The sequence below is a fragment of the Symmachiella macrocystis genome (assembly GCF_007860075.1).
Classification (GTDB): Bacteria; Planctomycetota; Planctomycetia; order Planctomycetales; family Planctomycetaceae; genus Symmachiella; species Symmachiella macrocystis.
On record NZ_SJPP01000003.1, the window covers coordinates 173,015 to 288,357 of the forward strand.

Here is a 115,343-nt window from a genome sequence, read left to right on the forward strand (position 1 = left end):
CGTTTCGTTGATTGACATTCCACCTGCCATATCGTGAACAACCACGACGGTCGTTGATTTATAAGCTCCACGAATCCTTCCTTCCCTCTCTCCTGACTAGCCACCCCCGAAAAAACTCGACCGACTATGAATGACGATCAGACTGCGGCGGACTTAATTTTAAACTTGATGGGGCGGGAGATCGTTATCGATGTCTCCAGTTCCTACGTGTATGCGGGCACGTTAGTCGAGCAAGATCACCGCTATCTCGTGTTGGAATCAGCCGACGTGCACGACCTGCGGGACACCGCCACCACGCGCGAGCTTTATGTTCTGGATACGCGGCGGCACGGCATCCGCGCGAACCGCCAGCGGGTACTCGTGAGACGTGCAGAAATCGTCAGCCTCTCCGCCTTGGAAGATGTGCTGATTTGATTCCAGCGGCAAACACTGAAAACTCGCGCGTTAATTCGCCGCTGATTTAGGTTTGATCGTGTCGATGACTTCCACGTGATCACCGGGGGACAGACGTTCGTTCCCTTTGACAACCACCTGCTGATCGGCCCGCAACAGCCCCTTGACTTCGATCCACTCACCGTCGGAAACGCCCATGGCCACGGTCACCGGTTTGACAACCCATTGACCAGGCTTTTTTGTGTCCTTCTCGAGAACATACACCACGGGGCGTTCGTCTTTGGCCAGTACTAGAGAGTCCTTGGGAACCATCAGCACAGCTTGCGTGTGAGTCGTGGGAAGGAGGACATGGGCCATCATGCCCGCTTTCAAGATCGGTCCCCCATTGACGATTTGGTTTGGGAGCCGCACCTTGACCGGAATCGCCCGCGACAATTCATCCGCACTGGGGATGATCAGCGCAACATGTCCGGTCAGCGTCTGTCCCGGCAAGGCGGCGAACTGCACTGGCACCTCGGCTCCGATTCGCAGATGGGCAGCCTGTTCACTCAACACACCGGCGCGGACGTCGACCTCGTTCAGTTGGACCACATCCACCACGGGATCCCCTTCGCCAATCCATTCACCGACTTCCGTATGTTCGGCGGTGATGTAACCGTCGAACGGCGCCACAACGGTGTGGCGGAGAATCTGTTCTTCGATCAATTTCACTTGTTCCGACTGCATGAGCACTTGAGCGCGGGCTTGTGCAATCTTCTCCTTCCGCGGGCCTTGCACAACGAGAGCATGTGCCGCCTTAGCTTCGAGATACATTTGCTCCGCTTGTTCCGTTTCGGACTGCGCCTCCCGCAATTGTTCGTCCGTCACGGTGCGATTCTGCTTAAAGAGTGAAAGTGCCCGCTCCGAATTGGAGACGCGATAATCAAAAGCCGCCTTGGTTCCTCGCAACCTTGATTCAGCTTGAATGATTTCTTCGGGGAGTGATCCGTTTTCCAATTCCGCGAGTTCTTCTCGCCGCAGTTGCAATTCCGCTTGCGCAACGGCGAGTCGGATTTCCAGCATCGACGTGCGGACTTTGGCGAGAGGCTGTTTGGCTTTGACCGCGTCCCCCTCGTTGACAAGAAACTCCAACACGCGACCATCCACGGCACTCCCCACCACACTGGTGCGGAGCGGCTCAACCGTGCCGACAAAGGATCGCCGCACCGTAATTTCCCGCGAAATGACCGGGGCTACTGTGACACGACTGGCAGGCTCTTCCGGATCTGCGGCCGAGATTTGCCCGCACAAAGCCCAAAGCGCCATCAAGATCAGGCCTCTGAGCACCAGATTCGTTAACCGCAACATTCTTCTCTCCTAAGGTATTCAGCGCAAGCGTAGTCGTTTTGATTGATTGTACAGTATGGCGCCGGGCAATGGCATCACCCGATGGAATTGCATTCATTTCGGCGAGACGATTGCCCCGCTTTGAGGCCGGGGCCGCTTTGCCAACCACGTTCTAGACATGCCACGAGCGGCGGTACCGTGCCGCAACCGACTTGCTCGAAACATGTTACTCACTCCGCCTTGGCACAGAACCCGTTGACAGTTGGTGTCCGACTGCTAAGATTTCGTTTCTTTTTCCAGCGGTACAACTCCCCAAAAAACCGTCGAACAGTTATCATGGGGACTTGGCTGCCCGGGTGTCGCGAAGTCGGTCTTCTCGTCACATGGCCATTCATCCACAGATTTACGCACGTCAGAACCATCCTGGCCACCGTTTGGCGGAACCCTATTGCGAGGCTGCGAAACTATGGCCCATCGATACTTCAAACGGTTTCGCATGGAGATCGATTTATCGCGGCTGCAAGAAGGGGTCCCGGAATTGCCGGAAGGGTTTTTCTGGTCCGAATGGGACCCCGCTTTGGTCACCCGGCACGCGCAGGCAAAGTATGCCAGTTTTTCCCGGGAGATTGATGCTCACGTTTTCCCTTGCCTGGGTAATGTCGCCGGTTGCCAACGTCTGATGCGCGAGATTGCCCGCCGCGATTCATTTTTACCCACAGCCACCTGGTTAATTTCGACGCAAGGCAACAACAGTCACGACACACAAGATTGCGGCACGATCCAAGGTTTGGCACAGCAAGGACGGATGGGATCGATTCAAAATGTCGGCGTCGCACCGCAACATCGTGGATTGGGACTGGGCCGCGCTTTGGTGCTCAAGGCACTGCGTGGTTTTTATGAAGCCCGGATGCGTCGCGTCTTTTTAGAGGTGACCGCCGACAACGAACCGGCCGTCGAACTGTACCGCTCGATCGGATTCAAGCTGACTCGCACGCTGTATAAAGCAGTCGACGTTGAACCGTCGTCGGTTTCCTAGCGTTGCCTTCCTATCATTTCCATGCGGCAATCGAATGATTCCGTACAAAACCCTGCGGGATTCGTGCTCGTCAAACAACAATCGACCTGACATTTAGAGTGTAAACGCTGCTCTTGAGTGCGTTATGTGGCATCGTGTCTTCACACGGTGCAATTGCACCAAGCATTAACGTCGAAACACGGCCGTTGACATTACAAAGGATTTTGCCCAACACATGCAGGCACAAGATATACGGACAACCCAATTGCCCAACGGGCTGACGCTCGTCATGGAGCGGATGCCCGATGTGCGGTCGGCCGCGTTTTCCATGTTGATTCCCGCCGGCAATATCTACGATCCCCCTGGTCAAGAAGGTTGCGCCGCTGTGCTGAGCGACCTCATCACCCGCGGCGCGGGAGATCGCAATAGCCAGCAATTGGCGTTTGATTTAGACAATCTCGGCCTGCAACGCAGCGAATCGGCCTCCGGCAGCCATCTGGGCCTCAGTGGAGCGACCATCGCCGACCGCCTGCCGGATGTGCTGCGGATTTATGCCGACATCGTCCTCCGCCCACAACTCCCCGCGGATCAATTCGAGGCCGCCCGTGCCGGTATCGCACAGTCATTGCACTCGATCGAAGACGAACCACGGCAAAAAGCGATGCAGGAATTGCGCCGTCGCAGCTATCCCTCCCCCTGGGGATTGCCCAGCGACGGAAACCTGGAAGGGCTCTCCCAGCTCACCGCTGACACCGTACGTGCCCATTATGAAAATTGCTTCCGTCCCTCAGAGACGATTTTGGGCATCGCCGGGAATTTTGATGTCCTGGCGATTCAAGGTCTCGTTGAGGAATACTTCGGCGATTGGCAGGACAAACCGGTCCCGACCGTTGAAGTGAGTGACTGGGCGCCGAACATCAGCCATATCGAGCATGAGTCGACGCAAACACACATTGGCGTCGCCTACGAAAGTGTGCCCTACCGTGACGAGGGCTATTACAATGCGTGGGCAGCGGTCAATATTCTCGGCGGCGGCATGAGTTCGCGTCTGTTTACCGAAGTCCGTGAAAAGCGCGGGCTCTGTTATTCCGTCTATGCCAGCCTGAGTGCGCTGCGTGATCAAGGCCGGGTGTTCTGTTATGCCGGATCGACTAATGAGCGTGCGCAAGAAACGCTCGACGTGATGTTAGCCGAATTGCAACGGTTGCCCGAGGGAATCGAAGAAGGGGAACTTGAGCGTTGTAAGGCCGGCGCCAAAAGTTCGCTGATCATGCAACAGGAATCGTCGTCGTCCCGCGCTTCGGCCGTGGCGCGGGATTGGTATCACCTGGGACGCGTCACGACGCTGGATGAGGTGCATCAAAAAGTCGACGCCCTCACTGTGCCTAGTATTTTGAAGTACGTCGACGAACACCCGGCGGACAATTTCACCGTTTTGACTCTCGGCCCTGAATCGCTGGAGGTGAATCTTGGAGTTTCATAAGGCTACGTTGGACAATGGATTGCAAATCGTCGCAGAACAAAGCCCCGCCGCGCACAGCGTCGCGGTCGGCTTCTTCGTGCGGACCGGTTCGCGCGATGAGACTCAAGAGGTCTCCGGCGTCAGCCATTTTCTGGAGCATATGGTTTTCAAAGGGACTGACCGGTTCGCCGCCGACGATGTGAACCGCATCTTCGACGAGATCGGCGCCAAATACAACGCCTCGACCAGCGAAGAAGTGACGCTGTTCTACGGAGCGGTCTTGCCCGAATACCTGCCGCGGATCTTTGACCTGCTGGCCGAGATCTTGCGCCCCAGCTTGCGGACCGACGACTTTGATACGGAGAAAAAAGTCATTCTGGAGGAAATCGGCCGTTACGAAGACGAGCCGACTTTCACCGCTTACGAAACGCTCATGCAAACCCACTTTGCCGGGCACCCGTTGGGGCAATGCATTTTAGGAACCGTCGACAGTATCAACGCATTGACGGCCGACCAGATGCGGGGGTATTTCAACCAGCGGTATTTGGCCGGCAACATCACATTGGCGGTTGCGGGAAATTTTGATTGGGACGAAGTTCTGGCGCTCGCAGAGAAGCAATGCAAAGATTGGCCCGCCGGCGATCCCGGTCGCACGGTGACCGAAGCGCAACCGCCCGGTGGCATCGAAGTGATCACCAACCCCAGTAGCCATCACCAACACATCATGCAAATGACCCCGGCCCCACCGTCGTCGCACCCTGACCGCTATGCAGCGGAGTTGCTGGGCGTTATCGTGGGCGATGACAGCGGTAGCCGCATGTATTGGGATCTCGTCGACCCCGGCTACGCCGAAATGGCCGAGATGAGTTACAACGACTACGATGGCAGCGGTGTGTATCTGATGTATTGTGGCTGCGCTCCGGAACAAACCGCTGAGAATATGCGGCGGATCGAAACAATCTTTCACGAGGTGAACGACAAGGGAGTCACCGAAGAGGAACTGACCCAGGCCAAAAACAAAGTCAGTTCCCGCATCGTCCTTCGCAGCGAACGCCCCATGGGCCGCCTCGGCGCATTGGGAAGCAACTGGCTGTACCGCGGGGAATACCGCAGCGTCGAAGACGATCTGAATGTTATTGCAGGCATCACCTCCGACGACATCCGCCGTTTGCTGGATGAATATCCGCTGGGCCAAACGACCACCACGGCGGTGGGACCGTTGGAATCGTTGAATGGTGAGGTTTCGTAGCGCGACAAAAAACAGAACAGCCATTTGCGGATGAGCATTTCACGGACCGCTGGTGATTCATGAATAGTCCCTGTTAATTGCGGCGGTTGCCTGCGGTTGGTTGATTGAAACGTCTCCAATTTAAGAAGACCTCACGCAAAGACGCCAAGCCGCAAAGAAAAGCGTTGGATTCCTCGGTGAACTCTTTGCGCCTTCGCGTCTCTGCGCGAGACTTTTTCGTCTTTTACTTGGCTGCCCACGCTAACATGCTAAAAAATCCTCCCACCATCGACCGCAACAGCCCCACGCAACGCCCTGATGAAAAAGCAATCGGGTATCAACGGTGGTCGGATCTGTTGTTTGTGCATTGGCGCGTCCCGGCGGAGATGATTGCTCCGTTGTTACCGCCGCGGCTGACGCTTGATACTTGGGAAGGCGACGCTTGGGTGGGGTTGGTGCCGTTCTATATGTCCGGCGTGCGGCCTTGGTGGGCGCCGGCGGTGCCGGGGATTTCGAATTTCTGCGAGACCAACCTCCGCACCTATGTGCATCTTGAGGGACAAAACCCCGGCGTGTGGTTTTTTAGTCTCGAAGCCGCACAGTCATTGGCGGTCCGTATCGCGCGGCGGTTTTGGAATCTGCCCTACTTCAAAGCTGCGATGTCGTTGAACCGCAATAACAATCAGATCAGTTATCGCAGCCAAAGATTGTGGCCCGAACCGGCGCAGGCCGTGACGGACATTGAGGCGCGGATTGGCGATGGGATGACAACCCCGCTGGATGAAGCAGGTCGCGTTGCGGAGGGGACCTTGGAGTTTTTTCTTGCCGAACGGTATTTGCTGTATTCGGTTGATCGCGCGGGGCAGTTGTATCGCGGACAGGTACACCACTGCCCGTATCCCTTGAGGCAAGCGGAAATCGTGCGACTGGAAGAGAGCTTGTTCGCAGCGGCGGGGATTGCGCCGGCTCAGGATTATTGCCACGCGTTGTTTAGCGATGGTGTGACGGTCGATATCTTTCCATTACGGCCCTGCTAAAAATCCAATCAGCCCGCATGCCGTAACATGCGGGCTGATTCTCAATTGAGAGTGTTTCGCGGAGTTTCCGAGCGAGCTTATGCGGGGGTGACATCCTCTGCCCGCGGGCCCTTGGGGCCTTGCCCTTCGGTGAACTCCACCTGTTGACCTTCGTAGAGTTCCTCGAACGAGGTATTCTGCAACGCTGACGCGTGGAAGAACAAATCCTTTCCGTTTCCGAGATCGATGAACCCAAACCCTTTGTCCGTTAGTTTTTTAATTGAGCCTTGCGGCATGACCGCCTATCCTCACGCAAAAGAAAAATGAAAGTGGACCTTAACCAAATTTCGAGCCTACCATCGGTTTTTTTGAATTTCCACAACTTTTTTTCAAAATATTCATAAACTTCAAAATTCATGAATACGGCGATATCTTTGCCATTATGATGCACCAGAGACTTGCACCGCACACCGACCAGGAATCGACTCCCCGCGATGACCAGTTTTCAACTGCCTCAACTGTTTGCTGCCCCGAAACCAATCATCGGCATGCTACACATCCCGCCCCTGCCCGGCGCACCCCATTTCGAGGGCGACGTTGCAGCGATTCGCGACCATGTGCTGCGCGATGCCAAGGCACTCTCCGCAGGGGGCGTCCACGGTATGATGTTGGAGAACTTTGGCGATACGCCCTTTTACCCCGGCTCGGTTCCGCCCCACACAATCGCCCACATGACCGCCTTGGCCGCAGAAGTACGGAGGCATTCAAATTTGCCATTGGGCATCAACGTGTTGCGCAACGATGGCTGTAGCGCGTTGGCGATCGCCCATGCGGTCGGCGCGCAGTTTATCCGCGTGAATGTCCTGTGCGGCGCGCGGGTCACCGATCAAGGGATCATACAGGGCATCGCCCATGAGTTATTGCGCGACCGCGCGGCGCTCGGTGCGGAGCATATTCGTATTTTCGCCGATGTGAACGTTAAACACTCGGCGGCCTTGGCGCCGCGACCGTTGGCCGACGAGGTTGCCGACACGCTCCTCCGCGGCGGCACCGATGCATTGATTGTCTCGGGCTCCGCCACGGGTACTGCAACTGATTTATCGGAGATCCAGCATGCCCATGCCGCTGCCCACGGTGCACCGGTTCTGGTGGGCAGCGGTGTGTCGGCGGAGTCTATCGGAAGCATGGCGCAGCACGCCGATGGTTTCATCGTCGGAACCGCCGTCAAACAGGACGGACTAGTCTCGAATCCCATCGATCCCGCACGCGTCGTCGCACTGCTCGACGGGTTGTCGTGATCCCCACTCCGGATAGAGATTATTTCACCGCGACCGGAATCGATTCCGGATCGGGAAGGTCCCATTCCCAGCGCGGTTCGTCTGCAGTGACCGCCGGTGTTTCGTGGATCACGCTCATCGACTTCCATTGGCCGGTTAAAAACCGCAACAAAAACCCAAACGAGAGAAACACGATATAGATCATCACGCAGGCCCAGGCCGCGTAAAGGCCCATGTGATAAACGCGCAATACGAGGAATGCGGGAATGACCATCAGCGAGAGGCTGGAGAAAAACGTAAACAACAGACAAAACCGCGTATCGCCCGCTCCGCGAATGGCCGAAGCAAACACAATGTTCATCCCGTCGAACAAAGTATAAGCCGCGATAAATTGCAGCAGCACGACGATGGTCGGCTGAATGGCGGCGAACTCCGCTGGATTGCTCCGAGCGGCATAGGGTGCTAACACAATTCCCGGTGCCAAGATCAAAATGGCAGCCCAAACGGACATATAGACAGTCGTGAATCCAAATGCGATCCAGGTTGTACGCACAGCCATTTGAGGGCGTCCCTCACCGATCCGTTTACCAACCAACGTCATCACCGCTGTTCCGAAGCCCAGCATCGGCAAAAATAACAATGAGTTGATATTGAACGCCAAATTCGTCGCGGCCAGTTGTTCCTTGCCGATCGCCCCAATCAGCAAGATGAATGCTGAAAAGCAGGCGACATCGACGAAGAAATGGACTCCGCTGGGAAGTCCGTAGCGCAACAACCGCACAAACATTTCTCGATTGAAATGATAGTTTTCGAGCAATTGATACGGCCTTGCATCCTCGCTACGGAGCAATAAGACGATAAAGGCAGCGACACCCAAGCAACTGGCAATCACGGTCGCCCAACCCGCTCCGGCAATCCCCATCGCAGGCACACCCCAACCGCCGAACACCAGCCAATAATTCAAAGCGGCGTTAATCACGGTCGCTGCCAGGTTGACCCACATAATGGTCATCGTCCGGCCGCGTCCGCTATAAAAACAGGACAATACTGCCGAGAGCAAAAACGGAGCGGTTCCGACGCAGAGGATGCGGAAATAGGTGCACTCCAGATCCTGCACGGCCTTCTCGTGCCCGACCAGACGGAAGATGCCTTCGGTACACGGCAGAAAGAACAGCATGATGGCCGAAGCGAAAATACAGAAGTAAATCCCCTGCCACATCGCGCCCGCCACGCGGTCCGGTCGCCCGGCCCCTTCGTATTGTGCGACAAACGTGTTGACGTACCCGGCCGTGCCGATGGCAATGCTCATCAACGACCAATGCAACAACCCCGACGGCATGGCTGCGGCCAATGCGTCTGTGGAATACCACATCAGGAACATGCGGTCCAAGACCTGCATCAGCGACAACGTTCCAGAGCTAATCACTAGCGGAACGGCGATGCGCAGCAACTCGGAAGATGATCCGGGCTTCGGGGGAGTTGTCAGAAATCCTTTCATCGCGCCTTCCGGCGGGGGAGCCGGTCTGATTCTTATGAGGGGGTGCCGTGTCGGGGTATACGGTTTATAGGGAACGTGTGCGTTCTACAAGTTAAAAAAGGACAACGCCTAGCGGGAGGGGGTTCGCCGAAAATCAACTCTCGACAATCATTACCCCCCAATAGCATCCGGATGGCAAACGTTCACTGTCCCTACTGTAGGTGCCGTTGTGTGAATCAACTCACAAATTATAGGCTCCCGGATAAAATCTCCGAAAATATGATAATTTTGGTCCACTTGCGCCGGTCACGTCGTGGATAAGTCCCCCAGCACAATCGGTCAAGGACGTAGCATCACGCGAAACGCCCCACTTTCGCGGGCAGCGGCAAACGCTGCTTCGGCATTGTCCAAGGGATACGAATCTCCGATCAGTTCCGAAAACGGATAGTCGGCCTGCGTCTGGTTGAGAAAATCCAAGGCCGTGGCTAGGTCGCAGGGGGCGTAGTTATGGAGGCCGTGGATTTCGATCATTTTCCGCACAACCTGTTCGGGGATCACCTCCACAGGCGGGGTGGGAAAGACAGCTCCCACCCAAACGGCGCAGCCTCCCACACGGAGCGCCTCCAACCCCTGCCGCATCGCCGCAGGAGCACCACTGACGTCGATGGCCACGTCGACACCACGTCCCGCCGTGGCCGCCTCAACAGCATCGTCCAGACTGCTGTCTGTTTCTCCAGCGACAACGACGCGCGTTGCGCCAAATTCCGTCGCGCGGATTAATCGCTGCTGGTTGACATCGACCACAATCACATCGCGGTAGCCTTGCCAACGCGCCATGGCGGCGGCGGTCAGTCCCAGCATGCCGGCTCCGTGGATCAACAGTGCCCCGTCGGGATGTTTTCCCGCCACCCGCAAGGCGGCTGCCACGGTGGCCGTTGCGCAATTCGCCGGACAGGCGACGGTGTCGGGCAGCGATTCAGGAACGCGAAACACCGGGGTCCCGGAAGCCAGATGACAATATTCGGCCATGCCGCCACTGAGTGGATGCGCGTCGGTGATTTGTTGATGACCGTATTTGAACAACGTCGCGCACTTTTGCGGCAATTCGTGCCGGCAAAAAAAACAATCACCACAACTCGCTGCGATGCCCCATGTCACCCGCGCACCAATTTCGAGCGGCATCCCGAAATGGTCCAGGACCGCAGCTCCGGCGGGTAACTCCGCCACGACGCCCAGGATTTCGTGCCCCAGAATTGTGGGACAGGGGGTGCCGCGGTCGCCATGGTAGGTATGCAAATCGCTGCCGCACAATGTGCTGCAGGATATCTTCACAAGGACCTCGCCCGCCTGCAAATTGGGCAATGCGAATTCGTTCGTTTCCAAAGCACGTCCGGGGCCGTGGAACGTGATGGCGCGAGCGGTAGTTTTCATGGATTTCGTCTCGGCAGTGAGTCAGGAATGCGCGATGTTATTATCAATTGAATTTGTCCCTGCTGTTGCACCGGCGTCTGCTGGATTGGACCGTTCTTGCCTGAATACGTTGATCTCTTGTACCATTCCTTGCCGGTCGTTAGCGTCGGCTTAGTCAAGCATTGCCGACAACTATGGCATTGTAACAACTGAGTTCAACGTCCGAACGTTTTCCCCAGATGCCGATCTCCCCACAAAGGATACACGGATGGCAAGCAAACCGTATCTGACTGCCCCGACGGAAACCGATAAGATGCCCGGCGGGATTCCGTATATTGTCGGAAACGAGGCGGCGGAACGGTTCAGTTTTTACGGCATGAAGGCGATTTTGTTCGTGTTCATGACCAAGTATCTCGTGAACCATGCCGGCGTCTCGGACGTGATGAGCGATGCCGAAGCAACGACCTACATTCATATGTTTGTCGCGGCGACCTATTTCTGCTCGATTATCGGCGGTTTTTTCTCGGATGCATTTTTCGGGAAATATCAGATCATCATGGCATTGTCGGTCGTCTACTGCCTGGGACACCTAGTGCTGGCGATTGACACCACGCGGATCGGATTGCTGTGCGGGCTGATGTTGATCGTACTCGGTGCTGGCGGCATCAAGCCATGTGTCTCCGCCCACGTAGGCGATCAATTCGGCAGCAAAAACCAGCATTTATTGCCGCGTGTGTTTGCGTGGTTTTATTTTTCCATCAATTTCGGCGCGTTTTTGTCAACGCTGCTCACCCCCTACATTCTCACGCATCCTGAGCTTGAACGGCACAAACTTGGACCGCACGTGGCATTCGGATTACCGGGCGCGTTGATGTTGTTGGCCACCGTGGTGTTTTGGCTGGGACGCCGGAAGTTCATTCACGTACCGGCGCGCGGTTTGGCCAACTTTACAAAATCGTTTCGAGGGGAATCGGGGCGTTCTTTGGCCCATCTGTGTCTCATATTTTTGTTTCTGATCACATTTTGGAGCCTGTTCGATCAGACAGCTTCGCGGTGGGTCGAACAAGCGGGCAAAATGGACAAACGGTTTGATCTATCGTGGCTGCCGTTTGCCAGCGAGTCGTCATCCATTGAACCAACCGAGTCGCAAATCCAAGCGGCGAATCCGGCATTGATCCTCCTCTTGATCCCGCTGTTCTCCTACGGACTGTATCCGCTGCTGAACCGACTGTTTGGACTGACGGCGTTGCGGAAAATCGGCATCGGTTTTTTCGTGACAGCGGCGGCGTTTGCCGTTTCGGCATTCATTGAAACCGCAGTACAACAGGCCTCGTCACAAGTGGCGGTTCTCGCCACCGCCGCTGATGGAACCACCCAGCGCAAGCAATCGGACTTCCTGTCGCCGCGCTCGGGAGAAGTATTGTCAACGGAGCGTGACCTGGGAGAACTGTTCGCCGACCAATTCGCGCCCGACAGCGGCGCGACCTATGCAATCGAACGCAATTCAAATCCGACGCTGTTTAGTCAGTTTTCCATTGAGCATCAAACGGGCATCGTGACCGCTGAATTTCGTAGCGACACCGTCGATCGGCTGCCGCACATCGGCTGGCAATTGTTGGCATATGTCATTTTGACCGCTGCTGAAATCATGGTCTCGATCACCGCACTGGAGTTCGCTTATACCCAGGCGCCCAACGAAGCCAAATCGATTGTGATGTCGCTGTATTTGCTCACTGTATTTTTCGGGAACCTGTTTACCGCCGGCGTCAATTTATTCATTCAAAACAGTGACGGCACCAGCAAACTGGCCGGAGCAGACTACTACTGGTTCTTCACAGCCGCGATGTTCATTACTGCTGTGCTGTTCGTCGGCGTGGCCAGCAAATACCGCGTTCGCTCCTATATCCAAGGCCCACAGAGCGCGGATATTACAGAGGCCTAGCGCATTCTCAGAGTTTGGCCACAGGATTGGGTGGCACGGGCTTTACTCGTTTTGACAAAGCAGTTGTCACTGCCCATGTCTATACTGCAGACAAATGCGCAGACATGCACGCGCGTTGTAGCGGTTATGCGGGCAACAGAGGATCCGGTTACCACGGTGCTCCTGGGGATCTTTACCTATTTGATGTTTTAAGGCCACATTTCCGTCTCACCCTCCAAATCGTGAGCTACGTTTTTCAAAGGAACCATTGGTCGCGGTGTGCACTTTTGCGGAGTGCCGCTGCTACCCGGCTCCTTTGAATTTCATTCTGTCGCACACGATTTTTTCCTTCTGATGGAGTAGGTGACGAAATGGCCGTCCCCAGCCAAGCAGCGCAGCAGCGCGGATTCGAGTCTGGTACTACCAGCTTTGAAGAACTCAAGACCCTCATTCACGGGAAATTGGTCGATAAACTCGACCTGTCGCGTTTGGGCGACCTGGAAGGCGAAACGCTCCGCCGCGAAATCCGGCTCGTCGTCGAACACCTATGCGACAGCGAAAACACACTGCTCAACCGTTCTGAACGCGAACGGCTGATCGAAGAGGTTCTCGACGAAACATTCGGTTTCGGACCTTTAGAATTGTTGCTGAAAGACAATGAAGTCAGCGACATCATGATCAACGGCCCCAAGCACATATTTGTGGAAAAGTCGGGTCGTTTGCAACGTTCTCCCGTCGTTTTCCGCGACAACGAACACCTGATGCAGATTTTGGACCGCATCGTTTCTAAAGTCGGGCGTCGTGTGGACGAAACGTCCCCCATGGTCGATGCCCGCTTGCCGGATGGTTCACGTTTGAACGCAGTCATCCCGCCGTTGGCCTTGGATGGTGCATCACTTTCCATTCGTAAATTTGGTGCCAATCCAATGGCACTTGAAGACTTGCTCAAATTCGACGCGTTTACGCCGGAGATGGTCATGTTGTTGGAAGGCGCCATCAAGGGCCGACTAAACACGATCATCAGTGGTGGTACCGGTTCTGGTAAAACGACAATGCTCAATACACTGTCGAGTTTTATCCAAAACGACCATCGTGTGATCACGATCGAAGACGCGGCCGAACTCCAGTTGCAACAGGAACATGTGTTGCGGCTGGAAACGCGGCCGGCCAATATCGAAGGCAAAGGCCAAGTCAGCGCGACCGACTTGGTAAAAAACGCCCTGCGTATGCGTCCCGACCGAATCATTATCGGCGAATGTCGTGGACCCGAAACACTGGACATGTTGCAAGCCATGAACACCGGTCACGAAGGCTCGTTGACCACGATTCACGCGAACTCACCACGAGACGGATGCTCGCGTATTGAAACCATGATCATGATGGGCGGTATTGAAATGCCCATCAAGGCTCTCCGTAGCCAATTTGCCTCTGCCGTGGATTTGATTATTCAATCCAATCGTCTGCAAGGTGGCCCGCGGAAAGTGACGCACATTACCGAAGTGCTCAATCTGGAACAGGACACAGTCATCATGCAGGATATCTTCCTGTTTGTTCAAGATGGCATTGACGACGAAGGACGCGCATTCGGCCACTTCGAGGCCACTGGAGTGCGGCCCACGTTCATGGACCGGTTGGAACAGGCGGGCGTCCGCCTGCCCGGTAATCTGTTTGCCGCTCGACGGTTAAATTAACGCATGAAATTCTGATGCGGGCCACACAATCCCCTCAATTTATGAATGGTAAAGTATCATGAGTCCTGTACTTTTGATTTCAATCGCTGCCTTTATCGGCATGGCTGCCTTGGTCGGCGGTATCGTGTTCGTAATGAAGGATTTCGGATCGAGTACTGCTGAGGATCGGCTTGATGTTTTGGCTGGACTCAAGACGCCGGAACTGGAATCACATGGGCTATTGAAAGAAGGCGTTGGTGAAGGTCTGTCGGGATTAGCGGGCATGATGCACCGCTTCTCCAGCCGGTTCACCAACATTGGAGCCTTGTTTGAACAGGCCGATTCGCCGATCAAACCTGATACGTTCTTTATGCTGACCTTCGGCGTCGCCTTGTTTGGCATGGGAATCTCCTTCTTAGCCAAAGCCCCGCTCCCGCTCGTCCCCTTGGCAGGAATCGTGACCGGTTCATTGCCGATGGGTTGGCTGTTATGGCGGCGACGTAAACGATTCAACAAATTTGCCAAGCAACTTCCCGATGCCCTAGAACTGGTTGCTCGTGCATTGCGGGCGGGACACAGTTTAGCGTCCGGTCTGCATGTGGTGGTGCAAGAACTCCCCGCGCCGATCGCAGTAGAATTTGGCATGGTGCACGAAGAGCAAAATTTAGGTGTTCCGATCGAGCAAGCCTTGAAAAGTATGCTCAAGCGGATGCCTAACCTCGACTTGAAGTTCTTCGTGACGGCCGTCGCCATTCAACGTCAAACGGGTGGTGACTTGGCGGAAATCCTTGACAAAATCGGACACATTATTCGCGAACGCTTCAAAATCCTCGGACAGGTGCAAGCCCTAACTGGTGAAGGCCGGATCAGCGGTGTCGTGCTCATGGCCTTGCCGATCGTGTTGTTCTTCGTCGTCTGGCACATGAACCCGCCGTACGTGATGTTGTTGTTCACGGACGAATTGGGACGCAAGATGATCGCTGCCGCAGCTGTACTACAGGTGTTAGGTGCCATCACGATCAAGAAAATCATCAATATTAAGGTCTGACGTCTCGATTCGCTTTTATCGCCTGAGGTGCGTGCCCGACAGCACGCTCAACGCGAACGCATACATCTCCGCCGGTTAGGAACAGAGCAATGGAACTTACTACAATACTCCCCTACGCTGTTTTTGGTTGCTTTGCGATCATCAGTTGGATCGTATTCAACGTGCTGACGTCGAAAGATTCGCGGGCTAGCGAACGATTGGACGAATTAAAAACCCCCACCTCCCGCGCGTTAGATAGTGAAGGACAAGGCGTGGGGAACATGCTCTCCAAAGCCGCGCCGGCGCTATCAAAGGCGATGAAGCCCAAAACGGAACTCGAAGAAAATCAACTCCGCGTCAAACTCGCCAATGCGGGATTCAACTCACCGAATGCCCCGAGCGTTTTCCTGGCCCTCAAGTTCGCCGGACTGATCGCCGGATTTCTGGGTGGCGGCGGATTTGGCGTCATCAAATACGGGATCAATTACAACGGACTCGTCTCGTTGGTTGTCGGAGCCGGTATCGGCATGTTCTTGCCGGAACTGATTCTCCGTTTCATCACGCACAGTCGGGTTCAAAAAATCTTCCTTTCACTGCCGGACGCACTCGACTTGTTGGTCGTTTGTGTGGAAGCCGGACTGGGGCTCGACGCTGCCATGCGACGCGTCTCTGAGGAATTGCAGGATACTGCCCCGGATCTGTGTGCCGAATTCGATCTCTGTAACCTACAACTACAAATGGGCCGCCAACGCCGCGAAGTACTCCACGACCTTGGCGTCCGCAGCGGCGTGGACGACCTCAAAGCGTTGGCCGCAATTTTGATCCAAGCCGATAAATTCGGTTCCAGTGTCGCCCAGGCCTTGCGGGTCCAATCCGACAGCATGCGGGTCAAACGGTCGCAATTGGCCGAAGAACGCGCAGCCAAGACCGCTGTGCAGATGATTTTCCCGTTGGTGCTATTCATCTTCCCCGGGATTTTCGTAGTCCTCGTCGGCCCCGCCGCGATCTCGATGATCAATAACCTGCTCACGAAGTGAACCGGCGCATTAGCCGCGCCGTGACGGTTATCTCATAAAAGCCCTTTCGCGATTCGCGGGAGGGCTTTTTTCGTGTTTATCTCTGTGAGAATCAAAACGCAATCTGCCATCGCTGCTCCTTGGGGATATCGCGAGCGGAGCCTTAAATACGACGAACTCCTGCCCTGCTTTCGGCCGATGATGCTTCATAGGCAATCAGTAGAATCGTTGTAATCCAATAACCTTTCCTGAACCGCCTGTGATGACAATGACCTGCTGTCTCAAAATGAACCTGTCCGGATTTTGTGAAACAGAGTTTCAAAACCGGTTAGCCATGCTTCCGGAATCTTGCAAATCAGAGTCAGTGGGATGTGCCAGAGGGTTTTGAATCTACTTGTCAGAGAGTCGTGGTATCGTGATGCGTTCTGGGATAATTCTATTCGCCGCCCTGATGGCACTTGCCAATCTGTTGGTGGTCGCGCGCAGCCAAGAGGTCGATTATCCCGCAGCGACTCCCGTCGAACCCGCGCCGAACATCAAGACGCCCGGCCCGGATATGGGAAATTTTCCCAATGGTTCCTACACACTCCCCCAAGGACGGGCGTATCTCGAATTCTCGCCCTTTACGCTCAACGGTCCTGAAACGGGAACGCCGAGTAACTACTCGACTCCATTTCTACTGCGCTACGGCGTGACCGATTACGTGGAATTCCGTATCTTCAGCACCGGCATTCAATCCAACCACGGCAGCGGTGACAACACGACCGGCTTTACGCCGTCGGCTTTTGATCTCAAAGTGCATTTGTGGGATGAAGACAAAACCGGCTGGGTTCCTTCAACAGCGCTGGAGGTCTGGTTGCAGACCGATTTGACTTCGACGGCAGAGGTCTTCGACGATGGTTTCCAACCTGCGGTCAACCTCAACTTCGATAAGTCGTTGCCTTGTAACTGCAGTGTCGAAATTACCATCGGGGTGACCGGGGCTGAGGAATTCGATGGCAGCCAAACATTTCAAGAGACGGTGCAATGGTCATTCAGCCGCAACCTGACCGATGATTTCAACGTCTTTCTCAACGGCTATCACAATGCGATTGCCGGGCCGGGTAACGGTAGTGGCGAGATGATTGGCGCCGGCGCGACTTGGTATGTTTCGGACCGCGTTGCCCTGTGGAGCAGCTACAATGTCGGTCTGAACGATGATGCGCCCACGACATTGTCGCAATTGGGACTGTCCATCGCCTATTAGGCATCCCCCCAGCTTGTGTTGCCAAACGGTCGCGCATACCCGAAAATGCAGATGCGCGTCGACTTAAACGTGCTTTTGATGCACATAGCGGCCGCATGTCCCTTTCATAAACGCGAGTAGCGATTGATGTTATTTTTAGGCGAGACAGAACTCCCGGCAGACGCTCACACCTTGGCCGCCGGTTTAACCGAGGGCTTGACCCGCTGGGCGAAATTACCGGATCCGGCGAAGCCCGTCGTGCAAGTCGACGGCGAAAATCATCCCGACTACCAGCGCGTGCACATCGACCTTTCCGGTGCCACGACGGATGTAGGGCTTTCCACCCAACACCCCATCGGGATCGGCGAGGCACAAACCGGATTCAGCGTTAGCGAGTTCACGGTCGTCAGCCATCCGCTGATCTTCCATGAAACCGAGATATTCGCCGATTTCACGGCCAGCGCGGTGCGGTTCGACTTCGACCGCGACTCCACCAACTGGCCGGTGGCTGTGCTCGCTGGGGCGGACGAAGGGGATGCGAACTGCCGGATTGGACTGTCCGACCTGGAGACATTACTGCTGCGAAAAATGCAACCGCTGGTCGCCGGACACGGCATCACCATCGAGCACAGCGACCTGCACCTGCAATCAACCGGCGGACGATCGCTGGATGCAAAATTGCGACTCAGCTTATCCAAGCAAGTCTTCCTCACGATTCATGGCGTCGTGTTGGTCACCGCCCGGTTGGAAATCGACGACGAACTCAATGCCGTCGTCCGCTCGGTCGGTTGTGAGGGAGAAGGGGCGGTCGGCTCCACAATCGCCGGCTTTGCCGCACCGTACCTCAAACGGGTCGAAGGAACCGTTGTTCCCCTGTCGACATTGCCCTTAGGCGAAGTTCAAATGCGCGACGTCCAAGTGCACTGCACCAACGGACTGCATATCCACGGAACGTTTTCCGGCTAAGCCCATCGCGGCTGTTATTTACCTTATTGATTCTGCCAACCAGAAAAACATTCCCATGTCGAGCAGAAAACACAACTCCATCTCACGTCGCGATTTTCTGGCAGCAGCGGCGATGTCGACCGTTGCCGGAACCTCCCTGGCCCAGGCCGACAACAAAACATCCCCCCCTTTGTTAAAGCCGATCCACGATTCGATCGTCTGCCCTTGGACTCCACAGTATCCACGACACGATCATCAATTGATCTTTCCACTCGACGACGACCGGTTGCTGCTGGTGTGGTGCGAATACTATTCCAACGCACCGGCAGCTGCCACAAAAATTGGACAGGGTGGCATCGGCGACGACGTTTCCTGCCAGATCTCCTCAATGGTCTCGCACGATCACGGTCGGACGTGGGGGGATCGCACCGTCATGCAAGCCAACAATTGGCAACACAACGTCAAACACCCCAACTTGGTCCGTATGTCACCCGATGAGGTGCTATTTTCCTACGTCGGTTGGGATTCCGCAGCGCAGCGAAACGTTTTTATGCGGCGTTCCACCGACAATTGCCGCACTTGGGGCGAACAGGTCCAGATCTCCGAGCCGGGTTGGTATTGCAACAACGCTGACCGAGCGATTCGCCTCAGCAGCGGTCGCGTGTTGCTCCCCGCGCATGGTCCCTACGCCAAGAACTATATCGGCGGCACTCCCTACAAAGGGGGCGATCTGCATTCGTTCGTGTTTTATTCCGACGACGGTTTCAAAACCTGGGAACGCAGCAGCGACAGCATGACCGCCGTCGGCCGCGGCTGCCACGAACCGACAATTGTCGAACTCAAAGACGGCCGCCTCCTCTGCCTGCTCCGCAATACGAACCAACGGCAGTATCAAAGTGTCTCTGAAGATGGCGGCGACCACTGGAGTCAGCCGGTACCCACAAAATTGAAATCGCCCGAATCCCCTGCCCTGGTCAAACGCATTCCCACCACCGGCGACCTACTCGTGCTGTGGAACAACGTCGCCTCAAAATCCAACTGGCCCCGCACCCCGCTCACGGCAGCGATTTCCAAGGACGAAGGCAAAACCTGGAGCCAATACAAAGACATCGACAATCGAAAAGACCGCGACGCCGCCTATCCATCCGTCACCTTCGTCGGCGACGAAGCCCTGGTCGCCTATTATTCCCGCTCGACGAAATGGAAACGGGACTCGGAGGTGACGCTACGGATTTATGACGTGGGGCAGTTTTATGGGTGATGGTGAATCGACAAGGAGAAGCCTGTGAGGGACCATGGATCTTTTCAGGTTTTTGCGGATTATTTTCAGTTCTATCTCTGGGACAAAGAGAAGAGACCAATTGCGCCAGTTGATTACACGGATGAAGACATCAAACGACGCGTCAAGACTGCCCCTTATATTGTGGTTATTCAAACGGCGCGGAATATGTCCGTTCCGTTCCAAATCGAGATTTACGAAACCGCCCCAGGATTCGAGGCAAATGATTGGGACCACATCGCGGAGTGCAGTCTCGACGTTCCATCGGGCTGCCTACAAATCCACGAGAGTACCGGCGGACCGATAGCGGATTTCACGGTTACTCCAAGTTGTTTCCGAATCCGTGCATTTTTCGGCAAATTGGGGGGTGTTTCCGACAACGGGCTGGACGGAAATGACCATTACAAAGTCACAATGTGGCCTGCGGAGTACCTCGAAGTGCACGTCGTCAAACAATGGGAGGGTTAGATTTAATATTCCCCTGGTTCCCACATTCTCGAAGCTCTGCTTCGAGTGCCTGTAGTTCGTTCAGCCGCCTGCCACAGGTTTGACTAAACTCATGATCTTCGACAACGACTTCAAGATCGACATCGGATTCAACGAAATCGGAGCATTCGTACGCGCAACGCACAAACCAACCGGCAACGAGAAACTGGCGGAGTCCGTCGCTGCTGATTCCATTGGCAAAACGCGCAATGCACTTGTCGCTGAATTGCGTCGCATGATCTATGACCCAGACGACATCCGCGTTGATTACATGCGCACAGATGGCGGTGAAGCCATCCGTGTCGTGCATGTGCCATCAGGGCTTGAACGCACCGCTATTCGAAGTGGCGGAAGCCAAGAAACGGATTTACTCGATGAAATTCTGGAAGAATTGTACGCGGGAAGGAAATAAGCACGTAGGTCAGGCTCCCGCCTGACGCCCCTACCCAACGGCGTATCATTGGAAATGTATACTTCGTTTTCGCGGATACAATGACGATCCGGCGTCAACTCTGATGCGAGTCAGGCGGGCGCCTGACCTACACAAAGGTGCGATCGATGGTGAAACCCCCAATCATATTATACGAGAATGGCAACGTAGAATTTTTTGGCAATCTCAGCGATGTCATTTGTTATGTCGAGCCCATAGATATTTTGAATCATGAGTACGTAATCTATGATTCCGAGGGGCGCATAATCACTCTCGAAGTGGTTAACGACCGTTCTGCGTATGGTTATTACAATTTAGAGCGAGTTGTTTTAAAATCAGAAGGCGAATTACTTCCGAAACAATTACGGGAGAATTTAATACCGTTTTTCGCGAGAGTACTCAAGGATGAGGGGATGTCATCAAAACCTCTGGAGGAGCTCATTCACATTGGAATCGACTTTTTCGGCGTTGACTGTGAGTAAGCAAGTAGGTCAGGCAGCCGCCTGACGCCCCCACCAAACGGCGTTGTATTGTAATCATCCATAGCGTTGGTGGTTTGTTTCAATTGCCTCCAAAGCGAACTCTGATGCGCGTCAGGCGGCTGCCTGACCTACTTGCTACTCCCCAAAATGTGCCGCTAAAAACTCCAACGTCTTATAATTCGACCAAGCATGCGGCCCATCAAAGAAATCGGCGTCGATGCGGTCTCCGTAGCCCAGCAATTTGTAGACGCGTTGCAGTTTTGCGAACCCTTCTCGCGCCTCTGCCACGGGAAAGATCGGGTCGTGGATGCCGTTGATTAGCAGCACCGGGCGCGGGGCGTAGCTGGCGACGACTTCGGTCATGTCGCCATATTGCATCACACCTGGGAGGCAGTTGCAGATGCAGTGCGGCATGGCAAAGATCGAGGTGCGGTAGGAGGAAAATGCGCCGGCGATCATGGCCAGTTTTACCCGCTCATCTAAAATCGGCAGATAGGTCGCCAACGTTCCCCCGCCCGATAATCCTGCGACGCCGATTCGCTCGCCGTCGACTTCGTCGCGGGTTTGCAAAAAGTCGATCACCCGCATCGCATCCCAACACCGTAGGCCTTGCGGCGTCATGCCCATTAGTAGCGTGTTCATCGTCACCTGACGACAACTCCGCTGGACGTGCTTGACCCCGGGATCTTGGTCGCCGTGCGTCTCGTTCCACCCTCGTACAACGATTGCCGCGGTCACGTATCCATGCTCGGCCAAATACACCGCATAGTCGAGTGACAACTCTGCAGTCTTCTTCCGCTCTTTGTCATCCTGCCCTTCGCGAATGTAGGGATAGATCCCACTATGCCCATGCAGGCAGACGATCGCCGGTGTCTTCTCGGCAATATCGTGCGGGACAAAATAATAGACCGGCACCCAATACGATTCTTCGGAACGGACATAGATTTTATGCCGCGTGAACTTGTCGAACTTTTCCTCAGACTCCCATTTCACTTCTAGCGGTACGCGCTGCGGCATGCGGCCTAACAGTTGGACCATCTTATCGTGGAATTTCGCCTGCCACGCCTCATGCTCGGCGACCGTCGTCGCTTCCCACTGCATGCTTGGCTGGTTTGATTTCCCGAGTTGTTCGAAGTTCTCGTTGATTTTTTGTTGAACGACGGTCTCAGCGGCCGGTTCGTCAGCGGACGCGATGGTGGTTAACAACCCGACAATGATCGCCGGTACAACCAAAGTGTAGTAGCGACGAAGCACTCGTATGTTCATGAAACAGGTCTCGCAACATTTCGCAAAAAACAAGGATCTCTTCTCGAGTATCGTAATTCCTAGGTGCATTACAGTTATTTTCGGTCTTGCGTCAACCATAACAAAAACGCGTTGGCGATTGAGGCGACGGCACCGAAAAAGACGCGAGTCTCCATGTCGCGAATCGGTATCAGCCAACCGGGACCGAAGACTGCTAACGGTAAACTGATCCACATGCCCAACGTACACAGCCCATGAATGATTTGAATTCCCCGCGGTTTCTCCGGTCCGGAATTGGTTTTTGACATCGTGAAGTTCGCTGTTTGCAAAAACCGGCACGTTGAGGGAATTGTCATCGGGTGCGTGTCTGGGCTATCATAGTTTCTTCCAGAGAATCCTTCCACAAACCGCCGTACGTCGCAATACAACTAGCGGAGCCGACATCGTGACAGCGCCCACCACGAGTACAATTACTGACGCCCACCGGCAGCAATATCTGGACGAAGGTTACTTCATCCTCGAAAACGTGATACCCGAGGAACACCTGAAAATCCTCCGTGACTCCTGCGACCACTTGATCGCGCTGATGCATGAGGAGATGGACCGGCTTGGCACCGATCACATTCACATCAGCCATCGCGGCAAACGGTATCACATTGCCAAACAATACGACCAACCGCTGCAGTTGTCGGAATACGTCTTCAGTGACCTGATGGCCGACGTCTGCCGGGCGACGATTGGTGAGACCGCGTATTTGTTTTACGATCAATACGTCGTCAAAGCGGCGGAGCAAGGGATTAAATTTTCCTGGCACCAGGATGGCGGCTATCTCGGATTTCCGCACCGACCTTACGTCACTGTCTGGGCGGCGGTCGACGACATGACGTTGGAAAACGGCACGGCCTACGTGATGCCCTATTCCACGGTCGGCATTCGTTCGCTGGTCGAACACATTCGCGATCCCGAAACGGGTGACAAGGTCGGCTACTTCGGCAAAGAACCGGGCATCCCCGCTGTCGTCCCCGCCGGAAGTTTAGCGGTTTTCAGCTCACTATCGTTTCATCGCAGTGGATCGAACACCACCGACCGTTTGCGCCGCGCCTATGTCACACAATATTCGCCTGAGCCACTTTATCGCCCCGAAACCGAAGAACTGATGCACCTCGGCGTACCGTTTTTAGAAAACGGCAATCGTCTGCGCCGCAGCTAAATAGAAGCTAAAGGAACTCACCATGACAACTCATTCCAACGCGCTCACCCGCCGACAATTCAACAGTCTGCTCGGTGCCTCCGCTGCCGGTCTAGCCTGCGCCCCGCTGGCAAGCGCCGCCGAAAAACCGCTCAAGTTGCGGTACATCGTTGGCTCCTCAATGTATGGCTACACGAAACTAGCTGAGATCCTGCCCGAGGTCCGCAAGACGGGTGCCACGGCGATCGACATTTGGCCCAAGCGGCACGGCGATCAGCGTGAACAACTCGATGAATTGGGCGAAGAGAAATTCGTTGAATTGCTCAAACAAAATAATGTGACCTTGGGTTGCATCACCCAATACCCACTCGGCCCGTTCGGCTTGCAGGACGAAATGCGACTCGCGTCGCGACTCGGTTGCCCGACGATGGTCACTGGCGGCAGCGGCCCGAAGGACCTCAAGGGAAGTGAACTTAAGGCAGCGGTTGGTGCGTTCGTGGAAAAAATGAAACCACATCTCGCCGTGGCCGAGGAAACCGGCGTCACGATCGCGATTGAGAATCACGCCAACAACCTCATCGACTCTCCCGATTCGTTGAAATGGCTGATTGAATTGCGTCCGAGCAAACATCTGGCGGTCGCGTTGGCCCCCTACCATCTGCCACAAGATGAAAAGTTGCTGGCCGATTTGATCCGCACACTGGGCAACGGCATCGCTATGTTTTATGCCTGGGAGCACGGCATGGGCTGCATGACGAAACTGCCTAAAGAACAAGAGTTGATGCAAATGCCGGGTCGAGGTCCACTCGACTTCGCCCCATTGATGGCGGCCGTCAAATCGATCGACTATCAAGGTTGGACAGAGATCTTCATGCACCCGGTCCCGCGTGGAATCCCGATTTTAGAGACCACCACCGAAGTGACGGCCGAAATCAACCGCGCACGGGATTATCTGGCGAAGTTGCTGTAACGACCATCTGAATCGAAGGTGAATCGAGGGTGCCACTGGCGGCTTGTCCACCAGTGCAAGCCGTGCGACTCGCAAGTCCACTGCTGGACAATACAAAAGTCTCCCCCGATCGTCGCGGTCCACTGGCGGCTCCTCGAGCGCTACGCCCTCCCGGATTAGCCAATCAATCTCTCTAAAGTTATCACGGCGGAATTGCATATGCGAAACTCACGGACCGTTTTCGTTGCGATGACGGCGTTCGTTCTCACGACTGCGACAGTATACTGCCATGCTGCTGATCCGGATTCACCGGCTCCGCCATTCGTTGCGGGGTTTGATCGCTTTGCGCGACACGGTGACATCACTCCACTGACCGCTAGCCAGCTATTGTTCAGCGAACTCAGCTGCACCGCTTGCCATGCTGCGACAGAAAACCATCTAAAACCCAAGCGCGGCCCGCGACTCAACGGTGTTGCGGATCGCATTGATCCGGATTGGATCAAACGCTTCCTCGCCGCCCCCCATACGGTCAAACCGGGAACGACGATGCCCGATGTTCTAGCGGGACTGAATCAAGCGGACAAACAACAGGCGATCGCCGCACTGTCCACCTATCTGGCGACGCAACACCAAGCGTTTCCGGAAATCAAAGCCGGAGGCGGCAATCCGGTTCCGCACGAGTTTTGGATTAAGGGAAACGCGCAGCGCGGCAAACAATTGTATCACCAGGTGGGTTGCGTTGCCTGCCATCAACCCGATGCGGACTATGAAGTCGCCGAAATCAAACCCTCTGCCATTGATGAAATCCTCGACCAACTCGATCCCGAAGAATTGGCCGAACTCGGACTAGCGTCTGCCGCACGCCGCATCGCATCGGTTCCACACGGCAATCTGCCGGTGAAGTATACTTCGAAATCGTTGTCGTTCTTCCTACTCAACCCCGAAGCCCTTCGCCCGAGCGGTCGCATGCCGAGTCTGAAATTACAAGCCGTCGAGGCGGCTGATATTGCTGCCTATCTTCTCAAGGACCAAGACGAACTCGATCCACCAACACCGCCTGTGGAGGATCCCCAGTTGATCGCCGAGGGGCGTCGATTGTTTCGCGAGTTCCGTTGCGTGAATTGCCATGACACAAATGATAAAGCCGACCGCAATCCCGCCAAACCGCTGGCGAAGCTCCATCGTGGAGCCGACCACTCCTGTATCGTCGCGCCGCGGAATGGAAAGTCGCATTTCGATCTTGGGACCCGGCAGAATGGTATCCCACATTATGCTGTCGACCCTCCACAAGCCGCCGCCATTCACGAGGTCCTTGCGTCTGGCAACACCGCAGCTACCGACCCTTTGCAGTTGGCGATGCTACAACTGAACTGCTATGCCTGCCACGATCGCAACGAACAAGGGGGCGTCGGTCGTTTTCGCAAACCGTATTTCGAAACCGTCGGACATGTCGATCTGGGAGACGAAGGCCGCCTGCCGCCACCATTGACGGGCGTCGGCCGCAAATTGCGGCAAGACTGGATGAAGAAAGTTCTCAGTGGCAACGGCGACGTACGGTCGCACATGCACATTCGCATGCCGAAGTTCCCAGCAGGAGTTGTAAAGTCGCTCCCGGCACAGTTCGCCCGCGCTGATGATGCAAAACCATCGTCCGAAAAAGAAGCCTTTGGACCGCCACAAGACGTCGCCGAAGCGGGCCGCCGTTTAATGGATATCGGCTGCGTACAGTGCCATCAATTTCGTGGTGAAACCTTGCCGGGAACCGTCGGCACCGACTTGTCAGGGGTTACCGCGCGTGTCGATCCTCAGTGGTTTTACGAATTCTTATTGAATCCCGGCGAGTTGAAAAACCGCACGCGCATGCCAACTTTTTTCCCAGGCGGCACCAGCCAAGACAAAGAGCTGCTGGGCGGCGACCCCAAACGTCAAATTGCGGCGATGTGGGCCTATTTAAAAGGTTTGGACAAACTACCGCTTCCAGAAAAAATCGTCCAAGCCCGCTCGGAGAGTTTCGAGCTCATCCCCCGCGACCGGCCCATTGTGTTGCGAACATTTATGGACGAAGCCGGTACGCACGCGATTGCGGTCGGCTTTCCCGAACAGGTCAACTTTGCGTTCGATGCGGAAACTGTCCGCCTTGCGCATGCTTGGCGGGGCGGGTTCTTGGACGCGTTGGGAACCTGGTTTATCCGCTTCGCTCCCCCCGCCCATCCGCTGGGGAATGCCTCCATGAACCTACCGGAAGGCGTGCCGCTGGCGATTCTCAAAACCGACAAACAACCCTGGCTGACCGGCGCAGCTGACGAGAATGGTTATCGTTTCGGCGGATATAAATTAGACAGCGACGGCATCCCAACGTTTCTTTATCGCTATGGGCCGTTCGATATTCAGGACCGCATTATGCCGAGCGAGGAAAAAGGTTTGCAGCGGCAATTGACGATCTTGAATCGCCATCCTGACAAATCGCCCCCACCGGTTTGGTTTCGTGCCAACCTCGGTAAAACACTCAATCAACAAGGACAGTCGGCCTACAGGAACGATCAGGGCTTAACGGTGACAATGCCGAAGGAACTGGCTGCCCAGGGCCAGATGCGCACATCCAACAAGTTATCCGAATGGATCCTCCCCATTGACGTCGTCAAGAAAACGACGATCGAGGTGCAATACGCATGGTAGTTCGACCGCTGCTATTTTTGTTCGCCGCTTTGTGTACATGCCAGTTTAACATCGCGCGCGCTGCTGACGAGAATGACTATTATCGCTTGGAAACAGTCGTCGCCTCACCGGCCGCAACGGCATCACGCTCAAAGACGTGGCGACCGGCGCCCGACGGTTTGGCGCTGGAGGTCAGCGGCATCGCCGTCCTGGACGACAAACGTGTCGCTGTCGCTATACGCAAAGGAGAAGTCTGGATTCTCGGCGGCGTCTACGACGATCCCCCCGAAAATGTCACCTACAAACGTTTTGCCTCCGCCCTGCACGAACCGTTGGGACTGCTCAAGCTGGGGGATTCGTTGTATACAACACAGCGAAGCGAGCTGACCCAACTGCGCGACAGTGATGGTGATGAGGTGGCCGACGAATATCTGACCGTCGCCAAAGGCTGGGGCGTCACCGGGCATTATCATGAGTACGCCTACGGCCCCAAACTAGACGGCGACGGCAATATGTGGGTCACGCTCAATATCGGATTGGGGCTCAAAGGAAAACAACTGCGACGCACCGTGCACGAACCAACACTCAACTTGCGACAGGGACGTTGGCGTGGTTGGGGCATGAAGATTGGCAGCGACGGTGAATTGATTCCCATCTGCGCCGGGATGCGCTCCCCCAGTGGACTGGGTGCCAATGCCGAGGGCGACATGTTCTACACCGACCAGCAGGGGAATTGGGTCGCCACGAATTCACTGCACCACATGCGTGAGGGGGTCTTTTTCCATCATGCCGAAGCGCTCGCCTCAATGAATCTTCCCGGCTCGCCGATCAGCGGGATTGAAAAAATCCCCAACGGTGTCCCTTTTCCCGAAGCCGTCCGACTGCTGCCGCAACTTCAACCGCCGGCGGTCTGGTTTCCCTACAAAAAAGCGGGGCAATCGACCACCGACATCATGCTCGATGAAAGCGACGGTAAGTTTGGGCCATTCGCGGGCCAACTTTTTATTGGCGAATTCACCCAAGCCGCCATGACTCGTGTATTTCTAGAAAAAGTCGACGGCGAATACCAAGGCGCCTGTTTCCCGTTTCGTTACGGATTCGCCTCGGCCGTCTTACGAATGGCGCAAGGCACCGATGGCAGCATGTTCGTTGGTTTAACCAATCGTGGCTGGAGTAGCCTAGGAACCGCATCCTACGGGCTACAGCGACTGATTTGGACCGGCCAAACGCCCTTCGAGATCAAAGAGATGCGTGCACGCCCCAATGGTTTTGATTTATTGTTCACCAAACCGGTCGACCGAGAAACCGCCGCCAACGTCGCGTCTTACGCTCTCAAGAGCTACACCTATCTGTATCACTCCACCTATGGCAGCGACGAAATCCAAAACAAAGACTTGACCATCACCGCCGCCCACGTCTCCGACGACGGCCTCCGCGTGCATTTGCAGGTCGAGGGTTTACGCGAACTGTTCGTGCACGAACTCATCGCCAAGGGCATCCGCAGCGCCGATGGCGAATCGTTATTGCACCCCGAAGCCTACTACACCCTCAACCGCATCCCCCAAAAATGATCTCCGGGAGGGCGAGGTTCCGCCGAGCCGCGCGCGACCAAATTGTGTGATTTGTTCCGGGGTTATGAACTTCACATCCAGCTTACCGATGCGGCTCATCATGAGCTTCGCCCTCTCGTTGGAGTGAAATTTCGGTTCGGTGGTCTATGTGGCGGGGTACTTTAACTCGGGCAAGCGGACAATGTGGGTGTGAAACTTGTCGCCGTCGAGTTCGATCACGCGGAAGCCCGGCGGTACGTTGTCGAATTGTAACTCTTCGGTGTGGGGCGCAAATTGAATCGCCGTTGCCGGTGTGGTGTGTACGGGAATCGCGCCGAAGCTTCCGCTGAACTCTTGGTGGACATGCCCACAAAATATTCCGCGAACTTGCGGCGCGGCATGCAGTACCTTTGTCAAATCGTTTGCGTTGCGAAGCATGATCCGGTCCAGCCATGTACTCTCCACAGATATCGGAGGATGGTGCATGAACAGCAGCGTTGCCTGATCGCGATGTTGAGAGAATTCATCGGCCAGCCATTGAAGTTGGTCGCCGCACAATTCGCCATGCACCGCTCCGGCAACATGCGAATCCAAACCAATCATCCGCCACCCAGCCACGTCGCACGAAAAGGTCACCGGACCGGGTGAGCCGGCGATTGTTTCAGGAAAGGCCTGTCGCATCAGGTCCGTTTCGTCATGGTTGCCGGGAATCATTACGCAGCGCGGCAATAGATCTGCCAACAATTCACGCGTCTGATGATAGGCTTCCACATCGCCATAAGCAGCAATATCGCCGCTGAGTACGAACAGATCCGCCGCCGAATAATTGGCGCGCACCAGGGTTAACAAATCCGTCAGACAGTCAGCGGTCGGGACACCCCGCAATTCGTCGGCATGATTCTTTAAAAGATGAAAATCAGATAGTTGCAGAATGTGTGTGGTCATTGCCGCGTTGTTCCAAAGAGACGTAGTGATACCCATCTATTTGTAGGACCAAAGCTCCTGATCGACAAGTTTGCTGAATCGCTACGGGGGACTATGCTTGCTTCTAAACCGTCCTATTCGTGGATTCTTAACGCCGTATTCATTACGCTGCAGGCTCACAGCGATATGGACACAATTGCGCAGCAGGCTGAATTGTAACGATGACACAAATCAATCCTCTACCGCGCGGCAATGGCCCGCTCTTCCTGGATTGCGATCCCGATGCGGCGCGGGATGCGTTTGCGGAGAAATCGAAGCAACTGCAATCTAAAGTTATGTCCGTCCCCGAAGCAGTCCGGCAATTCGTCAATGACGGCGATTACCTGGCGGCGGGCGGATTTGGCGGGGACCGCATTGCCACGGCCCTGTTGCACGAAATTGTGCGACAGCGAAAACAAGGACTAGGGTTAGCCGGGCATACAGCGACGCACGATTTTCAAATTCTGTGCGCGGGCAACCAAACCGGTCGCGGTCAACTGCTCAACCGCGTCGACGCCGCCTACATCGTTGGGCTGGAAGCACGCGGACTCTCCCCCCATGCGCGGCGGGTCGTCGAAAATGGCGAGGTGCAATTGTGCGAGTGGACAAACTACACGCTCGCCCTGCGATTCCAAGCGGCCGCCATGGGTCTGCCGTATTTGCCCGCACGAAGCATGTTGGGGACCGATACATTCCAGCAGAGCGCCGCTCAGACCATCATTTGCCCCTTCACCGGTAAAAAACTCGCCGCCATCCCCGCGCTGTGGCCGGATATCGCCGTGATTCACGTGCACGAAGCCGATTGTTATGGAAATTGCCGTATCCGCGGCACGTCGGTCACGGATTACCATCTCGCCCGCGCCGCCAAGAAATTGATCATCAGTTGCGAACGGCTGATCGATACAGAGGAGATTCGCCGCGACCCGACCGCCACGCAGATCCCGTTTTATTGCGTCGATGCGGTCTGCGAAGTCCCGTACGGCAGTTTTCCCGCCAATATGCCGTATGAATATTTTTCCGACGAAACACATCTGTGCGAATGGTTGACCACCGAACGCGATCCCCAGCAGTACCAGAAGTACCTGCATCATTATATTTTTGACGTCGCCGATTTCCACGAATACCTCTCGCGTTGCGGTGGTTTGCCCCGCTTGCAGGAGCTGAGACGCCAAGAACTGTTTCCCGCGGATTAAGCCTGGCAAACCCTCTTGACGAGATTTCTCAAAACCACAAGAATCCCGTTGAATATTCACCTGCAGCCGCTTTTTCCGACGACATTTCCCGACGAAACGGATCGCCATGGATGGCCTGTTGATCGCCTATTGCAGCCTCGCCAGTGTCGGCCTACTGGTTTGCCTGCTGACGTTGATTCAGACGTGGGAGCATCGTCGATATCACGGCAAGCGGCTCGCGGCCACCGATGAACCGTTTGCGCATCCCCCCGTCATGCTGCTTGTGCCGTGCAAGGGGGTCGATCTGGATTTCGAAAGCAACCTGCAATCGTTGTTCACGCAGGAGTATGCGAACTATCAACTTTGCTTCATCGCCGAATCAATCCACGATCCCGCGGTGGCGGTGATTGAACAATTCCAAAAGCAGTTTCCCGCAGTCCCCTGCCGAATCGAAATCGCCGGGTTGGCCAACGATTGCGGGCAAAAGGTGCACAACCTGATCGTCGCGACAACTAACATTCCCGACGACGTCGAAGTCTTGGCGTTTGCTGATTCCGATGCCTGTCCCGGCCCGCTGTGGTTGGCTCGAATGGTGCGCCGCACCGCCAATAGCCGCACCGGCGTGGTCACCGGCTACCGTTGGTTTGTGCCGGTTCGGCCGACCTTGAGCAATCTCATTGTCGCCGCCATGAACAATCAACTCGCCGGCAATTTGGGCCTGCGGCTGTTCAACCTGGTCTGGGGCGGATCGTGGGCCATGCGCAAGGAGGTGTTTGAGAGACTGAATTTCCCCCAAGCATGGCAAGGCTGCTTGAATGACGATTTGCTCGTGACCCAATCGGTCCGCAAAGCGGGGCTGAAGGTCGTCTACGAACCACACTGCCTGGTCGCCTCACCCGTCGATTTTGATTTCCCGGCGATGTTGGAATTCGCAAGGCGGCAATACTTCCAAGTCCGTATCTACACCCCTCGCTGGTGGTGGCTGGGGCTGGCTGCGGCGGCTTTGGTTAATGTGATGTATCTTGGCTCGGCCATATTGACCGTGGTCTGGGCGCTTACCGGTGGACCGTTTTGGGTTCCGCTGGCCTGTGGTGCAATCTACTATGCCTGCTCAACCATGCGAACGGCGCTACGACAGCGTACCATGCGGCCGTTTTTACAAATTGAGACGGCTACATTTCGCGAAGTCACACGTTTCGAAAGATTTGCCGCCCCGATGACGGCGTTCTTCCAATTGGTCGCCGTCGTCTCGTCGGCTGGGGGACGCCGTATCGTTTGGCGGGGCATCCGGTATTACGTCGCCGGTCCGCACGAGACACGTATCGAATTCCGACCTGAGCAGCAAATCGACGATCGAGCGAACGCCGCTTAAGGGAGGACGACTTCATTTACTTGCTCGTTTCGCTTCTTGATCGCGAATGAAGCGGTTGATTGCTTCGGCCACCCGTTGTGGATGCTGGTAGTGCAGTGAATGCGATGAATTGTCGATCCACATAAGTTCGATATTATCCCGCTCAGGAATTCGTAACGACTCGCGTGCCGGTCGTACGCGGCCGCGGTCTCCGTAGATTTCCAAAACGGGCAAGGACGTACGCTCCAAGAACGACATGCCGTCCCAGGCTTTCCACACTTTGCCAAACGACGAACGCTGTCGCTCGCTCCACTTGGCCAACACCTCCTTGCGATAGGCCGCCAACTCGGCCAACTGGTCGTCGGTCAGCGTCGCCTTCATGTCGCTGTGAAATGCGTCACGAGCAGCATGCCAGCTCGTCCAACCTTCCATCGAGATTACACCGCGCAGTTTCTCCGGCGCGCGGTGGCCGACTTCCAGGGAAATCATTCCTCCCAAGCTATGCCCGCCGATATAAAACGACTCAAGGTCCAGTTTTTCCGCCACTAACAACGCATCTTGTGCGCATTGTTCAATGGAACCATCCTGCGGCGGAGGCCAACTCCGACCCAATCCGCGGTTTTCCAGGATTAACAGATTCAGACTTTTGCTCAAATGGGGTACCAGTTTGGCAAAGACTCGGCTGTCGGAAAACGTGCCGGGGATGAGCAGCAAGGTGGGTCCATCTCCCGGCCGGTGGGCACAGCACAACTGCCCACGCTCCATCGGAATCAAACGGTCCTCAAACCCGGTCAGCCGCTTCGATTCGTCGGCGACAACCGAGGTCGCACACATCAAGATTGCCAGCACGAGACTTCCGTGACATGCATTCATTCGCATCGACAGGACCTCCGTTCCGACCGCCGGACATTGTGCCGGAGACTTTTCTCAAGAAAGGATCTTATGCACGACTTCGCCATGAACGTCGGTCAAACGGAAATCGCGCCCGCCGTATCGATAGGTCAGTTTTTCGTGATTCAGTCCTAACAGATGCAGCATCGTGGCGTGCAGATCGTGAATGTGTACCTTGTCCTCGACGGCAAAGTAACCGTAATCGTCGGTCTTGCCGTATCGCATGCCACCCTTCACACCGCCGCCGGCCAACCACATCGTATAACCTTGCGGATTGTGGTCGCGGCCGTCGCGGTCGCCTTGCGAAACCGGTGTGCGGCCGAATTCGCCGCCCCAGAGAATCAAAGTATCTTCCAGCAATCCCAACCGCTTCATATCGGCTAACAGGCCCGCGATCGGCTTATCGACTTCTAGCGCATTCCGTTGATGGTCCTTGCGTAGACCGCCGTGTTGGTCCCATTTGTAACTGTGTGAGACCTGCACGAATCGAACGCCCCGTTCAGCGAATCGCCGCGCCATCAAACATTGCCGCCCGAAATCCTCAGTCGTTTTGTCGTCGATTCCGTACAGCTTCAGGGTTTCTTCCGACTCCGAAGAGACGTCCTGCAATTCCGGAGCGGCCGTCTGCATGCGAAATGCCAGTTCGAAGGCATTGATGCGTCCCTCCAACCCCGCGTCAGGCCCCGACTCCTCCAAGCGTTTACGGTTCATCTGCTGCAAAAAGTCCAACTCCATCCGTTGCAGGTCGCGGGGAGTTTTTCCGGTGATGTAGGGAATCTTGGCGTCTTTGGATTGCGTTCCCGCATTGCCCATTGGCGTTCCTTGATAGGCGGCCGGCAAAAATGCGGAACTCCAGTTGTTCATGCCACCGTGCGTCAACGAAGGACAGACGGTCACAAAACCGGGCAGGTCTTGGTTTTCGGTTCCCAGTCCGTAGGTGATCCACGATCCCATGCTGGGACGAATGAACGTATCGGTCCCGGTATGCAATTCCAACAGCGCTCCTCCATGCCGCGAATTCGACCCGTGCATGCCGTTAATGATGCACAAATCGTCGACATGTTTGGCGACGTGTGGAAACAGCGAACTCACCCATGCGCCGGACTCCCCATGCTGGCTGAATTTCCAGGGGGATTTGAGCAGCGTGCCGGTTTGACTGGAAAAAACGCGCGGCTTATCAAACGGCAACGGCTTGTTGTCGTCTTCATCCAGTTTTGGCTTGTAGTCGAACGTATCGACCTGAGACGGCCCGCCGTGCATGAACAAAAAGATCACCCGCTTCGCACGGGCCGGGAAGTGCGGCTCCTGCGGCGACAGCGGATTTTGAGCACGATTCGCTCCTTGCGCGATTTGACCTGAACCGGCTAACAAATCGGCCAGCGCTAACATCCCGAAACCGGCCGCGGATTGCTTGAGCAAATCGCGACGGTTGATCACTGGCGTAAATTGATGACAACTTCCAGCCATGGAATACCCTTTATTGGAACGTGTCAATCCACGTAAAGAAATTCACTGGACGATAACAACACTTTGCACAATCCCTGCCATGCTTGACGTTGGCGGTCTTGCGCATCGGGAACACGTTGTTCCATCGCGGCGATATAATTGGTCATAAACTCCAAAGCCTGAGCGGATTCCTCGACGTTGGGCGCCCGGCCTAACGTGCGGAGATAACACCAGTCCAGCCGCGCGGCATCATCTAACCCGTCGCGACTCAAGAGATCCCGCGCCATCGCATCGGTCTGCTCCGCCATGAAGTCGCTATTGAGCAAAAACAAGGCTTGCGGAGCCACGGTTGTGGTCGCGCGGTCGCCGTTGGAGGAACTGGGATCGGGGAAATCGAAAGCCTGGAACATTTCAAACAGACCGCTACGAATCACTGGTAAGTACACCGACCGCCGCGTGGATTCATACGGCGTCGCGTCCACTGAGGCAGTGCTCGCCACGTATGCGTGATTTTTTGTGAGCAGCAACGTCCCCCCCATCGTCGGGTCCATCGTCCCTGCAATGCTAAGCACCGCGTCGCGGAGTTCCTCTGCCGTCAGTCGCCGACGATTCATCCGCCACAAGTAAACATTCCCCGGGTCTTGTTCCACCGCTGCCGTATCGTACTGTGTACTCATGCGGTATGTTGCCGAGAGCACAATCCGGCGATGCAGATCTTTCAGTCCCCAGCCTTGCTCGATAAATTCCGCGGCCAAGTGGTCCAACAATGGTTGATTGACCGGTGGTTCTCCGGTGCTCCCAAAATTGTCGGGAGTGGGGACGATCCCTCTTCCAAAATGCCACCGCCAGACGCGATTCACGATCACACGGCTCGTCAGCGGATGGTCGGGACTGGTCATCCATTTCCCCAATTCCAAGCGTCCGCTGCGCTCCTTGCCGATCGGTGTCTGTTGTTCACCGGCAATCACTTGCAGAAACTGCCGCGGAACCTCGTCACCTAAGTTCACGTGATTTCCGCGAATATTGACACGCGTATTTTGAATTGCATCCTCAGTGACCCCCATTCCTAGCGGAAATTCTGGGATTGATGCTTTGAGGTCCTTGATCTCGTTGCGGAGATTTTTCACTGCGGCCATCGTCTCGGCGGGATAATCCCCTTCGAGTTTTTCAGAAACCGCAAACGGCCCCTTCTTATCCTGCAAGACCTGACGAAACGCCTCCAGTTCAGCGTCGGGAAGTTGCTTGGCCTCTTGGCCCCCTTCCCCGTCCTTCAATTTCCGCCATGCCATTTGCGCTTCAGCAAATAATTCGCTATAGCGAGTTGCCAAACGCTGTCGCGACTCGTTGCGGAAGTCGCTGAACAGGCCGTTGTCCTTGACCGTTTGCGACGACGACAAGGCGTGCCACTGGGCCAACACCGAGGAGCTGTCCGACTTCGTTTTTTCCAGGTAATCCGCCCAACTATTGAGGAACGCCAATTTCAGATCGTACTTCTTGGCCAATTCCTCTGGGCCGAGCGGAAAGTCCGCTTCACTTTGAATCGGCATTAATCCAATCTTGTCAATGTGTGGAAATGGCCCATCACGTTCCAGGCGAATGACGTTCTTCCCCGACTCCAAGACAATCACCGATTCGGCATGCCATTTTTGCGAGTCAGGTGTCCAACTCCCCGTCACTTCCTCAGCCACGCCACGAGCACTCGGTTTGCCGTTGATGAACAACTTGACCGGCCGGGACTGCGCGGCGGCCATACGGATTTCGAACTGATAGGTCCGTCCCGACGCGGGAACATCGATTTCATATTCCACAAAATTCGGCAGCTTGCCGCCGTTCACCAACACACCGATCTTCGAACCGTAATTAGAAAAATCCTTGTTCAGGTTGCCCCGCGTATAGTCCTCAGCTTCGACAACAATTCCACCGTCGGGCAACGGCATGGGATTCGGCTGCATAATCGAGACAAGTGCCTGATCCGCTGTGCGGTAACGCAGCAATTCCGTGGCTGCGATCAGGTAGTCACCGACCCGCTTGCGCGCGGCAGCCACCAGTTTGCGATTGGCGACCCGCGTCGTTTTCGTCAGCGCGGCTTCCCGATCCTTGACCAGTTGTTCCTGTTTCTTCACTTCGGCGACTGCCGCCGGTGATGCCAACGGGCGTTCGTACCAATTGGCGACGACTTTATAGTTCTCCATCGTCTTGGTACTCATGAAAATTCCGGCCAACGAATAATAATCGGCCTGCGGAACCGGATCGAATTTGTGATCATGGCAGCGAGCGCACCCGATCGTCATGCCCATAAACGCACGGCCAATTGTTTCCACTTGCTCATCCACAATGTCGACACGCATTTTCAACGGGTCGTCCTCGGCCAACATCTTCGGGCCGATCGCTAAAAATCCGGTCGCGACCTGCCGTTCGATGGTCGTCTCGGCATCGTCGACAGCCGGCATCAAATCGCCGGCAATTTGTTCAATCAGGAATTGATCGAACGGCTTGTCCTTATTGAATGCGGCAATCACATAGTCGCGGTACCGAAAGGCATTGGCATAAGCCAGATTTTCATCCATGCCGTTGGAATCGGCGTACCGCGCGACGTCCAACCAATGCCGTCCCCACCGTTCCCCATATCGGGGCGAGGCCAACAGTCGATCCACGGCGCGCTCATAAGCGTCCGCCGCATCATCCGCATCGAAATCGGCAATCTCTTGTGGTGTGGGGGGCAATCCACACAGATCGAATGTCACTCGGCGGAGCCAAACTCGCTTTTCCGCTTCCGGCGCTAGTGACAGTCCCTGTTCTTCCAACTGCGATAAGACAAAGTTGTCTAACGGCATGCGGGGCCAGTCCGCGCGTTGCACGGCGGGAACTTGTGGAGCGTGAATCGGCTGGAAGGCCCAGAATTTCTTTTGTTCTTCCGTGAAGAGCGGGCCGTTCTCTTTTTTCATAACTGGCGCCGGACTCGCAGATGGCGGCCAAGGGGCTCCCTCGCCAATCCATTTCGTGAGTAAGGCGATCTCTGCGTCCGACAATCGACCATCGGGCGGCATCTCGACAATGGCGTCGGGATCGTAGCTGATCGCTTCTAAAAACAGGCTCTCTTGCGGTGCAGCTGGATCAAAGATTTCGCCGGAGTCCCCCCCGGTTAAAAATGCCGCTTGAGTATCAAGCCGCAGACCGCCTTGCACCTTTTCCTCGCCGTGACATTTGAAGCACCGCGCCGCAAGCAACGGACGGATTTTTTTCTCGAATAACTCCAACTGTCGAGCAGTCGGAAGTTTCGTCTTTGCGACGGGATCGGCCGCTTCTATACTGTTCGGGCCCGCCCACATTGAGGCGACCAAAATACCGGCCACCAAACATCGTCTCATGAAAATATCCTGACTTCCAGCTTTCATAGAGCATCCGTGGAATCGCGTTCACAAAACAACGCGCCCGATCTGTGGGCACTAAAAACACATCAACAAACACGCATGTCTATCTTATCGGATTACTGAGGCGCGTTCCAGACCGCTGCTCTGGGAAAACAGCTGCTAGAGGATCTTTATTAATAACCTCAACGAAAAAACAGGCCCCCCCACGTTGTTGGCAGGAGAGCCTGTTAGATTTTAGCAACATCTCTTAAATTTTAGTCTGCAACAATTGCAACGACTAATACTGGTTGATGTCTTCACTTCCTTGCGTCGTGCCTAAAGCACCCCACACACCATAATTGCTTTGCCCAACCGTAAAGAGCGGAAAGTCTTCGGCCAACTGCCGGTCGATGATGGGATCGCCTGGGCGGGCGGCCAAATTGCCGGTGTTGATCACTTCGCTGACGTTGCGAACCGAGCCATCACCCATCAGGCAGTGGACACTATTCTCGTGGTAACTTCCCGCACTGACCAATGCCCAGGAATTATCAACGTCGTTCGGCATACACGAAGGACTGTTGGGCGGCAGGATTGTGTTAAAGCCGGCTGATTGCGGCGAACCTCGGTGCCACATCGCGCCTTGATGCTGATCGATTTCCACATCGACGTCGATGTCATACTTCTTGCCGCCGACTTCAGAAGCCAAGCAGAGCACTGGGCTATTCAAGACCTGCGTCGTGAAGTTTTTAGCGGTCAATCCCCGCACGTCGCGACCACTTCCGGCTGAATAGATTCCCCGTTCCGACATGGCAATTGTGTTACTCGTCCCGTCACTCATGTCTCTAAAGCTCGTGGAGGAAATGAAACCAAACAACCCGCGCGTTCCAATCACACCGGTTAAGAACGCTTGATTCGGTCCCGGAGTCGTCGCATTACTGCCGACAAATCGGGGAACCAAACCGGCATTATTCACCGTGTCGCCCATGCACATTGCATAGCTACGTTGACCTGAATTGAATGTGAACGTACCGGTCGGATTGGACGGACAAATGAACACCGGGATGCGTGCTTGCCAAGGCGTATAGGCAATGTCGTCAGGTGCCCCACCCCAAGGCGGATAAAACCCACCCCCAGGACGCGGAGTCGATGCCCCTTGGATTCTGCGGTAAAGAGGCGTTCGGTCCAGGTAAGGCAACAGTTGAATGAATCCATTCACCTGCAATTCGTTTCCGTCCCCATAGAACCCGCCGTTAATAATTCCGCCCACCGTACCCCCTTGCATGTAGGGAAAAACGTTGAACGATTCATGATATTCATGAAGCGCGAGCCCGAGTTGTTTCAGATTGTTTTTGCATTGTGTTCGCCGTGCCGCTTCGCGGGCATGTTGAACCGCAGGCATGATGAGCGCGACCAAAATCGCAATGATGGCGATCACCACCAATAACTCGATAAGCGTAAACCCTTTTCCGGCGGCTGACCGCGCCGACGTCGTGCGTTTTTGCATTGTTGAACTCCCGGGAGGATCGACAATTGAAACACAAAAGCACTGCAAACGTGCAATACTGTGCGAGACAATAACTGGACATATTCACAATACGCTGATATTGCCAGCCTTTTCAACATCAAATTCGCGCAATTATGCAGGCCTGCGGGAATTTACCGGCTACCACAGACAACTGCGAACAGGACGTTTTCCTGGAAATTGACAGCTCCGTCGTTTTACCTGTATCATGACAACAACTGCCAACGCATGCCAATTTTCGCGGCAGGTGTTCGCAATTTTCGAAACATCGAACAATTATCCCATGGGGAGATACCAGCTAATGGTCCGCCAGTTTTGTACAACCGCTCTTCGACAGCCGGTTTCAAAACCCTCCGACGCGGCGAGTTGCCCCTTATTATTCAGGCAAAAACAGTCCCCCTCACGCATTCTCAGCCTGTTTGTCGCTGCGGGGCTACTGTGCGGCTGTGGCGGAGGCATGGACGTTCCCCCTACTGTCGATGTGAAGGGCACAGTCACACTCGACAGCTCGCCTTTGACCGACGCCGATGTGATCTTTTTTGACGGCACTCAGTACACGGCCTTTGGAAAAACCGATGGAACTGGACGCTTTACATTGAAAACGCGTTTCAGTTCCGAGGTCATGGAATCCGGAGCACCGGCCCGCGAATACCGCGTCACCGTCAGCAAGATGATCCCCCCCAATGGCATGTCCGAAGAAGACTACCAAGCCCAAAAATTGGCGCTTCGTGCAAAACGGGAATCTGGTGAAAAGATTTTGAACTCCGATTACCTGCCATCCAAAATTGAAAGCATCCCCGCAAAGTACTCCGTCGCTTCGCAGACCACATTGAAGGCAAATGTCAAAGCCAATCAGGAAAATGACTTTCCCTTCCCGCTCACGTCAAAATAGCCACCGCGGTAAAAAAGCATTACGTGCTATACGGTGACGACTCTTCTTTGGATCCAATGATGTTCGCCGGCAGTGTGCGAACATGAATGTCCTGTTGCGGAAACGCGATTTCGACATTCGCTTCACGAAAACGACGATCAATATCGGTATGCAGAGCATGAATCACGGCTAGGCGATTGTCCAAATCGGGCAAAAATACCCGTAACACGTAATTCAACGTGCTGTCCCCAAATCCCTCGAAGGTGGCAAGCGGAGCCGGATCGTTGAGCACAAATTCATTGGCATTTGCCGCAGCGAGTAATAAGTCCCGCGCCAATATTGTGTTACTGCCGTAGGCCACACCCACCTCGATCACGACGCGGTTGACTTGATCGGATAATGTCCAGTTCAACAACCGTCCGGTGATGAACTCCTTATTGGGAACGATGAGTTCCTTGCGATCCCAGTTCGTGATCGTAGTCGCCCGCATGCGAATCCTCGAGACTTTGCCGCTGACATCGCCAATCGTAATCACATCTCCCACACGAATCGGGCGCTCAAACAAAATGATGATCCCCGAAATGAAATTGGCGAAAATCTCCTGCAGACCAAAACCCAACCCCAAACTGGCGGCAGCGAACAACCATTGCATCTGCGCCCAACCGATCCCCACAATCCCCAACGAGACCGCAAAACCGACCAGCAAGATTATATATCTGGCCATACTTGCAATCGCATAACGAAAACCGGCCTCGAACGGCAACCCGCGCAATAGTGACATCTCGATCAAACCCGGCACATTTTGTGCAGCCACAACGGCAAAAATCCCTACCAAGACCGCCAACGCCAATTGTGCGATCGTGATCGGCCGGGTCTCCTCCACCATACGCGTCCCCTTTTTTCCTGTTTCCGGGTCGTCGTATTCCTGCGGTACCGTGACCGTGCTGACCCACGGAGTCGCTTTGTTGATTACGCCCAAAGCGGGAAAGACATCGGCCCAAATCAACCACATTCCGGCCACAGTAGTGATAATGATTGCCGTCCGCAGCAGCTTTTGCGCTTGCGTCGAACTGGCGGCAAGGTCCATGACCGGTTCCTCGACGATCGGCATCGAAGGGGCAATCGGCTCACCGGTTCCTGCTGCGGCAGCAGCTGCGGCCGCAGCCTGTTCTTCCCGTTCCCGTTCCCGTTTGGCCCGCGCTCGCTCCATGGCCAATGCGCGGCGATGGATCAACAAGAGCCGCATAAGCATGGCATGCACCAACAACAAAACAATCGACAGCCAGATCGTGTCCCGTAGCCGCGTCCCCAAGTGCATGACGGTGTAGTAATACCCCATCACAGCCAACACCCCCATTCCTGCGGGGACTAGCATGCACAGACCAAAGACCAAGTACCGCAACTGCACGCGCCAACCGTCGTCATTCCCCCGCACGACGTCTTTCAACACACCCGTGTGAGGCCGCAGTACGCGTTGCATAAACACCGTCAGTAAGATCAGCCAACAGATAACACTCGCCCGTCCCAGCGAAGCTTGCCATTGCTCGTTGGGTTGCGCACTCATCGTGGCCGCCAAGAACATCAATGGCAAACTCAACGGAGTAGCCCAGCGTAAATGTGTGCGGATCGTCCGCACGGTGGCATTGGCCCAATAAAAGTGCATCTCCGCCAATCCCTTGGACGCGCAGCATTGGCGAATTATCTCTAGCGGCAGATAAACTGCTGCGGTCGCTGCCAAACCCTGCGAGATAGCCACAGCAAAAACCGTATTGTTAGGCTGTGCGACGATCCGCCAGGAGAAATACCACAGAATCGACGGCCAGATTGCCGCCACAATGACCGTCAACACTGAGGCCTGCAACGTCGGACGGAAAACGCGGCAATTTCCGCGCGCGGCCTCTTCGCCAGCCGTAGCGATCCCTGCACGTAAACGGCGGCGATAATAGATCAGAACCAGAAACAAAAACGTCGACAACCCAATTTCCAACAAATCCTCAGGCTTCCAAGAGAGAAACGAACTCAACAATTCCATCCACTGGCCCGGGTTAAATACCCATTTCAGCGCATCCATCGCATCTGCTATTGCCGACGGCCCCAACGCCTCGTTACTGCGGATCCACAACACGCGTTCGTCAATGTATTTGGTGTAAGCTTCGGTGACCGTCATCATCTCAGCTTCTTTGAGATTGAGCGCCAACAATGCGGTTTGCAATTTGCTTGAATTGCTTGTCAATTCGTCCAGGACGGTCTTGCGCGTATCTAGCAACTCACGAACAGTCTTGGCCAATTCCGGCGAAGACTTGGCTTTCAATTCTTTGAGAGCGCGCGCGGATGCTGCATCTATGTCCGCTAATTTGTCGCGATCTTTCTCAAGCTGAAACGATTCAAACCGTAACGTACTGATCTGCTCCTGACGCTCTTTGATGTGCTCTTCATAGTGGGATGCGTTAGGTATTGTGGCGCGCTGGCTTCGCAGCAATTGACCGATCGCATCGGACTGCCCGATGGCGTCGATCATGCTCTGCATATCTGCGAACTCGCTGTCCAACTCCTCATACTTGGCTTGAACAACTTGCGTTTGTTTTTCGACCGTTTGAAGTTCACGGGTGATTTTGATGTTTTTATCTGCTAGCTGTGTATTCTCTTCGGCGAATTCCTTCAATTCGGGAGCAGCTGAAATGACCTCCGCCTTAACCTGCTCCGCGCGTAACTTCGCCTGGTGTTGCCGCAACTTGTTCACATCCGCCTGCAGCAGTTTTACAATCTTTTCGGATTGTGAAACCTGCAGTGACAACAGATCGCGCCGCACGCGTAACAGCCCGGCATTTTCTTCCGCCTTATACAGCGCCACTTCCGTCCGCTCGGCCTGAACCTGCTGGCCGAACTCCATCGCCCGGGCTTCAAGTGCTGTTTTTTGCGCGGCATTCAACAGCGGCGAGTCATCTGCTTTGGGTGGACTTTTGAGTTGTTCACGGACTTTTTCCAGTTGCTGTTGGGCATTCGAGGCGGCGATTTCCGCCGGCCGCGCTTCGCGTCGTGCCCCCTCCACCTTAATGTCGGCCAGCAATTTACGAAAACCCGTCTGCGGGTCATCCAGCAACTTTTGCTCCGAACTGAGCAACGTTTCAAATCGCGATAGCTTTTCACCAGCTTGTTCCAAGCTGGCGGGCATTTTCGTGTCATCCCCGTTGGGTGACTCTGTGATTTCCTTAGGCGCATTTTTGGCTAACTCTAATTTTTCCTGCGTCTCCTTCAAACGTGGATCAACGGTATCTAGCTTTTGCTGATATGCCTGCTGTTTTTCGCCCCAAGACTTGGCAGCGGCTAACGATTTTTTCGCTTGGTTATATAGCTCAACGATTTTGGCTTTCAGCGCATCGTCCAAACCTTCGGCGCCCTCGGCCTCTTTCAGACGCGTGTCGACCATCTCAGCCGTCAGCGCCGGCGGTTTTTCCGGCTCGACCGGCGTCACAGGGTCCGCTTGCCCCCATGCGGTTGCGTTTAAGCAAATTAGGACCGCTAACCACATGCAGCACCGGTGCCCATGACCTCGAAGCAAAAACGGTTGACTCAGGCAGTTCCGAAAATCCATGTCGTTCCTCAAACTGATTTCAATAGCGACGAATACTCCGTCATTCGGCGACAGTCTATTGGAGGCTGCCGTGCAATGTATAGAGCGATTGCCGACGACAGCTTTTAAGCCTCATTCATCCTCGGTGCGACTAGTCAACCGCACGCTTCCACCCCGCTCGACCTGTACATGCAACAGATGCGGGTGACAGCAGACCGGACAGTCCTCCACGTAGTCCTGCGCCCTCCCCGCCGAAAGATCGATCGGAATGACGATTTCCTCGCCGCAAACGTCACAGAAATAGGTCGCCTCGTCTTGCATTGCCACAGCACACTGGGAAAGCTAGGTAGAAATAGAAACAGCACGATTGTGCCCACGCCTATTTTAGGTTCCAATTGGTAAAATCTGTAGCCCTGCACCTGAAGTTCGCACTGCGGAACACTCAGAAATCCGCACAGCGGAACGATCAGCCGTCAAGAAATATCACATAGACTGGGCGACGTGAGACAGCATGGCAAAACTGGGCAAATGGATCGAAAACGTGGGGCCCGATGATCGCATTGTCGATGTCGCCAAGCAAACACTCAGCATGCGACTCGAAGCGGTCGAGTATTATTTGCCCTTGGCTGCGGAAATCGCAGCCGAGAGTGTCGAATACGTCCATCAACTCCGCGTCTCCACCCGCCGTGTCCGCGCCGCCATTTCGCTCTACGAAGAGCTATTGCCCTCCAAACGGACGCGGCGAATCAATAAAGATCTCAAACGCATCCGACGAGCCGCCGGTGAAGCCCGCGACTGTGATGTGCTCATCGCGCGGTTGGAGAATAGAGACCAGGATGCCGGTGCGACTTCGAAAACCCAGCGCATCTTGCGTCGTCTAAAACGGCAACGCGCTGCTGCGCAGGCGCCCATTGTTGAGACGTTTGAACGTCTGACCTTTCATCAACGTTTCCACCGCCGCGGCAACAAACTCTTGGCACGCATCCGACCGCGTGGTATCAGCCGGCAGCGGAAATTGGGAAACCCCAAGTTTAGCAACTGGGCCCCCACGGCATTTGCGCCGATCGTCGAACAATTTCTCCAAGGCGTACCGGGCGACAAATACACCCTTGAGGAACTGCACCAATTTCGCATACGGGGCAAGGGACTGCGATATGCGATGGAATTGCTCGCGCCCGCCTACCCGGCTGAATTTCGCGAGCAGCTCTATCCGCGACTCGGGGAATTGCAGGAAGTGCTCGGCGAAGTGAACGACCATTGCACCGCTGCCGCCCGTTTCGCCCGCTATGTGGAAGAAGCCTCAAAAAAGATGGAAAAGAATTTCTTTCGACGGCTGATGCAACAAGAAGAGCAATTTTCCACGGAAGCACGGCAAAAGTTTTCCAATTGGTGGACACCCGAATTCCACCAAGAGATCGAAAAGCGATTGCGCAGCTTCACGCAATGATCGACTGCGGTCGGAATGAACGATCGCCCATCGCCGCTGCCTGAAAGTGTCACTCCTGACGAAGTCCTCTTAGGCAATCAATTCGGGAATCACATGACCATGCACGTCGGTCAGCCGAAAATCACGACCGGCATACCGATAAGTGAGCTGCTCGTGATCGAAGCCCAGTAGATGCAACATCGTGGCATGCAAATCGTGGACATGTACCGGTTTTTCTGCGGCGGCAAATCCGAATTCGTCCGTTGCTCCGTGGACATATCCCCCACGAATCCCGCCACCGGCTAGCCAACAGGTGAATCCGTAATGATTGTGGTCCCGGCCGTTGAGTTGTGGGAGTTCGGCAACCGGCGTGCGTCCGAATTCGCCGCCCCAGAGCACCAACGTCGAATCCAACAGGCCTCGCTGTTTCAAATCGGTTAAAAATGCGGCGATCGGTCGGTCCCAGTCGCCGGAGAGTTTGCGATGTTGCTTCTCCAACTCGCTATGGTTATCCCATGGCTGCCCGGCTCCACTCCACAGTTGCACGAAACGTACCCCACGCTCCAACAACCGCCGCGTGATCAACAATTGCCGCGCGACATCCCCCGTGCCATAACGCTCCTGCATATCCTTCGTTTCCTGGGAGATATCAAACGCGTCCGTCGCTTCGCTCTGCATACGATACGCCAACTCGAAGGATTGAATCCGCGTCTCCAACTGCGCATCCCGCTCTCGATCGTCCGCATGTTTTTCATTGAGCCGCCGCAAGAGATCCAATTGGCGGCGCTGCACGTCCAACGTTAAATCTTCGTTCTTGATATTCGCAATCAGTTTGTCGACTTGTTTTTGCTGGCTGTTGATGTAGGTCCCCTGAAAGGCTCCCGGCAAAAACGCGGACCGCCAGTTGCGCGTGGCCACAATCGGATATCCTCCCGGGCACATCACGACGAACCCCGGCAGATTCTGGTTTTCCGATCCTAAACCATACGTCACCCAGGCCCCCATGCTGGGCCGCGGCAATCGCCCTTCACCGCAGTTCATCAACATCAACGACGGTTCGTGGTTCGGTACATCGGCATGCATCGAGCGGATTACGGCGATGTCGTCGATGCATTGCGCTGTCTGCGAAAAGAGTTCGCTGACCTCGATGCCCGATTCGCCATGTTTTTGAAACTCAAACGGCGAGCCCATCAAGGCACCGGTCTTACGTTCGGTGCGCAGATTTCCCGTCGGCAGTGGCTGGCCGTGCAAGCGTTTCAACTCGGGCTTGGGGTCGAATGTATCGATGTGCGACGGCCCGCCATTCATAAACAGGTGCACCACCTGTTTCGCTCGCGGCGCAAAGTGCGGCTGCTTGGGCGACAACGGTCCCAGCGGACCAGCGCCGGATTCGGCGGCCCCCAATTGGCCCTCTTCACGCAACAAATTCGACAGCGCCAACATCCCCAACCCGGTGCCGCTACGCGCAAGTAATTCACGGCGGGACATTCCTGAATTCCAAGGGACACTATAGTGAGGCATCTCTCTCAAACTCCCGCTAAACACGCGACGTTTCAATCCACAAACAAAAACTCGTTGGTCATCAGCAACGCCTGAATATACTCCTGCCACTGCTGCTGCGACGGTTCCGCACCCAAAAACGCGACAGCCAGTTCCAGTTCCAGCTTCGTGGGCGCGCGGCTGAAAAGTATTTGATGCAGCCGGTCGATGCGCATCGACGCGTCTGCGATATCGGCGACGTCCGGCCGTGCGGCAATCCGCGTCACCACTTCGTCCACAAACTTGTGGTTCATCAAATACAATGCCTGCGGCGCAATCGTGGTCGCATCCCGTTGCGGACTGGTAGCTGCTGGATCGGGAAAATCAAAGGCGCGAAACAACTCCGGAAGGTCCATGCGATCGACGAACGCGTAAATCGTTCTTCGCGGAGTGAATGGTGTTTTTTCAATATCGACCGCCGGGCCACCGAGCGTCTGCTCCAATTGGTCTGTCACAGCCAAAAGTGAATCCCGCATCGACTCAAAGTCGAGTCGGCTGCGATTCATCCGCCACAACAAACGGTTGCGGGGATCGACCGCCACTCCGTCGTCCCGCGCGTGGCTTTGCTGCTGATAGACCGCAGAGAGCATGATACGGCGATGCAGACGCTTCAACGACCAACCGTCCCGTATGAATTCACCCGCCAAATGATCCAGCAACGTGGGATGCGTGGGCGCCTCGCTCCGCAATCCGAAATCACTCGGCGTCGCCACCAGCGCGGACCCAAAATGATTCAACCAAACACGATTGACCAACACCCGCGCCGTCAATGGATTCGCCGGATCGACTATCGCCTGCGCCAACTCCAACCGCCCGCTGCCGGTTTGAAACACCTGATCGTCTTCGTGCGTCAGAAACTCCGGAAAGTGCCGCGGCACGCCGTTCCCGGGACGATTGGGATTGCCACGTAAAAATACCTTGGGAGCATACATTTCCTCAGCATCCAACAACACCATCGCCCGCGGTGGCGCACCTGCCGTTTCGGCGATGTGTTTCTCAACTTCTCCAAGCAGTTTCTTGTATTTGGCCTGAGCAGGACGATCCGGAAGCAAAGTCAGGAACCCCCAACCGGTCCGCACCGGCACATCGGGTGGCGCTTGCGAGCCATAAAACACGAGTCGCAAAGCCTCGTCCGACTCGTCGGGCAATTCCGTAGGCAGTGGTTGCTTGGCCTCAGACGCTTGCTGCAACAGCGCCGTCCATTTGTCGTCGACTTGATTCAAAACGTTGCTGTAACGCTCTGCCAATTCCGTCATGTTCGTGGGCGGCGAAGCGCGCAAGGCTTCGATGATTGCTGGATGAGCCTGAACCGGGTCAGCCGCGTGTTGCTCCACAATCGCCGCGACGGACTTACCGAATTCATCAGCAGGAATTTCCGCGCAGGCATGCCAAAGGCTCCAAATTGGATCGTGTGATTTGCGGGTCCGCGTTAAATACGATTGCCAGCGTTGGATCATCGTGGGATTCAGATCTCCCTCTTCGACCAACAGCATGAAATCCTCGGTGGGTGGTTGATGCCGTTTGACATAAGCCGCTATGAGATATTCCGCCACTCGCTTCCGAGCCGAAGTCACCAGCGCCGTATGCTTTTCCGTCACAAACGCATCCAGCTTCTGTTGTTTGACCGCCAGTTCCGCAGCAAATTTGCGATGCTCTTCCGTGTCGGGCGGAGTTTCGAACATCGGCGGGATCGTTGGTTCCGTCGAACTACGAAACACGCCGTACAGCCCATAGTAATCCGCCGCGCTAATCGGATCGAACTTGTGATTGTGGCAGCGGGCACAGGAAACAGTCAGCCCCATCAGTCCCCGGGTGACGACATCGATGCGATCGTCGATAATATCATGGATGTTGCCGGAAAACTGAGCGCCGAGCGTTAAATACCCCATCGCCGTGAGCGGACGCTTGTCTTCGCCCAGTTCCAATTGGTCCGCCGCCAATTGCTCGACAACAAATCGATCATACGGCAAATCTTCGTTCAACGCGCGGATCACATAATCGCGATAGGTGTACGCCCAATGGTATTTTTTGTCACCGAAGAAAATGTAACCTTTATTATCCGCATAGCGGGCCACATCCAACCAATGCCGTGCCCACCGCTCGCCATAGTGCGGCGAAGCCAACAAGCGATCGATCAGTTTTTCATAGGCATCGGGTGACGAATCATTCTCAAAAGCAGCCACCTCTGCGGTTGTGGGGGGCAAGCCGATCAGGTCAAACGTCGCGCGGCGAATCAACGTTCTCCGATCCGCTTCCGGCGCGGGTGTCAGTCCGGCTTGTTCTAGGCGCGCCAAAACAAATCGATCGATCGACGTCCGCGACCAGTCCGCATCCTGCACTGCCGGCAGCGGCTGATCGGCCACTGGTTGAAATGCCCAATGCTGTTTGTACGCGTCGTGGTTCTTTTCGACCGACGGCGTAGAACTCCCCGGCCAGGGCATACCAATTTTTATCCAGCGCGTCAGAGCGGCAATCTCGTCTGCCGACAACTGCCCGTCGGGAGGCATTTGCACATCCCCCGCATAGCCAATCGCTACCAACAGCGAGCTTTCGCCTGGAGTCTCAATGTCGACAATCGGCCCGGCATCTCCTCCGGTAATCACAGCATCGCGTGAATCGAGACGAATGCCTAATTCCTGCTTTTCCGCCCCGTGGCAGGAATAACACTTTTCAGCAAGCACCGGCCGCACATGTTTTTCAAAAAACTCCGCATCAGCCGGCGAAACCTTCTCGTCACCGAATGTGACCGAAATCGCTGACAGGCAGGCAAAGAAACCGAAAATCACAGAACGCAAAGCAGGCATGAACATCATCCGCGGAAGGAATCACATAGTGAGGCAGGAGTCTCCATTATGCCCCCCCACCGATTCCCTGTCGAGTGGATAAACAACAGAGGCTATTGAAAAAACCTACTGGCCACTGGCCACCGAACACTGGCCACTATTTCCCGCCTACTGCCTACTGCCAACCGCCCGCCGCCGCTCCTCCACCGTCGGCGTCGCTGCCAACGTCTCGTCCATCAACCGCTGAACACGGACTTCCAACTGCCGCGTTAGCTCCGCCCCCGTGGCGCGGTCGCGCGTCACAGGTACCGGTAGCGGGTCACCGAACGTCACCACGGCGTTGCGCGTCCCGCGTATGCCCGCCGAGGGAGCATTGAGGAAATCTTCTTCGAATTTGTCAATCGTCTCCGCCATCCGCTCAATCGACGGCCGCTCAGAGACGTAATTCCCCGGATAGCTAAACATCTGCACGACTAAAAACAGATCGTCCATATCGTGCACCAGGGGTTCACGAGCGGCGTCGGTCTTGTCGAGTTCATCGAGTCGGCTGATCACTTGACGGCGGAGGTTTTTGACCCGCTCCGGAATGATCAGGCCCTCTGGTTCCTCCACACCATGCCGTTCCGCAAGCCGCTGCAAGATCGTGTCGGACAAATCGGCAACGCGTTCAGCCAACGGACCCGACCGGCTGCGGCCAAGATATTCCACCTCTTTGAGTGCGATCAAGCCGTCGGCAAAGCGGTAGATGCGGTCGTGCAACGAAAGATCCGTACGCACCCGCCAAGAAATCTGCTCCTCCAATCGCTGCATCACCTGCAACAACTCCGGCGTGGGGTCGGTTTGGTACTTATAGTGAATGGCACAGGGAACGACCGTAATCGGACGCTCCGCTTTGCGGGCTGCAGTCATTGCGATGGCAGCTGCGCCTTCGCGAAAAGGGGTGATCCGTTCGTTGAGGTGATAGACTTCCCCCTCGGGAAAAATCACCAACGGATGAGGTCGCTGCTGTACGATCTCCACCGCCTGTTTAAACGCCCGCATGTCGGTCCCTTCACGGTCGACGCTAAAGCAACCGTGGTGCTGCATTACCAGACTTTCCAACCGGCTGGACATACCAAACACTTGCCAAGCTGTCATGAAATACAACGGACAAGCAAGCACTTCCGCCGCATGATACAGCACATACGAGTCGGCATGACTCGAATGATTGGGCGTAATCACCACCCCCTGCCCGGCCGCCAAAGCTGCCTGCAAATGCTCGGCGCCGCGAACATCGATATCCAGCAGCCGATGCTGCTGTATCTGCTGATACCGCCGCAACGATCGCCAGACACGGATCATGAACGGACTAAGTTTTGGCGGCCACCACTGCGGCGGCGTCTCAAATGGCTGACGATTCATAGCACGGCCATCATCTCGGGAAATACAAACGAACACGCCCTTGTATTTCAACCAGACGCAATAGATTTCGCAATATCACGTTTGAATAGACCGTAGGCGCGAGTAAATAGGCGTGAGAAAGTCAGCCCCTCTCAAGCCTGTCCCCTCAAGCCTCAAACCTACCGCAAGTACTGTTTATCCGACGCAATCCCCATTGGTTGCGGGGTATCGGGCTTGATGATCTTCCAAGATGAGCCGGTTTCCCGCATCTCTTTGTAGTCTCGCGTTTGGTAGGCGAATTCCAGTTGCGGAGTGTCGAGGGATTTTTCGCCCGCGTGACGGGAATGCATCGCTGAGTCTAAAACCCCGGTCGTCATCAAGGTCCGCTCGACCGGATACGGAGCTTTCCCGTGGATGAAATGATTCTGAATCGCATGCGAAAGCGCTTTGAACAGACAACGATTGTCCCAAGGGCCGGGATTGAAATAGGTCGCGACCGGTTTAGAATTCCCTTTGACCCGGCAGGCGAAATTCCAACGGATGCCGCTATTGCCCACTTTCAGCACAGTCGCGCGCAAACCGTCCTTGTACTCCAACAGAATACCATGCGAAGCCGTTTTGGGATCGATCGCCGGCTGCCCCATAAAGTCCGCCTCCGCCTGCATCGCTGCCGCCGCTAGATCCAGCGACCAACGTTTATTGGCAGTCGCCATTAATGCATCACCGGACAAAAACTGTACGCGGGCTATTCCCGTCTCGCCGCCGCGTCGTCCTTCGACCATCGACTGCAGCACTTCTAAACCGTGAAAGTCGTACGATTCCACCCCGCCGCCATGAATGGAGATCGCTTCTTCAATTTCCACACCAATCGGATTGTCAATCATCGGCGCTCGTTGCGCCAACGGCACTGAACTGCCCGCCATGAAGGGAATCCCGTGCTGCACGGAGGTGTCGTACATCTCCTTGGCCCAGTCCCAGCGATACGACAGATGCTTGTCATTGAACACCGGTACAAATCGCTGCGAGCGTTTCATCACAGCCGCGATTTCATCGAAAAACCGTTTCCGCGGGTACTCCACTTGCCCCAGATCATTGCTGGGATAGCTGCCATGCTCGCCGATAGAGAGAACCGCATCGACCGCCAATTCCTTGCCCCCCAAACAGAGCGCGTCGGAAATTGAGTCATAGACAGGCAGTCGATAATTCTTCGCGATCTCCGTCGTCATGTCGCCCTGAGGATGCTGATCGGCATACAAACTGACAACCTCCACACCGGGGTCGGTCAATTCCCCGTTGAAGATGTACGACTCCAGAAAATTCTCGAGCAACACATGAGTATGCCAACGATGCGCGAATGCAGTGTACACCACGGCAACTTTAGGACGTCTCTTTGCGGGTGCAGCGGAGAGACTGTTGGCCAGAAACGGGGAAGCCAGTCCACTGGCAATCGACGTCTTGAGAAAACGGCGCCGTGTTACGGATAAGTCCAATCCGTCCGCCGTATTTTTGCGTGACATAAGCCGAGGATTCCTGTAGTCGCGTTGTGGTTGAATCATGATGACTTCCGGGAACTGAGGCCGGACGCATCAATACTTGCTTACTTGATTGTAAGCGGTTCTACACGCGGACAACAGCCAAGGAACGATTTCACAACTGAACAAAGTACTCGCCAAAGTTCAAATACACGAATAACAAGCATTGAAATCCCGCGACGCTGGCGCCAGCCGTGATTCCCCATTTGGCGCGAAAGCGATACAATAACGGAATCGTGCACATCACGACCAACGTTCCGACCATTTTGAACGTCATGAACAAGGCGACATCACCGCCGTCTTGCTCCATCAACCAGCGTCCCACCGGATTTTGTTCGTATTGGTACAGGAAATCCTGGTTCTTGAAGGTCCAATACGTGTCGACTGCCGAAACGCCGCCGATGATGATCGTGGCCAAAATGAGAAACGTGATTTGCAAACGTTTCGCCCACGCCATTTCGGGAAGGACCACGAATTGACGTTCTTTCAGGCAATTACAGCGTTGCTCGGCCGAGCGACGCGTTTGCGACGAACGGTCACTCGCCGCAGGACGGCGGTGCGATGGCTGCCGAGTTGGTTTTCCCCAACAACGGATAGACTCCATGGGATCAAACGCCGATGCACGGCGTCTAGGAGTTGCCGTAATCATCACTACTGCCCTCCTTTTCTCCGCATGGCGGACTCAGCGCGTCGCGCAGTTAAAATAGTCTCTGTTTGTTTTCCAAATCGCTTCCGTGAACTCACTGATGTAGATACAGAAATTAAAGTCGCAAACCCTACGCCATTCAGCCCTGACCGGGCCTCGCCTACCGACAGTTTGATGGATTTTATCAGGTTTCCCAGACTATCGACGCCGGTCAGGATGCCAGTTGACAACCGTCCGTGATGTTTTCGTCAATGTGACTCAGACAAAGATCACCGACCGTTTCCGCGACTACTCTTGCCTCACGTCATAGTGATCACCAAATCTTTCCAAAAGCGGACACTCTTTTTCGTGTCCTTCGTATATTTCGTGGTTAATTTCTTCTGGGAGCAGAGTCGAAGGCCACAATGGCTGCTTTGGTTTTATGTGGATGATTCCTCAACTGCGATGGTAGCCAAGCGTAAATGCCTAACATTTGCATCACACTAAATTCCAAGTCGGTGGCGACTGACTTGACCCTGTCGTATACAATTCACCGATGCCCTTCCTGGGAACACCCCAGGAACTCCCCAGGAACTCCCCAGCACCGTTTGAATACTGCGACAAAACGATTCATGTCCCGACAAACATCCAGCCGACGACGGTTTTCTGAGTATCTCGACGCAATCCGTGTCAAATCCGCACCTTCCGATGCTGCGCTGGCAGGTCAGGACAAACTGCGAGAGACTCCGCGACACGATCGATCCTTCTATACGCTGTTGCGGGAATTCCTGAAGTTGCTCGCCGGTCATCGAAAAATGATCGCCTTTTCGCTGTTTACGCTCAGCATCTCGACAGTTCTCAAACTCGTCCCCCCGGCCGCGACCAAAATTGCCATCGACTACGTTTTCACCGGCCGGCCGTTACCGGAATCGGTGACGAGTCGCATCTCCTTACCCGCCAATCCGCGCGACCTTTTAATCCTATTGGCGGTCACGGTCATTGCGATTTCGGTCATCGAAATCGTGATTCACGTCTGGGGGCGGTGGTTGGCGACAAAATCCACCAAACTCGTGCAGATGTCGGTCCGCAAACGCGTCTTCGATCATGCGGTGCGTCTGCCGTTACATCGGGTCTTTCAATTGAAATCTGGCGGAGTCACCAGTATTCTGCGGGAGGACGCCGGTGGAGTTGCCGAATTAATTTTCAGCATGCTCTACAATCCCTGGCGGGCGATCATTCAACTGCTCGGTAGTCTGGCTGTGCTGGCCTGGGTCGATTGGCGGCTGTTGCTCGGATCGCTGATTCTATTGCCGGCGGTTTACATCACGCACAGCACTTGGATCAGCCGGATCCGTCCGCTGCAACGCGACATCCGTCGTCGCCGTCAGGAAATCGACAGCCACGCCACCGAAGCCTTTGGCGGGATGCGCGTGGTACGAACCTTTGGGCGTCAACGCAGCGAAGCGGGCCGTTTCACCCGCGGTAATCACTTGATGGCGCGGCAAGAACTGTTGGCCTGGTGGAGGATGCGGGTTGTAGAAACGGTCTGGAGTGTGCTCATTCCCCTTGCCTCCGCCGGTCTGTTGATCTATGGCGGACTCCAGGTCTTGCAGGGTGAAATTACGCTGGGCGACTTGATGATGTTTCTGTTTTATCTCGCCATGCTACTCGAGCCGGTCGCCGTGCTAGCCAACAGCGCCACGCAACTGCAAAGTAGTCTCGCAGGGTTAGATCGCGTGTTGGATCTGATGGCCGATCCCCAAGAAATGCTGCCGGCCCCGCATGCCATCTCACTCGATCCGCAAACAGTCGCCGGCCGTTTGACGCTCCGCGATGTCAGTTTTCAATACCCCGGCACCGAGACACCCGTGTTACAGGACATCAACCTCGAAGTCGAACCGGGCGAAACGTTGGCGTTGGTCGGTCCGAGCGGCGCTGGGAAAACAACACTGTGCAATCTGATTGCCCGCTTTTACGACCCCACGTCCGGCGAGATCGACATCGACGGTGTGAATCTCAAAGATATTCGCGTCGAAAGTTATCGTGAATTGTTGAGCATCGTCGAACAAGACATCTTTCTTTTCGACGGCACGGTGGCGGAAAACATCGGCTACGGTGCCAAGTCGGCCACACTTGAAGATATCCAAGAAGCTGCCCGCGCTGCCAATGCGGATCACTTCATTCAGGAACTGCCCGACGGGTATGACACGATCATCGGCGAACGGGGCGTGCGACTCAGTGGGGGACAGCGACAACGTCTAGCCATTGCCCGCGCGATCTTGGCCGATCCCCGCATTCTGATTTTGGATGAAGCCACCAGCAATCTGGATACCGAAAGCGAACGCCTGATCCAAGACAGTTTAGCGACACTCACCGCCGGCCGGACCTGCTTTGTGATCGCGCACCGATTGAGCACCATCACCGACGCCGACCGCATTTTCGTACTCGAACAAGGCCGCATCGTCGAATCGGGCACGCACCACGGTCTCATGGATCAAAGCAGCCGTTATCGCGAAATGGTAGAATTGCAAATGAGTTAGCCACTGCGCCGCCTTCATGCCAAACGAAGACATGAAGCGACCCGTAGGTCTGCCCGTCAGTGCATCGCGCTCACAGAGGTCGTCTTCAATGTGACGAATTTAGCTCACAGCTGCGCCACAGCCGAGAGAAGCGAATGATACGCGGAATATTACAGGCCGGAGGTGGATTAGGACTGTTCCTGTTGGGAATGCAGTTGTTAACGCAAGGCCTGCGCTCGGTGGCTGACGATCGTTTGCGCGGGCTGATTAAACGCTCCACACGCAGCCCGCTGCAAGGGGTCGCCACCGGTTGCCTGTCCACAGCCGTCGTCCAGTCATCCAGTGCGATTACGGTACTGGCAGTAGGATTTGTGAACGCCGGCATCTTGAGTTTTCCCGAGGCTTTGGGAATCATCTTCGGCGCAAATATCGGCACAACGATCACCGGTTGGTTTGTTGCGCTGCTGGGGTTCAATCTACAACTTGACGAATTTGCGATGCCGCTGGTTTTGTTGGGCGTGATCTTCAAAATATTCGGCCGAGGCAAATGCGAAGCAGCGGGAACCGCGATTGCGGGATTCGGATTGATCTTTGTGGGCATCAGCACCATGCAACTGGGCATGACGGAATTCCGCGGCATTGTGACTCCCGACACATTCCCCCCTGACACGATCCCAGGACGGTTGCTATTGGTTTTGATCGGCGTGGTGATCACCGTTGTTACGCAATCCTCCAGTGCGGGAGTCGCTGCAGCGCTGGTGGCACTGCATGCGAATTCCATCTCGCTCAACCAAGCCGCCGCCATTGTCATCGGCATGAATTTGGGAACGACCTTCACGGCGGTGTTGGCCACCGTTGGCGGCAACGTCCAAGCGCGGAGAACCGGTTTCGCACACGTCGCCTTCAATTCGCTGACAGCCATCGGCGCTTTTTTTCTGTTAACACCCTTTTTAAATACAGTCGTAGCTTTGTGGCCCGGCGCAGAGGCGAATTCTCCGGAACTGGTACTTGTCGGTTTTCATACGTTCTTCAATATGGTCGGCGTGATCGCAATTTTGCCTTTCACGCGCGCTTTCGCCAACGTGATCGAGCGAATGTTTCCCGAGCGCGGCAATCTCCTGGTGAAACGGCTGGACAAAAATCAGTTATCCACTCCCGACGCCGCATTGGACGCCGTTTCCGCAACCATCCATGACATCCTCCAGGTCGTCTTCCACGAATTGAGCCGCTGGCTACGACTACCGGCCGCAGTCACGGACGAACAACTCGCCCAGGATGTTGAGGACGCCCTCGACCAGACACAACAATACTTGCAGGAAATTCCCATCCAGGCCGAGGATCAAATCACCGACCATACTTTTTTAGCCTGCGTCCACACACTCGACCATTTGCGACGCGTGAATCGGCGACTGCAAGATCAAGCCCGCCTCCGCACCTGTCGCGCAGAACCGGAATTGTCGAACATGGCGGACAAGTTGGCAGTCGCGTGCGACCGGATCGCCGAAGAAATATTCCCGCTGTCCCCCGAACAGGCAGAAGCGTACCACGACATCAATCACCAGCTAAAAACCGATATGCGGACATTTCGCGCCCAAGCCGTCTCCACCGCCGCGCATGGACAATTGACACCCGGCGAGGCAATCAAACACATGGATGCCGCGCGTTGGCTGCGACGAATTGGCTATCACGTCTGGCGCGTGGCTTACCACATGTCCGCACAAACAAACGAGGACACCCTCGATTCCAGGCGGAAACGATCTTAGGCAGGCTAACGTTCCGGGTATCGTGACGGATCTGACTAAGGCATCGTAAATTCGTGTCCGTCGGACGGAACTGTCAACACCGGGCAGCGGGCTTTGCGAACGACTTTTTCGGCGACGCTTCCGATCAGCAAGTGGGAAATGCCGGTGCGGCCGTGCGTTCCCATCACGATCAGGTCGATGTCCTTCGCCTTGGCGTATTGAATAATCTCCGAAAATGGAGCCCCTTCGCGTATTTCCTGCACGACGTTTGTTACCGAACCCGCCATCGAATCGGCCGTCTCCTGCAGTTTGTTGGTCACCGCGTTATGCAGGTCCTGCATGATCTCATCGGAAACGGCGAAAAATCCGTCCGAACCCATCGCCACCGCCGTATCGTTGGCAATCACATGCAACAGATGGATTTCCGCACCAAACTTCTCAGCAAGATTTTGCGCATACTTCAATGCGTTCGCTCCATTGTCGCTGAAGTCGGTCGGCACCAGGATTCGATTCAACATCGTGACAGCTCTCCTAACTTTTTTCGTTATTGGATTTCCAGATGTCCAAGTCACTTTAGTCAGTCAATTGTAGCGCGCAGGCCGCGAACTGGCCAGACCCTAGACACTGACTTTCGCGGTTCAAACTGTTTCCCAGTCCGCGGAGTTCAAGGACTCTCGAAGTTGCTCCACCGATCGAATCGCACGTTCACCGGCTGATCCGCCTTCGTCGAATTCATGCAACAGGTGTTCCGCTTTTTCAAACGTGCAAAAGCGGTCCAACTGCGCGTGGAAGACTTCGAAATTCTCAGAGCGGAGAGCATCGGGCAGAGATGCGTATTTCCGAATCAGATGCTGCGGATTGTTCGCAAGTACGATTTCACGGCAGCGCGCCGCAATATCAACACATGCGGCGCGGCATGCGGAAATTCCAGTCAGCAACAGAAATTTATCCCGCTGCGGATACTGCTGTTTTTGATGTGAGACTTCCGCAAGACGGGCAAAGGCCGTCATGGCTGCTTCGTCATTCATGCTAATTGCCGGGCGCTGTCAGGAAACCCCGCGGCGAAGCCACAGGCGAAAAGACCAAACACGAATAGCGGTCAAGACCGAGACCGCCCCCCTTATCGACTTGTTGATCAAAACGTGATCTGCAAGCCATCGTATGCCAATTCAATACCCTGAGGCAATCGCGAATTTGTCGCTTCGTGTTCCAGGGTGTGTGCAATATGCGTGAAGTAGGTCCGTTGCGGTTTGACCCGCTCGACCACCGCTAATGCCTGCTCGATATTCAAGTGTGTCGGATGCGGCTCCTCGCGCAATGCATCCAAAACCAAAACATCCAACCCCTCCAATAACGACCAACTCTCCTCAGGAATTTGGCTGACATCGGTACAAAATGCGACATCGCCAACTCGAAAACCCAACACTGGCAACTTCCCATGCAGCAGACGAATCGGCTGCACAATTTGACCCAACAGCGTAAACGGTTCGAGCTCGATGCGCTGAAACTCTAAGGCAGGCACAGCACCGCGATGATTGTTCCGCGGGATTTCAAACGCGTAATTGTACGACCTGCGAATCTGCTGCTCGACATTGGCTTCGCAATACAGCGGCACCGGCCCCTTGAGGTAATAGCCGAACAGCCGCAAATCATCCAAGCCAAACAGATGATCAGCATGGCTATGCGTGAAGAGAGCTGCATGAATCAAATCAACCCGCTCGCGTAACAGTTGCATCCGCAATTCCGGCGGGGTGTCGATCAGGAAATTCCCGCCCGGGACCGACACCACGACGCCGGTTCGAGTGCGTTTGTTTCGCGGATTCGTCGACTCACAGACCTCACAATGACAGCCGATCATCGGCACGCCGTGGCTGGTTCCGGTGCCCAATAGGGTCAATTTGGATGTTTTCGTAGGGGGCAGTGTCGGCATAGTATCAATCGAAGGAGGGAAAGGCAGGAGATTTTGGATGATACCGAATGGACCGACGTTGAACACCCTTTTGCCTGACCAACAAACCAGTATTGCGAGGTGCTTGCAGGTTTCCTACCACGAAACCTAGCCCGGCAACGCGGATAAAATCTCTATTGAAAAGACAAAGACACTTGGTCGTGCGTCTCTACGCATTTAGAAGCGCTTGTGCGTAATGACGAAAACTATATCAACCGCTATAGTATTTCTCGCGAGCGAAAACTGATGACCAACTCTTGGCATAGTACCATAGAACCATGCCGATCAATGCGTGCAAAGATATTCAACAGGCAATTGATGACCCAGGCACAGAATCAATCAATTCACCTAAAACCAACTAGGGATTTCCTGTAGTTCGTTGTTGTGCACGATCGTTCCTGCTTGAATAATATTAATGCTTTTCTAGAATGAAATCAGTCGAGCCGGTCGATAAGTTATTGGTCGACTTTTGATTTCATTCAAACGCCGACAACAAGACATTACCATATTTTGGTAGCTCAGACGGGAGGATAGCTGGGCCGCGGTTAAACGCAGGCCCGGGCGAGCGCCTATCCTTCTTCTGGGCTACCTTTTTTATGCGCCCACCGCTCACGCCCGCAGCGGAGGACCGTTCCCCCCCTCGCGCGAATGGATGGGAAAAACTTCGATGGCAGACTCTCCTAAATCGGCTCCCCCCCAAGCAGCCAGTTTCCAAAACTTACGCGTCTGTTCCTTTGAAAGCCGCAAAGGCAATGAAATGCGGTCGTTGATCGAACGGCACGGCGGTCTGGCAACCATTGCCCCTTCGATGCAAGAAGTACCGCTCGGAGAAAACCCCGAAGCGTTGCAATTTGCCGAAGAATTATTTGCCAGCCAGATCGACATCATTGCCTTCATGACGGGTGTTGGCGCCAAGGCACTCTTGGCGGCGATCGAAACCCGCTATCCCCGCGAGAAGTTTCTAGACGCACTGCGGCAAACCCACTGCATCGTCCGCGGACCGAAGCCGGCGGCGGTGTTTCGCAACTGGAAAGTCCCCTTTGCCGGACAAGCCCCGGAACCGAACACTTGGCGGGAATTGCTCACAGTTTTTGATGAGGAACTTGTCGGCAAAGTCGTTGCCGTGCAGGAATATGGTCGGCCTAGCACCGAGTTTTATGCGGCCTTGGAACAACGTGGGGCAACCGTTCGACCCGTCACCGTCTATCAATGGGCACTCCCCGATGACACGGAACCGTTGCATTCAGCGATCCGCGCGACTGTCGCAGGCGACCATGACGTGCTGATGTTCACCAGCGCGCAGCAACTGCACAACACGTTGGAAGTCGCCGACACGGCGGGATTGAAGCAGGATTGGCTGGCCGCTGCGGCGAATTGCGTCATCGCCTCCATCGGCCCCACCGCCAGTGAGCACCTACATTCCGTCGGTTTGCCCGTGGACCTTGAACCAGACCACCCAAAAATGGGACACTTAGTGCGAGCCGCCGCTCAAGCCGCGCCGGGGATTCTAGAATCTAAACGCGGCAACGGTTGAGCAACCAGCGCGCTGATACTATCGAACGACCTCACTTGCCGCGGAATTGACGCATCTTGACTACACCCGAACTTCAAAATAGCCGGTTTATGCGTGCTGCTCGCCGCGAACCGGTCGACACGACCCCCATCTGGCTGATGCGACAAGCTGGACGGTACATGCCCGAATACATGGCCATCCGGAACAAGGTCACGTTTCTGGAATTGTGCAAACGCCCCGACTTGGCCGCCGAGGTCACGCTCGTCGCCCGGGAACGCCTGGGAGTCGACGCGGCCATTCTATTTGCCGACTTGCTCCCCATTCTGGAACCGATGGGCTTGGACTTGGAATACGCCAAGGGCGAAGGCCCCATGATTCACAATCCGCTCTCGACACCCTCAGATGTCGATCGTTGCCACGAGTTGGAAGACATGGATGCGCTCGGCTTCGTTTTCGAAGCGGTCAAGCTCATTCGCCGTGACCTCCCGGCCGATATTCCGCTGCTTGGTTTCGCCGGAGCTCCGTTTACGCTGGCCTCCTATGCGATCGAGGGAGGTGGTTCGCGGAATTACATTCATACCAAACAGTGGATGTACTCCGACCCGGCCGCTTGGAATACATTAATGCAGCGGCTTTCCAACAGCGTTGCCCGGTATTTGAAAGCACAAATCACCGCCGGTTGCCAAGCAGTCCAAATCTTTGATAGCTGGGCCGGTTGCCTCTCCCCGGACGATTACCGGCAATACGTCCTGCCGCACACCAAAGCCCTCATCGACGCGCTGCCCAAAGACGTGCCGGTCATCAATTTCCTGACCGGCAATCCCGCGCTGTTGCCACTACTACGTGAAGCAGGGGGGCAGGTCATTGGGATTGATTGGCGGATCGGACTGGCCGAAGCCTGGGACATTGTCGGCCACGATGTCGCCGTTCAGGGAAATCTAGACCCCGTTTCGCTGATGGCGGATACCAAGGTGCTGCGCAAACGGACGCAAGACGTGATGAATGCCGCCGCCGGACGTCCCGGTCATATTTTTAATCTGGGACACGGAATCATGCCGCAAGTGCCCGTGGAAAACGCGATCGCGCTGGTGGATATGGTCCATGAAATGGGAGCTGCCGGGCCGTCATGAATCCCGCTGCCCCTACGAGCGTGCGCCGCGTCGCTGTGATCGGCGGCGGAATCTCCGGATTGTCCGCAGCGCATCGTCTGACCGAACTGCGTTCCGAATCGCAACAGCCACTGGATATCACGCTCTTTGAAGCGAGCGACCGGTTGGCCGGGGTGATGGGGACCGAGGAAATCGATGGATACCACGTCGAGACCGGTGCCGATTCGTTCATCACCGACAAGCCGTGGGCCGTCGATTTGGCCAAACGGTTGGGCTTGGAGGAGCGTCTGATCTCCCCCGACGCCAATTACCGGCGGTCGTTGGTACTGCACAACGGCAAACCGCAACCGATCCCCGAAGGGTTCATGCTGCTCGCCCCGTCAAAAATCGGCCCCGTCCTCAAATCACCCCTGCTCAGCCCCTGGGGCAAACTTCGACTGGGCATGGAATACCTATTGCCGCGCGGCAACAACGGAGAGGACGAAAGCCTCGCCCATTTTGTGCGGCGACGTCTCGGGCGCGAAGTGTTGGACCGGATCGTGCAACCGTTGGTGGGGGGGATCTATACGTCCGACCCAGAGAAACTGAGCCTCCGCGCGACCCTGCCCCGTTTTCTCGACATGGAACAAGAGCACCGCAGCTTGATTCGTGCTTCGCGCCGCCAATCCACACGACGCAAAGACAATAGCGGTAGCGGTGCGCGTTATGGATTATTTGCCACCTTCGCCACCGGAATCTCCGAACTTTTCGCAACCCTGATCGCCTCGCTGAAAAATTGCGACGTGCGCATGAATACCGCCGTCACACGTTTGACGCCTGGCCCCGAGAATGCAACGGCCACTTTGGAAACGACCGATGGACGTCACGAAGAATTCGATGCGGTCATCGCCGCCCTGCCCGCTTATCGCGTTGGCGATTTGGTCGCGTCGTTCGCTGCCCCGCTGGCCGCGCAGTTGCAGTCGATCGAGTACGCCTCCAGCGCGATCGTCGTCACCGGACATCGCCTCGCCGATGTCGCCAATCCGCTCAATGCGTTTGGCTTGGTCATTCCAGCAGTCGAAAACCGCAAAATTCTCGCCGTCTCGTTCACCAGTCGAAAATTCCCCGACCGTGCTCCCGACGACTGCGTCCAACTCCGCACCTTCGTGGGAGGAGCCATGCAACCGGAATTGTTGGAATTGGATGACGAACAACTCTTGTCCCTCGTGCGCGGCGAATTGGCGGAGCTACTCGGAGTCCAGGGAGAACCGCAAATCGCCCGCATCGCCCGTTATCAACAAGCCATGCCGCAATACCACGTCGGCCACCTGGAGCGCGTCCAGCAGATCGAAGTCGCAGCGGCCGCCCTCCCCTTTTTCGAACTCGCCGGCAACGCCTACCACGGCGTCGGCATCCCCGACTGCGTACACAGCGGCGAACAAGCTGCCGAACGGGTGTTTTCGAGGATTTGATATGATCGTCCTGCCGCGTGGAATTACCGGATTTACACATCGAAAAGATCCGCCGCTTCCTGTCAGCATTGAAAAATGCCAATTTCGCACTGACTGTTATCAGGTCGCTCGTCAGTGCAACGCGGCAGTTAGTTCCATCGATGAACCTTCTGGGGTTGAAAACTTTCGAACTACAGAATTCGCCATTGGTGACGAAAAATTCTTAACTCTCTTGAACATACATTTCCCCTATTTGGCGATGGCCCAAGTGAGACACGACGGAGATTTGACCTTTAATTTCATAGATGTTCCCGCACTCGCCTCTGAATTTCGCGCTATCGACCGGTACCAGGTCCTAACTGCTGACCACCTCGCACAGCCCATCACTGAATCGATGGTCGGGAATTTGTCGAAGGCCGAATTGCATGAAATGAAATATTGGAATCCGCAAACGATGGGCGAGGTGATTTTCAATTATTGGGACTAATTGAGCATCAAATACTCTCGCAAGCCTGCGGGAATGTTCCATTTAGCCACCGGACTTCTCATGCGTGACAATCGCGTACATCCGCCTATAATATGGTAACTAATGGTTAATTCACCCGTTTTGGCACGGTTCCACAGAACGGTGACAATTCTTTACGCATAGATGGCAGTGGACAGAGCATGAAATCAGCAACCTACGACAGCCAGCTTCGCGACATCTCCACCAAAATCGAAGCCGGCGAACGCGTGACCTATGACGAAGGCGTGTTCCTGGCCGAGCAGGTTGACGTGCAGACGTTGGGGCGGTTGGCGAATCTTGTCCGCGAACGCAAAAATGGCGATTTCGCGTACTACAACACCAACATGCACCTGAATCCCACGAACGTCTGCGTCTATCGCTGCACGTTCTGTGCGTTTCGATCCGACTTGCATGCGGACAAAGCTTACGAATTCACCGACGACATGATTCGCGAACGGGTCGCCGAAGCCCAAGCGGCCGGTGCCACGGAAATCCATGTTGTCGGCGGGTTGCATCACCAAAAAGATTTTGACTGGTACGTCAACATCATCCGCGTGATCCACGAAGCCTGTCCGGAGATTCACATCAAAGCCTGGACAGCGGTCGAGATCAATTGGTTCTGTTTTAAAACCAAGCAATCCATCCCCTGGGTTTTAGAACAGCTCATCGATGCCGGTTTGGGAAGCATGCCGGGCGGTGGGGCGGAGATCTTTCACGAAGATGTTCGCGGCAAAATCTGCGAGCACAAAGCGGACGGTGAAAACTGGATTGATATTCATCGCCAGGCACACAAGTTGGGCCTCCGCACCAATGCAACGATGCTCTACGGCCATATCGAAACTGAAGCGCATCGTGTTGATCACCTCTGCCGACTCCGCGCACTACAGGACGAAACCGGCGGATTTCAAACGTTCATTCCGTTGGCCTTTCATCCGGAAAACACCGGTTTGGACCAAATCCAAAAGCCCAGCGGATTGACCGACCTGAAGGTCATGGCGCTCTCCCGCATCATGCTGGATAACTTCGATCACATCAAAGCGTATTGGATCATGTTGGGGCAAGAGACCGCGCAACTCGCACTCAGTTACGGTGCTGACGACCTGGACGGCACGGTTGTTCACGAGATCATTTATCACGACGCCGGTGCCCAGACGCCCGAAGGGCTTACGGTCGCACAATTGACCGACCTGATCACCGAAGCGGGCCGCATTCCGGTCGAACGCGATACGCTCTACCGCAAAGTGATCCGCGAAGGGGCTGCCTGGCATATCGGCGAACCGATCCTGATCGGTGCCGGCGCATAGCACCCGGCCCACTAAGATCACGTTGATCCCGAGCACCCGTATTTCTGGCGCATTCCGTTTTATCACTACGCACGGCGCTGACTTCCTTCCCGTTACATGCCGCCCCGGAATTTGGCAGCTAGCGGTGGTGATCGCGTCACGGCGGGCAGGGACGTACTAGGGTTTTGCAGAGACCAGCGCTACGTAGCGTGCGGATTCCCCTAGGCGTCACAAAAAAGGCCCTCCCATGCCATCCAACGACTCGCAGAATAACTCGCAATCCAATTCCCAATCTGCTGTGGCGCCCCAATCTCCAAAAACGGGACAAGGATGTGCCAATTGCGAATCCACGGCTGACTGGGGTCACTCGTCATGGTGTCCACGGTGCGGCTGGTATCCCGCCCTGAATACTTGCGTCGAGGTCGATTCCGCCGAGGAAGATGTCGAGCAAGAAAAACCACTGGAATGGTACGAAGTGATTCCCGGCTGGGCCTGGGTTGTGGGCTTCGGCGAAGTCGGTTTGATTGTGCTCAGCATCCTGGGACGTGTCACTACCGACACGGTCAACGGCGAACGTGGGCACTGGGCATTGATTCAGTTATTCGTCGGCTTTTGCTCACTCATGGTTGGGCAAGCTTGGGCTTACATGTATGCCGTGATGAAATCATCCGACTTCGGCCCCGCTGATATCTTCTTTCAACCGCTCGCAATTTGGGGTCCGTCGAACCGAATTTTGCCAAAAAGCGCCCCGCGATTGGCCTTGGCCATCTGGGGCGCCACCGCTGCATTTTTAGCCGTCGCCGTCATCGGAGGAATCAACTACAACGCGTTGTTCGAAGACTGGGGTTTCGAAGAACAGGCTCAACCCAACATGGTCCACGAAATCGTACGACAGGCACGTGAGGGCGAAGGCGAAGAGTCCCTAGAGGAAGCCATCGACGAATTTGTCGGAGATGAGGAAGACCAAGAAGAGGTCATCATTGAAACCCAGGATCTGGATTGCCTGATCATCGGGTACATCGGGGAATCGCCGGAAAAATTCACCGGACTAGCGCTGGCCACTTTGGTGAAGGGCAAACTGCAATACGTCGGCACCGTCTTCACAGGCATCCCCAAAGAAGACCGCGCGATTCTAGCGGATCGCATGGCAACACTCGGTCGGGAACGGCCCTTCGTTAAAGCCAAAGTGGCTGCCAACTGGCTGCAGCCTACTCTCATGTGCCGCATCAATTGCGAAGGATTGACCAAACGCAAGAAAATGAAAAACCCGGCCTTCGTGTCGCGGTTGGCAGATGCGAAATAGCTTCCATGTCCAATGGCCTCCCCGCTCCAACGGGGAGGCTGCGGGCAGGATATCTCAATGCATCATTGCGGCAAAGAGCGTGGAGCACGATGCGTTGTAGCTTCTGGTTCCGGTTGCGAATTGCTGCTCGATGCGGGACGTTCCCAGATCCCAGCCGAATTGCGTAATATACGTTTCGCCAATTCCCGCGCATAAAGTCGATGGCCCTCTCGCGAATATCCCAATGTCTCTACTTGGAAGAGCGTATCGGGATCTTCCGCTGCTTGAAACGCGGGCGACGTATCACACAAGGTCATAGTTTCTTGTCGGCAATAGTCGTCCAACATTTGAAAAGGTCGACGACTCGCGCACAACGTACCAACGGGAACACCAATCTCGTCGCGCAGGACCTCTCCACCACTTGCCGTGGGACAGATCTGCCATGGTACAGGACCGGCTGCCACGAGGAGATCGGCGTATAAACCACGCGTTAGATTCTTGAGTTGCTTCAGTGGTTCCATCGATTGCTCAATGTAGGGCGACCAATCGGGTGGATCGTCCTTCAGCCATGCGTAACGGCCGGTGGCAACCGAAATATTGTCAGCCTCGCCATCGCCGATGTTGTCCGCCACCAATTCCGAAGCCGTCCGTTTGCCCCATTGCAACAGCAACAACAATTCGCAATCGGGTGAGGCTCCGGTATCCGGAGTTGGCATTAACTTCGGATGCGTACAATTCAGCGGAAGACCGTCCCGCGACATGGCCGTCAGACGCCGGTAGTGGTAATCGTCGGCGACGTCGGACATGTCGAAGTTCATGACAAACACGTCGGCTTGCAGAGCAGCCAGTTGATGTTTGACCTGCAAATACGAGAGCAGAGGACAATAGCCCGGGACACCCGCGTTGACGACCTCCACGCGCTGCCGTGTGTATTGTTGCAGCAGCGCTTCCAACTGTCCGGCAAAGGTCTCTTCCTCCGGCACCTCAGTGGCCAACGTCCTTTCGTCACCCAAACAAACAATCCGATACACACCAGGAGGTTTGGGCACGACAATTTCATCCCCCCGCAGTCCCAGACTGTTAATGCGAACCGTAACTCCCGGAGTCTCGCCGACCGTTGGCGATTGCTGTGTCTCGGACGGCTTGAGAGCGTGATGCGTCGTCCAAGATCGATGCACGATCCCCTGATCGTAGATATCACTCCGCGTAATCTGACCCGTATAGGAATCGTAAATGCGCAGTCCGACCTCGCCAAGCGCTACGAGAATCAGTAGCGCCAACACCGCGTAAATGAGATGTTTGAGATCTGCTAGCCGAGTTCGGATCATCGGGAAATCGAGCCAGGAATGAAGGCGACACCGCCCGTCGTAGATGAGAGGGGGCGGAGTGTAACCCACAACCTAAAAACAAGACAACCCAGCTTTTCAACCAATGCGGCTCAGCCGCCAGGTGCGAGCTACCGCTCGAGTTGTGAGATGCCGATCCCGTTGGTCGCTGCGCGTTGAAAACAGCATGACGGGAGGGCGAGGCTCCCGCCGAGCCAAGCATTACGGAGTCGCGTCGACTGTTTGTAGATATCGCAAATTCTAGCCTGCTGATGTGGCTCAGCAGGAGCTTCGCCCTCCCGCGGACGCAATACATCGATCGCGTAGCGACCAACGGGAGCGGCCTAATTCAATTCCGAGCGGCAGCTCGTACCAAGCGGCTGAGCCGCCTAGGGTAGTGTTAGGGTCATTCCTTCGCGGATTGCGTTGGGGCTGGACAAGTGCTCAGCGTTTGCTCGAAAGATATCGAGGGCCTTACGTCGCGAACCGTAGAATTTCACAGCGATTCGTTCTAGCGAATCACCACGTCGCACTTTATATTCCCGCGGCGCAGCTGTCTGAGTCGAGGTAGCCTCCGAATCGCCGCTCGAATCGCGGACCGTGTTTCGCAGTGGACGGCTGCTGACGGGAACAAACAGAGAATCCCGACTGCTGGAGCGTTCACTGCGGCTAGCTGACGGGTTCTCAGCTACCGGGCCGTTTGGTTTCACAATCGGTTTCGCCGGCGCAACTTGACGATTGGGGATGACGATCTCAGTACCTACGCGGAGTTGATTCGGATTGTCGAGCACATCGCGATTCGCTTCGTAGATATCGACCGCACGATGACTGCCATCTAAAAACTTAGCGGCGATCCGCGATAAGGTATCTCCCGGCTGAATCATGTAGGTTCGCTGTGAGGCCCCCTGTGGTCGAATCGGGTGCTGCTTGAGTTCCTTGGCGACCGACGGAGCGACGACGTCCCAGCCTTCATTATGCCGCGGTTGCGGGTCTGTGGTGACCACCGACGGCGTTTCCGGTTGAATGGGCGCTGGAATCTCTGTATTGCTTCCGAACGTTTCTTGCGACAGATCATCATCGCCGCGATTCGACAGCCACAATTTCGCGTCGTCAACGGCATTCCCAGCAACGCGGCCTAGCGCATTGCCACTTTCAACCGGTCGCGAGGTGATCAGTTTCTGATTGAGCCGCGATTGTGGTTTCGATTCGCCTGTAGCATCGGTTGCGGTCTGCTTATTGTCGGAGACCAAGTCCGCATCCGCCGAATCGGTCCCGTTCAACCAGCTCAACCACCCCTCGTCCTCTGAGGCAGTTTCATCCGCAGTCAGAGTCGCCGGTTCATCGGAAGGGCTTTCGAGCCCCGTGAGATGCGGCGTGTGCGGCCGGTCTAGGATTTCCGCATCGATGTCAGAGAAGTCCTCGTGCGCAGTTTCAGCGCCCGCATCGTCTTGAGGTTTACCACACCAAAGGACCATGGCTGCGAACCCCAGAAGCATTATGGCTAATGCTGCGGGTACTTTAAGTTCACGATTCATGATTGATCCATATGTTTTTGCCTTCCCCTGTATCTCGAAATATCGACGGCTCGCCCGAAAAACGAGAACAGATTTTGAGATATTCAGCAAAATGACCGCACCCGCCTCACCCCGCGCACGGCTGGTTGGGTCATGACCAAAATAGGGCCGCCCCAAAATATCAGCACAACCTGCCGCTATTGACGCACCACTACGACTTGTCGAGGCTCTCACGGCACAGGAGTTCAAACGACCATCGCTCAGCGCGCAAAAAATCCCGCCGTAATGTGCGGCGGGATTTTTTATAGAATTGTGCGTGTTTCGTCGGCAGCCTTTGGCTGTCGGTTTCCCCGTGGCCTACTGGGCGAATTCCGGGCGGCGGCGGCGGAGTTGATCTTTGAGTCGGTTCACAATGCTGGAGTGCATTTGGCTCACGCGGCTTTCCGATAGCCCCAGCGTGTTGCCGATCTCTTTCATCGTCAGTTCCTCATAATAATAGAGGATGATGATCAGCCGCTCGTTGCGATTCAGTCCCTTGGTGACCAACTTCATCAGGTCGCGACGTTGGATCGATTCGGTGGGATCCTCTCCCTTGCCGTCTTCCAACACATCGATTTCGCGCACGTCTTTGTAGCTATCCGTCTCGTACCACTTCTTGTTCAAGCTGACGAGGTTGACGGCGTTGGCTTCGCTTTTGTGCTTGTTGAACTCTTCGGGCGAGAGTTCCATTTTGGCGGCGATTTCGCTGTCCGTAGGAGGCCGTCCGACTTCCGCTTCCGCTTTTTTCCGCGCATTTTCCAATTTACTGGCTTTGCTGCGTACCAAACGCGGGACCCAATCCATTGTCCGCAATTCATCGAGCATCGCTCCCCGAATCCGCGGCACGCAATAGGTCTCAAACTTCACACCGCGTTCAAGATCAAAGGCATCAATGGCATCCATCAACCCAAACACGCCGGCGGAAATCAGATCATTCAGATCCACACCTTCCGGCAATTTGGCCCAGACGCGTTCGGCATTGTAGCGCACCAACGGTAAATACCGTTCCATCAGCTTATTCCGCAACTGTAAATTGGTCTGGTCTTTTTTATATTCTTGCCAGGTTTCCAAAACTAGCGGATCAATTTTTGTTGCCATGCAACCCTCCTTGGTGCGTTACGTTCAACAGACGTGATATCGGCGATTAGTATTTAGTGTCGGTGAATCGGTGTTGTGGTCACCGCTCAGTTATATTGATAACAAGATGCTATCTCCCCATATAAAATAACGCGGCGTCCCTTCAGCTTTGTTAAGCCGACTGAAGTCAAAACCTACGACTCCTGTACGGCTGACGGCGCTGCTATCTCGGCGAACTCCGCGACTGCATTTTCTTCGACGACCCGGCGAGCAATCTCGCCGACTAACAACCCGATGACGAAGAAGCAGACGGCTTTTGTCCCCGCAGTAATCAACCCGGCATGAAATGCTTCGCCGGTCACGGCTGACTCGATCACCGAGACCGCAAACATGATTAAAGACAACCGAATTGCAAACTGTTTGGCCACGTGTCAAATTCCGATATCCACTATTCGGGAAATCAACATGTCGCGAATCCGTATCCGCGCATAAAACTTCCCCGTTGAGGATATCGGCACTATGCCCGGAATACTCTAGCAAAACTTTACTGATCCGCATGCGCCGCATACTCGTTTAAATTCGTGTAGACTTGCTAACTTAACAACAAAGCCGATTCAAGATGCCTGTGCGGCCTCGCGCGGGCGACTCGGCCAGATTCGCGAAAAGAAATCACCGTGGGACTGCTTGACCCGTGAGATGTTCTTAATTCGACGAGCCAATTGTTCGATCGCACGACTGGCAGGACATCGGGGCGCATGTAACAAAAATGGTGTTTGAAGATTGACCGCTTCGGGAACGGCTGTGTCGTAGGGCAGGAAACCCCCTGCCCCCACTTCAGTCTGTAGGAATATACGTGATGTCTCGCCAATCCGTTCTAAGATTCGCGTCGCCTCTTCGCGACTGCGCGCCTGATTGACGACCGCTTCTAAGACTGGAATCTCCGGCGACGACATCAACGCTTTGATCGTAGCGTATGAGTCAGCAATCGAGGTGGGTTCGGGTGTCGTGATCACGAGCACGACATCAGCGGATTCCAAAAACCGCCGTACACGGCGATCGATGCCCGACCCCGTATCGATGATCAAAAAATCGTGGGAGTGTTCAAGTTCGACAAGCTGGCTCAGCATCTTTTTTTGCACCCGCTCAGGACAGTCCGCCACATCGACCAGCCCGCCTGCTCCCGGAATGACCCGCACACCGGCCGGACCCGTCCGACAGATCTCGGCCAACGTCCTCACTCCGCTCACCATGTGCGAAAGATTCCAATAACTGTTCTCGTGACACAAGACGTCAATGTTTCCCAAACCCAGATTCGCATCCAACACACACACCTCGGCGCCCGATTGCCGCAACGCAATTGCCATATTCAATGCGAGATTGCTTTTGCCCACCCCTCCTTTTCCGCTGGTGATGGCAATCGTCCGTGCGCGCAACGACCTGGCATGCGGAGCCGGAACGGCATCGCTTTCTTGCTGGTCGACCAGACCTCTTAACACGCGTGCTTGGTCGTTCATTGGATTTTTTCTTCACACCTCGGATTGGTGACAGGCATTCACACGAGTGACGTAAAAAGGAGGCCCGAAAATCGACTGACATCGTTGCACCGCACTCGGCAAACCGACCGATGCTCATTTCCCAAACAGCGACTCACTCCCCAGAACCAACCGCGCGATCCGTTCCGCCTCCGCCGTTTCAATATCGTCGGGGACATCCTGGCCGGTGGTCAAATAGCTGATCGGCGAATCGATCTTCCGGGCTGCGGATAACATAGCCCCCATGCCGGCCGCCTCATCCAGCTTCGTGAGAATCACCGATGTCGTTCCAGCCACCGCAAATTGCCGAGCAGTCGTCTCCAAACTACGCGCACTCGCCACCAAACTCATCACCAAATGCACTTCATCAACCTTGGCCTCTAACAAGAAGTTTTGCAGCTCTTGAATCTTAGGTTCGTCACGCGGACTGCGACCGGCCGTGTCAATCAACACGAGATCCAACCCAGACAATTCATCCATCGCCCGCCGCATCTCCAACGGGCTGGTGACGACCTTCATCGGCAAATCGATAATCTCGGCATAGGTCCGCAGTTGCTCCACAGCGGCAATCCGATAGGTATCGACGGTCACCAATCCCATGCGAATTCCATCACGCAACCGAAAATTCGCCGCCAACTTGGCAATGGTCGTCGTCTTCCCCACTCCTGTGGGACCCACCAATGCCACCGTCCTCCGCTGTCCCGGCGTAACACGAATCGGACCGCTGCAATGCAACTCGTTTTGGACCATCTGCGACAAACGCGCCTTGGCGAGCTGCACGTCCTGCAACTCCTCGTCAGCACATTCTGCCTTCAGGCGGCAAACCATTTCCTGAGCCAGCGTGTCCTCAACTTCACTATCGATCAACTCCGCATAGAGATGAAACAAATCACTCGGAACTTCGTCGCTACGCCGCGCTGCCGCGGTTTGACTCAGCGACTTGACCATTTGCTCAATGGACCGCAACTGACTCGAAATCGGCGACGACTCCGCAGACTGCGAACCCGAGGGTTGCGACACAACCGACGGCAATCCCATATCCGCCACCCGCTCTTGTGTTGGAGTTGGAGTTGGAGCCGGAGCCGGCGGCGGCGGCGAGAGCAATTCCGGCGCTGGTCCAAAGGCCTCCGGAGTCGACGGACGTGACAAGCCGATCTCCAGCGACACACCGCCATCATCAATGGGAGCCTTCGGCGGCGAGGCGACAGCAGCGGGCTGAACAGCGCGTGCAGCGGGTGTTCGCACATTCACGCCGGTCCCGGCAGTGACCTCCACACGCTGTCGGGTCCGCCGCCATTTGAGAAACCGCGGCTGCGGTATCTCGCGTGTATGCAAAATCACCGCTTCAGGGCCCAACTCGCGCCGCACGACATCCAATGCCTGCTGCATTGTTTCCGCTCGATAAGTCCGCACATCCGCCATTATCAAGATTCCTTCCAATTCTCACTTCGATCCGCTGAACTCCGGGACACCCCCAATGGGGCCGCTGCTAGCCGGCCGACACTGCGCCGGCACCCGCCACAGTTTCCACGCCAACCTGACCGATCGCCTCCACCTGTGTATCTCGCGTAATTTCGTTCAAACTCAAAACCGCCAACGACGGCAACACCGCAGACGTGATCTGCTTGAGCGTCGCTCGAATCTGCGGGCTCACCACAATCACAGGCTGATGGCCCGCTGCCGTCAGACGCTGCAACTCCTCAGCCACCCCACGCGTGACCGCTTCAGACACCTGCGGCGAAAGCTTCACCACCGTGCCACGCTCACCATGCTCGATCCCCGCCGCGACGAGATCCTCGATCGCCGGATCCATCGTAATGACTCGCAACACGCGATTCTTATCGCGCAACTGCTGACAAATCTGCCGCGACAACCCGTGCCGCACATACTCAGTCAAAATACCCGTATCCTTCGTCCGATCCGCCCAATCCGTCAACGACTCCAAGATCGCCTCCAAATTGCGAATCGGTACCTGCTCGCGCAACAGATTCGTCAGCACCTGATGCACTTGCGAAGTCTTCAACAAGTCGGGAATCAATTCCTCGACCACCTTGGGCGACCGTTCCTTCAAATTATCAATCAGCTGATGCACCTGCTGCCGCGACAACAACTCATCGCTGTGCTGGCGGACAACCTCAGTCAGATGCGTGACAATCACCGCTGCCGGCTCAATCACGCTATAACCCATCAACTCCGCACGCTCACGCTGTCCACTTTCAATCCAGACCGCGGGACGCCCGAATGCCGGCTCAACGGTTTCCACACCGGGAACCGTTCCGTTGGTCGCACCAGTATCGATCGCCAACAACCCGTCCGGATACGCATCGCCCCAGGCCACCGCCACATCGTTAATTTTGACCTGATACTGCCGCTGCTCGAGACGAATATTGTCGCGAATCCGCACCTTCGGCAGAATGATCCCCAATTCCTGTGCCACTTTGTGCCGCACCCGCGTCACTCGATCCAGCAAATCACCACCCGAATTCACATCGGCCAAACGGATCAAACCAAAGCCCAACTCCAACTCCATCGGATCAACCAGCAAGTTGTCCTCAGGCTTCGGCTCCGGCCGCGCCTTCTCTTCTTTCTCCGCATCTGCAGCAACCTGGGCGACCGCTTTGTGTTTACGACTTGTCGTGAGCGAATACCCTACGCCGGCACACGCCGCCCCCAAGATAAACAACGGAGGCCCCGGCAAACCGGTAAACGACAACGCCACCAAAAACCCGGCAGCAATCCACATCGCCTGAGGCGAACTAAAGATTTGCCCCACCATGTCGCCCGAAAGGTCACTGTCACTCGACGACCGCGTAATCAACAAGCCGGCTGCCAACGAAATCAAGAACGCCGGCACCTGACTGACCAACCCGTCGCCGATCGTCAATTTTGTAAAGGTTTCGATCGCCACCCGAAACGTCATATCGTTTTCAACCATGCCCATGTAGATCCCGCCGACCAAGTTGATCAACGTAATCACGATCCCGGCAATGGCATCACCACGGACAAACTTACTGGCACCATCCATGGCCCCATAGAAGTCCGCCTGCTGCGAAATCTCTTCTCGCCGCACTTTCGCCTGTTCGGCGCTAATAATCCCAGCATTCAGATCGGCATCGATGGCCATCTGCTTGCCCGGCATCCCATCCAATGCAAAACGAGCCGCCACTTCACTAATCCGCGTCGCTCCCTTGGTGATCACCAAGAATTGAATCACGACAATGATAATAAAGATGATCAGCCCCACAGCCACGCTGTCACCGGCGACAAACCGCTGAAACGAGGCAATCACCTCTCCGGCGGCAAACTCGCCGTCGCTGGCACCACGCGTTAAAATCAACCGTGTCGACGCCACATTGAGCACCAACCGCGCCAACGTCGTACCCAACAGCAATGCCGGGAAAACACTAAAATCAAGCGGTTTACGGGCATAAATCGTCGTCAGCAAGACCACGGCACCGACGGTCAAGTTGCAAGCCAGCAGCACGTCCATCGTCCACGCCGGCAGCGGAACCACGAACACAAGGATCGAGGCAAATATGACCAGCGGGAAGATGAGTTCCCGATACTTAGCCCACATGACTTCCAAACGATGAGACGCCGCAGTTGGCATCCATGCCTCCCGGGAAAGTCGAATTGGAAGAATTTGTCCAATTCGTAGAAAATCTAAAGATTTGATTAAAGTTGGCGAAAAAGAGAGCCGGGGGTTGATACTGAAAACTGAGATTACTGTCCAGATGGATTTACTGAGGAAGCGGCGTCTCGGCACGGTTTTGAGATACCCGGAAAGAGTTGACAGGCCGCCCCGACACCGCGACATTCAAGGGAAATCACCCAGTTCCCCTTCACTCCATGTTCAAGAGTTCACATCCACCATGCCCGATTCCCCCGCCACCAAAAAACTCACAGGCCACACCGCTCCGGTGTATGTCGTCGAATATCTCAAAACCAAACCACAACTCCTCAGCGGCAGTTTTGACAATACGCTCCGACTGTGGGACACAGACACGCTGAAACCGCTGGCGACCCTCGGCGGGCATACTGACTTGGTACTGACCGTCGCCATCGCACCCGACGACAAAACGATTGCCTCCGGCTCGCAGGATAAAACGATCCAACTCTGGGCGCTGCCCGATGCTCCACCCGAAGATCCCAACGCACCGCTCAAGCCGACCGGCGAACTGAAAGGGCACGCGTCGCAGATCTACAGCGTCGCCTTCAGCCCCGACGGCAAAACGCTCGCTTCCGCCTCCGCCGACAAGACCGTGCGTCTGTGGGACATCGCTACACTCAAGGAAATCCGCGCCTTGCCCGAACAAGGCGGCCCGGTCTATAGCGTCGCTTTCAGCCCGGACGGCCAAACCCTGCTCACCGGCGGCGGCGATAAAACGGTCCGCCTCTATAATGTCGCCGACGGCAAGGAACTGCGGCAATTCCCCGGCGCCGAGGATGCGGTCTACACCGTCGCGTATCACCCCGACGGAAAAACTATCGCTGCCGCCGGGCTAGACAAAGTCGTCCGCACCTGGAATGTCGATTCAGGCGAACCGGCAACAGTCTACAGCGGCGCGCGGGGCGACATCTATCGCGTGCAATACAACAGCAACGGCAGCCAACTCCTGGCTGTCACCTACGCCGCCAACCTCGCCATTTGGAACACGGCTGACGGCAAGCTGCACTATCAAACCGACCTCCCCGGCCGCACCACCTACGGCGCCGCCTGGTCCCCCAACGCCCAACAAATCGCCATCGCCGCCGAAGACGGCAACGTTTATCTGCTCGACTTGCCAAAACCTGCGTAGCGGCACAGCCGCTTGGTGCGAGCTTCCGTTCGAATTATGAGATGCCGCTCCCGTTGGTCGCTGTGCAATGTACACACTGCGTCCACGGGAGGGCGAAGCTCCTGCTGGGCCGCATCGGTTCGCGAGAGACGGTTTGCAAATCAATTGGCCATCCTACGATAGGCGCTACCAACTCTGCGCGGGCATTTCGCCGGCTAGAGATTCGATGCGGCCGGTCATTTCGTCCATGAAGGAACTCCGCTCGCCCGTCCAGCGAAACGAATCCCCCACAAACACATCGCAGAAGAACGGCACAAGCAGCGCTTCGCCGCGCGGCAGGGCCTTGCCAAAACCGTGCATAAAAATCGGCACCACATCCACATCCGGATGCCGTTTGGCAATGTGGGCGACGCCTGTTTTGAAGGTCTCGATCTGCTCCGGTTCGCCGCGGGTCCCTTCGGGAAATAGAATCACGATTTGATTCTTCTCAATCGCCTCGTTAATCGGCGCCAACGGATCGCGCCGCGCGTTTTTGACCTGCCGCTGTAGCGGAATGATGCCGATGATCTGGGTCGCGAACCATTTCAGCAAGCGGTTACGAAAAAAGTAATCCGCCGCCGCCACCGGCTGCACGTGCCGCAACTCCCGCGTGCTATACAACGTCATCAATGCCAATGCGTCGAGATGGCTATTGTGATTCGCCACAATCACCGCCGGCCCCGACCGCGGCAACCGCTCCGCATGCCGCACGTTCATGCCCAAAATAATCAGCATGATCGGCCGGACCACGATCAAGAAAAACAACGCGCGCAAGAAATGATTCATAGGCTTTCGCTGCCGAAAAAATTCACCACGGGGGGAATTAGACTGTAGGCTGTAGACTCTAGACTGTAGGGTTGCACGATCTCATCATTTCCTAAGGCCTACGGTCTAAAGCCTAAAGCCTTTTTTGCCTCCGTGGTAAATTGTCGTCTTCAAAAATAAAGATGATACACGAAGTGAAAAAACAACGGAGCGGTATACGTCAAACTGTCTGCTCGATCCAAAATACCGCCGTGGCCGGGAAGAATGCTGCCGGAATCCTTCACGCCCAAATCGCGTTTGATTGCCGAAATGGAAAGGTCTCCAAGAAACCCGGCGACGCCGATCAACAGACCGGCCAGCAACGACCACTTGGCATCCATCAATGTTAACCGCGGGCCGATCAACCAAGCCAACACGACCGTCGTCGCTACGCCTCCTAAAAAGCCCTCGACCGTTTTGCCGGGACTGACATTGGGAGCGATCTTGTGCCGGCCCAATGACTTGCCCCAAACGAACTGTGCGACATCGCCTAGCTGAGTCAGCACCACCAAAAAGATCAACAATCCCGGCCCCGGTTGCAGCGCCGATTCCACCGTTGGCCAATCCGGCACTGCACGCCCCGTATCCACTGGTTTGAGCACCAACAAATAGGCCGCGTGCGACAGGCTGAAGACGGTCGTCATCAACCCCCAATGCACGACTCCCGCCGACCGCAAAAATCCCTCGGTGCGGCCGGCGAAGACCATGCGGGTGGGAATCAACAAAAATAGGTACACCGGAATGAAGATGATAAACATCCCGTACCACGACAGATGTACCCAATAGAATTGCAGCGGGATACTCAAGTAGGCCCAAAACAGCACGCGGCGATCGGCGCGGCGAGTCGGAATCAGCGACAGATATTCCTTGAGTGCCAGAAAACTGACAAAGCCCAGGAAACACAGAAACCCCCATTCGGGCAGCGCCAGCGAAATGCCGAACAGCCCGGCAATGATCCACCACGTCCGCGTCCGCTTGACCAATTCGCTGTGATCGCGCTGCGGCCGGAATTTGCAAACGGCAAAGACCAACACCGAAGAGGCAACCAAGATCCCCAAAATTCCACCGAGCGCGACACGAACTTCGGGCGTAAGATGATCGAACAGGTGCATCCTGAAAATCCTTTACCATTTCGCCGGCATAAGATGTGCGGCATGGACGTCCGGGTTGTTTCAAGGCGTGCATGGTAACGATTTCCTGTTTTGCCTGCATGTCTTAAGGGACAGCATAATCAGATTGTTTGCGAAGATTGATTGGGATAGGCTGAGAAGTATCGGCAACCTGCTTATTGCCCAATGTCTAATCTAGGACGCTCGCCATGACGGATGAATCCTCAAAACGTCGACGCATGCGAATTCGTTTGTTGTTGCTATTTGCCATTTTATTGTTTGTCGTTTGCGCGCCGTGCTTTATGGGTTGTCCGTGGATTGGACGACATATTTATTGCAACCCGCTGACCGTCGCCATAATTGAGCAGTTGGGGGGATCCGTCGAAGGAATCCAAATCAGTGACCGTCCCTGCCAAGAAGTAGTAACAATCAAGCTCGACAATACGGCGTTTAATAATGCGGAAATGCATCGACTTCGAAATTTAACGTACCTTGAGAGACTATCGCTCAATAACACTCCGGTAACGGATGATGGCTTAGCAAATCTCCAACAACTCACAGAGCTAAAGTCACTCGCACTTTCCGACACGCAAGTTACCAGTGCAGGATTGGACCACATCAAGGGTTTGAACAATTTGATATCTCTTCATCTGAGCCAGACGCTCCTTGATGATGGCGGATTGCAAAACCTTCGTGAATTGAAAAAACTGCGAATTTTATCGCTCAGTAATACTCAGGTAGGTGATGCGGGGCTGGAGAACCTTGAATCGTTGACAGACCTCCATCAGTTGTGGCTCGACGATACTAAAGTTGGCGACACAAGACTGGTCCACCTCCGAGGGCTAACGAAGCTCGTTTTTCTTCAGTTGAATAATACGGGTGTCGGTGATGCAGGTTTAGAACGACTGAGAGGACTGACAAATATGTGGTCATTGCTCCTTCACAATAATCAAATCACCGACAAAGGTTTGGACGCTCTTACGCAGATGAACGAGCTTCGATATCTTCGACTCGATGGCAATCAAGTCACCGAAGTTGGAATTGAGAATTTGCAGCGAGCTCTTCCTGGTTGTCAAATTTATTGGAAGTCGCCACCTCGTTTTCCAATCACCCCTCCCGCACCGCCATCGACACACTAAATATCCCTTCGTCATCCACCAGCGTCTCCAACTTGCGAAATCCCGCCGCCGCCACCAACTGATCCATCTCCACCTGCGTGCGGCAGCGCATCACCCAGGGGTCGCCGTCGCGGTTGGGTAACACGCGGGCGATCATTTCCTGCTGGGGATGCCACGGCTGATTGGTGTACAGCAACAATCCGCCAGCGGGGACCGCAGCTGCCAGACCGCGGAGTGACTCGCGAATTGGACCGTTATCGGGAAACAATTCGTACAGCCCGCTGACCACAGCGATATTCGGCTGCGGCGTGTGTGCGGCGATTGCTTCCGCATCAAACGCGTCGCTTTGGCGATAATCGACCGACGTGATGCCCATCGATTTCGCCAATGCACGGCCCCAATCCAAACCGCCGGTGTCGCGATCGCACAATACGGCAGACATTTCGACGTCCGCATGCCGCTGGATCGCTTCCAAGACATACCGTCCCGGTCCAGCGGCGATATCGAGCAACCGCACCGCTTCACCGCGTTGGGCCGTTCGCGCGATGGCGCGATTCAACAGCTCAAGCATATGCACCTTGCGCTGCCGAATTCCCCGCCAACCGGGAGAATCCAGATAAGCCCGGTCAATCATCCGGCCAACAAACGTCGTCCCTTCCGCCCGATTGCGATAAACATGGTCCAACGATTCCCCGGAATCAAAACCAGTCCGCCAACCAATACGCACCCCGCGACTCAATCGTCCACCGGTATTCATGCCCAATTTTTGCAGTGCATACGCCCACCGTTTGGGGGACAGCAGCGAAAGCGGTTGCTCCAAGTCGTCGCAGATCGACTTCGAATAACCCGACTTGTCCGCCTCCAATAATGACGCTGCCGGTGCCGGATCTTCGAATTGTCGCTCAATAAATTCCCGCGTCCGTGCGATCGGCAGGGCGCGTTCTTTTTCCCAAAATGTGGAGTGGTAAAACGACGGATTCACCTCCCTCTCTTTGACGGCGGACCCGAGCCGATCGAAAAACTGCTGTTGTGGTTTGGATTCCACCACATAGTCGGCACCGGACGACAGTAACAACGTCGGCGCCACAATCGCGCCGGCGTCTTCGATCAACCGCGTGGACGTATCATGCACATCCAACAGAATATTCGTGGCGATCTGTGGCGTGACCAACGCGTCGTCGGCATACAATTGTGCTTGTTCTTGATCGTGCGTCAGCATTCGCGGTTTGACGTAACTGCTAACGAACGACTTGGGCTTTAACTTCTGCCACAACCGCAAGCCAGTGATGGCACCAGGGACATAAAGTTTAATCCGCAGCGCCGGCGTCGCGAGTACCATGGCACGAATGGGTGGCGCGTAATCATGCACCCAAGCGGCAGCCAACACGGCGCCCACGCTTTGTCCGACAACGGCCATGTCGGCGATGGCGATCCCATGCGTTGCGGAAAGATGCCGAACAAATTCATCGGCATCGCGAACCATGCGTCCGAAACTTTCGGCATCACCTCGTTCGCCGGGCGAACGCCCATGACCGCGCGCATCGAAGGCAAAAAACCAGGTCTCCTCCATCCCTATGCGGTCGACAACATCCTGCCAACGGCCCGAATGTTCATGCCCCCGATGAAACAGCAGCACCGCTTGTGAGGATCGCCCTTGCGGCGCCCATGCACGATAAAACAACTCAGTGCCGTCACTGGTCGTGAAACAATGTTCCGACGCAATGCGGGTTGCCGGAAGTTGCGTGGATGAGTTTTCGATTTCAGCAAGCAGAGTCGCCATTGTCTTTGTCCCCTCAATACTTGGTCAAGTGGCCTGTTAAGAGAGGGGCGCAAACAGGTAGCCGTATATCACGCGGAATTTGGAGAATTCACTACATTTTCAGACGATGCCGCCCGTACTTCCGCTAAACCACGCCGGGCGCGGTTCACGATCGTTAGCATTAACAGAACAATTGCGACGACGAGCAAGCCGTCCAACCACCGCCCGGTCTCGACCCCACAACCGAGCAATAAGCCAATGAAGCCAAACAAAAACGCACGATCACTCTTCCCCAAGGGACCGTCATAGCGCCGCTCGCTCCCGATTTGCACCGCAACCACGCCGGTCATCTCGCTGATAATGCCTTCAATCACCACCAACACCACCAACACCGGGTGCACACCTGGTACCAGCGCAAATGGCAGATACAGCGCAGCATCGGCAATCACATCCCCCAATTCATTCAGGATCGCCCCCAGCGGCGATTTCATGCCGTGTTCGCGAGCCAACATGCCGTCAACCGCATTGAGCGCCATCCGCACGAATAAAAACGGCGGAACCAGCAGCAGCGGCCACCGTCGTTCTGGGTAGAGCGCAATACAAGCCCCAACCGCAATCGACAACACGGCCGCAGCCACGGTGACCTGATTGGCCGTCACGCCCGCCGCCGCTAATCCGCGTGTGATCGGTCGCAACAGCGCTTGGAACCGCGGCTTCAAATCGTAAATGCTCGGCATAGTTTTTCCATGATATTTGTCAAATCAAGTCGCCATAAACAACAGGCGGCTCTGCTACTCACTATAGCATTTCCAAACCACGGCGCAGCTAACACAAACCTTGCCATACCGAATTTCATCAAGGCAATCATGAGCAACCAATACCCCAAGCATCAACGATCCGATGCCATGTCATGGAAACAACCAGCGCTCACCTCCGCAGGGTTGTCACTATTATTCATGTTGGTTTACTCAGCAACAAACTACATCTCATCGCTCCGCAGTGACGTGGGAACGTGGTACTACGACTGGGAACAGATCATTCCATTCGTCCCGGCGATGATCATTCCCTATATGTCGATCGACCTGTTTTTCGTCGCTGCTCCATTTCTCTGCCGTGATCGTGTGGAACTGCGAATCTTGTCACGGCGAATCTTGCTGGCCATTCTCTTAGCAGGTGGTTGTTTTTTGCTGTTTCCTCTGCAATTGGCCGTCGAACGTCCGCCGGTATCGGGGATGCTGGGAGAGTTATTCAATCAATTTCGCCAATTCGACCTCCCGTACAACCTCTGCCCGTCGCTGCACATCGCGCTGCGGACGATTCTAGCCGTGCATTACGCACGGCACACCCACGGAGCAGTCCGCTGGGCATCCAACTTTTGGTTTAGTTTGATTGGCCTATCGACGTTGCTGACCTATCAACACCATATCGTCGACGTTGCCGGCGGTTTCGTATTAGCCGCAGTCTGCTTCTACCTCGTCCGTTCGACGCCGTTCCGATTACCGGTCGAGCAGAACATGGCTGTCGGACGACGGTATGCCTGCGGCGCAATCGCTTTGGCCGTTGTCGGGATCGGCATCGGTTCCTGGGGGCTCTGGTTATTGTGGCCGGCCGTTTCGGCGGGATTGGTCGCTGCGGGGTATTTCGGCATCGGACCAGGAATTTTCGACAAACGCGACGGGCAACTGCCATTCTGTTCGCAGCTCATCCTGGCTCCGGTGTTTTTCGGGCAGTACTTATCGTGGTTACATTACCGCCAAGAATGCCGCCCGTGGGATACCGTAACCGAACAGCTTCGGATTGGCAGACGTTTGGCGGACCATGAAGCCGCAGAGGCGATTCGCGCTGGCGTCACCGCTGTTGTCGACCTGACCGTTGCATTCTCCGAACCAAGTGAATTTCAACGGCTGGATTACTTGGCCCTGCCAGTCTTAGATTTGACCGCTCCTACGCCGGAGCAACTCGATACGGCGGTTCAATTCATCGAATTGCATTCACAGCGCGGAGTGGTTTACGTGCATTGCAATATCGGCTATTCCCGCAGCGCCGCCGTGGTGGGTGCTTACCTGCTACACACCGGCATGGCCCGTCACGCAGATGAGGCAATGGCGCAGTTACGTGCGGCGCGACCGACAATCGTAATCCGCCCTGAAGCAGAGGCGGCAATTCGTCGCTATCACAGGGAAAGGTGCGGGCGATAGAAACAATGGACAAATTAAAAAAAGGAACTCCCCTCTCTTTGCAGAGAAGCGAGTTCCTCGTGTTCCGTGAATTCTGTGCTGTGCAAATCGCGTGCAACTACTTTTCTTCGTTGTAGGTACGCACGCTGTCGCCGCCTTCTTTAGCTTTTTCTTCTTCACGTTCCTTGGACTTGGTCACAGCAATGGTCACCATACCTTGGGCTGCTTGAAGTTGACGACCGCTGAAGTACGCTTCGTCCGGACGTCCGACGCGATCGAATTTCTTCTGCGCCAATTCACGCCAGCTCATGTCATTGGCAAGATGCCACGCGGCCGCTTGAACGGCGCCGAAATCGCTGTTGCTACGGCTCGAGCCATAGCTTTCGACCAATTCCAACAATGGTCCGTTGCTGGTGAATTCTTCCAACGGTTTGATTTCGTATTCCATTTTGGGACGCGGCTCGGCTTTACCATGCTCGAGGCAAACCGTCTTGATTTTGATCTTCGCGGTTTTTTCAGCAGGTACGGAAAATAATCCGCCGCCACCACCGCCACCACCAAATCCGCCACCACCACCACCGAACCCGCCGCCGCCGCCAACCGCTTGGCCGCCACCGCCGCCGCCTTGTCCGCCAAAGCCACCGCCACCGCCACCGACATTCCCGCCGGCACCGCCAATTTGTTTCATCACGTGCACAGCCGCGAATGCCTTCGGCATTTGGATCGTCAACGGCTTGTCACCCGTATTGGTGATGAACAGGTTTCCGCCTTTGGAATCCTTGGCAATGTACGAAACGTCCAACGACTTTTGCTCAATCCCATCGAACAGCGGCACGACATCCGCAGTCGGATCGAGGGTCAATTTGGTAATGGCTCGGGATTTCGACGCCCCTGTGAGCGTGACAACACCGGCGATTGATAAACAAGTCATCAATAACGCGGTTCGTCCTCGAAACGGCTTGCTAAGGAATCGCGGCAACATGGAACATTTCCTTTCACGGAACGACGGCAATTTTGTTATTCGCCGGAAACTAAGGCACGGAAATCTGCACAGAACTTTTGCTAAAGAAATCGCAGGAATTCAACCATTCCCTCTATTTACCCTAGACTTACATAAAATTGTATCGCGCCGTCGCCGGCTCGATCAACAATAAGTTTAATGAACTTGGGATATTTTCCCAGATTCATCCCACCTCAAAGCCAAAAAACGGGATTCGCGGGCTGTCATACTGCTAGTTTCGACTGCAAACCTTGCGTCAACACATCACAGCCGAGAATCAGGCCATCGCGAGCATTGCCCAACACAGCTGCGTTTTCCGCACTGTCACCCGACGACTTCGCTAAACGCTAACGAAACAACGGAAAAAAAGAGGCTTCCCGCGATATCGACGACAAACAAGCGAACCTATGATATTCCTGCCAGCCGTAAACAACTCAACGTAGACAGAGTGTTCGCTTCGCTCGTGCTATTCCGGTTCATAGGTCATAACGTAGAAACCCCGAACATTTCACACCGATTTTAGCGATTTCCAAGAGAATCTTTTCCCAACCGCACCGTACGCCAGAAAAGAGACGTTACAGTCGGCAAAACCGTTAGGACTGTGCTGGCCCCGTGCAATGAACACCAAGTAGCAAACAGCGAGACACTTGAAGCCACGTTCCCTGCCGGTATCATGACCAAATTGCCCGGCGACCACCGGGCGGTACGCTAAGAATTCGACACGGACATTGAGGAATCCAGCATGACGGGCTACACAGTACACACCGGATCGACGGACGCATTTGCCAATAATTACGACCAGATTTTTGGCGCGAAGAAGGCGGCAAAGAAAAAGACCTCTCCGAAAAAGAAGTCCCCCAAAGTCGCCGCGAAGAAGAAAAAACGCGCACAACCAAAAAAGTAAACCGCGTTTCTCAATGGGGGCAATCCTCAGCACCAGCCAGTCAAGCGGTCTGCTTACGTCTCCAATCCACTTGGCAATGTCACCCAACTTCGGTTGTCGAATGATTCCAACACCGCATCTGCGATCCGCTGCGCACTGGCTCCATCATCGAATCCCGGGACGGCATCGCGCTGTTCGATGATCGCCGAGACGAGTTCGTAGACCAGATCGTACCGGAAGACCGTGGCGGGTACGCCCTGGCTGGGATCACGGGGGCTGCCGTCCGGCGTGAGGAACTCCGCAGGCACATCGACTTTTTCTAGCGACTCGCCCCCCTTGCCCAGCAAAATCGTATTCGGCTCAGTGAGTTGGTACACGGCCGAGCCTTCACTGCCATTCACCTCGGCCCATTCCCGCCCGAAGCCTCCGAAGTGATAGCCCTTCATCACCGTGCTTCCCTCGAACACACCGACTGCACCTCCAGAGAATTGACCGATCAATGCCGACCAATCGTCGACATCCGATGGCGGACACGCTTGACCATCGGCCGTCTTTTCGCGCGTTGCGTATTGCGCAATGGCACCGCAGACAGCCGTCATCGGCCCCATCAAGTCCTGTGCGAAATCGATGCGATGGATTGTCATATCGAACAGATCCCCCGCTCCGGCCAATTTTTTAGATTGTCGCCAGCCCCAACTCGTTTCCGGTAAATCCAGAAAACGCTGGCTACGAAAATGCCGCGGCACACCCAGCGCGCCCGTCGCAACCAGATGCTTCAAATACCGCATCGACGGCGCAAACCGATACGTAAAAGCGGTCATATGCCGGACCCCTTGGTCGCGGGCGGCCTGATACATCTCCAGCGATTCGGCGAAATTCAGCCCCAACGGTTTTTCGCACATCACATGTTTGCCCCCGGCAATACAGGCCAGCGCAATCTCCTTGTGCGTGAAATTGGGGGTGGCAATGATCACCGCATCGACATCGGGATCAGCCGCCAATTCTTTGTAGTCGGTCGTACACCGCGTTGGTCCCCAATCGGTTTGACGCTGCTGCATCAAGTCGGCATTGGGGTCGCAAATCGCCACGAGTTCGGCGCGAGGATCGATCTTGATGCCGGGAACATGGTGGTAGTCGGAAACAGCGCCGGCACCGATAATGCCGAAACGAATGGGAGCGGGCATGGGAGGAACTAGGCCTTCGACTGTAGTCTTTAGGAATGCTCAATGCGGGCGTTTGGTTTTAGACTGTAAGGACGTTCGCCCGCTTTCGCAAGGATTGGCCCGGCAGCAGTCCGTTAGGAATTCTCTTCGATGCTCTTGCCAGTTATCAATTGATTCACAACCGTAAGCGCCGCTTCGCGGGTGGTGATTTCAACGTCCAATTGGCGGTCACGGATCGAATCGAGAATTTCCTTGAATCCCGGTCCCGGCGACAAACCGGCCGCAATCAAATCGCCGCCGTTAATCAATTCGGGAGGATTGAGTTCATCAGCGGGCGTTTCCTCATAGAAGCGTTCGGTGAATTCGACAGCGGTCAAATCCACCTCGGCCGCGACGGCGGCAACCCGGTTCAGCATGAGCAATTCCTTCGCGCCCGGCTTTACCAATAACCGTTTGAGCGCGTGCAGCGGAAGTTGCGGAGCATCGCGAAGAACGTGTTGCTGCTGGACCAGCCAACAGATCCGTTCAGTTTGCTGGTTCGATAATTTCAAGCGGCGGCAAATTTGCTCGACCACCTCCGCACGCGCTGCGTCGCGGGCAGCGGGAGAATCGTTTTCTCGACCCTGCTGAGTGGGGACTTCTCGCAGCAAGATGGCAAAGGCCAACTCAAACGACATCTCCGAATGTCCAGCTAACATCCGCAAGGTTCTGCCCCAGTGCTCGGCCGAATCGACTTCGTTCAAGTTGGGGATGATCTCCGGCAATATCATCCGCAGCAGCCCCAATTCGCGCAACGATTCCAACGCCCGCACCCGCCGAGGGCAAACCAGCATACGTGCTAATTCATGGAAGATGCGTTCAACGCTGACCACTGCGATTTCCGTAGCCATCTCCGCAATCGCCGCCGCAGTGGCTGGATCGAGTGTGAATTCTAAAGTCGCTGCGATCCGTACCGCGCGGAGCATCCGCAATTTGTCTTCCGTGATGCGATGATGCGCGTCGCCAATCGCCCGCACGATACCTAACCGCAGATCCTCCTGCCCGCCCACAAAATCTAGAACCTCATTTTTGAGCGGATCATAGAACATGCCGTTGATGGTAAAATCGCGCCGCCGGGCGTCTTCTTCGGGCGTGCAGTATTGTACGGAATCGGGGCGACGGCCATCGAGATACGGGCCTTCCTTGCGAAACGTGGCGACCTCGACGTTGTCTTCGCTACGCGGCGCCGTCACCAGCATCACACCAAAACTGGCCCCCACGGGCACCGTGCGATGCCTTCCAAAAACTTTACGGACTTCGTCCGGACGCGCATTGGTAGCGACGTCATAATCCGAAGGTTCGCGTCCCAACAACGCATCGCGCACACACCCGCCCGCCCACAATGCTTGGTACCCCGCTTCATGCAATTCCCGCGCAACGTAGAGGGCAAACTCGCGGCGGGTATTGCTGGTGGTCATATTCTCAACTCTCTGGGTGGCTGCTTTGCATTTTAGGCCGAAGCCGCGACCGGGCAAAGCCACAGCCGACAAGACACGCCCCACAGCCACTAGGTTCCAGGTTGCCATCGCCAAGAACCTGTTTCAAAACCCGGTTGCGCTTGTTCCGGAAACTTACATTCTAGTATCAGCGAGATGCGTCAGAGGGTTTTGAAACTACTTCAAGACAAAAAAACGGCGAGCGGAAACGTGATGGTTCCCACTCGCCGAATACCATTGACTACTAAGCCGGTCGCCGCCGTTGGGTGACCGAACCATACGACGCAACGCTTACGGAGTGTGGTTGGGATCGGCGTCGTATTTGAAGAATTCTCCCGCTTCGCGCATGAATTCCAGGTCCAAGGTGCGGAGCGTACCCACCGCTTCGGATAATGGGGCGTCGACAATACCCATGCCTCGCAAGGCGACCATGCGGCCATATTGACGGTTGAGCACTAACCGAGCGGCATTGATTCCCAAACGGGTCCCCAACACGCGGTCGTAGGCGCTGGGCGGACCACCGCGCTGCAAGTGACCCAATGTGACGGCCCGCGTTTCGATTCCGGTCCGTTCTTCAATGACTTCAGCCAAGGTATCGCCAATCCCGCCAAGTTTCACATGACCAAAGTCATCCACTTCGGCGTCCTGTGTGACCATACCGCTTTGCGGCAACTTGGCCCCTTCGCTGGCGATGATCAGGCCGTACGACTTGCCTTCCGCACGACGCGCTTTGAGAATATTGCACATCTCGTCGATGTCGACTTCGACTTCCGGCACGAGAATAAAGTCGGCGGCGGTCGCAATTCCGGCGAAACAGGCGATCCACCCGGCGTGGCGTCCCATGGTTTCGATGACCATCACACGACGATGCGACTCGGCTGTCGTCCGCAAACGGTCCACCGATTCCATCACGATATTGATCGACGTATCAAAGCCAAACGTAAAGTCGGTGCAACTCAAGTCGTTGTCGATTGTCTTAGGTACACCAACCACGGGAAACTTGCGTTCCGAATACAACCGGCTGGCAACACCCAATGTGTCGTCACCCCCAATGGCGATGAGCGCATCCACATCGAGTTCATCAAACGTCTTGATCAAACGATCCGCCAGTTCGGGGTCATCTGGATCTTTATAAGGATTCGTTCGCGAAGACCCCAGAATCGTGCCGCCACGGGCAATGATTTCATCGGTGTCCTGAACGCAGAGATCTGTAAAATTTCCCTCAATCGCGCCGCGCCAACCTTCAAGCATGCCGATCGATTTTCCGCCGGCATTGTGAATCGTGCGAACCACTGCGCGAATCACCGGGTTCAGACCGGGACAATCGCCGCCACCGGTCAATAATGCAACTTTCATTTTCTCACGTCTCTCTTGTTTGACAAAAACTAACGGTCCGTCGCTTTGGACTGATCCATTTCGCCACTCAATGTGGCCTATCTACTTGTGCAGTGGTGCTGATCACGACAGGACCCGCACGTTACCATGTTCGCTCAATAAATGTGGTATCGACTTTGCTCTCGGCGAAGGCGTTGTGATCAAAAATCTTGCGTGCCAGGGGAATTGTCGTAGCGATCCCTTCCACTTCAAATTCCGCCAACGCCCGCTTCATCGTCGCAATCGCCTCGTCGCGCGTGGGGCGGTGCACAATCAGTTTTCCGATCAAGGAATCATAATACGGTCCGACTGTGTAGCCTTCATGAACATGCGAATCCCAACGCACGCCGATCCCACCGGGAACGCGCAATTTCGTGATTTTTCCGGGTGAGCCGCGAAAATCGTTGTCGGGATCCTCTGCATTCACGCGGACTTCAATAGCGGACCCTTCGCAAGGAATCCCCTTCTGTTTCCAGGGCAACGCCTCCCCCGAAGCAATGCGAATCTGCTGTTGGATCAAGTCGATGCCGGTCACCATCTCGGTTACCGGATGCTCCACTTGAATCCGCGCGTTCACTTCGATGAAGTAAAACTGATTGTCCTTGTCGACAATAAATTCGACGGTACCCGCGTTCTGGTAACCCGCCGCTTTAACCAACCGGACAGCCGCCTTACAGATGTCCTGCCGCACGGCAGTGGGTAAACTCGAAGCGGGGCTTTCTTCGACGACTTTTTGGTGCCGTCGCTGCAAACTGCAATCCCGTTCCCACAGGTGCACCACGTTGCCGTGACTGTCGGCCAAGATCTGGACTTCGACGTGCCGCGGATGCTCAATGTATTTTTCGAGATACACGCCGCCATCACTAAAGGCACTCTCCGCCTCGGCTGAAGCCGCCTTGAGGCCCGACTTCAGCGTGATGTCGTTCATCGCCACCCGCATCCCTTTGCCACCCCCACCGGCGGTGGCTTTGATCAGCACCGGATAACCAATGCGATTCGCGACCTCCAAGGCCTCCGATTCACTGGCAACCAGTCCGTCACTGCCGGGGACCACGCTGACTTTGGCTTGCTCCGCAATCCCGCGGGCCGTCACCTTGTCCCCCAACTGTGCCATGGCTTCGTGCGGGGGACCGATAAACTCGATATTGCAACTACGGCAGACTTCGGCGAAATGTGAGTTCTCCGCCAAGAAGCCGTATCCAGGATGGATAGCTTGGACATTGCCCAGTTCCGCGACGCTGATGATACGGTTGATCATCAGATAGCTGTCGGTCGCGGCAGCCGGGCCGATGCAATACGCCTCATCAGCCAATTTCAGATAATGTGCACCGCGGTCCGCCTCGCTGAAGACAGCGACGGACTCAATTCCCAAATCGCGACACGCACGGAGGACCCGCAAGGCGATTTCACCACGATTGGCGACTAGAATTCGTTGAAACATGGCACCTTTGTGGGTCGCGCCCACCTCGCGCTCATTTCGTCTCGCTCAACGGCACCAGGACCGTTTCACTCGACGTGCGATAGTTCTGTTTTCGACAACTGGTTCCGTAATAACTGCTCGACCTCAAATTCCCTTGGCCGCTGCGGATTGATGCGTGATGTCACACATCAACACAAATCCGGCGACTTTACTTTCATGCGCAGGCTGTGAGCCGTACCACTGCGGCCCTCACCACAGCGACCCGTCCTCAAATCCTCTTGCGCACCCATTCCTCTTGCGGCGACTGACACCTCAGAGAAATCGCGCCACCATACGCAATTCTCGTTCCCGTCGGTCGTGGCGAGTGGCATCCGGTCAACTCTTCGTTTTACCGGTTTCGCGTTCTGGCCGAAATCGCGAATCAACCGGGCCGCACACGAAACAACGGCTGACCGAATTCCACCGGATCACCATTTTTGATTAGCACTTCAGTAATGGTTCCGGAAACTTCCGCGGGAATCTGGTTGAAGACCTTCATCGCTTCGACAATGCAAACTATTGTGTCACCGGAAACCTTCGATCCGATCTTCACGAAAGGAGGATCTTCCGGCGTCGGCGCGGTGAAAAACGTCCCCACTGTCGGGCTGGTGATCTCAATCGTGCCGTCATCCACCGCAGCAGCTTCCGCAGGCGCTCCGGCCGGGGGTGGCGCTGCCGCATAGGCGGCGTTGGGAACCATTTGCATGACGTCTTGTGGTCCGCGCCGCAACTTCCAGCGCTGCTCGCCGTTTTGCACATCGACTTCGGTTAGGCCGTGCGCTTCCATCAATTCGATCAGTTCAGTCAGGCGGGCCAAATCGACCGGACCTTGCGTCGACTGATTTTCGTCAGCCATGTGTTTCGTTCCTATTATTCATTTTGACGACTCACAAGTGCTGCCTCGGACTGCGCTGGGATGCGCCGTTCCGCCAGACACCGAAAGCCGCTGGAGTTCTAATGAGTTTCGCGTTATCTGAAGTTACGCGTTATCGGTCAGCTCAAGACAATGTCGTCGAATTTCTTAGGTGAGGAGGTCAACACATCGTGCCCATCCTTTGTCACCAACACATCATCTTCGATTCGCACTCCTCCCCATCCGGGAAGGTAAATCCCTGGCTCAACCGTCACCACCATGCCCGGTTTCAATTCCATTTCCGTCATGGAATTCAATCGCGGGCCTTCGTGGATATCCAAGCCCAGACCGTGGCCCAGACCATGATTGAATTTCTTGCCGTATCCGGCGTCCTCAATCACTTTTCGAGCAGCCGCATCCACATCGCAGCACCGCGCTCCGGGACGGACATTTCGAATCCCCGCGAGTTGGGCATTTAACACAACTCTATATATTTTCTCTAGTTTCGCCGAAATTTTACCGGTCACCAAAACTCGCGTCAAGTCGCTTTTGTACCCCGTTGGCCCATCAGCCCCCCAGTCGACCAGCACAAAATCCGCGTCGGAAATCAAGACCCGCCTAGGAGTTGCGTGCGGCAGCGCCGCGTGAGCTCCCACCGCCACAATCGGAGCAAAGCTCGAACCAGTTGCTCCGAAGCTCCGCATCGAATGTTCGAGATCATGCGCCACCTGAAGTTCCGTCTGCTCGCCACGGAGGGTTGCTTTGAGAACCTCAAACCCTCTCTCCGCCTGCGTCACCGCCTCGCGCAGCGCCGCAACTTCCGAGGCATCCTTGCACAGCCGCAATTCTTCCACAAGCCCTGAAACGGGAACGAGTTCCGCACTCTTAAGCGCCGTGCGCAGCCCCTCAGACTCATCGACCGTCGTCGAGTTGCTTTCGAAGCCCAGGTTCGCGATTTTTGCCCGCGCGGTAATTTTGGCCGCAGCGGCGACGATCCCAATCTTTTGCGGACGAATATGAACGTCCAATCCGGGACACTCGTCCGCAATCTGTGTCTCATACCGCCCGTCGCTAATCAAGACCGTGGCGTCCTGACTAACCAACAGGAAACTGTCGTCCCCACTAAAACCGGTCAGGTAGGTCACGTTCGTAAAGTTCGTCACTAACAGCGCATCCGCACCGACTGCCTTCAACTTGCGCACTACGCCCTTACGACGTTTGACGAAACGGTCCGTAGCCATGGGGGATCTCCTATCCAAGTATTTGCGGCTCACCAGTTGCCGCCATTTGAGCAATTACGGCCGAATTATTCAACAACCTTGCCGGTATCGCGAAATAACAGCAACTATATGGTCGTATCGCTACAGCTAGTTGGTGCGGCCCCACGTTGTTCGTCTTCCCCCAATCCTCCCACTGTATTTGGGGATGGATGGCTTCAGCGCACGAAAAAACCGCCGACGCGCGGGCGCCGACGGTTGGAAGTTCTTTGACAATTTGTTTCACGCAGCTTGTTGCCGTTTACGTCGCCAGCCGTAGCCGACCAGGGCGATGCCGCCGATGCCGAGGAGGGCGAAGGTGCTCGGTTCGGGGACGGCTGCGGCCATCTCAATGCTGAAACTAGGACCGTACACGCCGGGGTTGCCTGCCGTAGCCGAGGTCGGCCGAACGAAACCTGAACCAATCGAAGAAAATCTACCACCTGCAAAGGTGATGTTTGGGTCGACGCTTTGGGTCACACCGAAAGCTAAGCGGTCAGTGTTCGTGGAGAAATTCTCGCCGCCTACGATATACCCATTTCCAGCCACAAGATTCAGCGGGCTGATTGCAACCGTCCGCCAAATTCCGTCAAGAGTCGCAGCGGTTCCTGACGGTATCGCCACGGAGTCAAGTAACGTTCCATCGGGCGCCCAAATACCGACCGTGTGCCCGACGGACAGGCCGTCTTGATTCTCGTCAAACCACGACAGGCCTGTAACGGTGATGGGATTGATGACATCGAATTGCCAACCAACACTTTGGTTCAGGTTGACCCCGTTGTTACCCGTTGATGTATCAAAATCTAGAATAGGTCCAGCATTCGCCGCCTGAATGGGGACGGTGAGACAACAAATGACAGCGGCAGAAAGAAATCTACGGTTCATACGGACCTCACGAAAAAAGGAAGACAAATCTGTTGTTGGCTCCCCATCATGCAATGTCACAACCGGGATATCAAGCAAAAACACCCCAGATGCCACAAACTGCCAAATGGCGGTTTGTAGACCGCAATGTCTAGATTGCAGAGGAGGCGGCCAGTGCACAAAATAGCCCGCGAATCGGCAGGCATACGACACGAAAAAACCGCCGACGCATAACGCCAACGGTTGGTCCTGCCACACCATGTTCTTTGACAATTTGTTTCACGCAGCCTGTTGCCGTTTGCGTCGGTAGCCGTAACCGACCAGGGCCAGGCCGCCGATGCCGAGCAGGGCGAAGGTGCTGGGTTCGGGGACGGCTGAATCTAGCGGTGTAATCCGGCTGGCGGTAGCATATACAAAACCATTGCCATCGAGTTGAAGCACGATTTCACCTGAGCCGCTGGCGACCACTGAGTTCCAAGTAATGAAGTCACCGTTCGTGAAGCCATCCGAAATTGCATTGTATTGGTTACCGTTGGGAGTTGAATCCCCGAAGCTTCCATTGATCGCGTAGTCGCCAACAGGACCACTGGAAGCTCTCCGTACTCCTATATGGTCTATCTGATAAGCAGCACCTGCAATTAGCCCGCTAAAAGTGATCGAGAGGGAACTTCTTCCACCTAAAAAAGTGTCTGCGGCAGCATCGCCATCAATCCAGGCAGTGTCCCCATTCGACCAAGGCGAATTAAAAATGTCATCATTCCAGCCGCTGGAAAAACTTACACTGACGCCAGTGACCACATTGTTTGAATCGACGAGTGCAGTTGTGCCAGATGGTGCAGCAATCGTATTCCAGGTTCCACCGAAAGTTGGTGCATTCGCCGAATCGTTGTAGTCAATCAAAATCATCCCCGCCTGAGCAGAGGAAACCAAACCAAGACTGACCAAACCGGCAAGAAGAACGTGTTTCATGGGGAAGAATCTCTGAATCGAACGTGGTGCTGAAAATGAGTCGCTTGCCTATTTCGAGTCACCATTGTGCCCCAGGACAACCCGCATAGCAAGCAAAAACGGCACAATTCCTACAAACTGCCCAGACTGAGATATGCGGACCGGCATGTCGGGATATGCGGTGTGGCGTACACGGCGGAAAACAGCCAGCGAATCGGCGAGCGTGAAGCAGACAAACCCGCCGACCTTGCAAAGCGGCGGCGTCTAAGCGTTGCTCAAACGGGTGTAGCCTACACCCGCAAGCAAATTCTATCCGTAAAAAACGCGAGAAAACGGGGTGTAGCGGGCGTTGATGGCGAGCGATACCGAGGAGCGTTTGAGCCTATAAAGTAAGCGGTTTGAGCGACTTTTCGCAATCCCCGAATCCGTTATTCAACAACCTTGGTGGGATCACGACATAACAGCAGGTATATGGTCGTATCGCTACAGCTAGTTGGTGCGGTCCCACATTGGTCGTCTTTCCCCAATTCTCCCACTATGTTTGGGGATGGATGGCTTCAGCGCACAAAAAACCGCCGACGCTTGGGCGCCGACGGTTGGAAGTTCTTTGACAATCTGTTTCACGCAGCTTGTTGCCGTTTGCGTCGCCAGCCGTAACCGACCAGGGCCAAACCACCGATGCCGAGCAGGGCGAACGTGGAAGGCTCGGGGACGGCTGAATCCAGCGGAGTAATCCGGCTGGCGGAAGCATATGCAAAACCATTGCCATCGAGTTGAAGCACGATTTCACCTGAGCCGCTGGCGACCACTGAGTTCCAAGTAATGAAGTCACCGTTCGTGAAGCCATCCGAAGTCGCATCGTATTGATTACCGCTTGGAGTAGAATCCCCGAAGCTTCCATTGATCGTGTAGTTGCCAACGGGATTACTGGAAGATGCCCGTACTCCTATATGGTCTATCTGATATGCAGCACCTGCGATTAGCCCGCTAAAAGTGATCGAGACGGAACTTCCACTGCTAGAGTTTAAAAAAGTGTCTGCGGCAGCATCGCCATCAATCCAGGCAGTGTCCCCATTCGACCAAGGCGAATTGCTATTGGTATTAAACCAGACGCTGGAAAAACTTACACTGACGCCAGTGGCCACATTGTTTGAGTCGACGAGTGCAGTCGTGCCCGATGGTGCAGCAATCGTATTCCAGGTCCCACCGAAAGTTGGTGCAATCGCCGAGTCATTGTAGTCAATTAAAATCATCCCCGCCTGAGTAGAGGAAACCAAACCAAGACTGACCAAACCGGCAAGAAGAATGTGTTTCATGATGAATCTTTGAATCCAATGCGATGCTAAAGGTGAGTTGCTTGCCTTTTTCTGAGTCACTATTGTGGCCCAAGACAACCCGGAAATCAAGCGGAAGTGGCACAATCCCTAAAATCTGCCCAGAGTGAGATATGCGGACTGGCATGTCGGGATATGCGGTTGGCGTTCGCGGCGGGAAACAGCCAGCGAATCTGCAGGCGTGAAACAGACGACTAACCTCGCCGAACTTGCCACTCGGCGGCGTCTAAGTGGCGTTCAAACAGGTGCAGCCTACACCCTGCCACAAAATCCCCCCCAATAAACGCGGGAAAACCGGGTGTAGCGGGCGTTGTTTACGAGCGATGCCGAGGAGTGTTTGAGCCTATAAAATAGGCGAATCGAGCGATTTTTGGTAATTCTCGAATCCGTTATTCAACAACCTTGCCGGCGGCCATGTGAATCGTCCTCTTTGCCCGCGATGCCGCTTCGTCATCGTGTGTCACCAGCAGCACGGCTCCACCATCATTCGCAAATTCCGTGAGGTGCCCCAGCACTGCTTCCGCATTTTCGCGATCCAGGTTACCGGTCGGTTCGTCCGCCAAGATCAACTTCGGCTGATTCAAAAGCGCCCGCGCCAGCGCGGTTCGCTGACGTTCGCCGACGCTCAATTGTCCCGGCACGTGATGCAGACGATGCTCCAACCCAAACTTGGCCAGCAACTGGGCGGCCCGCTGCTTCGCATCGGCGGGATGCGTGGGGATCGAAGCGGCGAGCACGTTGTCCAGCACGCTGAGGTAGGGAATCAAGTGGAACTGCTGAAACACAAAGCCGATTTCTGTCGAGCGGAAGTGCGCGCGGGCGTCGGAAGCCATTTTGTAGGGGTCCTGCTCGTTGATCAGGACTGTCCCCCCATCGGGTGCCAACAAGCCGCCGGCTAGCAACAAGAGCGTCGTTTTTCCCGACCCACTCTGGCCCCGCACGGCGGTAAATTCTCCTGCCGCCAACTCGAGACTGACACCATCCAACGCGCGGACGGTACCGCTGGCTGAGGGGTAGAATTTTTGCACGTCCGTGACTGATAACAGCATAAGTTGCAAATCGATGTGCTTGAATGTTCAAGAAAATCGCCCCGCTGAATAGGGACGGTATGAATGCAGCGGTCGCGGGAGGTTAATCGCCCTGCAAAACAATCGCCGGATCCTGCCGGGCCGCCAACATGGCCGGCAACCAACTGGCCAGCCCCGAAAGCAACGGCGCGATAATGACCGCCAGCAACAACAGCTGTGGTTCAAACAGCCGCGCGGACTTCACCGACGTGGTCGCAAAATCGCTCCAGGAAACGCCAACCAAGTACCCGGCGGCATAACCCAGCAACGCGCCGGCGAGTCCAATCAAGATAGCCTTGCCCAGAAAAATCAACAGAATCTGCGTCGACTTCAAACCAATCGCCCGCAAAATGCCGATTTCGTTGCTCCGCTGGCGGACGTTCATCAACGCCAAAAAACCGATCCAAACCCCGCAACCGATCATCACCACCGGCACCAGCACGGCGGCGAACTCCTCGGTCTGTTTTTCCACGAGTTGCCGCCCCGCGGTCTCGCGCTCAAGCGTTTCCCGACCCGCTTCTTGTTCATGTTTTAGGGCCGCTGCGGCAGTCGATTGTGCTTTGTTGCGTGCTTCGGCGCGAGCCAACGCCGGAGGGCCACGTTCGATAACTTGCGTGCCGGGCAAGATGGCAGCGATGTCCTTGCGGATTTCAGCAAGGCGATCTTGAGTTGCGCAGTTGCATTCCAACGCCAAAATCGCGTTGACGAGATTTTGCATGCCGAGCATTTCTTGCGCTTCGGTCAAATTCACCCACACAGTACTATCGTCCGCTGTCCCGCGTTCGGGATAGGTCTCGGTGATTTTGAATTCACGATCCATCAACGTCACCGTATCGCCGACCTTCAGCCCCGCCTGCTTGTGCAATTGATAGCCCAAAACCATCGTGCCGGCCGGAACATGGTCCAGCAACGGTTTTTTAGGATCCCGATGCGCCTGCGGAACTTCGCCACGGGTCCCGGTCAGCAAGATCGTGCGATCGTACTCCTCCCACCGCAGCTTTTTGGAGACGATCGGCAGCAAGTGATTGATGGTCACTATCCGTGATTCGGCCAGGGTGGTGACAAACTTTTCCGGCATCGACTTCGACGCAGTCCCCTCAACATGCAACTCGTTGAGGTCCTGGTCCTGCGGAAGAATGAGAATATTGAAACCCAGCCCTTTGGTGATCTTCCGCATGGCGTCGTTCAATTTGGCACCGGCGGCGGCGACCTCTTTTTCTTTTTCGACAATAGCCTGTTCGACGTCCGCCTGTTTAGCCGCCAGCAACTCGCCCGTGCGGAGTTCGTTGCCCCGCACCAACGTCATTGCCCCCACAAGCGAACCAACGGCAACCGCCACCGACAGCAATCCCAACAGAAAATTGAGTTTGCGATGAGCGATTTCTCGAACGACCAAACGCCAAACATTCATGGAATTGATTCTTTAGAGCGAAAACTCGGAGACTGCCAGGAGGTAACTTTGTACCGCGATTCGAGCGATACGTTAAGTCTTCTTGCGAAACAGGAAAATGCTGGCACCAATGATGACAACCACGGCAAAGCCACCGAACATCAACAAGTTGGTCCACAAAGGACTCAGTTTGGGAAAATAGTAGACTCTCGTATCGAGGTGATTAAGGCTTTCCTCAGCAGGTTCTGTCGATTCACTTGCAACCGATTCGCTTGCAAGGATGGCCACGCTCGTAGTGGGATTTTCCGTAGTGGTTGGATCTGTGGTCGTTGTTTCATCCGTCGTAGCTGATGGTTGAATGTCTTCCGTAAAACCGCCTAACCCGGCCAACGGGGGCAATGCTTTGTCGATCTCGACTTCTTGCTCAACAAGTCCATCCCAGTCGACCGCCATGACCAAATCGACGCCCGGGTTTTGGTCTTTGACAGTACAGGTGCACGGGCCGGTGAGATCGACGCCCGCCTGCTGCACGTTCTCGGTTGTGATTCCGCCGCCGATGAGGGCATACAACACACGGCCGCGACCAAAGACTGGAAACGCCATTGGCTCGTTGAGATCATGCAAATCTTCTTCGGAGCCAAGCAACATCTCGACGAACATTTTTTCCGCTGGATCATCCCGAGCCACACGAATCGTCGAAAAGTCGAGCTTTAAGGCCAGCGGATCGATGGAGACTTCGTCCAGATCCTCGGGAGCAATTTCCGGCAACTTCAAGGTCTGGGCCATTTGCTCCGCATGTGTTTCAACAAGCTTAAAAGCAGCTTCATCCTTTTCCTGGTCCCCACTTTCCAGCAACACCAACACAGCCGTGTCGCCGGTAAGCAAACGGCGGGCGATTTCCCGGCGCGTGGGTGAATCCAGCAATCGTTGCACGTTCTCCTCCAATAGCGGCCCGGCAAAAGCGTCGACCGGAATGCGTGTGGGGAGCGGGTATCGGGCCACCAGCCAAGGGAGCGTCTCGGTTTCTTGAGACTCCCAAATCTTGATCAGTTGCGGATCAGGATCAGCGTCCAAATCGACAAGCGTTAGATTCACATTGGCATGGACCTTGCCCGCATGGCCGTCGCTGGAGAGCAAATCGGCAACCGCCTGTTGATCCTCGGATAAAGGACCGCGATGGTACACAAGCACTTCATACGGATCGGACACCCAACGCTCTAGGGCATAACGAAACACTGGCACCGAACAGGCCAAGGCAGGAACGGCGAATGCTAAACAGAGCGTCGCAACGATCACAACAGTCGACTTTTTCACAACAGGCTCTCCGGGAGATGCGTGAAGGAATGAACGAGCGGGAGATTACAAAACACCCCGCCCGACATTGTACGGTCCCCACGCCTCCGCGTCGATGTTCCCGGTCCCCTCTGCTGCTGATATCGGGGCGCTTCATACTTTATTCGTCCAATCATATCCCTCATTTCGCCGATACGGTCGCCAATGCATGTTCCACCATCGAGACCAACGCATCGACGGTGAGCATGTTTTTAATTCCCTCGACCGAAGGATCGGCCCGGAGCTGATCGATATCCAGAAACGGAAAAGCGGACTGAAACCGCTGGGCGGATGCCTCCGTGAGATTTCCAGCATCGTTGGTTTCCAAAAACCCGGCGGTGGTCAAATTTTGAAATTTCAGGTCGATACCGAATATCTTCTGGCACTGAAACGACAGATCCAACAAATCGATCGATTCCCCCTGTAAGTCATGAAAGAATCGGGAAGAGGGTTCCACCTCATCCGCATCAAGCCCCAGCACGTCCATCAGTGATTGCTGCATTTCCACATAAATTTCGTCGCGTGTCATCAAATTTCCCCCGAACAAAAAACACTCATAACAGATCGTATTTGATGCACACAATAACGCATCACTACTCATCCGTAAAGACGTTTTCGTGGGGAGATTCAGGCCTTCCCCAGTTACCGAAACGCTTTGCGGTCAGAAATCCGCCAGAAACGCTACCTCAGTCAACAGCAAACGGCTATTCCAGCCGCTCACGTTTGAATGGGGCAACCTATTCTCCCTAACATTCGGAGATTCGCGTTGCTGGCGTTAATTCCGCCGAGTGTCGATAATCCAGACCAGTAGCCACATCCTTGCAGTTCCTCAAATCAAACACCCGCCCAGCGCTGCGGATTAATTTATGTCGAATGTTCCCCCACCAACATCCAGCCGACGACGTCTGCTGATTGCTCAAGTCGTCGCTTATCTTGCGGCCTGGTGCATTTTGCTGCCGGTGGCGATCTGTCGTTGGGGCGAGACGGGGTTGGACAATGAGGATATCCTTGGCTGGCCATCCAGTTCCTATTGGGACACGCCGTTGTATCTACCGCTGTTGCTCATTGCGCCATTGGCGTGGTGGTCTCGCGGCCAGTTGACCAACCGCCGTCGTCGTCGCGATGACAACAAACCGCGCCCACTGATGTGGACGACCGATATTTCACAGAACGGACCCGCCGGGGTACGGGCTTGGATGATGGCGATCGGCTGCGGCCTTGTCGCTCTTACCGTCAGCGCGCTCATCGCACGCCACTTTGAGGGGTTGCCGCCGACTTATCACGATGAATACAGCTATCTGTTTCAGGCCAAAACATTTCTCGCCGGCAAGGTCTCGTTTCCCAGCCACGAAGCCCCGCGTCTGTTTGATCAGATGCACGTGTTGAATGAAGGTCGATTTGCCAGCCGCTACTTTCCGGGAACGGGGTTATGGATGGCGCCGTTTGTGTCCATCGGACAGCCCTATTGGGGGCATTGGTTTGCCGGAGCAGTCACGGCGTTTTTCGTTTTCTGGACTGCACGCGAATTGGGCGGCGACGGAACCGGATTTGTCGCGGGCATGCTCATAGCCGTTTCACCCGGCATGGCTTGGTTCAGCAATATGTTGCTGGCCCATCACCCCACACTCGTCGGTCTTTCACTCTTCTTGTTTGCCTTCGTACGTTGGCGAACGCGGAAACGGATCGGTTATGCCCTGTGTGCGGGAATCGGACTGACGTTTGCCATGTACTGCCGGCCCATGACAGCAGCGGGCGTGGGATTGCCGTTTGGAATTGCGTTCGCCTATTGGCTGGTGACCGCAGGGCGGTCAGCGGAGGTGCCACTGAAAACACGTTTTCTACATGCTGTTGTGCTGGGAGGGCCGATTGTCGTGGGCATGGCGGCCATGATGGCCTACAACCATGCGATTACCGGAAGCGCCCTGGATAGCCCCTACCAACTCTACACCGACATTTACACTCCGCGGCATGTGTATGGATTCAATAACGTCGTGCGGGGTGAGCAACGGCTCGGCCCGCGCGTCTTGAATGGCTATGACCGTTGGGCCCTAAACCTGACGCCGCGACTGGCGACAAAAAATGTTGTGACGCGATCGATTGCCAGTTGGCGTTGGACGTTGGGATTTGTGCCGCTGTGTATGGCAGCCATTGTATTCGTCTTGGTGGTTCCCCTCCGTGACGGCAACGCTTGGTTGATGTTCTGGGCGATCGTTTCTTTGCATGCTGCGCATATTCCCTACTGGTTTGACGGCATCATGCATTGGCATTACGTGTTTGAGTCCGGACCGCTGTGGTGCATTGTCTTCGCGGTGGCGACCGCGCGGCTGGTCCAGTTTTGGCGCGAGGAGGACCGTCCTTGGATGCCCCGTTGGTGGGCAGCTGTTGTATTGTCGGCAGTCTGGATGAGCTACGGTTCTTTTGATCCGTATTGGGAACCGCGGATCACGCATGAGATCGTCAAAGTCCGCTTCGGCCGGCAAAAGCACGCCTTGTTTCAACAGTTGATCGCGCAGCAGGCGCTGCCCAAACCGGCGGTCGTTTTTGTCGAGCCCGATCCAGGGGTATTACACATCGATTACGTGGTGAACGACCCCGATTTGCAGGCGGATGTTTTAGTCGCCCACTATCTTCCGGACGAATATTCTATAGCCGAGTTACAACGACAGTTCCCTGACCACAGTTTGTTTCTCTACCGCGCACGCACAGGAGAATTCGGACCGTTGCCGTTGGACCGCTAATCAGCGGACAATCCGCCCGTCATGGAAAGACGCAGCAGATTGAGCGCAGCCTTGGCTACACGGGCCTTTGTGATTCCTGGATCACCGCCCAGAGTGATCCGTCGCGAAATTGCCTCAGAGTCGCTGGCCAATGCAATATACGCACAGGGAACCGTTTCGGGCGCGATGTCCCCCGCGCTGGCGGGGCATTCGGTGACGGCCAGCGCATAGTCCGCACTCAATCGCGTTCGGCACCCAACCGCCATCGCTTCGGCCACCTCACCGCTAATTGGGCCGTGTGCTGCTAGGACCTCGGCGGGTACGGCCAACAAATCGGTTTTTGCTGAATCCGTGGGAGCAACGATACCCCCCAAATAAGCTAGGCCGAGCGCGTCGATTTCGGTGAGATGATGCGCCAACAGACCTCCCGTACCCGACTCAGCCGTTGCCAACGTCTGGTTTTGCTGAGCCAGCAAGTCAATGACCACGTGTTGCAGCTCTTGGTCTTCTTCGCCGAAGACCGATTGGCCCATGCGTTCGTAAATCAGTGTTTTGGATTCCTGAATTTTACATTCGCACTCTTCGCTGCTAGCGCCGTGCGCAGTGATTCGCAGCGTGATGGTGGCCTTGGAGACGGTAATGCCGATTTCCGGATCGCGGCCGCGGGCGGTCAGCCCGGCAAGCCATTGCTCGGCCTGCGATTCACCGGGGCCGAAACAGTTGATGCGTGCGGAACGGATATATCGCGCAGGCCCTACCTCGTTCTGCAATTTCGGCACGACCTGCTGCTGAAACATTTTGTACATTTCGCTGGGAACACCCGGCATCGCAGCGAGTTTGCAATCAGAACGGCCTTGGTCGCGAGGGATTTCCGCCCAGATCCCCGGCGCTGTTCCGCGATGATTCGGAATGGGCTGCGTGCCGCGGGGAAACATCGCCTGTACTGAGTTGCGCTCTGGCATCTCACGATTTCGACTGGCGAATAATCCCTGAATAAACTCCAACGACGGCTCATCCAATTCCAACGGCACGGCCAACATTTCGGCGAGTGCCTCACGGGTCAGATCATCTTGGGTGGGCCCCAACCCGCCGGTAATCAACACCACGTCCGCGCGGCTGACCGCGGTTGCCAGTACGTCGGCGTTGGCGGCCAAGTCATCGGCGACCGTGGTGTGATAGTACACAGGAATCCCAATGCCGGCGAGTTCTCGACTGAGCCATTGGCTATTGGTATCCAGTTTGGCGCCTGTGGTCAGTTCTGAACCGATGGAGATAATTTCAGCATGCATAGCAGGGCGATACTCAGGCACTAGCGAAGGGCAGTCCGGCCGCGGACCGGAATGCGGAGGGCAAGTCGTTATTTGGTGGTCGTGGCGGCGACAGGCGTGGCGGGTTTTTCTGCTTCCAGAATATCACGGTACAAGCCCGCGGTTTGATGAATCATCTTTTCAATATTGAAATCGGAAAGCACACGCGTCCGTGCGGCCTCGCCGATCGCGCGGGCGCGATCGGGATGATTCAACAGATCCAGAATTTTTTCGGCCAACGCCTGACTATTCGACGGCGGAACCATCAAGCCGGTCCGACCATCCTCGACCACACTATAGACTCCCCCCACGCAGGTCGCAATCACGGGTTTGGCCATCGCCATCGGCTCAAGCATGATCGTGCCCAATCCTTGCTGCAGCGAAGGAAGGCAAAAGATGTCCATGGCGGCCAACGATTCATTGAGTTCCGAAAAGTTCGGAACAAAGGTCACTTTTTGGGTGATCCCCAATTCGCGGGTCAACCGCCGTAGGTTGGCCTCTTCCGGACCGGCGCCTGCGATGAGGAATTCCACGTCGCGTCCACTCGCCAGCACTTGCTGTGCGGCGCTCAGAAAAAACGGAAACCCTTTGACTGCTTCCAATGGACCTGCTGTGCCAACGACCGGGACGTGCCCGGGTTGCAGCGGCGGCCGCGTTTGGCTGGCGTCCGGCATGCCCACGCCAGTATGGATGACGGCAATTTGGTCCTCAGCAAATGAGGTGCGTTCCAACAAGTTGGCTTTAACTGATTCACTGACGGCAATAATCTTACGGCACCATTTGAAATCGACACCGAACGTTTCTTTGTCATACAAGTGGTCGTGTACCGTGACGACGTATGGACGTTGCAACCGCCGCGCCAGCCACCGCCCATCCTGCCACATCTGCCGCGATTGGATATGCAACAAGTCAGGCGGCTTCGACTCCACATCTTTAAACATCATATGCCGCACCGCGCGTCCCCATATCGGGGTCGTTAGACGGCGATATTCTCGCAGGGGGACATCGCCCGGCATCTGTCGGCGAATTAGGTCCGCATCCGTACAATTCACCGAGACCCCGAATCCGTTTTTTGGCAGATGCTCAATTAGCCGCATCGTATACGAACAGGTTCCCCGCAATTGGAACGGTCCGGCAAAGAGCATGATGTGCGGTGGAGATGGTGGCATCGTCAATCGACGTTTCAGCACGGGCTGCGCGAACCACGTGGGCGGCAATACATGACGCCGGAGGAAAAATCGTCTTTAAAAAGGAAAAACGGAGGTGCTCTGCAGCATCAGGATCGCTTAGATCGCGGCGGCGAGAGAATTTCGTTGAGCAGAATCGCTTGCGCAGCGGATTCAGGATTGGACAGCATCTTTTGCACCTGAGTGATAATCGTCGAGCTTTGAGGAACTACTGTATCAGACGACTTCGCAGATGATGAAATTCCGAGATGAGCCGCCACACTGGCGTCCACATCGTGGCCCAACCGTTTTTCGGTTGCATCACGAACTGTGTGCGACTTCATCCGTTCTTCAATATGCCGCGTCAGATTTCCTCCAAGGTCGCGGTTGCCCGGACCTTTTCGCGTGGAGATATCGTCGCCCGGGCGTACATGTTTCTCAGGTTTGGGCGGCGGCACAGCCGGCGGAGCTTGCGTTTGACGCGGTCGGCGGTCACGGGGCTGGGGCGTCGCCGGTCGCTGCCTGTTTGCTGCGGGGCGTGTTTGTTGCGGTTTTCGTTGCCGTTGATCGCCGCGCTGGTCGGTCACTTCTTGAATGAAGATATCAATCTCGCTTTGCAGCGAATCGTCCCGTTTTTTTTGCGGCGGCCGCACGGGACGCGCTGCACGCTCGTTGACCTGTGACTTTTCTTTCAGCGCATTGATGATCCACGACACAATCCCGATCAGCACAAAGATCACTGGGAGTATATCTTCGACGCCCAACGCAAAAACGGCATGTGGCATCATATCACTCATTCCCAAGCCTCATCTCCGATCTAATTACAAACGGTTTCACGCCGGATTGCTGCCGACACTACCGCCGGTTCCGCTCCCGGCAATCGCCATACGCATTTTGGTATCGGCTTGAACGTTATGTAGATCATAATAGTCCATCAAGGCCAACTGCCCCGACTGGAACGCGTCAGCAATGGCTTTGGGGACTTCTGCTTCGGCCAACACGACTTCCGCACGGTTTTGTTGGACTTTTGCAACCATTTCTTGTTCGCGAGCAGCGAATTCAGCCCGTTTTTGTTCTGCCTTGGCTTGAGCAACCCGTGTATCGGCTTCCGCCTGATCAGCCTGCAACCGTGCACCGACATTTTCCGAAACGTCGATGTCGGCAATATCAATCGAGACAATTGCAAACGCCGTTTGCGCTTCCAGTCCCATGTCCAACACCTTGCGGGAAATCATGTCCGGATTTTCCAGCACCACCTTATAACTATTCGTCGAACCGATGGCCGAAACAATCCCCTGCCCGACACGAGCGATGATTGTTTCTTCGGTGGCTCCCCCGATCAGTTGTTTTAAGTTGGTACGCACCGTCACGCGAGCGCGTGCACGCAATTGAATTCCGTCGCCGGCGACTGCGTCCAAAGTCGATTGCCCCTTTTTCACGTCGGGACAGTCGATGACTTTGGGATACACGCTGGTTTGCACCGCTTCCAACACATTCCGGCCTGCTAGGTCGATCGCCTGAGCGGTTTCCCAGTCGAGTTCGATGTTCGCACGATGGGCTGCAATCAATGCTTGAATCACACGAGGCACGTTGCCGCGTGCCAAGTAATGCGCCTCCAGCGCCCGCGAACTGATTACGTAGGGCAACTGTGCTTGGACGGCCATGATCTTACTGCGGACGATCACCGTAGGGTTGATCTTCTGCAGACTCATCTTCACCAAGCTAAACAGGCCGATCCCGGCCCGCGTCATTTTGCACTGGATCCATAAACTGGCGTAGCGTGCAAATACGGCCATCAGCAAAATGGCGCCGAAGAAAACCGCCAGGCCGATGATAATGGTCCATTGAGATGATAATTCGGCGAACAGTTCCATGTCGGTCATTCTCTCGGCGAAAACGGTCGAATTGTCCAATACGCAGTAACCTTGTCTCTCTGCTGTTTACCCCTCTGACACATTAAAGTCAAGCGGCTCATCGCTGTCCGCATCCTCAAGCCCCGTCTTGAGATCGGCATCGCGGATTTCTTCGGCGTCGACCACGCGGACGATTAACCGATTCGATCTTACGTCGACAACACGGATTGGTTCATCACGTTCAACAATCATTCCTTCACTGGAAGCATGAATGCGCTCGCCATCGACCACCACAATGCCGGCGGGCATCAGCGGAGAAACCGTGCGGCCCTGTTTTCCGATGAGCATCTTCAATTCTCCGGCGGGTGACGTCTTAGTCAATTGTCGTTCCGCATCATCGGCGCGAAATAAGATGCGTTCCCACAACTTCAACATCCAATACCCCGCCATCGGGAGGGTGATCGCCAGTCCTGCGACGAACCCCCAAAAATAACCCGGGTTGGTCGTCCACCACGCCTGCCAGGCGCAAAACACTGAAGCTGCCAAACAGGCGATGGCGGTCACAAAGATCGCCCCGGCCGACGGAATCAAGACTTCACCGAACAACAGCAGCATTCCGATGATCGCGAGCAAGAACGCGAAATGTTGCGGTCCCCAAGCCGACATGTCCTCAAGCCCCCACATTTTCCTCTTTGATCACGGACGCACTGACTGCCTGTCAAGCGGACGTCCACATACCTCAGTTTATCCGTTACAGCCAGACTGGCAAGGGGCAGTCGAGCGATGTATCGCCGATCCGACGTCCCTCCCCGGCTCCGAAACCGACGCAACAGCTCTATGAATTTGGAGACAATCGTGGAGTCACAACCTCTTTCGTAGCCCCGATCACTTGCTCGATGCGGCCACCCGTTTCTTACTGAGAGGCGGTAGAAACCCCCACGAATCGCGACGGAATGCACGCAACTCTTTTGTTGGTTTTGACTTCCTGGCTCTCAAAATTGCGTTCCGCCCCGACTGGCGGTCTGTTTTGAGTTAGGGCTAGTCATGAACCTACCCAAATCTGCCGAAATAATCGGAAAAATTTGTCCAATCGAACCGAGACAGCCGATCTATACAGTGAGTCCCGAACCAGCCTTGCGCCGGTTCTTGATCAGTGGCTTGTGACGTAGACGGTGCCAACGAACCTCCGGCAAGGCCCGGTGGACGTGGAAACAACCACGAATGCACTGTCATTCGAACCAAGTCCTGGACATGACGAACTCGAAAGGAATGGCGTTAAACCGACGGCACGGGACTGCCGCGAACCAAACGCTGAAGCAGACTTTGCGATGATTACCGTCGCGTTTTTGAAGAGACACGAACGTGTCACCAGAGAAAAAGTAGACGAGGCGGCAGAGCATCACAAGGATTTCGCCGACGAGTCGTGTTCAACCGAACTGGCTGGCCCCAATGCCAAGCTGAACGTAAAGAAACTATCAAGGAGAGCATTTCATGCGACGTTACCACTTTTGGTTGCTGGCGCTGGGACTCATGGCGATGACTCCCGCGGTCACGGAAGCCGGTTGGTTCAGCAAAAAGTCTGACAAGCCGACGGCCGACAGCAAAGCAGTCAAATCGAATCAACAAGTTGCCGAGCAAATCGGCAAGGCTTTGCGGACTCAGGACTTGAAAGGGCATGACATCTCCGTCGAGTACAAAGGCGGTGTGGCACGTTTGACCGGACACGCCCCGAGCCTGCGTCACAAAGCGGCCATCACCAAGGTGGTCACCGGCGTTTCGGATGTCAAACGGGTTGATAACCAACTGCGGATCTCAGCACCGCGTCCGGCCGCAACGGCCCGCACGGCTGCTCAGCGTCCGACTGGACAGCGTCCGACGGCACCGCGTAGTGCGGCCCGGCCTGCGAATCCGTCTGGTATCCAACTCGCCTCAGCTGAGGAAATGCCGCATCACGGCCGCGTAACCCGCGTCCCGACATCGGTTCCTCGCCAAGCTGTCCAACAAGTCCAACACGTTCAGGGAATGCAACCGCCGGCCGGAGCACCGATCCCGTCGTATGGTGCCATGGCCACGCCCGCGTCGCACGCGGTCCAGGACATGCCCAACCTACCGACACACGCCTGGCCTGCCTATGCCTCCCACCCCAACTACTCCCAAGTCACGTATCCCAAAGAGTACAGTGCCGCAGCATGGCCTTACATTGGGCCGTTCTACCCCTATCCCCAAGTACCGTTGGGATGGCGGAAAGCACAGCTGGAATGGGATGACGGTTACTGGAAGCTGAACTTCAGCCCCCGGACCGAAAAATGGTGGTGGTTCTTGGCTCCCAAGAACTGGTAACCCCCGACGGGTTAACAGCCACACTGCAACAAATCAGTACGTGATCGACCAGATCTCCGGGAGCACCTCTCCCGGAGATCTTTTTGTTACCACGACTTGGATTCATCACACGCCGGCAAGCCAAACAACTTGACCGCGCGCCCAACGAGATGATCGTGTTGCAAGATGGACGGGACCTCGAGAATCGACAAAATCGGCATAATTGGAAGATTTTCACAAGTTGTGCACTGTCGATTCACGATAACAGTAGCAGGGAAATTTAGTATCACCCAACCAACCGGATCGCCTGATCGGAATCTTTCGGAGAACATTTCCATGAATAGGCTCAATAAGCTGACGCAAAGGCTAACACTGCTGACCGCGGTGTGCCTCGTCACCTTCACGAGTAGCGGCTGTACATTGGCACGAGGATTCCTCTGGGACCACGCGCTTGTGGCTTCCAAGTTCTGGAAGGCAACGCCGATCATCCCGGTTAGTCCTTACTTCAGCCAATTGATTGAAGATTCATACTGGGAAGAAGAACGGTACAATCGCGTGCCGATTCTGGATCCAGTCGAAGGAGAGAATGCTCCTTTGTTCTGTCAAGATCCACCGTCTGAGGACGAAGTCATGCGGGCTCTGCCGGATGACGTGGGTGGAGGCCTGCCCTTCGTTGCCGAGACGGTTCGCAACAACGTCCGCATCGTCGTAGAACCTTGTGTCGACCACGTCGGCGAATGCCGGTTCTACCCGATGGCTGGCCCGGCAAAATTGCACAAATGCCACTACAAGTGCACCGTCTACTATGACAAAATCAAACGTTCGGATTGGCCGATTCCGTTCACGACCGAAGATGCAACCGTGCAAGTGGTCTACATCGACCATGACCACCTGATTCGCTGTGCCGGCGGACCTTCCGACATCTGCGGCGAAGGTTGCGTAGAGTAAGTTCACTAGTAGTTTCGTATACCTTAAAAGTAGGGAATGGCAATCACGATGAAACACTTTCGCGATCGAGCCTTCAACCAAACTTTCGGGGCGATTGGATAACGACGGACGACACGACTATGGACTCAAAAGCCGCGTCGGCGACATTGCCGACGCGGCTTTTTGTCTTGAGTTCACCAGCGACTCCCCGGCCAGAGAATGCAAACCATCGTCTTGAAACCGTTATTGCACAAATTGCCGTTCGGGAAATGACGTGGCTGTATTATGTTGCCTGGGGATCTGCATTTTGAATTCTGCAGAACAGACCGTTCTCACCAACCAGCACCCTTCACATACGATCCCGCTTGCCGAGCCAGCCTCGATACAGGTAACATAACCAGCCTGGAAGCGGTATTTCTTGCAGAAATTCAACATTACCGTGGAAGGGGCGGTCGTCGCCCGACTCCGGCGACGAAGCGAGTCTAGACTTCGCGACGAAAACGTTTTCACGTTTTAAACGGTCAGAGACAGTTAAGGTGAAGGGAATGGCACAAGTCGCATCGAAACGATTCCACACCCTGTTAAACAAGTCGGTTTTAGTGCTCGCCTGCGCGACCACCGCTTGCTTGGCATTGGCTGATGCTGCATCTGCTGAGGGTCTGGAAAGCTACCGGCTTGCGACGGGTTATTATCAACGCGCCAAGTGGGCCCTCTCGGTCGACGAATTCCGTACGTTCCTCAAAGATCTGCCGGACCACCCCAAGGCCGAAAAGGCCGAGGTTTTTCTGGGGATGGCGCTGGTCAATCTCAAGGAATTCAAACAAGCCCGCGAAGTCTTTCGGTCTTTCATCGCCAAGCACCAAGATAGCCGCTACCTCAGCCACGCCATGTACCGTGTGGGCGAATGTAGCTTCTTACTGGATGATTATCAGTCCGCCGATGGCGAGCTCGAGCAGTTTCTGCAAAAGTTCCCCAACGATCCCCTGGCCACCCGCGCGACCTACAACCGCGCCGAAGCACAATTGGCGCTTGCCAAACCGGCCGAAGCTATCGAGCTCTACAATACGGTCGCCGCAAACAAAGTCGACAAAGCGTTGGCGAACCAAGCCAAATTCGGTTTGGCCAAGGCGTACGGCCAACTTCAAAAAATGGACGAAGCCGAAGCGATCTACGCGGAATTGTCGCGAGACCTAACCGGCGAAGCAGCTGCGGAAGCGCGAATGCTGTTGGCCGACCTCTATTTCGATCAGAACAATCACGCCAAAGCAGCGACGGCTTATGCAGCTGTGGTGGAGGAATTTCCCGACAGCCCGCTGGTTGCCGATGCTCAACTGAAACTCGGCAAATCGCTTTTCGGAACGGGCGACTATCGGCAGGCCGCTGATGTTTTAAGCCACTTGGCCGACAACGAGAAGCTCTCCGCTGATGCGAGTTTTTGGCAGGGTGCCAGTTTGAAATCGGCAGGCCAGTACGCAAAAGCGGCGGAAGTCTTTGCCGTGAACTATGCACAATTGAGTGACGCCCCCGAAGCCGCCCGCACGTTGTATCACTGGGCCGATACAGAGCAGCGACTCAATCAGACCGACAAGTCGGTGGCGCACTATTTGGAATTAATCCGACGTTGGCCCGAGCATGCGTTGTCCGACGATGCCTTGCATGCTGCGGCGCTGGCGGCACTCAAGGGCAACAAACATTCCCAAGCCGAAGAACTCATTGCACGATTCACACAAGAATTTCCCACCAGCGGATTGAGGTATCGCCAACGCTTGGTTCAGGGACGCATCAATCTGGCGCTGGCCAAGACGGGAGATCCCAAGCAGACCGCTGAGCGATTCGCCGCCGCGGAACAAGAATTCCGCACCGTGATGCAAGAAAGCGAAATTGAGACGACGCAATTGCGGGCGCGTTATTTTCTCGCGTATACGATGTATGAGTTGGGCAAATACCAGCAAGCTCTGGAGGTGATCGCTCCACTGACCGCACAGCTGAATAAAAACCCGACCGACACCGCATACGTCGATGCCTATGTGCTAGATGCCCTGTGTCATCTGAAATTGAAGGAATACGGACCGGCGGGCACGTCGGTTTCCGCTTATCTGAAAATGCTTCCAGAGGGCGAATTCGTCTCACAAGCCTTGGGGATCCGCGCACGGGCCGCCGCCCACTTGGGGGATAAAGCGACCGCTGTTGCCGACCATACGCAACTCAAGTCCCGCTGGCCCCACAGCGTAGATTTTGCACGGACGACCGAAGAGTTGGCCAACATTGCTTACGACAATAGCGACTTCCCATGGGCTGCAGAGCTGTTTGAGCTTCTGTCCGTGATGGACAAGGATTCGAAATACCGGCCCATCGGTCTTTCCGGCCTGGGATGGTCGCAGTACCAACAAAAACAGTACGACCTGTCGGCCGACTCATTCGCCACCTTTGTCACTGACTATCCCGAACACAGCCTCGCGGCAGAGTCAGGGTTCAAGCACGGCGCTAGCCTGCGTGAATTGGGCAAGATCGAAGAAGCCGCCCAAGTCTTCAAGAACGTTTTCCAGGCATATGCTCCTTCCGACAAGGCGTTCGTAGCTGGTTTGGCAGCAGCGCGGCAGTTGCGCGCCTCGCAGCGTATCGACGACGCCGATGCAATGTACGCCGCTCTGACTAAAAAATACCCCCAGCGCGACGACATGGACAAGCTGCTCAACGAATGGACTGTCATGCTCCATGCGGCGAAACACTATGAACGCAGCGATGCTATCTGTCGCCGTATTGTAGCGGAGCACCTTGACAGTCCGCTGGCCAACGATGCCCGGTTGCAATTGGCCATCAGCGATCTTATCGCCGGAAAGCTGGCCGAGGCGCGGCCGGCGTTTCAGCAACTCGAATCGAATCCAAAACTCACCGATAAAATTCGCGAAGAGGCGCTCTTTCGTTTGATTGCCATCAATGTCATTGAGGAACACTGGAAAGCGGCCCAGGAGTTGAGCGAACGGTCGCTGACCGATTTCCCCCAAGGCAAACATCAATGGGACGCGCGGTTTCGCGCTGCCCAGGCCTACTATGAGTTGCGGCAATTCGACAAGGCCCGCACTGCTCTGGATGAATTACGAAAAGCCCGCACCGAGCCGGCGTTGGCCGACGGTGAATCAACCGAAGGCGAGACCGTGGAAAAGCTGGATTGGTTTCCTTCGGTTTGGCTGCTCCTGGCCGAGATTCACCTACAAGAAAAACGTTACGACGATGTCGCGGCAACAGTTGCCGAATTTCGCGCCGCCTCTCCCAAGTCACCCTACCTGTATCAGGCCGACGAAGTGCTCGGGCGGAGCTTGAATAACCAAGCCAAATTTGATGAAGCCCGCGAGGCGTTTCGCCGGGTCACGGAAAGCGAATCGGGGCAAAAAACAGAAACGGCTGCCAAGAGTCAATTTATCTTGGCGAATACCTATTTTCATCAAAAGGACTACGAGCAGGCGATTGCCGAGTTGTTGAAGGTGGATATTCTCTATGATTTTCCTGAATACCAATCCGCCTCGCTGCTGAGCGTTGGCATGTGCGAAGAAAAGCTAAATCGCTGGGACAAGGCCGCCGAAGCGTATGAGGATTTGTTAAAACGATTTCCCGAGAGTAAACATGCCGAGAGTGCGAAAGCTCGACTCGCTGATGCCCGCTTGAAGGCATCCCGTTAAACCACCATCCATTCAGGAACCAGTCGCTCGAGACGGATCTCGCCGCTCGTGCCTTGAAACAGACCTTTGAACGACGCAATGCGCGCTCCGGCGAACATTGCCCGACTCCGTCGCCGGTGCAGAATTACACCGCGTGGCATTTCCGCGAGCTTCTCGCAAAACGTGATATCGATGGAATCGATCATGTCTTGGAAATACATTGCACCTCTTCGTCTGCCCAGAGGTCATTTTGTCGCCATTATCGTCGGTTGCTGGCTATTGGCGGTCGTCCCCGCGGTGACTTTCGCTCAAGGGACCACCGAGCCTGCCGCCGAAACTGAACCGGAATCGGCCGCAGAACCGGCGCCAGTTGAGGATGCAGCCAACGATGCGAATCGTGCCAATGCGGCAGCGCGTCCCGCGACGTTGTTTGAAAAACTAACCGCCGGGAACATGACCTGGTTCATGCTACCGATTGTGATTGCCTCGATCATTGCAACCTGGTTTTCGATCGAACGCTTGATGGTATTGCGTCGTCGCACCGTGATTCCCTATGCCTTTGTGACACGATTTTTAGAACACCTTGAACAAGATCGACTCGACCCGCAATTGGCGGTCAAATTGTGCGAAGAAAACGGCAGCCCGATAGCACAGGTATTCGCCCACGGCGTCCGCAAGTGGGGCAAACCGAGCGTAGAGATCGAACAGGCCATTATCGATGGCGGTGAGCGGCAGGTCTCTAATTTGCGACGGCATTTGCGGGTCCTCAACGGTGTCGCCACGGTGGCACCTTTATTGGGTCTGTTGGGAACAGTCGTGGGGATGATCATGGCCTTTGATCAAATCGCCGGCGGCACGGCAATGGGCAAGGCCGAACAACTCGCCGGTGGCATTGGCGTGGCGTTGCTGACGACAGCCGGCGGACTGACCGTCGCGATTCCGTCGTTGATTCTCTACATGTACCTCTCCGGCCGCGTCGACATTCTGGTAATGGAAATGGACGGCCTCGCACAAAAGGTGGTCGGATTGATCTCCGCGGAATCTCTCGCCGAACGCCGCGAAAATGATCGATCATCACGAAAAAACGCCAAAGACAAAGTCAGGGCCGAATCCGCGTAAGCGTTCGCTAATGTCCAACTACCGCACTCGCCGGGCATTGACGCCGGGGGATGAGTTATGCCACTGAAAGTTCGAGAACACGAAGAACCGACGTTGAACCTGACGCCGATGATCGACGTCGTGTTTCTGTTGATCATCTTCTTTATGGTGGGCGCTCGGTTTACGGAGTTGGAACGGGAATTCG

93 protein-coding genes (2 of these 93 running past the window's edge) are annotated in these 115,343 nt (G+C 55.3%); 42 read left to right on the forward strand and 51 right to left on the reverse strand.

The window, feature by feature from the left end; all coding sequences use genetic code 11:
- Positions 1-15, forward strand: partial view of a VWA domain-containing protein gene (locus CA54_RS24110; protein WP_146373569.1) — the final stretch only. 981 nt of this gene lie to the left of the window's left edge; the window shows 15 of its 996 coding nt (coding positions 982-996); its start codon lies off the left edge, out of view; its stop codon occupies positions 13-15.
- Between the two features lie 111 nt (positions 16-126).
- A complete protein-coding gene (locus CA54_RS24115; RefSeq protein WP_146373570.1) occupies positions 127-414 on the forward strand; it encodes a hypothetical protein in 288 nt (95 codons plus the stop codon).
- A 30-nt stretch (positions 415-444) separates the two neighbouring features.
- Here CA54_RS24115 and CA54_RS24120 read toward each other — a convergent pair whose 3' ends face one another.
- On the reverse strand, positions 445-1,740 hold the full coding sequence (locus tag CA54_RS24120) for an efflux RND transporter periplasmic adaptor subunit (RefSeq protein ID WP_146373571.1): 1,296 nt from the start codon (positions 1,738-1,740) through the stop codon (positions 445-447).
- Between the two features lie 445 nt (positions 1,741-2,185).
- Between CA54_RS24120 and CA54_RS24125 the strand changes: the two genes are divergently transcribed.
- From CA54_RS24125 to CA54_RS24140, 4 genes are all read left to right on the forward strand, one after another.
- Positions 2,186-2,755 carry a GNAT family N-acetyltransferase gene (locus CA54_RS24125; RefSeq protein ID WP_146373572.1) on the forward strand — a complete coding sequence of 190 codons (570 nt, stop codon included), beginning with the start codon at positions 2,186-2,188 and terminating at the stop codon, positions 2,753-2,755.
- A 214-nt stretch (positions 2,756-2,969) separates the two neighbouring features.
- A complete protein-coding gene (locus tag CA54_RS24130) occupies positions 2,970-4,217 on the forward strand; it encodes a M16 family metallopeptidase (protein ID WP_146373573.1) in 1,248 nt (415 codons plus the stop codon).
- A complete protein-coding gene (locus CA54_RS24135) occupies positions 4,204-5,445 on the forward strand; it encodes a M16 family metallopeptidase (RefSeq protein WP_146373574.1) in 1,242 nt (413 codons plus the stop codon). Before CA54_RS24130 ends, CA54_RS24135 begins: the two co-directional genes overlap by 14 nt.
- Before the next feature lie 176 nt (positions 5,446-5,621).
- Entirely contained in the window at positions 5,622-6,461 is an 840-nt protein-coding gene (locus tag CA54_RS24140; RefSeq protein ID WP_197532786.1) for a YqjF family protein, read from the forward strand.
- 77 nt (positions 6,462-6,538) lie between these two features.
- On the opposite strand, the gene CA54_RS24145 is transcribed toward CA54_RS24140, so the two are convergent.
- The gene (locus CA54_RS24145; RefSeq protein ID WP_145377343.1) at positions 6,539-6,736 is read right to left on the reverse strand and encodes a cold-shock protein; all 198 of its coding nucleotides are present in this window, start codon (positions 6,734-6,736) and stop codon (positions 6,539-6,541) included.
- A 198-nt stretch (positions 6,737-6,934) separates the two neighbouring features.
- On the opposite strand from CA54_RS24145, the gene CA54_RS24150 reads away from it, so the two are divergent.
- On the forward strand, positions 6,935-7,738 hold the full coding sequence (locus CA54_RS24150) for a BtpA/SgcQ family protein (protein WP_146373575.1): 804 nt from the start codon (positions 6,935-6,937) through the stop codon (positions 7,736-7,738).
- A 19-nt stretch (positions 7,739-7,757) separates the two neighbouring features.
- On the opposite strand, the gene CA54_RS24155 is transcribed toward CA54_RS24150, so the two are convergent.
- The gene (locus tag CA54_RS24155; RefSeq protein ID WP_146373576.1) at positions 7,758-9,215 is read right to left on the reverse strand and encodes an MATE family efflux transporter; all 1,458 of its coding nucleotides are present in this window, start codon (positions 9,213-9,215) and stop codon (positions 7,758-7,760) included.
- Positions 9,216-9,533: 318 nt separating this feature from the next.
- Positions 9,534-10,625, reverse strand: coding sequence for a zinc-binding dehydrogenase (locus tag CA54_RS24160; RefSeq protein ID WP_146373577.1), 1,092 nt, complete (start codon positions 10,623-10,625; stop codon positions 9,534-9,536).
- A gap of 247 nt (positions 10,626-10,872) precedes the next feature.
- On the opposite strand from CA54_RS24160, the gene CA54_RS29605 reads away from it, so the two are divergent.
- The 9 genes from CA54_RS29605 (at position 10,873) to CA54_RS24205 (ending at position 20,585) form a co-directional block, all read left to right on the forward strand.
- Positions 10,873-12,546, forward strand: a complete 1,674-nt coding sequence (locus tag CA54_RS29605) for a POT family MFS transporter (protein ID WP_197532787.1) — start codon at positions 10,873-10,875, stop codon at positions 12,544-12,546.
- Positions 12,547-12,896: 350 nt separating this feature from the next.
- Positions 12,897-14,216: a CpaF family protein gene (locus CA54_RS24170; RefSeq protein WP_146373578.1), complete on the forward strand. Its 1,320-nt coding sequence runs from the start codon at positions 12,897-12,899 to the stop codon at positions 14,214-14,216.
- Between the two features lie 58 nt (positions 14,217-14,274).
- Positions 14,275-15,243: a type II secretion system F family protein gene (locus CA54_RS24175; protein ID WP_146373579.1), complete on the forward strand. Its 969-nt coding sequence runs from the start codon at positions 14,275-14,277 to the stop codon at positions 15,241-15,243.
- Positions 15,244-15,332: 89 nt separating this feature from the next.
- Positions 15,333-16,259, forward strand: coding sequence for a type II secretion system F family protein (locus CA54_RS24180; RefSeq protein WP_146373580.1), 927 nt, complete (start codon positions 15,333-15,335; stop codon positions 16,257-16,259).
- A gap of 397 nt (positions 16,260-16,656) precedes the next feature.
- Positions 16,657-17,484, forward strand: a complete 828-nt coding sequence (locus tag CA54_RS24185) for a transporter (RefSeq protein ID WP_146373581.1) — start codon at positions 16,657-16,659, stop codon at positions 17,482-17,484.
- A gap of 126 nt (positions 17,485-17,610) precedes the next feature.
- Positions 17,611-18,429 (forward strand): hypothetical protein, encoded by an 819-nt coding sequence (locus CA54_RS24190; protein ID WP_146373582.1) that lies wholly within the window; start codon positions 17,611-17,613, stop codon positions 18,427-18,429.
- Between the two features lie 55 nt (positions 18,430-18,484).
- On the forward strand, positions 18,485-19,669 hold the full coding sequence (locus CA54_RS24195) for a sialidase family protein (RefSeq protein WP_146373583.1): 1,185 nt from the start codon (positions 18,485-18,487) through the stop codon (positions 19,667-19,669).
- 24 nt (positions 19,670-19,693) lie between these two features.
- Positions 19,694-20,155 carry a hypothetical protein gene (locus tag CA54_RS24200; RefSeq protein WP_197532788.1) on the forward strand — a complete coding sequence of 154 codons (462 nt, stop codon included), beginning with the start codon at positions 19,694-19,696 and terminating at the stop codon, positions 20,153-20,155.
- Between the two features lie 91 nt (positions 20,156-20,246).
- On the forward strand, positions 20,247-20,585 hold the full coding sequence (locus tag CA54_RS24205; protein ID WP_146373585.1) for a hypothetical protein: 339 nt from the start codon (positions 20,247-20,249) through the stop codon (positions 20,583-20,585).
- A 635-nt stretch (positions 20,586-21,220) separates the two neighbouring features.
- Here CA54_RS24205 and CA54_RS24210 read toward each other — a convergent pair.
- Entirely contained in the window at positions 21,221-22,351 is a 1,131-nt protein-coding gene (locus tag CA54_RS24210) for an alpha/beta hydrolase (protein ID WP_146373586.1), read from the reverse strand.
- 74 nt (positions 22,352-22,425) lie between these two features.
- Complete coding sequence (locus CA54_RS24215) at positions 22,426-22,638, reverse strand: hypothetical protein (RefSeq protein WP_146373587.1); 213 nt, start codon at positions 22,636-22,638, stop codon at positions 22,426-22,428.
- Positions 22,639-22,775: 137 nt separating this feature from the next.
- Between CA54_RS24215 and CA54_RS24220 the strand changes: the two genes are divergently transcribed.
- The 4 genes from CA54_RS24220 (at position 22,776) to CA54_RS24235 (ending at position 28,694) form a co-directional block, all read left to right on the forward strand.
- On the forward strand, positions 22,776-23,540 hold the full coding sequence (locus CA54_RS24220; RefSeq protein ID WP_146373588.1) for a phytanoyl-CoA dioxygenase family protein: 765 nt from the start codon (positions 22,776-22,778) through the stop codon (positions 23,538-23,540).
- A gap of 22 nt (positions 23,541-23,562) precedes the next feature.
- Positions 23,563-24,489, forward strand: coding sequence for a sugar phosphate isomerase/epimerase family protein (locus CA54_RS24225; protein WP_146373589.1), 927 nt, complete (start codon positions 23,563-23,565; stop codon positions 24,487-24,489).
- Positions 24,490-24,687: 198 nt separating this feature from the next.
- Positions 24,688-27,144 (forward strand): c-type cytochrome, encoded by a 2,457-nt coding sequence (locus CA54_RS24230; RefSeq protein WP_146373590.1) that lies wholly within the window; start codon positions 24,688-24,690, stop codon positions 27,142-27,144.
- Positions 27,138-28,694 carry a DUF7133 domain-containing protein gene (locus tag CA54_RS24235; protein ID WP_197532789.1) on the forward strand — a complete coding sequence of 519 codons (1,557 nt, stop codon included), beginning with the start codon at positions 27,138-27,140 and terminating at the stop codon, positions 28,692-28,694. The genes CA54_RS24230 and CA54_RS24235 overlap by 7 nt, the downstream gene beginning before the upstream one ends.
- 144 nt (positions 28,695-28,838) lie before the next feature.
- Here the strand turns inward: CA54_RS24235 and CA54_RS24240 are convergent, their stop codons facing one another.
- A complete protein-coding gene (locus CA54_RS24240) occupies positions 28,839-29,618 on the reverse strand; it encodes a phosphodiesterase (protein ID WP_197532790.1) in 780 nt (259 codons plus the stop codon).
- Between the two features lie 200 nt (positions 29,619-29,818).
- On the opposite strand from CA54_RS24240, the gene CA54_RS24245 reads away from it, so the two are divergent.
- A complete protein-coding gene (locus CA54_RS24245; RefSeq protein ID WP_146373592.1) occupies positions 29,819-30,829 on the forward strand; it encodes a CoA transferase subunit A in 1,011 nt (336 codons plus the stop codon).
- Between the two features lie 106 nt (positions 30,830-30,935).
- The gene (locus CA54_RS24250) at positions 30,936-32,180 is read left to right on the forward strand and encodes a glycosyltransferase family 2 protein (protein WP_146373593.1); all 1,245 of its coding nucleotides are present in this window, start codon (positions 30,936-30,938) and stop codon (positions 32,178-32,180) included.
- 12 nt (positions 32,181-32,192) lie between these two features.
- On the opposite strand, the gene CA54_RS24255 is transcribed toward CA54_RS24250, so the two are convergent.
- The 4 genes from CA54_RS24255 to CA54_RS24270 all read right to left on the reverse strand — a co-directional run bounded on the left by CA54_RS24255 (position 32,193) and on the right by CA54_RS24270 (position 39,350).
- On the reverse strand, positions 32,193-33,038 hold the full coding sequence (locus tag CA54_RS24255; RefSeq protein ID WP_146373594.1) for an alpha/beta fold hydrolase: 846 nt from the start codon (positions 33,036-33,038) through the stop codon (positions 32,193-32,195).
- A 48-nt stretch (positions 33,039-33,086) separates the two neighbouring features.
- Positions 33,087-34,517: a DUF1501 domain-containing protein gene (locus tag CA54_RS24260; RefSeq protein ID WP_146373595.1), complete on the reverse strand. Its 1,431-nt coding sequence runs from the start codon at positions 34,515-34,517 to the stop codon at positions 33,087-33,089.
- A 23-nt stretch (positions 34,518-34,540) separates the two neighbouring features.
- Entirely contained in the window at positions 34,541-37,864 is a 3,324-nt protein-coding gene (locus CA54_RS24265; protein ID WP_197532791.1) for a DUF1553 domain-containing protein, read from the reverse strand.
- A 280-nt stretch (positions 37,865-38,144) separates the two neighbouring features.
- Positions 38,145-39,350: a DUF1559 domain-containing protein gene (locus CA54_RS24270; protein ID WP_146373597.1), complete on the reverse strand. Its 1,206-nt coding sequence runs from the start codon at positions 39,348-39,350 to the stop codon at positions 38,145-38,147.
- A gap of 475 nt (positions 39,351-39,825) precedes the next feature.
- On the opposite strand from CA54_RS24270, the gene CA54_RS24275 reads away from it, so the two are divergent.
- Positions 39,826-40,260, forward strand: a complete 435-nt coding sequence (locus CA54_RS24275) for a carboxypeptidase regulatory-like domain-containing protein (RefSeq protein WP_146373598.1) — start codon at positions 39,826-39,828, stop codon at positions 40,258-40,260.
- Positions 40,261-40,279: 19 nt separating this feature from the next.
- Here CA54_RS24275 and CA54_RS24280 read toward each other — a convergent pair whose 3' ends face one another.
- Positions 40,280-43,768, reverse strand: coding sequence for a mechanosensitive ion channel domain-containing protein (locus CA54_RS24280; RefSeq protein ID WP_197532792.1), 3,489 nt, complete (start codon positions 43,766-43,768; stop codon positions 40,280-40,282).
- A gap of 174 nt (positions 43,769-43,942) precedes the next feature.
- Positions 43,943-44,131, reverse strand: a complete 189-nt coding sequence (locus tag CA54_RS24285; RefSeq protein WP_146373600.1) for a CPXCG motif-containing cysteine-rich protein — start codon at positions 44,129-44,131, stop codon at positions 43,943-43,945.
- A 190-nt stretch (positions 44,132-44,321) separates the two neighbouring features.
- Here CA54_RS24285 and CA54_RS24290 point away from each other — a divergent pair, with 190 nt between their 5' ends.
- Entirely contained in the window at positions 44,322-45,257 is a 936-nt protein-coding gene (locus CA54_RS24290) for a CHAD domain-containing protein (protein WP_146373601.1), read from the forward strand.
- Between the two features lie 69 nt (positions 45,258-45,326).
- Here the strand turns inward: CA54_RS24290 and CA54_RS24295 are convergent, their stop codons facing one another.
- From CA54_RS24295 to CA54_RS24315, 5 genes are all read right to left on the reverse strand, one after another.
- Positions 45,327-46,724 (reverse strand): DUF1501 domain-containing protein, encoded by a 1,398-nt coding sequence (locus tag CA54_RS24295; RefSeq protein ID WP_231963183.1) that lies wholly within the window; start codon positions 46,722-46,724, stop codon positions 45,327-45,329.
- A 65-nt stretch (positions 46,725-46,789) separates the two neighbouring features.
- On the reverse strand, positions 46,790-49,579 hold the full coding sequence (locus CA54_RS24300; protein WP_197532793.1) for a PSD1 and planctomycete cytochrome C domain-containing protein: 2,790 nt from the start codon (positions 49,577-49,579) through the stop codon (positions 46,790-46,792).
- Positions 49,580-49,726: 147 nt separating this feature from the next.
- Positions 49,727-50,959, reverse strand: a complete 1,233-nt coding sequence (locus tag CA54_RS24305) for a lysophospholipid acyltransferase family protein (protein WP_146373603.1) — start codon at positions 50,957-50,959, stop codon at positions 49,727-49,729.
- Positions 50,960-51,117: 158 nt separating this feature from the next.
- Entirely contained in the window at positions 51,118-52,455 is a 1,338-nt protein-coding gene (locus CA54_RS24310; protein ID WP_146373604.1) for a hypothetical protein, read from the reverse strand.
- A gap of 130 nt (positions 52,456-52,585) precedes the next feature.
- The gene (locus CA54_RS24315; RefSeq protein WP_146373605.1) at positions 52,586-52,942 is read right to left on the reverse strand and encodes a hypothetical protein; all 357 of its coding nucleotides are present in this window, start codon (positions 52,940-52,942) and stop codon (positions 52,586-52,588) included.
- A gap of 785 nt (positions 52,943-53,727) precedes the next feature.
- Between CA54_RS24315 and CA54_RS24320 the strand changes: the two genes are divergently transcribed.
- Positions 53,728-55,635: an ABC transporter ATP-binding protein gene (locus tag CA54_RS24320; RefSeq protein ID WP_146373606.1), complete on the forward strand. Its 1,908-nt coding sequence runs from the start codon at positions 53,728-53,730 to the stop codon at positions 55,633-55,635.
- A 134-nt stretch (positions 55,636-55,769) separates the two neighbouring features.
- Entirely contained in the window at positions 55,770-57,377 is a 1,608-nt protein-coding gene (locus CA54_RS24325) for a Na/Pi cotransporter family protein (protein WP_146373607.1), read from the forward strand.
- 35 nt (positions 57,378-57,412) lie between these two features.
- Here CA54_RS24325 and CA54_RS24330 read toward each other — a convergent pair whose 3' ends face one another.
- From CA54_RS24330 to CA54_RS24340, 3 genes are all read right to left on the reverse strand, one after another.
- A complete protein-coding gene (locus tag CA54_RS24330) occupies positions 57,413-57,874 on the reverse strand; it encodes a universal stress protein (protein WP_146373608.1) in 462 nt (153 codons plus the stop codon).
- Positions 57,875-57,994: 120 nt separating this feature from the next.
- Positions 57,995-58,384, reverse strand: coding sequence for a hypothetical protein (locus CA54_RS24335; protein ID WP_146373609.1), 390 nt, complete (start codon positions 58,382-58,384; stop codon positions 57,995-57,997).
- 107 nt (positions 58,385-58,491) lie between these two features.
- Positions 58,492-59,286: an MBL fold metallo-hydrolase gene (locus tag CA54_RS24340; RefSeq protein ID WP_146373610.1), complete on the reverse strand. Its 795-nt coding sequence runs from the start codon at positions 59,284-59,286 to the stop codon at positions 58,492-58,494.
- Between the two features lie 685 nt (positions 59,287-59,971).
- On the opposite strand from CA54_RS24340, the gene CA54_RS24345 reads away from it, so the two are divergent.
- From CA54_RS24345 to CA54_RS24370, 6 genes are all read left to right on the forward strand, one after another.
- Complete coding sequence (locus CA54_RS24345; protein WP_146373611.1) at positions 59,972-60,838, forward strand: uroporphyrinogen-III synthase; 867 nt, start codon at positions 59,972-59,974, stop codon at positions 60,836-60,838.
- A gap of 56 nt (positions 60,839-60,894) precedes the next feature.
- The gene (gene hemE, locus CA54_RS24350) at positions 60,895-61,947 is read left to right on the forward strand and encodes a uroporphyrinogen decarboxylase (protein ID WP_197532794.1); all 1,053 of its coding nucleotides are present in this window, start codon (positions 60,895-60,897) and stop codon (positions 61,945-61,947) included.
- Positions 61,944-63,377 (forward strand): protoporphyrinogen oxidase, encoded by a 1,434-nt coding sequence (gene hemG / locus CA54_RS24355; protein ID WP_146373612.1) that lies wholly within the window; start codon positions 61,944-61,946, stop codon positions 63,375-63,377. Before hemE ends, hemG begins: the two co-directional genes overlap by 4 nt.
- 1 nt (position 63,378) lies before the next feature.
- The gene (locus CA54_RS24360; RefSeq protein ID WP_146373613.1) at positions 63,379-63,843 is read left to right on the forward strand and encodes a hypothetical protein; all 465 of its coding nucleotides are present in this window, start codon (positions 63,379-63,381) and stop codon (positions 63,841-63,843) included.
- Between the two features lie 179 nt (positions 63,844-64,022).
- Positions 64,023-65,165: an aminofutalosine synthase MqnE gene (gene mqnE, locus CA54_RS24365; protein WP_146373614.1), complete on the forward strand. Its 1,143-nt coding sequence runs from the start codon at positions 64,023-64,025 to the stop codon at positions 65,163-65,165.
- A 226-nt stretch (positions 65,166-65,391) separates the two neighbouring features.
- Entirely contained in the window at positions 65,392-66,447 is a 1,056-nt protein-coding gene (locus tag CA54_RS24370; protein ID WP_146373615.1) for an ATP dependent DNA ligase, read from the forward strand.
- A gap of 62 nt (positions 66,448-66,509) precedes the next feature.
- Here CA54_RS24370 and CA54_RS24375 read toward each other — a convergent pair whose 3' ends face one another.
- From CA54_RS24375 to flhA, 7 genes are all read right to left on the reverse strand, one after another.
- Positions 66,510-67,754, reverse strand: a complete 1,245-nt coding sequence (locus CA54_RS24375; protein ID WP_146373616.1) for an SGNH/GDSL hydrolase family protein — start codon at positions 67,752-67,754, stop codon at positions 66,510-66,512.
- Between the two features lie 386 nt (positions 67,755-68,140).
- Positions 68,141-69,286, reverse strand: a complete 1,146-nt coding sequence (locus CA54_RS24380) for a LysM peptidoglycan-binding domain-containing protein (protein WP_146373617.1) — start codon at positions 69,284-69,286, stop codon at positions 68,141-68,143.
- 336 nt (positions 69,287-69,622) lie between these two features.
- The gene (locus CA54_RS24385) at positions 69,623-70,402 is read right to left on the reverse strand and encodes a FliA/WhiG family RNA polymerase sigma factor (RefSeq protein WP_146373618.1); all 780 of its coding nucleotides are present in this window, start codon (positions 70,400-70,402) and stop codon (positions 69,623-69,625) included.
- Positions 70,403-70,575: 173 nt separating this feature from the next.
- Positions 70,576-70,809: a hypothetical protein gene (locus tag CA54_RS24390; RefSeq protein WP_146373619.1), complete on the reverse strand. Its 234-nt coding sequence runs from the start codon at positions 70,807-70,809 to the stop codon at positions 70,576-70,578.
- Between the two features lie 186 nt (positions 70,810-70,995).
- Positions 70,996-71,895, reverse strand: a complete 900-nt coding sequence (locus CA54_RS24395) for a P-loop NTPase (RefSeq protein WP_146373620.1) — start codon at positions 71,893-71,895, stop codon at positions 70,996-70,998.
- Positions 71,896-72,009: 114 nt separating this feature from the next.
- Positions 72,010-73,335 (reverse strand): flagellar biosynthesis protein FlhF, encoded by a 1,326-nt coding sequence (gene flhF / locus CA54_RS24400; RefSeq protein ID WP_146373621.1) that lies wholly within the window; start codon positions 73,333-73,335, stop codon positions 72,010-72,012.
- Between the two features lie 67 nt (positions 73,336-73,402).
- Positions 73,403-75,523: a flagellar biosynthesis protein FlhA gene (gene flhA, locus CA54_RS24405; protein ID WP_231963184.1), complete on the reverse strand. Its 2,121-nt coding sequence runs from the start codon at positions 75,521-75,523 to the stop codon at positions 73,403-73,405.
- A 262-nt stretch (positions 75,524-75,785) separates the two neighbouring features.
- Here flhA and CA54_RS24410 point away from each other — a divergent pair, with 262 nt between their 5' ends.
- Entirely contained in the window at positions 75,786-76,712 is a 927-nt protein-coding gene (locus tag CA54_RS24410) for a WD40 repeat domain-containing protein (RefSeq protein WP_197532795.1), read from the forward strand.
- A 165-nt stretch (positions 76,713-76,877) separates the two neighbouring features.
- Here CA54_RS24410 and CA54_RS24415 read toward each other — a convergent pair whose 3' ends face one another.
- Together CA54_RS24415 and CA54_RS24420 are read right to left on the reverse strand one after the other, a co-directional pair.
- Positions 76,878-77,516, reverse strand: a complete 639-nt coding sequence (locus CA54_RS24415; RefSeq protein ID WP_146373623.1) for a lysophospholipid acyltransferase family protein — start codon at positions 77,514-77,516, stop codon at positions 76,878-76,880.
- Positions 77,517-77,665: 149 nt separating this feature from the next.
- On the reverse strand, positions 77,666-78,646 hold the full coding sequence (locus CA54_RS24420) for a phosphatidate cytidylyltransferase (protein WP_146373624.1): 981 nt from the start codon (positions 78,644-78,646) through the stop codon (positions 77,666-77,668).
- A 206-nt stretch (positions 78,647-78,852) separates the two neighbouring features.
- Between CA54_RS24420 and CA54_RS24425 the strand changes: the two genes are divergently transcribed.
- Entirely contained in the window at positions 78,853-79,782 is a 930-nt protein-coding gene (locus CA54_RS24425) for a leucine-rich repeat domain-containing protein (protein WP_146373625.1), read from the forward strand.
- Here the strand turns inward: CA54_RS24425 and CA54_RS24430 are convergent.
- Positions 79,751-81,541, reverse strand: coding sequence for a bifunctional alpha/beta hydrolase/class I SAM-dependent methyltransferase (locus CA54_RS24430; protein ID WP_146373626.1), 1,791 nt, complete (start codon positions 81,539-81,541; stop codon positions 79,751-79,753). The genes CA54_RS24425 and CA54_RS24430 overlap by 32 nt on opposite strands.
- Positions 81,542-81,609: 68 nt before the next feature.
- Positions 81,610-82,257 carry a CDP-alcohol phosphatidyltransferase family protein gene (locus CA54_RS24435; RefSeq protein WP_146373627.1) on the reverse strand — a complete coding sequence of 216 codons (648 nt, stop codon included), beginning with the start codon at positions 82,255-82,257 and terminating at the stop codon, positions 81,610-81,612.
- Positions 82,258-82,425: 168 nt separating this feature from the next.
- Here CA54_RS24435 and CA54_RS24440 point away from each other — a divergent pair, with 168 nt between their 5' ends.
- Entirely contained in the window at positions 82,426-83,718 is a 1,293-nt protein-coding gene (locus CA54_RS24440; protein WP_197532796.1) for a phosphatase PAP2/dual specificity phosphatase family protein, read from the forward strand.
- A 97-nt stretch (positions 83,719-83,815) separates the two neighbouring features.
- Here CA54_RS24440 and CA54_RS29610 read toward each other — a convergent pair whose 3' ends face one another.
- Entirely contained in the window at positions 83,816-84,679 is an 864-nt protein-coding gene (locus tag CA54_RS29610) for a hypothetical protein (protein WP_197532797.1), read from the reverse strand.
- A 760-nt stretch (positions 84,680-85,439) separates the two neighbouring features.
- On the opposite strand from CA54_RS29610, the gene CA54_RS29615 reads away from it, so the two are divergent.
- A complete protein-coding gene (locus CA54_RS29615; protein ID WP_197532798.1) occupies positions 85,440-85,601 on the forward strand; it encodes a hypothetical protein in 162 nt (53 codons plus the stop codon).
- A 53-nt stretch (positions 85,602-85,654) separates the two neighbouring features.
- Here the strand turns inward: CA54_RS29615 and CA54_RS24455 are convergent, their stop codons facing one another.
- The 13 genes from CA54_RS24455 to CA54_RS24515 form a co-directional block, all read right to left on the reverse strand.
- Positions 85,655-86,764 (reverse strand): Gfo/Idh/MocA family protein, encoded by a 1,110-nt coding sequence (locus CA54_RS24455; RefSeq protein ID WP_146373631.1) that lies wholly within the window; start codon positions 86,762-86,764, stop codon positions 85,655-85,657.
- Positions 86,765-86,877: 113 nt separating this feature from the next.
- Positions 86,878-88,308, reverse strand: a complete 1,431-nt coding sequence (locus CA54_RS24460; RefSeq protein WP_197532799.1) for a CCA tRNA nucleotidyltransferase — start codon at positions 88,306-88,308, stop codon at positions 86,878-86,880.
- 201 nt (positions 88,309-88,509) lie between these two features.
- Positions 88,510-89,574 carry a 6-phosphofructokinase gene (locus tag CA54_RS24465; protein ID WP_146373632.1) on the reverse strand — a complete coding sequence of 355 codons (1,065 nt, stop codon included), beginning with the start codon at positions 89,572-89,574 and terminating at the stop codon, positions 88,510-88,512.
- Positions 89,575-89,695: 121 nt separating this feature from the next.
- The gene (gene accC / locus CA54_RS24470) at positions 89,696-91,033 is read right to left on the reverse strand and encodes an acetyl-CoA carboxylase biotin carboxylase subunit (protein WP_146373633.1); all 1,338 of its coding nucleotides are present in this window, start codon (positions 91,031-91,033) and stop codon (positions 89,696-89,698) included.
- A gap of 400 nt (positions 91,034-91,433) precedes the next feature.
- Positions 91,434-91,907, reverse strand: coding sequence for an acetyl-CoA carboxylase biotin carboxyl carrier protein (gene accB / locus CA54_RS24475; protein ID WP_146373634.1), 474 nt, complete (start codon positions 91,905-91,907; stop codon positions 91,434-91,436).
- Between the two features lie 137 nt (positions 91,908-92,044).
- A complete protein-coding gene (locus CA54_RS24480) occupies positions 92,045-93,145 on the reverse strand; it encodes a M24 family metallopeptidase (protein WP_146373635.1) in 1,101 nt (366 codons plus the stop codon).
- Positions 93,146-93,403: 258 nt separating this feature from the next.
- Positions 93,404-94,045 carry a DUF4082 domain-containing protein gene (locus tag CA54_RS24485; RefSeq protein WP_231963185.1) on the reverse strand — a complete coding sequence of 214 codons (642 nt, stop codon included), beginning with the start codon at positions 94,043-94,045 and terminating at the stop codon, positions 93,404-93,406.
- Positions 94,046-94,303: 258 nt separating this feature from the next.
- Positions 94,304-94,993 (reverse strand): PEP-CTERM sorting domain-containing protein, encoded by a 690-nt coding sequence (locus tag CA54_RS24490; RefSeq protein ID WP_197532801.1) that lies wholly within the window; start codon positions 94,991-94,993, stop codon positions 94,304-94,306.
- 599 nt (positions 94,994-95,592) lie between these two features.
- The gene (locus tag CA54_RS24495; RefSeq protein WP_146373637.1) at positions 95,593-96,288 is read right to left on the reverse strand and encodes a PEP-CTERM sorting domain-containing protein; all 696 of its coding nucleotides are present in this window, start codon (positions 96,286-96,288) and stop codon (positions 95,593-95,595) included.
- Between the two features lie 407 nt (positions 96,289-96,695).
- Positions 96,696-97,355 (reverse strand): ABC transporter ATP-binding protein, encoded by a 660-nt coding sequence (locus CA54_RS24500; RefSeq protein ID WP_146373638.1) that lies wholly within the window; start codon positions 97,353-97,355, stop codon positions 96,696-96,698.
- An 82-nt stretch (positions 97,356-97,437) separates the two neighbouring features.
- Positions 97,438-98,784, reverse strand: coding sequence for an ABC transporter permease (locus CA54_RS24505; protein ID WP_146373639.1), 1,347 nt, complete (start codon positions 98,782-98,784; stop codon positions 97,438-97,440).
- A gap of 72 nt (positions 98,785-98,856) precedes the next feature.
- On the reverse strand, positions 98,857-100,077 hold the full coding sequence (locus CA54_RS24510; protein ID WP_146373640.1) for a hypothetical protein: 1,221 nt from the start codon (positions 100,075-100,077) through the stop codon (positions 98,857-98,859).
- Between the two features lie 160 nt (positions 100,078-100,237).
- Positions 100,238-100,624 carry an acyl carrier protein gene (locus tag CA54_RS24515; protein ID WP_197532802.1) on the reverse strand — a complete coding sequence of 129 codons (387 nt, stop codon included), beginning with the start codon at positions 100,622-100,624 and terminating at the stop codon, positions 100,238-100,240.
- A 337-nt stretch (positions 100,625-100,961) separates the two neighbouring features.
- Here CA54_RS24515 and CA54_RS24520 point away from each other — a divergent pair, with 337 nt between their 5' ends.
- Positions 100,962-102,833, forward strand: coding sequence for an ArnT family glycosyltransferase (locus CA54_RS24520; protein ID WP_146373642.1), 1,872 nt, complete (start codon positions 100,962-100,964; stop codon positions 102,831-102,833).
- On the opposite strand, the gene CA54_RS24525 is transcribed toward CA54_RS24520, so the two are convergent.
- The 5 genes from CA54_RS24525 to CA54_RS24545 all read right to left on the reverse strand — a co-directional run bounded on the left by CA54_RS24525 (position 102,830) and on the right by CA54_RS24545 (position 107,822).
- A complete protein-coding gene (locus CA54_RS24525) occupies positions 102,830-104,101 on the reverse strand; it encodes a CinA family nicotinamide mononucleotide deamidase-related protein (protein WP_146373643.1) in 1,272 nt (423 codons plus the stop codon). The genes CA54_RS24520 and CA54_RS24525 overlap by 4 nt on opposite strands.
- 68 nt (positions 104,102-104,169) lie before the next feature.
- Positions 104,170-105,288, reverse strand: coding sequence for a glycosyltransferase family 4 protein (locus CA54_RS24530; RefSeq protein ID WP_146373644.1), 1,119 nt, complete (start codon positions 105,286-105,288; stop codon positions 104,170-104,172).
- 107 nt (positions 105,289-105,395) lie between these two features.
- Positions 105,396-106,082: a hypothetical protein gene (locus CA54_RS24535; RefSeq protein ID WP_146373645.1), complete on the reverse strand. Its 687-nt coding sequence runs from the start codon at positions 106,080-106,082 to the stop codon at positions 105,396-105,398.
- A gap of 36 nt (positions 106,083-106,118) precedes the next feature.
- Positions 106,119-107,159: a flotillin-like protein FloA gene (floA, locus tag CA54_RS24540; RefSeq protein WP_146373646.1), complete on the reverse strand. Its 1,041-nt coding sequence runs from the start codon at positions 107,157-107,159 to the stop codon at positions 106,119-106,121.
- Between the two features lie 66 nt (positions 107,160-107,225).
- On the reverse strand, positions 107,226-107,822 hold the full coding sequence (locus CA54_RS24545) for an NfeD family protein (RefSeq protein WP_146373647.1): 597 nt from the start codon (positions 107,820-107,822) through the stop codon (positions 107,226-107,228).
- Between the two features lie 807 nt (positions 107,823-108,629).
- Between CA54_RS24545 and CA54_RS24550 the strand changes: the two genes are divergently transcribed.
- The 5 genes from CA54_RS24550 to CA54_RS24570 form a co-directional block, all read left to right on the forward strand.
- Positions 108,630-109,478, forward strand: coding sequence for a BON domain-containing protein (locus tag CA54_RS24550; RefSeq protein ID WP_146373648.1), 849 nt, complete (start codon positions 108,630-108,632; stop codon positions 109,476-109,478).
- Between the two features lie 315 nt (positions 109,479-109,793).
- Entirely contained in the window at positions 109,794-110,405 is a 612-nt protein-coding gene (locus CA54_RS24555; RefSeq protein WP_146373649.1) for a hypothetical protein, read from the forward strand.
- A gap of 524 nt (positions 110,406-110,929) precedes the next feature.
- The gene (locus tag CA54_RS24560; protein ID WP_146373650.1) at positions 110,930-114,061 is read left to right on the forward strand and encodes a tetratricopeptide repeat protein; all 3,132 of its coding nucleotides are present in this window, start codon (positions 110,930-110,932) and stop codon (positions 114,059-114,061) included.
- 183 nt (positions 114,062-114,244) lie between these two features.
- The gene (locus tag CA54_RS24565; RefSeq protein WP_146373651.1) at positions 114,245-115,159 is read left to right on the forward strand and encodes a MotA/TolQ/ExbB proton channel family protein; all 915 of its coding nucleotides are present in this window, start codon (positions 114,245-114,247) and stop codon (positions 115,157-115,159) included.
- 57 nt (positions 115,160-115,216) lie between these two features.
- On the forward strand, positions 115,217-115,343 hold the 5' end (the start) of the coding sequence (locus CA54_RS24570) for an ExbD/TolR family protein (RefSeq protein ID WP_146373652.1). It continues 296 nt past the right edge of the window; the window shows 127 of its 423 coding nt (coding positions 1-127); it begins with the start codon at positions 115,217-115,219; the stop codon falls past the right edge of the window.

What these genes read in the sequence shown, in the direction of transcription:
- CA54_RS24115 (WP_146373570.1), top strand. Translation starts at nt 127, where the DNA reads ATGAATGACGATCAGACTGCGGCGGACTTAATTTTAAACTTGATGGGG.
- CA54_RS24120 (WP_146373571.1), bottom strand. Translation starts at nt 1,740, where the DNA reads ATGTTGCGGTTAACGAATCTGGTGCTCAGAGGCCTGATCTTGATGGCG.
- CA54_RS24125 (WP_146373572.1), top strand. Translation starts at nt 2,186, where the DNA reads ATGGCCCATCGATACTTCAAACGGTTTCGCATGGAGATCGATTTATCG.
- CA54_RS24130 (WP_146373573.1), top strand. Translation starts at nt 2,970, where the DNA reads ATGCAGGCACAAGATATACGGACAACCCAATTGCCCAACGGGCTGACG.
- CA54_RS24145 (WP_145377343.1), bottom strand. Translation starts at nt 6,736, where the DNA reads ATGCCGCAAGGCTCAATTAAAAAACTAACGGACAAAGGGTTTGGGTTC.
- CA54_RS24150 (WP_146373575.1), top strand. Translation starts at nt 6,935, where the DNA reads ATGACCAGTTTTCAACTGCCTCAACTGTTTGCTGCCCCGAAACCAATC.
- CA54_RS24155 (WP_146373576.1), bottom strand. Translation starts at nt 9,215, where the DNA reads ATGAAAGGATTTCTGACAACTCCCCCGAAGCCCGGATCATCTTCCGAG.
- CA54_RS24160 (WP_146373577.1), bottom strand. Translation starts at nt 10,625, where the DNA reads ATGAAAACTACCGCTCGCGCCATCACGTTCCACGGCCCCGGACGTGCT.
- CA54_RS29605 (WP_197532787.1), top strand. Translation starts at nt 10,873, where the DNA reads ATGGCAAGCAAACCGTATCTGACTGCCCCGACGGAAACCGATAAGATG.
- CA54_RS24170 (WP_146373578.1), top strand. Translation starts at nt 12,897, where the DNA reads ATGGCCGTCCCCAGCCAAGCAGCGCAGCAGCGCGGATTCGAGTCTGGT.
- CA54_RS24175 (WP_146373579.1), top strand. Translation starts at nt 14,275, where the DNA reads ATGAGTCCTGTACTTTTGATTTCAATCGCTGCCTTTATCGGCATGGCT.
- CA54_RS24180 (WP_146373580.1), top strand. Translation starts at nt 15,333, where the DNA reads ATGGAACTTACTACAATACTCCCCTACGCTGTTTTTGGTTGCTTTGCG.
- CA54_RS24185 (WP_146373581.1), top strand. Translation starts at nt 16,657, where the DNA reads ATGCGTTCTGGGATAATTCTATTCGCCGCCCTGATGGCACTTGCCAAT.
- CA54_RS24190 (WP_146373582.1), top strand. Translation starts at nt 17,611, where the DNA reads ATGTTATTTTTAGGCGAGACAGAACTCCCGGCAGACGCTCACACCTTG.
- CA54_RS24195 (WP_146373583.1), top strand. Translation starts at nt 18,485, where the DNA reads ATGTCGAGCAGAAAACACAACTCCATCTCACGTCGCGATTTTCTGGCA.
- CA54_RS24205 (WP_146373585.1), top strand. Translation starts at nt 20,247, where the DNA reads ATGATCTTCGACAACGACTTCAAGATCGACATCGGATTCAACGAAATC.
- CA54_RS24210 (WP_146373586.1), bottom strand. Translation starts at nt 22,351, where the DNA reads ATGAACATACGAGTGCTTCGTCGCTACTACACTTTGGTTGTACCGGCG.
- CA54_RS24215 (WP_146373587.1), bottom strand. Translation starts at nt 22,638, where the DNA reads ATGTCAAAAACCAATTCCGGACCGGAGAAACCGCGGGGAATTCAAATC.
- CA54_RS24225 (WP_146373589.1), top strand. Translation starts at nt 23,563, where the DNA reads ATGACAACTCATTCCAACGCGCTCACCCGCCGACAATTCAACAGTCTG.
- CA54_RS24230 (WP_146373590.1), top strand. Translation starts at nt 24,688, where the DNA reads ATGCGAAACTCACGGACCGTTTTCGTTGCGATGACGGCGTTCGTTCTC.
- CA54_RS24235 (WP_197532789.1), top strand. Translation starts at nt 27,138, where the DNA reads ATGGTAGTTCGACCGCTGCTATTTTTGTTCGCCGCTTTGTGTACATGC.
- CA54_RS24240 (WP_197532790.1), bottom strand. Translation starts at nt 29,618, where the DNA reads ATGACCACACACATTCTGCAACTATCTGATTTTCATCTTTTAAAGAAT.
- CA54_RS24245 (WP_146373592.1), top strand. Translation starts at nt 29,819, where the DNA reads ATGACACAAATCAATCCTCTACCGCGCGGCAATGGCCCGCTCTTCCTG.
- CA54_RS24250 (WP_146373593.1), top strand. Translation starts at nt 30,936, where the DNA reads ATGGATGGCCTGTTGATCGCCTATTGCAGCCTCGCCAGTGTCGGCCTA.
- CA54_RS24255 (WP_146373594.1), bottom strand. Translation starts at nt 33,038, where the DNA reads ATGCGAATGAATGCATGTCACGGAAGTCTCGTGCTGGCAATCTTGATG.
- CA54_RS24260 (WP_146373595.1), bottom strand. Translation starts at nt 34,517, where the DNA reads ATGGCTGGAAGTTGTCATCAATTTACGCCAGTGATCAACCGTCGCGAT.
- CA54_RS24265 (WP_197532791.1), bottom strand. Translation starts at nt 37,864, where the DNA reads ATGAGACGATGTTTGGTGGCCGGTATTTTGGTCGCCTCAATGTGGGCG.
- CA54_RS24270 (WP_146373597.1), bottom strand. Translation starts at nt 39,350, where the DNA reads ATGCAAAAACGCACGACGTCGGCGCGGTCAGCCGCCGGAAAAGGGTTT.
- CA54_RS24275 (WP_146373598.1), top strand. Translation starts at nt 39,826, where the DNA reads ATGGACGTTCCCCCTACTGTCGATGTGAAGGGCACAGTCACACTCGAC.
- CA54_RS24280 (WP_197532792.1), bottom strand. Translation starts at nt 43,768, where the DNA reads ATGTGGTTAGCGGTCCTAATTTGCTTAAACGCAACCGCATGGGGGCAA.
- CA54_RS24285 (WP_146373600.1), bottom strand. Translation starts at nt 44,131, where the DNA reads ATGCAAGACGAGGCGACCTATTTCTGTGACGTTTGCGGCGAGGAAATC.
- CA54_RS24290 (WP_146373601.1), top strand. Translation starts at nt 44,322, where the DNA reads ATGGCAAAACTGGGCAAATGGATCGAAAACGTGGGGCCCGATGATCGC.
- CA54_RS24295 (WP_231963183.1), bottom strand. Translation starts at nt 46,724, where the DNA reads ATGTCCCGCCGTGAATTACTTGCGCGTAGCGGCACCGGGTTGGGGATG.
- CA54_RS24300 (WP_197532793.1), bottom strand. Translation starts at nt 49,579, where the DNA reads ATGCCTGCTTTGCGTTCTGTGATTTTCGGTTTCTTTGCCTGCCTGTCA.
- CA54_RS24305 (WP_146373603.1), bottom strand. Translation starts at nt 50,959, where the DNA reads ATGAATCGTCAGCCATTTGAGACGCCGCCGCAGTGGTGGCCGCCAAAA.
- CA54_RS24310 (WP_146373604.1), bottom strand. Translation starts at nt 52,455, where the DNA reads ATGTCACGCAAAAATACGGCGGACGGATTGGACTTATCCGTAACACGG.
- CA54_RS24320 (WP_146373606.1), top strand. Translation starts at nt 53,728, where the DNA reads ATGTCCCGACAAACATCCAGCCGACGACGGTTTTCTGAGTATCTCGAC.
- CA54_RS24325 (WP_146373607.1), top strand. Translation starts at nt 55,770, where the DNA reads ATGATACGCGGAATATTACAGGCCGGAGGTGGATTAGGACTGTTCCTG.
- CA54_RS24330 (WP_146373608.1), bottom strand. Translation starts at nt 57,874, where the DNA reads ATGTTGAATCGAATCCTGGTGCCGACCGACTTCAGCGACAATGGAGCG.
- CA54_RS24335 (WP_146373609.1), bottom strand. Translation starts at nt 58,384, where the DNA reads ATGAATGACGAAGCAGCCATGACGGCCTTTGCCCGTCTTGCGGAAGTC.
- CA54_RS24340 (WP_146373610.1), bottom strand. Translation starts at nt 59,286, where the DNA reads ATGCCGACACTGCCCCCTACGAAAACATCCAAATTGACCCTATTGGGC.
- CA54_RS24345 (WP_146373611.1), top strand. Translation starts at nt 59,972, where the DNA reads ATGGCAGACTCTCCTAAATCGGCTCCCCCCCAAGCAGCCAGTTTCCAA.
- hemG (WP_146373612.1), top strand. Translation starts at nt 61,944, where the DNA reads ATGAATCCCGCTGCCCCTACGAGCGTGCGCCGCGTCGCTGTGATCGGC.
- CA54_RS24360 (WP_146373613.1), top strand. Translation starts at nt 63,379, where the DNA reads ATGATCGTCCTGCCGCGTGGAATTACCGGATTTACACATCGAAAAGAT.
- mqnE (WP_146373614.1), top strand. Translation starts at nt 64,023, where the DNA reads ATGAAATCAGCAACCTACGACAGCCAGCTTCGCGACATCTCCACCAAA.
- CA54_RS24370 (WP_146373615.1), top strand. Translation starts at nt 65,392, where the DNA reads ATGCCATCCAACGACTCGCAGAATAACTCGCAATCCAATTCCCAATCT.
- CA54_RS24375 (WP_146373616.1), bottom strand. Translation starts at nt 67,754, where the DNA reads ATGATCCGAACTCGGCTAGCAGATCTCAAACATCTCATTTACGCGGTG.
- CA54_RS24380 (WP_146373617.1), bottom strand. Translation starts at nt 69,286, where the DNA reads ATGAATCGTGAACTTAAAGTACCCGCAGCATTAGCCATAATGCTTCTG.
- CA54_RS24385 (WP_146373618.1), bottom strand. Translation starts at nt 70,402, where the DNA reads ATGGCAACAAAAATTGATCCGCTAGTTTTGGAAACCTGGCAAGAATAT.
- CA54_RS24395 (WP_146373620.1), bottom strand. Translation starts at nt 71,895, where the DNA reads ATGAACGACCAAGCACGCGTGTTAAGAGGTCTGGTCGACCAGCAAGAA.
- flhF (WP_146373621.1), bottom strand. Translation starts at nt 73,335, where the DNA reads ATGGCGGATGTGCGGACTTATCGAGCGGAAACAATGCAGCAGGCATTG.
- flhA (WP_231963184.1), bottom strand. Translation starts at nt 75,523, where the DNA reads ATGCCAACTGCGGCGTCTCATCGTTTGGAAGTCATGTGGGCTAAGTAT.
- CA54_RS24410 (WP_197532795.1), top strand. Translation starts at nt 75,786, where the DNA reads ATGCCCGATTCCCCCGCCACCAAAAAACTCACAGGCCACACCGCTCCG.
- CA54_RS24415 (WP_146373623.1), bottom strand. Translation starts at nt 77,516, where the DNA reads ATGAATCATTTCTTGCGCGCGTTGTTTTTCTTGATCGTGGTCCGGCCG.
- CA54_RS24420 (WP_146373624.1), bottom strand. Translation starts at nt 78,646, where the DNA reads ATGCACCTGTTCGATCATCTTACGCCCGAAGTTCGTGTCGCGCTCGGT.
- CA54_RS24425 (WP_146373625.1), top strand. Translation starts at nt 78,853, where the DNA reads ATGACGGATGAATCCTCAAAACGTCGACGCATGCGAATTCGTTTGTTG.
- CA54_RS24430 (WP_146373626.1), bottom strand. Translation starts at nt 81,541, where the DNA reads ATGGCGACTCTGCTTGCTGAAATCGAAAACTCATCCACGCAACTTCCG.
- CA54_RS24435 (WP_146373627.1), bottom strand. Translation starts at nt 82,257, where the DNA reads ATGCCGAGCATTTACGATTTGAAGCCGCGGTTCCAAGCGCTGTTGCGA.
- CA54_RS24440 (WP_197532796.1), top strand. Translation starts at nt 82,426, where the DNA reads ATGTCATGGAAACAACCAGCGCTCACCTCCGCAGGGTTGTCACTATTA.
- CA54_RS29610 (WP_197532797.1), bottom strand. Translation starts at nt 84,679, where the DNA reads ATGTTGCCGCGATTCCTTAGCAAGCCGTTTCGAGGACGAACCGCGTTA.
- CA54_RS29615 (WP_197532798.1), top strand. Translation starts at nt 85,440, where the DNA reads ATGACGGGCTACACAGTACACACCGGATCGACGGACGCATTTGCCAAT.
- CA54_RS24455 (WP_146373631.1), bottom strand. Translation starts at nt 86,764, where the DNA reads ATGCCCGCTCCCATTCGTTTCGGCATTATCGGTGCCGGCGCTGTTTCC.
- CA54_RS24460 (WP_197532799.1), bottom strand. Translation starts at nt 88,308, where the DNA reads ATGGCAACCTGGAACCTAGTGGCTGTGGGGCGTGTCTTGTCGGCTGTG.
- CA54_RS24465 (WP_146373632.1), bottom strand. Translation starts at nt 89,574, where the DNA reads ATGAAAGTTGCATTATTGACCGGTGGCGGCGATTGTCCCGGTCTGAAC.
- accC (WP_146373633.1), bottom strand. Translation starts at nt 91,033, where the DNA reads ATGTTTCAACGAATTCTAGTCGCCAATCGTGGTGAAATCGCCTTGCGG.
- accB (WP_146373634.1), bottom strand. Translation starts at nt 91,907, where the DNA reads ATGGCTGACGAAAATCAGTCGACGCAAGGTCCGGTCGATTTGGCCCGC.
- CA54_RS24480 (WP_146373635.1), bottom strand. Translation starts at nt 93,145, where the DNA reads ATGGCTACGGACCGTTTCGTCAAACGTCGTAAGGGCGTAGTGCGCAAG.
- CA54_RS24485 (WP_231963185.1), bottom strand. Translation starts at nt 94,045, where the DNA reads ATGAACCGTAGATTTCTTTCTGCCGCTGTCATTTGTTGTCTCACCGTC.
- CA54_RS24490 (WP_197532801.1), bottom strand. Translation starts at nt 94,993, where the DNA reads ATGAAACACGTTCTTCTTGCCGGTTTGGTCAGTCTTGGTTTGGTTTCC.
- CA54_RS24495 (WP_146373637.1), bottom strand. Translation starts at nt 96,288, where the DNA reads ATGAAACACATTCTTCTTGCCGGTTTGGTCAGTCTTGGTTTGGTTTCC.
- CA54_RS24500 (WP_146373638.1), bottom strand. Translation starts at nt 97,355, where the DNA reads ATGCTGTTATCAGTCACGGACGTGCAAAAATTCTACCCCTCAGCCAGC.
- CA54_RS24505 (WP_146373639.1), bottom strand. Translation starts at nt 98,784, where the DNA reads ATGAATGTTTGGCGTTTGGTCGTTCGAGAAATCGCTCATCGCAAACTC.
- CA54_RS24515 (WP_197532802.1), bottom strand. Translation starts at nt 100,624, where the DNA reads ATGACACGCGACGAAATTTATGTGGAAATGCAGCAATCACTGATGGAC.
- CA54_RS24520 (WP_146373642.1), top strand. Translation starts at nt 100,962, where the DNA reads ATGTCGAATGTTCCCCCACCAACATCCAGCCGACGACGTCTGCTGATT.
- CA54_RS24525 (WP_146373643.1), bottom strand. Translation starts at nt 104,101, where the DNA reads ATGCATGCTGAAATTATCTCCATCGGTTCAGAACTGACCACAGGCGCC.
- CA54_RS24530 (WP_146373644.1), bottom strand. Translation starts at nt 105,288, where the DNA reads ATGCCACCATCTCCACCGCACATCATGCTCTTTGCCGGACCGTTCCAA.
- CA54_RS24535 (WP_146373645.1), bottom strand. Translation starts at nt 106,082, where the DNA reads ATGAGTGATATGATGCCACATGCCGTTTTTGCGTTGGGCGTCGAAGAT.
- floA (WP_146373646.1), bottom strand. Translation starts at nt 107,159, where the DNA reads ATGGAACTGTTCGCCGAATTATCATCTCAATGGACCATTATCATCGGC.
- CA54_RS24545 (WP_146373647.1), bottom strand. Translation starts at nt 107,822, where the DNA reads ATGTGGGGGCTTGAGGACATGTCGGCTTGGGGACCGCAACATTTCGCG.
- CA54_RS24550 (WP_146373648.1), top strand. Translation starts at nt 108,630, where the DNA reads ATGCGACGTTACCACTTTTGGTTGCTGGCGCTGGGACTCATGGCGATG.
- CA54_RS24555 (WP_146373649.1), top strand. Translation starts at nt 109,794, where the DNA reads ATGAATAGGCTCAATAAGCTGACGCAAAGGCTAACACTGCTGACCGCG.
- CA54_RS24560 (WP_146373650.1), top strand. Translation starts at nt 110,930, where the DNA reads ATGGCACAAGTCGCATCGAAACGATTCCACACCCTGTTAAACAAGTCG.
- CA54_RS24565 (WP_146373651.1), top strand. Translation starts at nt 114,245, where the DNA reads ATGTCTTGGAAATACATTGCACCTCTTCGTCTGCCCAGAGGTCATTTT.